General features: G+C 40.4%; 100 protein-coding genes and 1 pseudogene (2 of these 101 cut by a window edge). 61 read left to right on the top strand and 40 right to left on the bottom strand.

Going from position 1 to position 115,343, the window contains the following annotated elements; all coding sequences use genetic code 11:
* A protein-coding gene (locus VB620_RS06475; RefSeq protein WP_323195322.1) for a ribonuclease R family protein crosses the window boundary here: on the bottom strand, positions 1-670 show its 5' end (the start). It extends 1,670 nt beyond the left edge of the window; the window shows 670 of its 2,340 coding nt (coding positions 1-670); it begins with the start codon at positions 668-670; the stop codon falls past the left edge of the window.
* A 1,397-nt stretch (positions 671-2,067) separates the two neighbouring features.
* Here VB620_RS06475 and VB620_RS06470 point away from each other — a divergent pair.
* Positions 2,068-2,925, top strand: a complete 858-nt coding sequence (locus VB620_RS06470) for a hypothetical protein (protein WP_323195331.1) — start codon at positions 2,068-2,070, stop codon at positions 2,923-2,925.
* A gap of 139 nt (positions 2,926-3,064) precedes the next feature.
* On the opposite strand, the gene clpP is transcribed toward VB620_RS06470, so the two are convergent.
* Complete coding sequence (clpP, locus tag VB620_RS06465; protein ID WP_323195321.1) at positions 3,065-3,673, bottom strand: ATP-dependent Clp endopeptidase proteolytic subunit ClpP; 609 nt, start codon at positions 3,671-3,673, stop codon at positions 3,065-3,067.
* 159 nt (positions 3,674-3,832) lie between these two features.
* On the opposite strand from clpP, the gene VB620_RS06460 reads away from it, so the two are divergent.
* Complete coding sequence (locus VB620_RS06460) at positions 3,833-5,893, top strand: thioredoxin domain-containing protein (protein ID WP_323195320.1); 2,061 nt, start codon at positions 3,833-3,835, stop codon at positions 5,891-5,893.
* A 239-nt stretch (positions 5,894-6,132) separates the two neighbouring features.
* On the opposite strand, the gene VB620_RS06455 is transcribed toward VB620_RS06460, so the two are convergent.
* From VB620_RS06455 to VB620_RS06440, 4 genes are all read right to left on the bottom strand, one after another.
* Positions 6,133-7,101, bottom strand: coding sequence for an FTR1 family iron permease (locus tag VB620_RS06455; RefSeq protein ID WP_323195319.1), 969 nt, complete (start codon positions 7,099-7,101; stop codon positions 6,133-6,135).
* A 165-nt stretch (positions 7,102-7,266) separates the two neighbouring features.
* The gene (locus tag VB620_RS06450) at positions 7,267-7,701 is read right to left on the bottom strand and encodes a ferritin-like domain-containing protein (RefSeq protein WP_323195318.1); all 435 of its coding nucleotides are present in this window, start codon (positions 7,699-7,701) and stop codon (positions 7,267-7,269) included.
* A gap of 252 nt (positions 7,702-7,953) precedes the next feature.
* Complete coding sequence (locus tag VB620_RS06445) at positions 7,954-8,955, bottom strand: ComEA family DNA-binding protein (protein ID WP_323195317.1); 1,002 nt, start codon at positions 8,953-8,955, stop codon at positions 7,954-7,956.
* A 157-nt stretch (positions 8,956-9,112) separates the two neighbouring features.
* Positions 9,113-10,108, bottom strand: a complete 996-nt coding sequence (locus tag VB620_RS06440) for a multicopper oxidase domain-containing protein (protein ID WP_323195316.1) — start codon at positions 10,106-10,108, stop codon at positions 9,113-9,115.
* A gap of 162 nt (positions 10,109-10,270) precedes the next feature.
* Between VB620_RS06440 and VB620_RS06435 the strand changes: the two genes are divergently transcribed.
* The 9 genes from VB620_RS06435 (at position 10,271) to VB620_RS06395 (ending at position 17,158) form a co-directional block, all read left to right on the top strand.
* Positions 10,271-11,047 carry an energy-coupling factor ABC transporter permease gene (locus tag VB620_RS06435; protein WP_323195315.1) on the top strand — a complete coding sequence of 259 codons (777 nt, stop codon included), beginning with the start codon at positions 10,271-10,273 and terminating at the stop codon, positions 11,045-11,047.
* A complete protein-coding gene (locus tag VB620_RS06430) occupies positions 11,034-11,336 on the top strand; it encodes an energy-coupling factor ABC transporter substrate-binding protein (RefSeq protein WP_323195314.1) in 303 nt (100 codons plus the stop codon). The genes VB620_RS06435 and VB620_RS06430 overlap by 14 nt, the downstream gene beginning before the upstream one ends.
* Positions 11,337-11,339: 3 nt before the next feature.
* The gene (gene cbiQ, locus VB620_RS06425) at positions 11,340-12,125 is read left to right on the top strand and encodes a cobalt ECF transporter T component CbiQ (protein ID WP_323195313.1); all 786 of its coding nucleotides are present in this window, start codon (positions 11,340-11,342) and stop codon (positions 12,123-12,125) included.
* Between the two features lie 42 nt (positions 12,126-12,167).
* A complete protein-coding gene (locus tag VB620_RS06420; protein WP_323195312.1) occupies positions 12,168-12,998 on the top strand; it encodes an energy-coupling factor ABC transporter ATP-binding protein in 831 nt (276 codons plus the stop codon).
* 464 nt (positions 12,999-13,462) lie between these two features.
* Positions 13,463-14,386, top strand: a complete 924-nt coding sequence (locus VB620_RS06415; protein WP_323195311.1) for an energy-coupling factor ABC transporter permease — start codon at positions 13,463-13,465, stop codon at positions 14,384-14,386.
* Positions 14,379-15,032 carry an energy-coupling factor transporter transmembrane component T family protein gene (locus tag VB620_RS06410; RefSeq protein ID WP_323195310.1) on the top strand — a complete coding sequence of 218 codons (654 nt, stop codon included), beginning with the start codon at positions 14,379-14,381 and terminating at the stop codon, positions 15,030-15,032. The genes VB620_RS06415 and VB620_RS06410 overlap by 8 nt, the downstream gene beginning before the upstream one ends.
* Before the next feature lie 7 nt (positions 15,033-15,039).
* Positions 15,040-15,804: an energy-coupling factor ABC transporter ATP-binding protein gene (locus tag VB620_RS06405; protein WP_323195309.1), complete on the top strand. Its 765-nt coding sequence runs from the start codon at positions 15,040-15,042 to the stop codon at positions 15,802-15,804.
* Positions 15,805-15,887: 83 nt separating this feature from the next.
* The gene (locus VB620_RS06400; RefSeq protein ID WP_323195308.1) at positions 15,888-16,367 is read left to right on the top strand and encodes a hypothetical protein; all 480 of its coding nucleotides are present in this window, start codon (positions 15,888-15,890) and stop codon (positions 16,365-16,367) included.
* Between the two features lie 137 nt (positions 16,368-16,504).
* Positions 16,505-17,158 carry a DUF1361 domain-containing protein gene (locus VB620_RS06395; protein ID WP_323195307.1) on the top strand — a complete coding sequence of 218 codons (654 nt, stop codon included), beginning with the start codon at positions 16,505-16,507 and terminating at the stop codon, positions 17,156-17,158.
* Between the two features lie 147 nt (positions 17,159-17,305).
* Here the strand turns inward: VB620_RS06395 and VB620_RS06390 are convergent, their stop codons facing one another.
* Both VB620_RS06390 and VB620_RS06385 read right to left on the bottom strand, forming a co-directional pair.
* The gene (locus tag VB620_RS06390) at positions 17,306-17,851 is read right to left on the bottom strand and encodes a hypothetical protein (RefSeq protein WP_323195306.1); all 546 of its coding nucleotides are present in this window, start codon (positions 17,849-17,851) and stop codon (positions 17,306-17,308) included.
* A 257-nt stretch (positions 17,852-18,108) separates the two neighbouring features.
* Positions 18,109-20,406: a putative PEP-binding protein gene (locus tag VB620_RS06385; protein WP_323195305.1), complete on the bottom strand. Its 2,298-nt coding sequence runs from the start codon at positions 20,404-20,406 to the stop codon at positions 18,109-18,111.
* Between the two features lie 114 nt (positions 20,407-20,520).
* Between VB620_RS06385 and VB620_RS06380 the strand changes: the two genes are divergently transcribed.
* Positions 20,521-20,970: an MgtC/SapB family protein gene (locus VB620_RS06380; protein WP_323195304.1), complete on the top strand. Its 450-nt coding sequence runs from the start codon at positions 20,521-20,523 to the stop codon at positions 20,968-20,970.
* A 129-nt stretch (positions 20,971-21,099) separates the two neighbouring features.
* On the opposite strand, the gene recF is transcribed toward VB620_RS06380, so the two are convergent.
* Positions 21,100-22,245, bottom strand: coding sequence for a DNA replication/repair protein RecF (recF, locus tag VB620_RS06375; protein ID WP_323195303.1), 1,146 nt, complete (start codon positions 22,243-22,245; stop codon positions 21,100-21,102).
* A 309-nt stretch (positions 22,246-22,554) separates the two neighbouring features.
* Positions 22,555-25,455, bottom strand: a complete 2,901-nt coding sequence (locus tag VB620_RS06370) for a cation-translocating P-type ATPase (RefSeq protein WP_323195302.1) — start codon at positions 25,453-25,455, stop codon at positions 22,555-22,557.
* A gap of 297 nt (positions 25,456-25,752) precedes the next feature.
* Between VB620_RS06370 and VB620_RS06365 the strand changes: the two genes are divergently transcribed.
* Complete coding sequence (locus tag VB620_RS06365; RefSeq protein WP_323195330.1) at positions 25,753-27,429, top strand: transglutaminase domain-containing protein; 1,677 nt, start codon at positions 25,753-25,755, stop codon at positions 27,427-27,429.
* 159 nt (positions 27,430-27,588) lie between these two features.
* Positions 27,589-28,020: a nucleoside deaminase gene (locus tag VB620_RS06360; RefSeq protein ID WP_323195301.1), complete on the top strand. Its 432-nt coding sequence runs from the start codon at positions 27,589-27,591 to the stop codon at positions 28,018-28,020.
* Between the two features lie 89 nt (positions 28,021-28,109).
* Here the strand turns inward: VB620_RS06360 and rbsK are convergent, their stop codons facing one another.
* Entirely contained in the window at positions 28,110-29,039 is a 930-nt protein-coding gene (gene rbsK, locus VB620_RS06355) for a ribokinase (RefSeq protein WP_323195300.1), read from the bottom strand.
* 195 nt (positions 29,040-29,234) lie between these two features.
* Positions 29,235-29,450 carry a hypothetical protein gene (locus tag VB620_RS06350; RefSeq protein WP_323195299.1) on the bottom strand — a complete coding sequence of 72 codons (216 nt, stop codon included), beginning with the start codon at positions 29,448-29,450 and terminating at the stop codon, positions 29,235-29,237.
* Positions 29,451-29,790: 340 nt separating this feature from the next.
* Between VB620_RS06350 and VB620_RS06345 the strand changes: the two genes are divergently transcribed.
* The 4 genes from VB620_RS06345 (at position 29,791) to VB620_RS06330 (ending at position 34,140) form a co-directional block, all read left to right on the top strand.
* On the top strand, positions 29,791-30,429 hold the full coding sequence (locus VB620_RS06345; RefSeq protein ID WP_323195298.1) for a Uma2 family endonuclease: 639 nt from the start codon (positions 29,791-29,793) through the stop codon (positions 30,427-30,429).
* 86 nt (positions 30,430-30,515) lie between these two features.
* On the top strand, positions 30,516-30,896 hold the full coding sequence (locus VB620_RS06340) for a calcium-binding protein (protein ID WP_323195297.1): 381 nt from the start codon (positions 30,516-30,518) through the stop codon (positions 30,894-30,896).
* A gap of 342 nt (positions 30,897-31,238) precedes the next feature.
* Positions 31,239-32,837, top strand: coding sequence for a sensor histidine kinase (locus VB620_RS06335; RefSeq protein WP_407674183.1), 1,599 nt, complete (start codon positions 31,239-31,241; stop codon positions 32,835-32,837).
* A gap of 127 nt (positions 32,838-32,964) precedes the next feature.
* The gene (locus tag VB620_RS06330; protein WP_323195295.1) at positions 32,965-34,140 is read left to right on the top strand and encodes a patatin-like phospholipase family protein; all 1,176 of its coding nucleotides are present in this window, start codon (positions 32,965-32,967) and stop codon (positions 34,138-34,140) included.
* Positions 34,141-34,345: 205 nt separating this feature from the next.
* Here VB620_RS06330 and folB read toward each other — a convergent pair whose 3' ends face one another.
* Entirely contained in the window at positions 34,346-34,714 is a 369-nt protein-coding gene (gene folB / locus VB620_RS06325) for a dihydroneopterin aldolase (RefSeq protein WP_323195294.1), read from the bottom strand.
* 315 nt (positions 34,715-35,029) lie between these two features.
* Here folB and menB point away from each other — a divergent pair, with 315 nt between their 5' ends.
* Entirely contained in the window at positions 35,030-35,866 is an 837-nt protein-coding gene (gene menB, locus VB620_RS06320; RefSeq protein ID WP_323195293.1) for a 1,4-dihydroxy-2-naphthoyl-CoA synthase, read from the top strand.
* Positions 35,867-36,005: 139 nt separating this feature from the next.
* Here the strand turns inward: menB and VB620_RS06315 are convergent, their stop codons facing one another.
* A complete protein-coding gene (locus VB620_RS06315) occupies positions 36,006-36,269 on the bottom strand; it encodes a hypothetical protein (RefSeq protein WP_323195292.1) in 264 nt (87 codons plus the stop codon).
* Between the two features lie 365 nt (positions 36,270-36,634).
* Entirely contained in the window at positions 36,635-37,177 is a 543-nt protein-coding gene (locus VB620_RS06310) for a DUF721 domain-containing protein (RefSeq protein ID WP_323195291.1), read from the bottom strand.
* 199 nt (positions 37,178-37,376) lie between these two features.
* Here VB620_RS06310 and VB620_RS06305 point away from each other — a divergent pair, with 199 nt between their 5' ends.
* The 7 genes from VB620_RS06305 (at position 37,377) to uvrC (ending at position 45,189) form a co-directional block, all read left to right on the top strand.
* Positions 37,377-38,537, top strand: a complete 1,161-nt coding sequence (locus VB620_RS06305; protein WP_323195290.1) for a hypothetical protein — start codon at positions 37,377-37,379, stop codon at positions 38,535-38,537.
* Between the two features lie 99 nt (positions 38,538-38,636).
* Complete coding sequence (locus VB620_RS06300) at positions 38,637-39,344, top strand: PspA/IM30 family protein (protein WP_323195289.1); 708 nt, start codon at positions 38,637-38,639, stop codon at positions 39,342-39,344.
* A gap of 162 nt (positions 39,345-39,506) precedes the next feature.
* A complete protein-coding gene (locus tag VB620_RS06295) occupies positions 39,507-40,286 on the top strand; it encodes a PspA/IM30 family protein (protein WP_323195288.1) in 780 nt (259 codons plus the stop codon).
* A gap of 188 nt (positions 40,287-40,474) precedes the next feature.
* Entirely contained in the window at positions 40,475-40,810 is a 336-nt protein-coding gene (locus VB620_RS06290) for a thioredoxin family protein (protein ID WP_323195287.1), read from the top strand.
* Between the two features lie 55 nt (positions 40,811-40,865).
* Positions 40,866-42,059: an LL-diaminopimelate aminotransferase gene (locus VB620_RS06285; RefSeq protein ID WP_323195286.1), complete on the top strand. Its 1,194-nt coding sequence runs from the start codon at positions 40,866-40,868 to the stop codon at positions 42,057-42,059.
* A 217-nt stretch (positions 42,060-42,276) separates the two neighbouring features.
* Positions 42,277-43,164 (top strand): NF038130 family PEP-CTERM protein, encoded by an 888-nt coding sequence (locus VB620_RS06280; RefSeq protein ID WP_323195285.1) that lies wholly within the window; start codon positions 42,277-42,279, stop codon positions 43,162-43,164.
* Between the two features lie 147 nt (positions 43,165-43,311).
* Positions 43,312-45,189, top strand: coding sequence for an excinuclease ABC subunit UvrC (uvrC, locus tag VB620_RS06275; protein ID WP_323195284.1), 1,878 nt, complete (start codon positions 43,312-43,314; stop codon positions 45,187-45,189).
* A gap of 12 nt (positions 45,190-45,201) precedes the next feature.
* Here the strand turns inward: uvrC and VB620_RS06270 are convergent, their stop codons facing one another.
* From VB620_RS06270 to VB620_RS06260, 3 genes are all read right to left on the bottom strand, one after another.
* Positions 45,202-46,311, bottom strand: a complete 1,110-nt coding sequence (locus VB620_RS06270; RefSeq protein WP_323195283.1) for a hypothetical protein — start codon at positions 46,309-46,311, stop codon at positions 45,202-45,204.
* A gap of 25 nt (positions 46,312-46,336) precedes the next feature.
* Positions 46,337-47,338, bottom strand: a complete 1,002-nt coding sequence (locus tag VB620_RS06265; protein WP_323195282.1) for a DNA cytosine methyltransferase — start codon at positions 47,336-47,338, stop codon at positions 46,337-46,339.
* Positions 47,339-47,643: 305 nt separating this feature from the next.
* On the bottom strand, positions 47,644-48,504 hold the full coding sequence (locus tag VB620_RS06260) for a PD-(D/E)XK nuclease family protein (protein ID WP_323195281.1): 861 nt from the start codon (positions 48,502-48,504) through the stop codon (positions 47,644-47,646).
* A gap of 106 nt (positions 48,505-48,610) precedes the next feature.
* On the opposite strand from VB620_RS06260, the gene VB620_RS06255 reads away from it, so the two are divergent.
* The 5 genes from VB620_RS06255 to VB620_RS06235 all read left to right on the top strand — a co-directional run bounded on the left by VB620_RS06255 (position 48,611) and on the right by VB620_RS06235 (position 55,861).
* Positions 48,611-50,041 (top strand): phosphoglucomutase/phosphomannomutase family protein, encoded by a 1,431-nt coding sequence (locus VB620_RS06255; protein ID WP_323195280.1) that lies wholly within the window; start codon positions 48,611-48,613, stop codon positions 50,039-50,041.
* Positions 50,042-50,109: 68 nt separating this feature from the next.
* The gene (locus VB620_RS06250) at positions 50,110-50,385 is read left to right on the top strand and encodes a LapA family protein (protein ID WP_323195329.1); all 276 of its coding nucleotides are present in this window, start codon (positions 50,110-50,112) and stop codon (positions 50,383-50,385) included.
* Between the two features lie 283 nt (positions 50,386-50,668).
* Complete coding sequence (locus tag VB620_RS06245; protein WP_323195279.1) at positions 50,669-50,893, top strand: DUF433 domain-containing protein; 225 nt, start codon at positions 50,669-50,671, stop codon at positions 50,891-50,893.
* Positions 50,890-51,222 (top strand): DUF5615 family PIN-like protein, encoded by a 333-nt coding sequence (locus tag VB620_RS06240; protein WP_323195278.1) that lies wholly within the window; start codon positions 50,890-50,892, stop codon positions 51,220-51,222. Before VB620_RS06245 ends, VB620_RS06240 begins: the two co-directional genes overlap by 4 nt.
* A 97-nt stretch (positions 51,223-51,319) precedes the next feature.
* The gene (locus VB620_RS06235) at positions 51,320-55,861 is read left to right on the top strand and encodes a GAF domain-containing protein (protein ID WP_323195277.1); all 4,542 of its coding nucleotides are present in this window, start codon (positions 51,320-51,322) and stop codon (positions 55,859-55,861) included.
* Positions 55,862-56,074: 213 nt separating this feature from the next.
* On the opposite strand, the gene VB620_RS06230 is transcribed toward VB620_RS06235, so the two are convergent.
* Positions 56,075-56,491 (bottom strand): ATP-binding protein, encoded by a 417-nt coding sequence (locus tag VB620_RS06230; protein WP_323195276.1) that lies wholly within the window; start codon positions 56,489-56,491, stop codon positions 56,075-56,077.
* A 187-nt stretch (positions 56,492-56,678) separates the two neighbouring features.
* Between VB620_RS06230 and VB620_RS06225 the strand changes: the two genes are divergently transcribed.
* Positions 56,679-57,839, top strand: a complete 1,161-nt coding sequence (locus tag VB620_RS06225) for a SpoIIE family protein phosphatase (RefSeq protein ID WP_323195275.1) — start codon at positions 56,679-56,681, stop codon at positions 57,837-57,839.
* A gap of 90 nt (positions 57,840-57,929) precedes the next feature.
* On the opposite strand, the gene VB620_RS06220 is transcribed toward VB620_RS06225, so the two are convergent.
* Positions 57,930-58,256 (bottom strand): STAS domain-containing protein, encoded by a 327-nt coding sequence (locus VB620_RS06220; protein ID WP_323195274.1) that lies wholly within the window; start codon positions 58,254-58,256, stop codon positions 57,930-57,932.
* A 96-nt stretch (positions 58,257-58,352) separates the two neighbouring features.
* Positions 58,353-60,356, bottom strand: a complete 2,004-nt coding sequence (locus VB620_RS06215) for a glycosyltransferase family 2 protein (protein ID WP_323195273.1) — start codon at positions 60,354-60,356, stop codon at positions 58,353-58,355.
* A gap of 443 nt (positions 60,357-60,799) precedes the next feature.
* Between VB620_RS06215 and VB620_RS06210 the strand changes: the two genes are divergently transcribed.
* The 3 genes from VB620_RS06210 (at position 60,800) to VB620_RS06200 (ending at position 66,505) form a co-directional block, all read left to right on the top strand.
* Positions 60,800-62,056: a hypothetical protein gene (locus tag VB620_RS06210; RefSeq protein ID WP_323195272.1), complete on the top strand. Its 1,257-nt coding sequence runs from the start codon at positions 60,800-60,802 to the stop codon at positions 62,054-62,056.
* A 105-nt stretch (positions 62,057-62,161) separates the two neighbouring features.
* Complete coding sequence (locus tag VB620_RS06205) at positions 62,162-63,604, top strand: DUF3131 domain-containing protein (RefSeq protein ID WP_323195271.1); 1,443 nt, start codon at positions 62,162-62,164, stop codon at positions 63,602-63,604.
* A 45-nt stretch (positions 63,605-63,649) separates the two neighbouring features.
* Positions 63,650-66,505 carry a DUF3131 domain-containing protein gene (locus VB620_RS06200; protein WP_323195270.1) on the top strand — a complete coding sequence of 952 codons (2,856 nt, stop codon included), beginning with the start codon at positions 63,650-63,652 and terminating at the stop codon, positions 66,503-66,505.
* Between the two features lie 48 nt (positions 66,506-66,553).
* Here the strand turns inward: VB620_RS06200 and pstB (VB620_RS06195) are convergent, their stop codons facing one another.
* From pstB (VB620_RS06195) to VB620_RS06170, 6 genes are all read right to left on the bottom strand, one after another.
* Positions 66,554-67,357, bottom strand: a complete 804-nt coding sequence (gene pstB, locus VB620_RS06195) for a phosphate ABC transporter ATP-binding protein PstB (RefSeq protein WP_323195269.1) — start codon at positions 67,355-67,357, stop codon at positions 66,554-66,556.
* A gap of 194 nt (positions 67,358-67,551) precedes the next feature.
* On the bottom strand, positions 67,552-68,259 hold the full coding sequence (gene pstB / locus VB620_RS06190) for a phosphate ABC transporter ATP-binding protein PstB (RefSeq protein WP_323195268.1): 708 nt from the start codon (positions 68,257-68,259) through the stop codon (positions 67,552-67,554).
* Positions 68,240-68,458, bottom strand: a complete 219-nt coding sequence (locus VB620_RS06185; protein ID WP_323195267.1) for a hypothetical protein — start codon at positions 68,456-68,458, stop codon at positions 68,240-68,242. Before VB620_RS06185 ends, pstB (VB620_RS06190) begins: the two co-directional genes overlap by 20 nt.
* 67 nt (positions 68,459-68,525) lie before the next feature.
* Positions 68,526-69,491, bottom strand: a complete 966-nt coding sequence (gene pstC, locus VB620_RS06180) for a phosphate ABC transporter permease subunit PstC (protein ID WP_323195266.1) — start codon at positions 69,489-69,491, stop codon at positions 68,526-68,528.
* A gap of 110 nt (positions 69,492-69,601) precedes the next feature.
* Positions 69,602-70,711, bottom strand: coding sequence for a phosphate ABC transporter substrate-binding protein PstS (gene pstS, locus VB620_RS06175; protein WP_323195265.1), 1,110 nt, complete (start codon positions 70,709-70,711; stop codon positions 69,602-69,604).
* Positions 70,712-70,751: 40 nt separating this feature from the next.
* Positions 70,752-70,919 carry a hypothetical protein gene (locus tag VB620_RS06170; RefSeq protein ID WP_323195264.1) on the bottom strand — a complete coding sequence of 56 codons (168 nt, stop codon included), beginning with the start codon at positions 70,917-70,919 and terminating at the stop codon, positions 70,752-70,754.
* Between the two features lie 397 nt (positions 70,920-71,316).
* Here VB620_RS06170 and VB620_RS06165 point away from each other — a divergent pair, with 397 nt between their 5' ends.
* From VB620_RS06165 to lspA, 4 genes are all read left to right on the top strand, one after another.
* Complete coding sequence (locus tag VB620_RS06165; RefSeq protein ID WP_323195263.1) at positions 71,317-71,565, top strand: hypothetical protein; 249 nt, start codon at positions 71,317-71,319, stop codon at positions 71,563-71,565.
* Between the two features lie 26 nt (positions 71,566-71,591).
* A complete protein-coding gene (locus tag VB620_RS06160; protein WP_323195262.1) occupies positions 71,592-72,881 on the top strand; it encodes a glycosyltransferase family 4 protein in 1,290 nt (429 codons plus the stop codon).
* An 833-nt stretch (positions 72,882-73,714) separates the two neighbouring features.
* The gene (locus VB620_RS06155; protein ID WP_323195261.1) at positions 73,715-74,317 is read left to right on the top strand and encodes a biotin transporter BioY; all 603 of its coding nucleotides are present in this window, start codon (positions 73,715-73,717) and stop codon (positions 74,315-74,317) included.
* 105 nt (positions 74,318-74,422) lie between these two features.
* On the top strand, positions 74,423-74,893 hold the full coding sequence (lspA, locus tag VB620_RS06150) for a signal peptidase II (protein WP_323195260.1): 471 nt from the start codon (positions 74,423-74,425) through the stop codon (positions 74,891-74,893).
* 152 nt (positions 74,894-75,045) lie between these two features.
* Here the strand turns inward: lspA and VB620_RS06145 are convergent, their stop codons facing one another.
* Complete coding sequence (locus VB620_RS06145) at positions 75,046-75,444, bottom strand: hypothetical protein (protein WP_323195259.1); 399 nt, start codon at positions 75,442-75,444, stop codon at positions 75,046-75,048.
* A gap of 439 nt (positions 75,445-75,883) precedes the next feature.
* Here VB620_RS06145 and VB620_RS06140 point away from each other — a divergent pair, with 439 nt between their 5' ends.
* Entirely contained in the window at positions 75,884-78,154 is a 2,271-nt protein-coding gene (locus VB620_RS06140; protein WP_323195258.1) for a transglycosylase domain-containing protein, read from the top strand.
* Positions 78,155-78,278: 124 nt separating this feature from the next.
* On the opposite strand, the pseudogene VB620_RS06135 reads toward VB620_RS06140, so the two are convergent.
* Positions 78,279-79,379: pseudogene (locus VB620_RS06135) on the bottom strand (DUF4335 domain-containing protein); the annotation flags it as partial.
* Complete coding sequence (locus tag VB620_RS06130) at positions 79,376-80,002, bottom strand: DUF3038 domain-containing protein (RefSeq protein WP_323195256.1); 627 nt, start codon at positions 80,000-80,002, stop codon at positions 79,376-79,378. The gene VB620_RS06130 and the pseudogene VB620_RS06135, both read right to left, overlap by 4 nt.
* A gap of 436 nt (positions 80,003-80,438) precedes the next feature.
* On the opposite strand from VB620_RS06130, the gene VB620_RS06125 reads away from it, so the two are divergent.
* From VB620_RS06125 to VB620_RS06085, 9 genes are all read left to right on the top strand, one after another.
* On the top strand, positions 80,439-80,957 hold the full coding sequence (locus tag VB620_RS06125; RefSeq protein ID WP_323195255.1) for an adenine phosphoribosyltransferase: 519 nt from the start codon (positions 80,439-80,441) through the stop codon (positions 80,955-80,957).
* A 27-nt stretch (positions 80,958-80,984) separates the two neighbouring features.
* Complete coding sequence (locus VB620_RS06120) at positions 80,985-82,025, top strand: ABC transporter permease (RefSeq protein WP_323195254.1); 1,041 nt, start codon at positions 80,985-80,987, stop codon at positions 82,023-82,025.
* Positions 82,026-82,031: 6 nt separating this feature from the next.
* Positions 82,032-82,313, top strand: a complete 282-nt coding sequence (locus VB620_RS06115) for a hypothetical protein (protein WP_323195253.1) — start codon at positions 82,032-82,034, stop codon at positions 82,311-82,313.
* Positions 82,314-82,838: 525 nt separating this feature from the next.
* The gene (locus tag VB620_RS06110) at positions 82,839-84,449 is read left to right on the top strand and encodes a tryptophan 2,3-dioxygenase family protein (protein ID WP_323195252.1); all 1,611 of its coding nucleotides are present in this window, start codon (positions 82,839-82,841) and stop codon (positions 84,447-84,449) included.
* A gap of 105 nt (positions 84,450-84,554) precedes the next feature.
* Entirely contained in the window at positions 84,555-85,394 is an 840-nt protein-coding gene (locus tag VB620_RS06105) for an urease accessory protein UreD (RefSeq protein ID WP_323195251.1), read from the top strand.
* A gap of 38 nt (positions 85,395-85,432) precedes the next feature.
* Positions 85,433-85,735, top strand: coding sequence for an urease subunit gamma (ureA, locus tag VB620_RS06100; protein WP_239729670.1), 303 nt, complete (start codon positions 85,433-85,435; stop codon positions 85,733-85,735).
* 41 nt (positions 85,736-85,776) lie between these two features.
* Positions 85,777-86,082, top strand: a complete 306-nt coding sequence (locus VB620_RS06095) for an urease subunit beta (protein WP_323195250.1) — start codon at positions 85,777-85,779, stop codon at positions 86,080-86,082.
* Positions 86,083-86,106: 24 nt separating this feature from the next.
* Positions 86,107-87,813, top strand: a complete 1,707-nt coding sequence (gene ureC, locus VB620_RS06090) for an urease subunit alpha (protein WP_323195249.1) — start codon at positions 86,107-86,109, stop codon at positions 87,811-87,813.
* A gap of 325 nt (positions 87,814-88,138) precedes the next feature.
* Positions 88,139-88,399: a hypothetical protein gene (locus tag VB620_RS06085; protein ID WP_323195248.1), complete on the top strand. Its 261-nt coding sequence runs from the start codon at positions 88,139-88,141 to the stop codon at positions 88,397-88,399.
* Positions 88,400-88,508: 109 nt separating this feature from the next.
* On the opposite strand, the gene VB620_RS06080 is transcribed toward VB620_RS06085, so the two are convergent.
* Positions 88,509-89,234 (bottom strand): hypothetical protein, encoded by a 726-nt coding sequence (locus tag VB620_RS06080; protein ID WP_323195247.1) that lies wholly within the window; start codon positions 89,232-89,234, stop codon positions 88,509-88,511.
* A 156-nt stretch (positions 89,235-89,390) separates the two neighbouring features.
* Between VB620_RS06080 and VB620_RS06075 the strand changes: the two genes are divergently transcribed.
* Positions 89,391-90,485 carry a hybrid sensor histidine kinase/response regulator gene (locus VB620_RS06075; RefSeq protein WP_323195246.1) on the top strand — a complete coding sequence of 365 codons (1,095 nt, stop codon included), beginning with the start codon at positions 89,391-89,393 and terminating at the stop codon, positions 90,483-90,485.
* A gap of 48 nt (positions 90,486-90,533) precedes the next feature.
* Positions 90,534-91,916, top strand: coding sequence for an aldehyde dehydrogenase (locus tag VB620_RS06070; RefSeq protein WP_323195245.1), 1,383 nt, complete (start codon positions 90,534-90,536; stop codon positions 91,914-91,916).
* Between the two features lie 213 nt (positions 91,917-92,129).
* Here the strand turns inward: VB620_RS06070 and rpmF are convergent, their stop codons facing one another.
* A complete protein-coding gene (rpmF, locus tag VB620_RS06065; protein WP_323195244.1) occupies positions 92,130-92,303 on the bottom strand; it encodes a 50S ribosomal protein L32 in 174 nt (57 codons plus the stop codon).
* Positions 92,304-92,423: 120 nt separating this feature from the next.
* Positions 92,424-92,948 carry a hypothetical protein gene (locus VB620_RS06060; RefSeq protein ID WP_323195243.1) on the bottom strand — a complete coding sequence of 175 codons (525 nt, stop codon included), beginning with the start codon at positions 92,946-92,948 and terminating at the stop codon, positions 92,424-92,426.
* A gap of 199 nt (positions 92,949-93,147) precedes the next feature.
* Between VB620_RS06060 and VB620_RS06055 the strand changes: the two genes are divergently transcribed.
* Positions 93,148-95,085: a caspase family protein gene (locus VB620_RS06055; RefSeq protein WP_323195242.1), complete on the top strand. Its 1,938-nt coding sequence runs from the start codon at positions 93,148-93,150 to the stop codon at positions 95,083-95,085.
* A 543-nt stretch (positions 95,086-95,628) separates the two neighbouring features.
* Here the strand turns inward: VB620_RS06055 and VB620_RS06050 are convergent.
* Positions 95,629-96,306 carry a response regulator transcription factor gene (locus VB620_RS06050; RefSeq protein ID WP_006194611.1) on the bottom strand — a complete coding sequence of 226 codons (678 nt, stop codon included), beginning with the start codon at positions 96,304-96,306 and terminating at the stop codon, positions 95,629-95,631.
* Between the two features lie 1,054 nt (positions 96,307-97,360).
* Here VB620_RS06050 and groES point away from each other — a divergent pair.
* The 3 genes from groES to VB620_RS06035 all read left to right on the top strand — a co-directional run bounded on the left by groES (position 97,361) and on the right by VB620_RS06035 (position 100,031).
* Positions 97,361-97,672: a co-chaperone GroES gene (gene groES / locus VB620_RS06045; protein ID WP_323195241.1), complete on the top strand. Its 312-nt coding sequence runs from the start codon at positions 97,361-97,363 to the stop codon at positions 97,670-97,672.
* 247 nt (positions 97,673-97,919) lie between these two features.
* Positions 97,920-99,557: a chaperonin GroEL gene (groL, locus tag VB620_RS06040; protein ID WP_323195240.1), complete on the top strand. Its 1,638-nt coding sequence runs from the start codon at positions 97,920-97,922 to the stop codon at positions 99,555-99,557.
* 285 nt (positions 99,558-99,842) lie between these two features.
* On the top strand, positions 99,843-100,031 hold the full coding sequence (locus tag VB620_RS06035; protein WP_323195239.1) for a hypothetical protein: 189 nt from the start codon (positions 99,843-99,845) through the stop codon (positions 100,029-100,031).
* Positions 100,032-100,047: 16 nt separating this feature from the next.
* Here the strand turns inward: VB620_RS06035 and asnS are convergent, their stop codons facing one another.
* Both asnS and VB620_RS06025 read right to left on the bottom strand, forming a co-directional pair.
* Positions 100,048-101,439 (bottom strand): asparagine--tRNA ligase, encoded by a 1,392-nt coding sequence (asnS, locus tag VB620_RS06030; RefSeq protein ID WP_323195238.1) that lies wholly within the window; start codon positions 101,437-101,439, stop codon positions 100,048-100,050.
* 64 nt (positions 101,440-101,503) lie between these two features.
* Entirely contained in the window at positions 101,504-101,866 is a 363-nt protein-coding gene (locus VB620_RS06025; protein ID WP_323195237.1) for a hypothetical protein, read from the bottom strand.
* A 120-nt stretch (positions 101,867-101,986) separates the two neighbouring features.
* On the opposite strand from VB620_RS06025, the gene VB620_RS06020 reads away from it, so the two are divergent.
* Complete coding sequence (locus VB620_RS06020) at positions 101,987-102,280, top strand: DUF6439 family protein (protein WP_323195236.1); 294 nt, start codon at positions 101,987-101,989, stop codon at positions 102,278-102,280.
* Positions 102,281-102,293: 13 nt separating this feature from the next.
* On the opposite strand, the gene VB620_RS06015 is transcribed toward VB620_RS06020, so the two are convergent.
* Positions 102,294-102,782, bottom strand: a complete 489-nt coding sequence (locus tag VB620_RS06015) for an ATP-binding protein (RefSeq protein ID WP_323195235.1) — start codon at positions 102,780-102,782, stop codon at positions 102,294-102,296.
* Between the two features lie 527 nt (positions 102,783-103,309).
* Positions 103,310-104,671, bottom strand: coding sequence for a 23S rRNA (uracil(1939)-C(5))-methyltransferase RlmD (rlmD, locus tag VB620_RS06010; protein WP_323195234.1), 1,362 nt, complete (start codon positions 104,669-104,671; stop codon positions 103,310-103,312).
* A 183-nt stretch (positions 104,672-104,854) separates the two neighbouring features.
* Between rlmD and VB620_RS06005 the strand changes: the two genes are divergently transcribed.
* On the top strand, positions 104,855-105,340 hold the full coding sequence (locus VB620_RS06005) for an allophycocyanin subunit alpha-B (RefSeq protein ID WP_323195233.1): 486 nt from the start codon (positions 104,855-104,857) through the stop codon (positions 105,338-105,340).
* Positions 105,341-105,559: 219 nt separating this feature from the next.
* Complete coding sequence (locus tag VB620_RS06000) at positions 105,560-106,174, top strand: SMI1/KNR4 family protein (RefSeq protein ID WP_323195232.1); 615 nt, start codon at positions 105,560-105,562, stop codon at positions 106,172-106,174.
* Between the two features lie 110 nt (positions 106,175-106,284).
* Here the strand turns inward: VB620_RS06000 and VB620_RS05995 are convergent, their stop codons facing one another.
* Positions 106,285-107,961 carry a lamin tail domain-containing protein gene (locus VB620_RS05995; RefSeq protein ID WP_323195231.1) on the bottom strand — a complete coding sequence of 559 codons (1,677 nt, stop codon included), beginning with the start codon at positions 107,959-107,961 and terminating at the stop codon, positions 106,285-106,287.
* Positions 107,962-108,166: 205 nt separating this feature from the next.
* Here VB620_RS05995 and purL point away from each other — a divergent pair, with 205 nt between their 5' ends.
* The 3 genes from purL to VB620_RS05980 all read left to right on the top strand — a co-directional run bounded on the left by purL (position 108,167) and on the right by VB620_RS05980 (position 114,410).
* Positions 108,167-110,548 (top strand): phosphoribosylformylglycinamidine synthase subunit PurL, encoded by a 2,382-nt coding sequence (purL, locus tag VB620_RS05990; protein ID WP_323195230.1) that lies wholly within the window; start codon positions 108,167-108,169, stop codon positions 110,546-110,548.
* Between the two features lie 277 nt (positions 110,549-110,825).
* Entirely contained in the window at positions 110,826-112,346 is a 1,521-nt protein-coding gene (purF, locus tag VB620_RS05985) for an amidophosphoribosyltransferase (protein ID WP_323195229.1), read from the top strand.
* A gap of 330 nt (positions 112,347-112,676) precedes the next feature.
* Entirely contained in the window at positions 112,677-114,410 is a 1,734-nt protein-coding gene (locus VB620_RS05980; RefSeq protein ID WP_323195228.1) for a PAS domain-containing sensor histidine kinase, read from the top strand.
* Positions 114,411-114,954: 544 nt separating this feature from the next.
* On the opposite strand, the gene VB620_RS05975 is transcribed toward VB620_RS05980, so the two are convergent.
* Positions 114,955-115,343: the 3' portion of a DsbA family oxidoreductase gene (locus VB620_RS05975; RefSeq protein WP_323195227.1), read on the bottom strand. 289 nt of this gene lie beyond the right edge of the window; 389 of the gene's 678 nt are visible here — the last part of the coding sequence; its start codon lies beyond the right edge, outside the window — the gene reads right to left on this strand; it ends in the stop codon at positions 114,955-114,957.

The raw sequence follows: 115,343 nt of genomic DNA, 5'->3' as shown, positions 1-115,343 counted from the left end.
CAGGGAAACTACGAGACAGGTCATGTTTACAAGTTACTAAATCTATATCAGCAGCAGCCTCGGCATCACTACCCAGGATTTGGACAACTCGACCCAAGGGGGGACATTGTGCTAACGGATAACGCAGAACTTCTACATGGGCGAGATGATCAATGGCTTCTTCTAACTTCATCCCATTGGTTTGGATTTTGAGTTCAAACAATAGTCGATCATCTAAAGGTACAGCCCTAAAACCGCTTTCTACTGGCTTAATTCGTGCCAATAAAGTGTGGTTAGAACGTTCCAGGATCAGCTTAACTTCCCCTTCTGGAGAACGACGACGACTACCTTCTTTCAGGACTCTCACCAAAACGCGATCGCCATTCCAAGCATTACTCAGATGGCTTTCACGAATATAAATATCCTCCGCCCCTTCCACATCTTGAATAGCAAAGCAAAAGCCCTTACTAGAACAACGCAGCTTGGCTTCAATTACACCTTCTTCTGCCACCCGGCGATATTTACCGCGTTCTTTTACCAGAATTCCGATTTTTTCCAGAACTTCCAAGGCAATGTGAAGTTTTTGTAAACTAATTTCATCCTCGCAACCCAGTTTCTTTTCCAAAACCTTACGAGCTACCAATTTATCATCAGTGAAATTGGCAAGGAGTGTAGCGATAGAAAATTCCATGCAGTGAACCGACCTTTGGTCAAAACATCATTTTTGATTTAATCTGGCCCTTTCCTGTATACCCTCTCCCAACGGGAGATGCTGCGTGAACACGGCTTACAGTGACTAGTGCTACTACACAGAAGTCAAAAGACCTTTTTTATCTGGTGACTTTTCAGGTCATGAGGAAAGATTATCCCATAACCTAACCCCCTAGCCCCTTTCCTACTAGAGAAAGAGGAAAATTTAAACTGTTTCTTCTTTCAGCAAAGTTAAAAGAAGGGTGTTTTAGTTTCCATAAAAAGTCAGTTTTCTTGGCAGTTTCCGACTTGTTGTCAGATAGTCGGTCATTTCTGCCTAACTGCACTACTAGAAAACTAATTGCCTAGAGGCAAGGTTCCTGTTTCCAGGTTACAAACAGCCGCTTTGGATCTACGAACCTCGCACTGCACAATCATCTGGTGAGTTCCTCTGGATACAAGCCCCTTCAACTAACCCAACCTAATACATTACACCTGATGGGAATTTAGCCACACTAGGTAAATACGCAACGAGTTTTTCAGTAGATGGGTTGGGATAACTCTTAACGTATACCACAAGTGCCACCAAGGGAAACTACTAGTGTTTGATTGTGTAGATATGGGGTAATTTTACACCATGAGACTCAAATGTATAAGTAGGATAAACTGTCCGTAAATTTGATTTTACTATATGTATAGCAACCACTAAGGAGGTTCAGACAAAAACAAATCATAAAACCTTTGTCATTAAGAAGTTTCCTGGCTATTCTCTGTTCTCTTTGTTACGTTTTTTGTTGTCAACTGCAAGTAGGTCATTAGCCATCTCATTAGTAATTCCCACTCCAGTACTTTGATACCAATTATTTATGAGGCTGCATATTATTTCTACCTCTCCAGTTCTCTCCTTGCAAGCGGAGAGAAGTCACAAGGATGGTTTCCCTCCGGGTGAAATTTTTCTTCGGAAACGCCAAGGGCGAACGGGGGAGGGTTAGAGTGGGGTTCTTTGTCTGCATCTTTATATTAAATTGATATGACTTGATTCAGACCTCGATAGAAAGGAAACTTCGGTGATAATTTTGGATATAGAGTTGGTTAATCAGTATACCATTCAAATGGTAGTCATCTAAAGCTACTGAAGCAACAGTGACTGCTACAATCGGGACACAACTGAGTGCTGAGTGCTGAATCCTGAGTCATCAATTAGGAAAAAACTGTTATGGCAAACGCCAAAGAAGAGAGGAAACAATAATTAAACCCTTACAGTTAGTTACTCTCTTTCCCACTAGCGGCCAGGGAAAACCTGTTCCCCGCTATATTTTTTTCTTTTTGAACACACAGGAAAAATCATTCCACTTTTTGGTAATCAAGCAGATTTAAATTGGTGACAGTATTATGTTGATGTTAGCTCAATTCCAGAGCTTGTATCCTAACGGCAGTATTATTACTGAATTAGTGCAAATTTTCCAAGGAAAATATATTGTCCGATGTTCAGTACAAATTGAAAACGTCACCCGTGCTACTGGTATGGCAGGGGCAGAAACCATAGAAGCAGCAGAAGACAAAGCCCGAACTAGAGCTTTAATGGTTTTAGGTATCAGTAATTCTCCACAGCGATCGCCAGAACTTGTTACCTCAGAACCATCCCCAGTGCATTTAGCTCCTCCTATTAACCCCCCAGACAAGAAATGGCCAGATACTTATCAAACTAAGGATTCCCTATTTATCGATGAAGACTTTGGCAGTAGCCAGTGGACATCCCCAGATGCAAGAGAAATATCTCTACCGTCTCCAAAGAAACATAATCTCAACACAGAATCAGTAACAACTAATTCACATAAATTCGACACTGGGGATATTGAAAGCCAAGATTTCCATCCAGATATTCCCGTAAATCAAAACCGAAATCCAGGATTTGATACCCCATCAGAAAACCAGCCGGAACATCAGTTACTTTCAGGGAATTTTGCCAGCAATGTCACCCCATTTACACCCCGCAATTACACTAGTCCGACCGATAATTTCAGTCATCAAACAGGTCCAGGTCAGGAAAATAACAGGAGTGAACCAGTGGATTTATCGGATGTGATTGCAAAAACAGATGTTGAACTTCAGCGCTTAGGCTGGACAGCAGAACAGGGAAGAGAGCATTTAATTAAAACCTACGGGAAGCGAGGACGCATTTTGCTCACAGAAGAAGAATTATATGGATTCCTGAAACATCTAGAATCTCAACCGGACCCAGTAGCAGGATTTTGATTAGGGATTGGGGAGTGATAAGAGGCAGAGGGGCATGGGGCAGAGGAGAATAGGAAAGATCCTGAAACACAGTGAATAATTACTATTTGGTTTCAAACTCCCCTCGCTTCCCTGCTTCTTCCACCCCTGCTTTTACCTACTAATTAACAGCAACAGCTGGACGGCTACCGGCAGCATGACGATCAATAACTTCGTCAATCAAACCATATTCCTTAGCTTCCTCTGGAGACATAAAAAAGTCCCGTTCGGTATCTTCAGCAATACGCTCGATGGGTTGCCCAGTATGTTCAGCTAAGTATTCATTTAGCCGTTGCTTGTGGTATAATATCTCCCGCGCTTGAATTTCAATATCAGTGGCTTGTCCCTGAGCGCCACCCAAAGGTTGATGAATCATAATCCGGGAATGGGGAAGACTCATTCGCTTACCTTTAGCACCTGCACTGAGAAGGAAAGCACCCATACTTGCCGCCAATCCAGTACAAATAGTACAGACATCTGGACGGATGTGTTTCATGGTATCAAAGATACCCATACCAGCCATTACCGAACCGCCAGGAGAATTAATATACAAATAAATGTCTTTCTCCGAGTCTTCAGAATCCAAGAATAGTAGCTGGGCGACAATCAAATTAGCAATCTCGTTATCAACCTGTTGTCCTAAAAATACGATGCGCTCACGCAACAGTCGTGAGTAAATATCAAAGGCGCGTTCGCCTCGTCCCGATTGTTCAACAACGATAGGAATCATGCTGCGTGCTTGTAAGTATCTTAATTTTATATCTATCTTATCGGCTAGGTCATTTTCCTGCCTGGAGGGTAAGAAATTTCTGTCGAGTTTTTTAAGTAAATAGGATGCTTGGTTCTTAGGTTAAACTGAGCAAAGAAGGCAACTATTGATTTTAAAATTATGACTAACCGCCTTGCTGAGGCTAAGAGTCTCTATCTCCGCAAACACGCTGAGAACCCAATTGATTGGTGGTCCTGGTGTGATGAAGCTCTTGCAACTGCAAGGGAGCAAAATAAACCCATTTTTCTCTCTATTGGTTATTCTAGTTGCCACTGGTGTACTGTCATGGAAGGTGAGGCTTTTTCTGACTTAGCTATTGCTGAGTATATGAATGCTAATTTTTTACCTATAAAAGTAGATAGGGAAGAAAGACCTGATATAGATAGCATCTATATGCAAGCTTTGCAGATGATGAGTGGTCAGGGTGGTTGGCCTTTAAATGTATTTGTATCCCCAGATGATTTAGTCCCTTTTTACGCTGGAACTTATTTTCCTGTGGAATCGCGTTATGGTCGTCCGGGATTTTTACAAGTTCTCCAAGCTTTGCGCCGCTACTATGATACGGAAACGGAAGATTTAAACCAACGTAAAGCATTAATTGTTCAATCTCTTGCTACCTCTGCGATATTGCAAGAAGATGGGGAAGCAAGTCAAGTTGCGGAGGATGAATTACTTCACCAAGGTTGGGAAATTAGCACTGGGGTAATTACTAGTAATCAATCTGGTAATCGTTTCCCGATGATTCCCTATGCAGAATTAGCTTTACGGGGGACTAGATTTTTGTGGACATCCCGGTATGATGGCAAAACAATTTGTACTCAACGGGGACTAGATTTAGCTTTGGGTGGTATTTATGACCATGTGGGTGGTGGCTTTCACCGTTATACTGTTGATCCCACTTGGACTGTGCCTCACTTTGAAAAGATGCTCTATGACAATGGTCAAATTTTGGAGTATTTGGCAAATTTATGGAGTGATGGCGTTAAGGAACCAGCTTTTCTGAGGGCGGTGGCTGGTACTGTGCAATGGCTTGGTCGGGAAATGACGGCGGCGGAAGGTTATTTTTATGCGGCGCAAGATGCTGATAGTTTTACTAGTCCCAGGGATGTAGAACCGGAGGAAGGCGCTTTTTATGTCTGGAGTTATAGCGAACTTGAACAGGTATTAAGTTCGGAGGAATTAGGAGAATTACAAGAACAGTTCACGGTAACTCCTAATGGGAACTTTGAAGGTAAGAATGTTTTACAACGTCGCCATCAGGGGGAACTAAGCGCAAGTATAGAAGTTGCTTTGAGTAAGTTGTTTGCGGTGCGTTATGGTGAAAGGCCAGAGTCACTGAAAATTTTTCCCCCTGCTGCGAATAATCAGGAAGCTAAAAGTGGCGCTTGGCCTGGGCGTATTCCGGCGGTGACTGATACGAAGATGATTGTGGCCTGGAATAGTTTGATGATTTCTGGGTTGGCTAGGGCTGGTACGGTGTTTCAAGAACCGTTATATCTGGAAATGGCTGCACAAGCAGCAAATTTTATTTTGGAACATCAGTTTAAAGATGGGCGTTTCCACAGACTGAATTACCAAGGTGAGGCGGTTGTGTTGGCGCAGTCTGAAGATTATGCTTTGTTTATTAAGGCATTACTAGATTTACACGCTGGTTTACCTGGAGAAAAATTTTGGTTAGATAGTGCGATCGCATTGCAAGATGAATTTAATCAGTTTCTCTGGAGTGTAGAATTGGGTGGCTACTACAATACTTCTAGTGATGCTAGTCAAGATTTAATTGTCCGGGAACGCAGTTATGCAGATAATGCTACACCATCGGCTAATGGAGTGGCGATCGCTAACTTAGTCCGTCTTTCTCTGCTGACTGATAATCTCGATTATCTTGATTTAGCTGAACAAGGACTAAAGGCTTTTAGTAGCGTCATGGCTAAAATTCCCCAGGCTTGCCCTAGCTTGTTTACAGCTTTAGATTGGTATCGTCATTCTACTTTAATTCGCAGCACTGTTGACCAAATAAATCCTCTACTTCCCCAATATCTGCCTGTATCGGAGTTTGTGATAGTCTCTGATTTACCACCAGAGAGCGTCGGTTTAGTTTGCCAAGGATTCCAGTGTCTCGCACCAGCAGAAAGTCAACAGCAATTATGGGAGCAAGTGCAACAAAGTCAGACTAGGGGTTAGTCTCATTAGTTGTCAACAATATAAACACTTAGTATTACCTTGTTGCCAATTGATTGAAGACTTGGCTTTAATCAATTGATAATATTACTGTCAAAAAAATAATATTTGTTATCTAAAAAACATTATTTTTCGTATTATTACTGTATACTTAGTTAAAGCTTTTTTATAAGCCTTGTATAGATAATAGCGAGTGAGACAGTTGAAGGTTCTTGATGGAATTGTGTCTCAACTCGCGTTTTTTATTTTTTGGCAGAACTCATGGTTTTTTCAGTTACTGATTTGTTCCGCGAATTTTGAATAGCACCAGTACCGAGACTGCGGAAATATAAACCTCCGACGGTGGCTAAAAATAGAGTATAACCGATGGCTTGTAATACATACAGGTGTTCTCTGTAGCCAAACAAAGATTTAAGAATAATGCCGGGGAATTGTCCATCTGGTAATATCTTCTCAGTATTCCAGACCATTGGCCCCAAAATGCAAGAGTGGACTTTGCTAAAGTGTTCGTAATAGAAACAAATACTTTCTGAAGCTCGACTACTGAGGGCAAGGTTAGCTAAACCATCATCAAAATGTTTTAAGGCGGAAACTACTAACCCGGAAACTATCAACACCAATAAAACGCCCATCACTTGGAAAAACTGGCGGATGTTGATTTTCACACCCAATTTAAATAGTAAGACTCCAATGGCAGATGCTGCGGCTAAACCAGCGATCGCACCAAATGCCGGGACTAATCCTTGTTGAAAGTTAGCAGCAACAAACAGAACGGTTTCAAAACCTTCACGGACAACGGCGATCAAAATTAAACTAAACACGCCCCAACCAGCATTTGAATTTTGTGTCAGTGCTGCTGTGACTGCGCCTTCAACTTGCGCTTTCATAAATTTGGCTTGTTTCGTCATCCAGATCAGCATCCAACTGAGCATAGCGATCGCCAGAACACTAAACACAGTTTCTAGCATTGGCTCAACGACTGAGGTGTATTGAGGATTTACTGCCCCTAATACTTGAATCAACCAAGTAAATAACACACCTATGGCAGCACTAATAATAATGCCCACAGCCACACCAGCATATACCCAAGGATTAAGCCGCGATTGTTTGGATTTTTTCAGTAAAGCAAGAACAATGCCCACAACGAGGGCAGCTTCTACTCCTTCTCGGAGTGTAATGACAAAAGTAGGTAGAGCAGTGCTGAGATTCATAGTTAGGTAATTGTGGGAAGAAGCAGAAGAAGCAGGGGAGCAGGGGGGTGTGGGGAGTGTGGGGGGTGTGGGGGGAAAGATTTTTAGTCCTCAATACCCAATCCCTAGTCCCCAATCCCCCGTACACTGAGCGTAGTCGAAGTGCAATCCCCACGCCCTAATTATTTAGCTGAAATCGCGGAGCATTTTTTTCAGTTCAAGATTATGCATCTCTTCTTGTCCAATCATGCCACGAGCAAATTCTTCGAGATAAATGCTGGCATTGGTGACTGTTTCCAAGAGATTTTTGTACAAATCCAGCGCTTTCTTTTCATGGGATAAGCTTTCAGCCAAAATATCCCTGACTGTGTGCTGGTAAGTTTCTTCCATGGGGGCGATTTTTAGAGAGGGATGTCCGTCTAAACCGGTGAGAATTTCTCCTACCTGTTGAGCGTGAAGTAGAGATTCGCTGGCCTGACCTTTGAAAAAATCTACGATGGGAATGCGATTAGGGCCAGTCACCATCAAGGAATAATGGGTGTAGCGTACTACTCCCGCTAGTTCAAATTCCATGATGGCATTCAGGAGGTCAATGGTCTTTTCGTTGTCTAGCTCTTGCATCTGTTTTTCGTTAAAGTTAAAAATCGGGAGTTGTCAGAGTTGAGTTAAGGGGTATAGTTTCGACAGGTATTTAAAGCCTAAGCTATATATACTGTTAACTCTTAACTATTGCCTCACTTAACATTCATTTTAAACTTCTGTCTCTGCATTACCAATTAAGTGAATGCGATCGCGCCTTTGGCGTGGCTTTGCCAATCGCTTTTAGCGTGGCCTTGCCAATCGCCTTTGGCGTGGCTTTGCCAATCGCCTGGGTTACTGGATTTTTCGGGAGTTTTCTACAATAGTTGTCACCAGTTTAGTCACATCCTCCGGTGTCTTCGCTGCGTTAGCTGGTGGAATAACGCTAGGCCAAGCTGTTTCTAATTCTGTAAAACTAGCTGCGATCGCACCATCTGCTTCGGGATTTGCTGCGGCTACTTGGCTAGAAATGCCTTTATATAGTTCATTGGCGTAGAATACAAAGCCACGAGAATCTTGATATTCAATTGGTTCAAGTATTTTACCATCTGCGATCGCGGCTCCATATTCGGCGTTGGCTGCATCTAGTAACTCGTTAATCACTTGTAGGACAAATCCTGGTTTTGAGCGTTGTTCTGCGGGTAAAGCAGCGATCGCACCATCAACTGCGGCCATAGAAGCGGTTAGATCAGTGTTAACTTTGGCATCTTTGGGATTAGATTTAACAAAATTTTGTAAACTTACCAAAGTTGTCTTAAATTCTTTGACTTGTCGCTCATCTAATTGATCTTCCACATCTACATATATCTCCTCAACTGGATGTCCAATATGAGGTTCTGCTTGTTTTGGCTGATTCTCTTTTAACAATTCTTGTGCTACCAAAAGATGCCCTTTCATTAAACTCAATTTGGTCATGTAGTCTACATCTTTGGCTTCACCTGTAAGTATCACTTCCTGAACAGTAACCGCGTCTTTGATTTGGTCAAACTGTTCCTGAGTAATAACTTTTTTATTCACCAAATCTTCTGGACTCCCATAGGGACGGTTCGCCTGAATTTTATTTGATAATGCGGGGATACCTAATTTGGCTTCAAATTTATCCAATTCCGACAAAATAGCAGTGTTGATATTAATTTGAGATTTACTGCTGTGACCAATGTGGCTCACAACCTCTGTACTTTGGGAACTGGGATTGGGCGTGGATGGGTTTTCTGTAGTTGGTGTACTGTTACAACCACTGAGAGTAACTATTACCGAAGTAGCAATACATAAGCTGACATAACGGAATTTAATCATTTTTGCTCCTAGCAAAATTTTAAGGATCTTAAATAAAACAATTCACAGCACTAAGAACAGTTGGTATAGATTTTACTGTTCTCTAAAATGATATTTTTTATCAATTAATTAGAAAAATATGCTAGAGAATTTAATAATCTTTCTTAATTATCAGTATTCATGTTGGAATAACTTCAAATTGACCCATGCAGCCTTTTTCGGCGATCGCATCCTGATGAGGATGAAACATATAGTTTCCTGGATAGCGAAAAGCAAACTCTAATATGTGCCTTTCTGCGACACCCATCGTAATCACATCCGTTTTTTCACTGGGATTCATAGTCATCCCCGACCGATAGACATCAAAGAAATTCGCGTGGAGATGAAAGGTTACGGCTGGGTCAAATTCAATCATGTTCAGGACATACAGCCGAATCAACTGATCTTGATAAATGGGAATGGGATGATGCATATAATGATCTGGCAAACCGTTAAAGGCGTAGTATTCATTACTGTTATCATCATTCACGTCATAGCCACCCATGACTAGAACTATCTCATCAGCCGGGGGACGTGGTGTTGGGGGATCAATAATAAACATCCCATATAGTCCCTTGGCAATGTGACGAGTAACTGGTTCAATATGGCAGTGATACAGGTGAACGCCGTAGGGTTCCGCATCAAATTCGTAAATTGTCGCACTACCATTTCTGACTGGGCGAATACCATCCATTTCCGCCGGATGAGTGCCATGAAAATGTAAAGAGTGAGAATGTCCGGCTTGGTTAAGAAACAGTACCCGCACGCGATCGCCTTGTTTGGCTCGTAGTGTCGGACCCGGTATCCGTCCGTTTAAATCCCAAATATTGTAGGATACGGCATTATTGAGTTGAATTGTGGAAGTACCCGCAGTTAACTGAAATTCGCGGATATTCCGCCCATTTTCCTGCTTAATTGTCCCATAATCAAACTCTCTGAGCATCTTCATAGGGTGAGCAGCGCTTTCAGTGGTTTCCATCTCCACAGACGGAACTTTTACCTTTAACTGAGGTGACAAATTTAGCAAATGCCAAAGTGTGGCTGCGCCAGTTACCCCAGCACCTGTTAACCCTAGTTTCAGAAGTTGGCGACGGCTCCAAAATTTTTCTTGATTCAGAGCAAAATAATTGGGCATGAAATGATCTATACAGTTGCTAAAAATTGGCAATTAGTTTTATGTATATTATGAGATTCCTATCTTGTTGTCAATTATTATCAACTATTTAGTAAATCTGCTGGAGGGGACAACTCAAATCCAAAAACGTTTAAACTAGATTCTTAAAATCAAATCTATATTATGATTCTCAAATCAAAACTTGGATCACTAATTCTCATCGGGTTTCTCAGCCTTTACTTAGTTGTGGGAGCATCTGCACCGGCTTATGCTATGCACATTATGGAAGGCTACTTACCAGCGAATTGGGCAATTTTTTGGTGGGTGGTAACGTTACCATTTTTGGCTTTAGGATTGCGATCGCTCACTAAAATAACCCAAGCTAATCCAGAACTAAAATTACTGTTAGCATTAGCGGGAGCCTTTGCTTTTGTGTTGTCTGCGCTGAAAATACCTTCAGTTACAGGTAGTTCTTCCCATCCTACAGGTACTGGCTTAGGTGCAGTGCTGTTTGGCCCTTTAGCTATGTCAGTTTTAGGGACACTGGTATTATTATTTCAAGCGTTGCTGATGGCACACGGCGGTTTAACAACATTGGGAGCGAATGCCTTTGCGATGGCGATCGCCGGGCCATTTGCCGCCTACTGGATTTATCATCTAACCAAGCGTCTCACTGGTAAGCAAAGAATCGCCATTTTCTTAGCCGCAGCTTTGGCAAATCTTCTCACTTACATCATTACCTCTGTACAACTCGCCCTAGCTTTTCCGGCTCCTGTGGGCGGTGTTATGGCATCATTCGCCAAGTTTGCCGGCATTTTTGCCATTACTCAAGTTCCTTTGGCAATTAGCGAAGGTTTGCTGACTGTATTGGTGTGGAACTGGTTACAATCCTACACGCCTCAAGAACTTGAACTATTGAAATTAATTAAAGGGGAACCTCAAAGTAATGAATCAGTCTAAAAATGGGTTGAGTAACTGGCTATTGATATTAGCTGTGATTATTTTAGCAGTCGCCCCCTTAATCTTTATCCGTGATGCCGAGTTTGGTGGCGCTGATGGCCAAGCAGAGGAAGAAATTGGGGCAATACAACCGGGATATGAACCTTGGTTTACACCTATTTTTGAACCACCTAGCGGTGAAGTAGAAAGCTTGTTATTCACCTCTCAAGCTGCTTTGGGTGCGGGAGTCATTGGTTATGTGATTGGATTATATAAGGAGCGCCATCGGCAACAAAGGAATAAGGGATAAGGAATGACTCTGCAAATAGATACTTTGGCTTATACGAATCGGTTGAGATGGTTAGCGCCAGAGCAGAAATTATTATTTGCGATCGCCTTATTAATCATCACTGCCTTTGCTCATCCCCCAGTGCAGATATTAATTGCCATCTGGATGAGTATTTGGACAGTGATTTATGCGGGAATTCCCCTAAAAATTTATTTAAAACTAGTTTATATCGCTAGTTTATTTTGGTTAACAAGTTTACCAGCCTTAGTAATTAATGGTGTACATAATAATTACTTAAATATTATCCAAGAAGATGTGATTATTGGGTTTAATCTTAGTTCTTATTATATATACCTCAGTCATCATGGAATTGAGCAAGGATGGACAATTTTAACAAGAGCGATAGCCTCATTGTCTTGCTTATATTTTCTCATGTTAACCATCCCCTTCGCTGAACTTTTACAAACCTTGCGGCGCTTTGGTTTTCCCGTACTATTAACAGATATTTTATTATTAATGTACCGTTTTATTTTCGTTTTATTAAACACAGCTTCCCAACTCTTGACTGCACAAAAGTCTCGTGGTGGCTACAGCACTTTTAAAATTAGCATCAAAAGTTTATCCTTATTAATTGGACAACTACTTAGGCGCACTCTAGAAAACTATCGTCAAGTCTCTTTAAGTTTAGCCTCACGGGGTTTTAATGGTGAATTTAAAGTTTGGCATTCCCAGCGCTATCATCTATCCCCACGCTATGCCATAGAAGCAATTATGGGATGTGTCATTTTAATCGGATTAGCATGGAGTTAGAAACAGAATACATTGCTTCGCCCTTGGGAAAATCATCTAATTATGCAGCAATCATTACTAGAATTTGAGCAAGTACATTACACCTATCCAGGTACACAACAACCAGTATTAAATGGTTTAACCCTAAAAATTCCTGCAAAAAAGAAATGTGCTTTGATAGGTCAAAATGGTTGTGGAAAAACCACAATGTTTTTATTAGCCAATGGTTTATATAAATCCCAAAAAGGTAATATTAAATGGCAAGGAAAACCGCTCAAATATGACCGCAAATCTTTGCTAAATTTACGCCAAAAAGTCGGGTTGATTTTTCAAGATCCAGAACAACAATTAGTAGCCGCCACTGTTGAAGAAGATATTTCCTACGGCTTGTGTAATTTAGGCATACCCACAGAGGAAATTCAACAACGCATTCAGCAAGCTTTAGTTGAGTTTGGCTTAACTGAATTAGCCCAAAGACCTGTCCATCATCTCAGCCTGGGGCAAAAAAAGCGCGTTTCTATTGCTGATGTTATGGTACTAAAACCAGAATTACTATTACTCGATGAACCCACAGCATATCTAGATAGATTGCATACTCGCAATTTAATATCAACCTTAAAAAATATTCATACCTGCGGGACAACAATATTAATGGCGACCCATGACCTAGATTTAGTATACCGTTGGGCAGACTGGGTGTTTGTCATGGATAGAGGACAACTTATATTAGAAGGAACACCACCAGACGTATTTAGCCAACGGGAAATTCTGGAAGATTTACAGCTAGGAGTGCCACTAATATATGAAATATTATTTGCTGAAGGACTAGCAGAAGAAGAGCATATTTTAGCAAATTTACGACAAAAAATATTGCAACTGGGGTGTGAATTTTAGTTTCAAGTATGAGAGAAATTCATTGCTTCTACCCTGAGAATGAAATGTCATATCCCTGGTTAGGTCAAAATAACGCAGTGGGAAAAAAGAATAGAAAGTTTTTCTGGTTTTAAAAATCATCTTCAGGAAAATTTTTATATTTCAACCGATAAGGAAGTTAAGATAAAAATAAATCATGAAACCCTTGCTATTAGCGAATTGTAAGCCCTTTAACTGTGCTGAGGGCAAGAGTTATCTCTGCTATATTTTTGATCGCAGGTAGGTTTTATGAAACAAAATTAAACATTACGATAAATAAGTATATTTCTTCATAATAATTTTATTATTTAACTTATTTTAATTACCAGATCAAATCCCCCAATAGGGCATTGCAAAAGCCAGCAAAATTCTGTTTTCTATTAATGTGATACCGTAATTACATTCTTGAAATTATTTGAGTTCACACATTCAATACAGAGTAGATAATGCATATTCCTGATGGATTTCTTTCAGTTCCTGTAGCTGGAGCTACTGGTTTAGTGAGTGCGGTAGCATTGGTTGTTGCCTGTGGGCGATCGCAAGCTGCTTTTGGTGTCCGTCGCGCCCCTATACTCGGCTTAACGACTGCTTTTATTTTTGCCGCCCAGATGATTAATTTTCCTGTAGCAGGAGGCACTAGTGGTCACTTGTTGGGGGGAACCTTAGCAGCCATAGTTCTGGGTAGCCCTTGGGCAGGGATGTTGTCCATGTCCACAGTTTTTATTATTCAAGCTGTGCTATTTGCCGATGGTGGGATTACCGCTTTGGGAGCCAATATTTTAAATGCAGGAGTAATTGCTGTTTGGGTCGGCTGGGTGTTAACCCAAACCTTACAACGGCTATTGGGAGGTTCTCAAAGTCGCTTACCCCTGGCGGCGGGAATTGCGGCTGCTCTCAGCGTAGTTGTGGCTTCTGTGGCTTGTGCCATTGAGTTAGTGCTTTCTGGAACTGCATCCCCAAGCATCGTTTTACCAACCATGACGGGAGTACATATTCTGATTGGGATTGGGGAAGGCATAATTACTGGTGGTGTGCTGGTTTACCTGGGGAAAGCCAGACCAGATTTGCTCCCAGGGGAGGAGAAGCAGTTTCAAGGTTGGCTGGTTCCTGTTATTAGTATTTTATTAATTTCTGGTGTATTATCTTTGGTGGCTTCAGGCTGGCCTGACGGTTTGGAAAGAGTTGCCGAAAATTTAGGCTTTATCGATTTAGCCGAGAATGTGCGAGTAGAAGTACCAACGCCTTTTGCTGATTACGAAATTAAATCTTTAGGAGTAATTGGTACAAGTATTGCTGGACTGCTGGGGGCTGTGGTCAGTTTTGCGGCGGCTTTTGGGATTGCTAAGGTGGTGAAACCCAAGAATGCTTAAACTTACTTTACCTTTACGGTTACATTTTTCTTTAGTAATTGTGGTGGGCGCAGCCTTGCTACAGTATCATGCTTGGCTTTGCTTAGGGATATATGGGGCGATCGCACTTTGCTGGGGATTAATTTTACGGGTAAAATTGCCTAAGCTGGCAGGATTACTAGGCATAGAATTAGTTTTTCTCTCATTTATGGCATTACCTTTGGGATGGGAACGAGCAAGTTTTTTATTAGTGCGTTCCCTAATTTGTCTAGTTACCATGAATAGTTTTTTGTTAACATTACCTCCCCATAGTTTTGGTATTGCCTTAAAAACATTACCCGCCCCCGCACCAATTAAGGCTAACTTATTATTAGCTGGGCAGTATTTAGAAATTTTGCTGGATGAAGTCACACAGATGCAACGCAGCGCTCAATTGCGGGGTTTAAATGGTGGGGCGGCATGGTTGCGTTATACTAGTGCGGCAATGATTGGAGCTTTATATCTCAGGAGTTTAGATAGGGCGGAGCGAGTATATACAGCAATGATCATTCGTGGTTATGACGGACAGTTACCAGTAGATGGGACATTCAAACCCAAAGAGCGTTTTTTCTTATTCTTAGCTTGGGCGATCGCAATTTCCTTAACTATAACTTCCTACCAAATTTAGTGATATTTTGAAATCTTTGACCTTTGATCCTCAACTTTCCACACATCACCCCCACTCCACAGTGATTGAGGTAAAAAATCTGGTATATGCCTACAGTAACCAGGAACCAGTATTGCAAGAAGTGACCTTTAATTTGAATGCAGGTGAACGGGTAGCCTTAATGGGTGCAACTGGTTCTGGAAAAAGCACCTTATTAGAAAACCTGATTGGATTAAAACAACCAACTGCGGGAAAAATCCTCATTAATGATATTCCCCTAGAACCGAAAACCCTTCCCCAAGTCAGACGTTACATTGGTTTTGGCTTTCAAGATGCCAATGACCAACTATTTATGCCCACTATCTTAGAAGATATTACCTTTGGTCCGCGAAATTACGGTGTTCCCCAAGCCGTAGCCATTGACCGCGCTAGACAATTATTAACAGATTTTGGTTTAGAAGCCTACGCTCACCGTTCCGCTCACGAACTTTCGGGAGGACAAAGACGACTAGCTGCTTTAGCCGCAATTTTAGCCCTAGATCCGACAATTCTGATTTTAGATGAACCCACTACCGGACTTGATCCCGCATGGCGGAGGCGCTTGGCGCAGATATTGTTAAATTTACCAGTGGAAGTGATGTTAATTGCTTCCCATGAATTACATTGGTTGGGGAAAGTGACTCAGCGTGCTTTAGTGCTATCTGGTGGACGCATTCAAATAGATAGTGAGATGCAGCCATTGTTGCAAGAGAAAGAGACTTTAAACCAGTTGGGTTTGCCAGTTGATTGGTAAATTTTTTATCTCTCTCCAGGGATATTTTTATGGGGAAATCAGTCAAATATTAGTAATATGATCGGGATTTTCTCAGAAAGGAAATGGTATTGTCTGTGTGGCGTAAGTTAATTATAATTGCTTCTGTTAGTCTGAATATTGTTTTATTGCTGAGTAGTTGTGACGATAAAGTTACTCAATGTCAGCAACTAATTCAGGTGGTGAATGCTGGTAACTCTTTGATTGATCAAAATAAAGGTGAACAGGTGGTGACTAGTTCACAACTTTCTAGGGATTTACAAGTGATCACTAAATCTTTAACAGAACTGAATTTGTCAGATCCCAATCTGCAAGAATTTCAAAGCAGTTTTGCAACGATATTCGATAATCTCAGTCAAGCGATCGCTAAAGCATCTTATGCACTTGGTACAGCTAAAAGTGCAGAACCATCACCAGCAGGTAGGGAAAAACTTCAACAGGCGAGAACAGAAATTGATACATCTTTAACATTAGCTGAAAGTGCTGGTAAAGAATCTGATGCGTTAGCCGAAGACTTAAATAAATATTGCGGTCAGCCTCAGTAGATATAGGGAACAGTGAATGCTGATTTTCTGGCTATACTAGTTATTTAGTATAGATACTTTAAAATATTAGCCACCTTTTTTGACGATTTTACCGTCCAATTCACAGCATCAGATTTTGTCCTTTACACTTCTTACGAATGAAAGAGGAATTGATCGCCACCTTTTTGCAGATTTTACGCTTTAATATGCGTTGGATGACTTGGAATTTATTTCTAGCTTTTATACCTCTAGCTTTGAGTGTTTGGTTATTTCGCACTCAACGCCGACGTTCTGGGGTTTGGTGGCTAGGATTAATAGTATTCTTGGCATTTTTACCCAATGCACCTTATTTATTAACCGATGTCATTCACTTTATCGAAGATATCCGCCGGATTCAATCTGTGTGGATGATTACCTTAGTCCTAATTCCTATTTATTTGGTAGTGATTTTAGCGGGTTTTCAAGCCTATGTCATCTCCCTCATTAATTTAGGATACTATTTACACCGTATAGGTAAAAGTCAATGGATTTTAGGATCTGAACTCATTACCCATCTACTTTGTGCTATTGGGATTTATTGGGGTAGATTCTTACGTTTCAATAGTTGGGATTTCGTCACTCAACCTGATGCTGTCCTCACCAAAGGGATTGAGGAGTTACTTGGTAGACAGCCTTTAATAATTATTACTATCACCTTTGTCATCCTTTTGGGTTTGTACTGGATTATGAAACGAGTATCTTTAAGTTTTGTGATTCAGCCACAAAATAGTATAAATATTCCAGGAAAAGGAACGAATACTGATCTCTATTAATTGTACTATTCATCTCACCCCCAACCATCTCAATAAAAATCAAGATTTTTCCAGATCAAGGGGGAATTTTAACAATTATTTTCCCCTTAGCTACCTAAATTTTTATTGAGGTATTTCCGCAGAATAGCGCAGATAATTTAATTCACATTAATCTTTATGAGATAGATAGTAAAACATCATACTACTACTTAATAACGCTGGAGGTAATCCCACTAAATAAAGTAATCGTGGACTAAGACTAACGATTAATGCGGACAAACCTATTCCCATTGTCCAGAATATAGCGATTATGCTAACATCTTGGTAGGTTAAAGTAGGTTTTATGCGTTGACTCATTAATCCCATAAAAATTCCTCCTAATATCCCAGAAATACAGAAACCCAATATCAAATAATTAGGGTTAATGGCAATCCCAAACCCTAGAACAAAGGCACTTGCCCAAATAACTATTGTGAGAAATACTTGGAGATAGGTAGTTACCGACTTAAATAATTTAACACCTATTCCTGTTCCCAACCCTCCAATAATGCCAGCAATGAATCCATAAGATAAGTTGGCTATTATCCTACTACTTGGCGATAGCTCTTTAAAGCCCATATAACTAATATAATAAAAAAAGATCCCAATACTTAACCCCACTGTCCAATTGATCAGAATTATAATAGTTGCCAGTATAAATTTACGTGAACCCATAATTACTCTCCAGAGTGTTTGCTAAAAACTATATGCAATCAGGATTTTATCTCTCTTATAATAATTTGATGTAAAAGCGTACAGAATTATAAAATACATCAATATATCCGTCTTTATCTCCGTCTATCTGCGTTCAATTATACTAGATATCTTATGGTCACAAATGACGAATTTGGAATTTTCAAACCTATATAAAACTAAGATTACACCGAGACTATTATTGATTTTATAGCCATAAATAGACAGATAGTAATGGGTTATAAATCTTTCAATTGGTTTCTGGCTGCTGCTAAAATTAGACGTTGTTCAGCACGGGCGATCGCCTGATAAGTCTGTTTCACTGAGTCGGGTTCGACGGAAATAGAAGTAATACCCCATTGCACTAATTGATCAATGATTTCTGGATAAATTGCTGGTGCTTGACCGCAGATTGAACAAGGTATCCCCGCAGTTTTCGCCATTTGGATGAGTTGGGCGATCGCACCCATTAGGGCCGGATGACGTTCATTTAATACTGTGGTAATCTGCCCTTGTTCTCGGTCTACACCTAGCAGTAATTGGGTGAGGTCATTTGTACCAATGGAAATCCCCTCTACACCTGCTTTCACATATTCTGGTAGCAAAAATAGCACACTTGGCACTTCCGCCATGATCCACAGTTGAAACTGCGGTACTTGGGTTAAACCAGCTTGCTGCACCTTGTCTCGACAAAAAGTAAACTCAGCCACACTCCGCACAAAAGGCAACAATAAATTAATATTGCTGTATCCAGCTTTCTGCACATTTGCCAAAGCCCTGAGTTCTAACTCAAAAACTGCGGGATTGCATACATAACTAAATGTACCACGATTACCCAGAGGTGAATTCTCCCCAGATGATGATGGTAACTCATGAGATCGCCAATCTAAAGAACGATAAAAAATCGGTCGCGGCGCAAAAGCACGAGCAAACAGGAGAATCTGCTCAGACCATTTTTCTAACAATTCTCCTTGACGACCACTGACAACCCAACTCTGGGGATGTTTTCCTTCCAGTATATTCAGTAACATTAATTCTGAGCGCAACAATCCCACTCCATCCACAGGGAAACTTTGCACTTGTTCGATTAATCTAGGCTGACTCAGATTAACTAGCAATTCAGTAGAAATCATAGGTAAGTCAGAATTAAAAGGATGGGGAGATGGGGGGAGATTTGGCTGTGTCTCTGCCTCTGGTGGTTGTTCTCCTCTGATGCGATAAACTTCTCCTCTATGGCCATCCATTAGTAGCAGCTCGCTGTTGGGAATCAAAACTGTGGCATCTACGGCATTAACTACGGCGGGGATACCCAATTCCCTCGCCAAAATTGCCCCATGACTAGTTAATCCCCCCTGCTCTGTGATAATACCACCCACGTCTTGTAATAAGGGTAACCAATCTGGTGTAATGCTCGGAACTACTAAAATTACGCCTTTTTCTATTTGTTCTGGTTTATTCTCCACATCGGTAATTACAGTGGCTCTGGCTTTCACCCTTCCCCCTGATGCTCCCAGACCTTTAATGAAGTGTAAATTTGCAGTTGGAGATTGTGGGGAACTGACTTGAGTTAAGTAAAGGTGAGGGTCTGGGGTTTTTTCCGAGATAGTCCATTTAATCGTAAAGTCGCTACCTATTTCACTCACAAGTTGATTCCCCAGAGTGATTACTTGTTGCAGATATTCTTCTGATAGACAGTACTGCTTTTGCTGGGCTTCTGGAAGTACATAAGTCACAATATCAGGATGATCTGCTGTGAAGGTTAGCTTGGGTGAATCCACAGTGGCGAAATTTTTAAAGCCATAGGCAAACATTTTGTTTCCTAGATGTCGGTCGATGACTACTCCGGTTTCTGGTTGGATGTAGTAGAAATCCGGTAAGATGTCACCTTGGGAAAGGGCTAATCCCAGTCCCTGAGTAGCTTGTATTGTCCATAGAGACGAGTCAGCATGAAGGATACCACTGGCGATCGCATTTTCTACTGGTTGTACTAACACCGCTAAATTAATTTGTTGCAGATTAACTCCCGCTCGTCGCCAATAGAGTAAACTCCTCGCCCGAAATAACTGACTCCAGGTGTGTTTTAATGCTAAGGCGATCGCTTCCTCATTGCAGCGACAAAAAACTGCATCTAACAACCCAGAAGTATTTCCTAACCCTGGCTTAATAGGCGATAATCCCAAACTGGGGCGCAAAATTAAATAACTACTTTCCCATTCTCTCCCAGCGTCCAAAATCTGATTCACCAACTGGGGTGATACCGTCCCTGTCATAATTTCCTGACGCAAGCGACTGGCTACCTGTTGGAGTTGTCGCCAATTAGCCACATCTAAATGCAAAGAACAATAGGGTAAATCTGCTACCAAAGCCGAGGTACTATTGAGACTTGCGAGAAATTTTTGAAAGACTGCGGAGGAAAGGACAAAACCAGGTACTAACGGATAGCCACGCTGGATAATTTTACTCAAGTAGAATGCTTTTTCACCTACATGAGAACGGTCTTGCAGTTTAATTTGGTCAAGCCAGTAGAGTTTATCCACTCAATTTGTTGGTTGTCAGTTGTCTTTTTATCACTATGAGTTTCTCTTCCTGGTATATTTTCAGATATTATTTACTGAGAACCCACCACGAAGATTTCCGGGAATTTATCGCTATTGTTAAACACCTACTACCTTACACCTGATGATTCGCTGAATCTCATATTTAGGCTATGTCTGGCTTTGTTAATCGGTTCTATCATCGGTATGGAACGCCAATTTAAACATAAGCCAGCAGGTTTGAGAACTCATATGCTAGTCAGTTTTGGCGCAGCAGTGTTTATAATTATACCTCTGCAAATAGCCTTAGCGCCGACGAATCCTGATGCACTCAGTCGGGTTATTCAAGGTGTTGCAACTGGCGTGGGATTTCTGGGGGCTGGAGAAATTGCCCGCCAATCTTCCCAAGAATCACAACGCATTAAAATTCACGGACTCACATCAGCCGCATCCATTTGGGTTTCTGCCGGTTTGGGGTTGGCTGCTGGTTGTGGTTTGTGGCAATTAGGATTAATTGGTGCTACCTTAACTTTCCTTGTTCTCAACACATTTAAAAAATTAGAATAAAAAATCATAAATATAGGACTTCTATTTGAGTTTTGAATAACCTCAGTACAAGATCAAAATCCCTACTCCCCACACCTCCCACACCTCCCACACCTCCCACACCTCCCACACCTCCCACACTCCCTATCCCTACTCCCTACTCCCTACTCCCGATATTTCCCCTGACTTCACATAAAGAATTTGCGAGGAATTTAACCACTGGGCATCGAAAGAACTGAGGTGAGTGGTTGTAATCAGGGTTTGAAAACGGTCTTGAATGGCATCAAGTAATTGATTTTGACGGAATGGGTCTAATTCGGCAAGAACATCATCTAATAATAGCAGGGGTGGCTCTTGAACGACTTGTTCAATGAGTTCTAATTCGGCTAATTTGAGGGCTAATACTAAAGTTCGTTGTTGTCCTTGGGAACCATATTGACGGGCTGGTGTTTGATTAATGATTAATTCTACTTCGTCGCGGTGGGGTCCCACGAGGGTAGTACCTCGGTAAAGTTCGGCAGCAGATCGTTGTTGAATTTTGGTTAAAAAGGCTGGCTGGATCTCTTCAGGATTGGTTTCTGGCACAGGTACACTAGGCAAATAATTGATGTGCAGAGCTTCTGTACTACCACTAATACTAGCGTGCCAAGCAGCAGCGATGGGGGCGAGTCTTTGAATAGCGCGATCGCGTCTTCTAATCACCTTTGTACCAGTGGTCACTAACTGAGCATCCCATATCGCCAGGGTTGAGAGGGGATTAACCCCGTCTGTACTAGGCGCAGTTGAGTCTCTGACTTGCTTTAAAAAAGCGTTGCGTTGGCGTAATACTTGGTTGTATTGCTGCAAAATGTGAGCATAAATTGGTTCCAGTTGAATTAACAGTGTATCCAACCAATTCCGACGAACATCGGGGCCACCGCGTACCAAATCTAAATCCAAGCTAGAAAACTGCACAGCATTGAGTACACCCAAAAAATCCATTTGTCGGCGCACAGACTCACCATTAATCGCCACACTACGGCGACCATTGCGGCGGAGAGTTAAAGTCAGATCATTAACTCCATTTTCTCGCTCTAGAGTGGCATTAATTTGAGCTAGATCCTGTCCTTCCTGAATAAAATCCCGATCGCGCCCCATCCGATGCGATCGCAATGTCGCCAGCAACTCCACCGCTTCCAACAAATTAGATTTTCCCTGAGCATTATTACCCACCAGAATCGTTTTAGCCGCAGTAAAAGCAACCTTCTGGTCTTGGTAATTCCGAAATTGTCTCAGGTGTAAATTTTTTAAGTACATAAATAGGACTTACGCATAATCTACATTTTCTTGGCGTTCTTGGCGGCTTGGCGGTTCGATAAATCAAGATTTTTGGCAATCATTGCGTAAGTCCTGATAAATAGTAATTAGTAATTGGGAAGTCACAATTTCCCTCCCCAACTCCTCACACCTAGACAGACGGGTTTATTGAGAATTTCGACAGATTACAGATTCACGGCTTTCATGTATTTATACTCTTCATTCCTCCCCGCGCCTCTGCTTACTGAGCGAAGTCGAAGTATGCGCCTCTGCGTGCCAAAAACCCCTGTAAACCCGCCCTTAAAAACTTCACACACTCTTTTTACCTATCAAGCGGAAAAATAGCTTTTCCAATTCAATCCAGACAAACATCAAAGTACTGAAACCAAAACAAATAGCCAACTCTGTGGGAGGTAAAAAATGAGTTCCAAAGAAAGCGCGGAGGGGTGGGACATAAATTAGCATCAGCTGCAAAATCGTGGTGACAACTACAGCCCCCAAGACAAATATATTAGAGAAAGGATTCATCTCTATAGTTAATTTATTATTAGAACGAATGGCGATCGCATGACCCATTTGTGCTAAACATAACGATGTGAACACCATTGTCTTCCAGCGTTCCGGGTCAAGTCCTTCTGGGTCAAGTCCTTCAACCAATCTCATCTGGCAATGATTGTACGACCATAGCATCAAAATAATCGTAATAATGGCGAAAACGATGCCAATGCGAATGATGTAGGAACCTAACCCACGCGCAAAAATACTTTCACGGGGACTAAAAGGCGGACGGTTCATGACATCTGGTTCCGGGGGTTCCACAGCTAAAGCCAAAGCTGGTAAACCGTCTGTTACCAAGTTCATCCAGAGAATTTGTAATGGTGTCAGAGGAACACCTCCAAGTCCTAACAATGGTGCGGAAGCAATGGTGAGAACTTCCCCCACGTTACTACCAAGAATGTACTTAATAAAACGGCGAATGTTAGTGTAAACCACTCTGCCTTCTTTCGTCGCCGCCACAATGGTGGTAAAGTTGTCATCCAGCAGCACCATATCACTGGCTTCCTTACTCACATCCGTGCCAGTAATTCCCATAGCAATACCGATATCAGCTTGTTTCAGGGCTGGCGCATCATTCACACCATCACCAGTCATGGCGACAATTCTCCCCCGACGTTGTAAGGCTTGGACAATCCGCAGTTTGTGTTCTGGGGAAACTCTGGCGTAGATACTTACTAGGTCAACTTGTTGCTCTAACTCCTGGTCAGTCATCTGCTGCAATTGTTGCCCTGTGAGGACTCTATCACCTTCTTGGGCTATTCCCAAATCAATGGCGATCGCCCTTGCAGTTAGCTGGTGGTCTCCTGTAATCATAATTGGGCGTATTCCAGCATTACGAGACTCTTGCACTGCTGCCCTGACCTCTGGACGTGGGGCATCTAGCATCCCTACCAAGCCCAACCAAACCAAATTTACCTCATATTTCTCATCTGCCCCTGCTTCAGGCATTTCTAACATTGGTCTATAAGCCAAACCTAGCACTCGTAACCCCAGACTTGCCATTTGGTCATTTGCTGCCAAAATTTGCTGGCGTTGTGCGTCGGTGAATGGGGCTGATTTATGATCTAAATAAATCTGAGTACAACTGGCTAAAGTCAATTCCGGCGAACCTTTGGTAAACATTAAATAAGGTTCGGATTCAATCAAACTAGTAATTAACGGGTCAACCGCCGTTAAAGATGCTTCACCTGTGGCGACTTCCTCCACCTGACAAATTACACTCATCCGCTTGCGTTCGGAGTCAAAGGGAAACTCGCTGATGCGGGGTAATTTGCTATTCCACTGGTCTTGTTCGATTCCAGCTTTCCCCGCCAATGTCACCAAAGCGCCTTCTGTGGGGTCTCCTAAAATTGCCCATTCTCCTTGTTCTTTTTGCAGCACCGCATCATTACAAATAGCAGATGCAAGGAGTAAAGCGGAGATTTCGGGATAATCTTCTACAAGGATGGTTTGACCATCTAACAAAAAATCACCTGTGGGTGTGTAACCTTCTCCGGTCACTCGAAAAACATGGTTATTGGTATAAACTGACTGCACGACCATTTTATTTTGGGTCAATGTGCCAGTTTTATCGGAACATATCGTAGTGACAGAACCTAAAGTTTCTACGGCTGGGAGTTTGCGAATCAAGGCGTTGTGGCGTACCATGCGCTGAGTTCCCAGTGCTAAGGTAACGGTGATTACTGCTGGTAGACCCTCTGGAACTACAGCCACCGCCATACTCAAGGAAACTTCTAAAAGTTGTCGCAGATTGCTAAAACCTCTGGCTTGAATGACACCGCCGACGACGACTATAGACACGAGAAGCAAGGAACCTATCACTAGGATATTACCCAGATGAGTCATCCGTAGCTGCAAAGGTGTCGGCTCATTCTCCACGGATTGCAACATGGTGGCAATTTTACCAATTTCTGTTGACATCCCCGTGTTAGTAACTAGGATTTTGGCGCGTCCTTGGACGACTTCCGTTGCTTGAAAGACTAAATTTAGGCGATCGCCCAATGAGGTTTCTTCCGGTAAGATTAAATTAGCTTGCTTACTCACCGCCCCAGCTTCACCTGTGAGTGCTGATTCCCGCACTTGTAAATTAGACTCTTCAATTAAGCGCCCATCAGCCGCTATCTGCATCCCCGCTTCCAGCAGCATCACATCTCCTGGTACTAGTTCCTTGGCGGCTATCTCCATTAATTTCCCGCTCCGCAGGACTCGCACTAAAGGAGAAGTCATTTTTTTCAAAGCTGCTAAAGCTTTTTCGGCGCGAGTTTCTTGAACATAGCCAAGTATGCCATTGAGAACTACAATTGCCATAATTGCGATCGTATCCTTGAATGGCACCTCGCCAGGCTTTAATTCTCCAGCTTGCCAAGCCAGGAAGTCTAAAAATCCAGAAATTAAAGCTACGGCAATCAGCATCAATAACATAATATTTTTGAACTGATCTAGCAAAATTTCCCAAGAACCACGACCAGAATTTTCTGTGAGTTCGTTATCACCGTATTTTTGCCAACGTTGTTGCACTTCTTCGGGTGTTAAGCCACTATCTGCGTTACTATTAAGCAGGTTTAAGGCTTGGTTAACTTCCAAACTATGCCAAACGGGAATACCTTCTCCTGAGGGAGACACTCCACGAACAGGTAAAGAATTAGCAGACATTGTGTATGTCACAGAAAATGGGTACAAAATTCGATCATAATTTAGGGATGACTTTTCTAGCATCAACTAAGGTGATATTCAAAATTTTCACCAAACTCTGTGAATATTAATGTAGATGTGACTTGGTGCAGTTTACTAATTTTTCTGGCTAACAGCCTATGTATTTTTACGGGAACACAAGGAATATTAGACACTTTTGTCTAAATAGAATTAACTCTAAAAGCAACCATTTGGATAATCACGAATCTGCCAAAATTACTTCTGGGTGTGCTAAATGGTTGAATAATTATGCTTAATATGAGTTTTGCACTTCCTAGTTTAATTGCTAGCCCCATGTTTGGTCAAAGAACAATTAGACCGTTAACAGCAGCCGCTCTTTGTGGCATTGCTTTCATTAAAGATAGACTGCTTGCCATTGATAATCTGAAAGGGCATTTACTGGAAATTGATCCTAATTCTGACAACAGCAAAATTCTCAACCCCCACCAAATCAGGGAATTTCAGGATGTTGCAGGTCTAGCAGTGTGGTCAGATTCCCTATGGGTCACGCGAGAAAATAGTGTTTATGTATCTAAAATTTCTTCTTGGGGTCTAGAGCATTTTGTCACTTTGCCTTATGCTGCTGATGGCGTAGCTGTGTGGGAATCAGCAGTGTATGTCAGTTGCCAAAAGCTGGGCTGTATTTTGATTTATGATCGGAATACCCGCAAAGAAATTACCAGATTTTATGCCCCTGGTGTAGGGGTAGCAAATTTAGCAGTTAATCAAGATACTCTTTGGGTTTGCGATCGCACAGAACAAACAGTTTATGCGATCGATAGAGCTACGGGAGAACTTCAATTCAGCGTCTTAACACCCTTTGAATCTCCCACCGGCATCGCTATCCACACAAACGAAGAGACAGGCAAAGACACCGTATTTATCGCTTACGCCTCAGAAGAGCCTTATATTCGGGATAATCCCAATGCTGATCCCTGTCATGAACTCACATACCGCGATCGCACATTTATCCACCCTCTACACTACCATCACGAACCCGATCAACAATACGCCCTTTCCAATGGCTATCTCATTGAAATGTCCTACGCCGAGGAAATTTCACCCCTAGAAGAGGTGTACTTACCAGAAGTAGAATGGCGCATTGCCCTACCCTCCGAAACCGAACGGCAAAAATTGAAACACGTTGAACCCATTGGGATGCCCTTTACAGAAGAAATTATTGATGGACAACGTGTCGCAGTATTTAAATTTGATGCCCTCACACCAGGCGAAAGACACATATTTGGCTGGAAAGCACTGTTAGAAGTGCGCGGAATTAAATATCACATCACCCCTAAAGATGTCGAAAATACTCCCGACATATCAGCAGAATTTGAAACCCGTTACCTCATAGATAACGACAATTTAGCAATGGATACTCCCATTGTTCGTCAAGCCGCCAGTGAAGCCATTGGTTCAGAAACCAATCTGCTGCGGAAAATGTACAATATCCGCAACTACGTTTACGATGAACTCTCCTACGGCATTAAACCCTATATTGACACCCCAGATTTAGTCCTAGAACGGGGTGTTGGTTCCTGCGGCGAGTATGTCGGTGTTTTACTAGCCCTATGCCGTTTAAATGGCATTCCCTGCCGCACCGTAGGCAGATATAAATGTCCTCCCCATAGCGAACACCAAGGAGTACCATTACAACCAGACTTTAACCATGTGTGGTTAGAATTCTACATCCCCGGTTTCGGTTGGTTACCAATGGAATCTAATCCTGATGACTTGGGGAACAATGGCCCCTACCCCACACGCTTTTTTATGGGTTTATCCTGGTATCACATTGAGATTGGCAAAGGTATACCCTTTGAAACTTTAAGCAGTGAAGGTGTAAGACTGACTAAAGAGGATATCCCCATCGGAGATTTAGCACTCAATCACATTCGTTTTACAATTCTCAAAGAATTACCGCCATTTAGTGATTAGTCATTGTTCATCTCCCACAAAAAATGTAGAGGCGTTGTGTGTAGCGTCTCTACTAATATTTTCTAATATAGAAATCGACGACTGTATACAAGTGTAAAAAGTATAGTTGTTAAATAATCCATTAACACCAGTTGTTGAGACATATCGGAGAATTAATAAATGGATGAATTTATGGAAGTTGCGATCGCACAAGCAAAACAAGGTAGAAAAGAAGGTGGCATTCCCATCGGTTCTATTCTCGTTAAAGATGGCAAAATTATTGGTAAAGGACACAATAAACGTGTACAAAATAATGATCCCGTTACCCACGCCGAAATAGATTGTCTCCGTAATGCTGGGAGAGTTGGCAGTTATAGAGGTACGACACTTTACTCTACCTTAATGCCGTGCTATCTGTGCGCTGGCGCAGTGGTGCAATTTGGCATTAAAAAAGTCATCGCCGGAGAATCGAGAACCTTTCCCGGTGCTAAAGAATTTATGGTATCCCACGGCGTAGAAGTAATTGATCTCAACCTTGATGAGTGTGAACAAATGATGAGTGAATTTATTGAAACTAATCCCGAATTATGGAATGAAGATATTGGAAAGTAATCATTAGTTATTCTAGTTTTGTCTGTCCTAATTATCTAGCCCGTTTTTAGCCCTTAGCCAGAATTACGAATTACGAATTACGAATTTATTCATCTCCCGACTGCCCTTTCCTGTAAAAAAGAATCAAAAGTTAACTTATCCGGTAACGAAGTTTGTGCGCCCATTTTTGTGGCTGCTAAAGCACCTGCGGCTGAACCCCAAATAACTGCTTGATGTAAAGAAAGTCCTCTATAAAGTGCAGCTGCTAAACCACCATTGAAAGCATCGCCAGCAGCAACCGTGTCAACAGCATAAACGGGGAAAGCTGGGACAAACAATGTTTCCTCAGCAGTGGCACAGATAGCACCTTTTGCACCTAGTTTGACGATCGCACATTTCACACCCCTTTCTAATAAAACTTTAGCTGCTTTAATTGCCGATTCCTGATTATCTACAGGAAACCCCGTCAATTGTCCTGCTTCGACTTCATTTGGTGTAATAATATCGACTAGTGGGTAAAGTTCCTTGGGTAAACTTTCTTGTGCGGGTGCGGGATCTAAAATTACTTTAATATTTGCATCTTTCGCTGCGGTAGCTGCTGCTATTACGGCATCAAGGGGAATTTCTAATTGTAAAAGTAGTGCTGTAGCTGTTGGTAATAATTGAGATAATCGCTGTATATCTTCTTGATTAATACGTCCATTTGCACCAGGAATTACAACTATTTGATTTTCACCAGCATAATCTACAGTGATCATAGCAACTCCAGAATTTACCGTTTCATCAATAAAAATATTTTCTGTTTGTACCCCTGCAACTTGCAATTTTTGGACAAGTTCTTCACCAAAATTATCTGCGCCTACCCTTCCCACTAGATGAGTAGGAATTTCTAATCTCGCTAATGCTACGGCTTGATTTGCTCCTTTGCCTCCTGGTATTTTGAAGAAGTCTTCTCCTAATATTGTTTCTCCTGCAATTGGTAATCTGGATGTGGTCGCTACTAGGTCGATATTGATGCTGCCGAAGACAATAATACTCATGTTTTAAAGGAGTCGAAAAGATAATTTAAGATCAGAGTTTCACGCAGAGACGCAGAGGCGCAGAGAGGAAGATTGAGTTTTATAAACGTGTTTGGAGTCTTTTATATTGAAAGAGAAAATTAATAGATATGGGTTTTAGCCTAGATAATTAGGCTTTGTTTACCCCCAGGCTTTTTAGCTTGAGGGTAATTTGTTTTAGTCTTTGCGAGTTAACGGCATAGGCTTAGATACTGATGTGGTGATTGGTTGTCCCACGGTACAGTTCTGATTGACCTTTTGGATTTGGATATTAGGGGTTGCAACGACAACCACAACCAAGAAAGATGAGCCAACCAAGGCAGCCATAGCACTTATAGCACTTTGTGACAACATTAAGTTAACCGACAGTCCTGAATTACTTGAATTAGGCATGGTGTTACGGTTGCCATTTGATGAAAAAAATGGGATCATAGATTTAGTTATTTTTTAAGTAAGCCTCTCTTTCGCATGGAAATGAGAGGTTTTTGACTCTTATAATAATTTATAAGGCATGGAGAAATACCTGTCAAGTATTTTTTGACAAGTAGGGCAATTGTATTTATTTGTATCTATATCTGTTACTATAGCTTGGCTCTCTAACGTCGTCAAGTAGTATATGTAATTATCTTCACTAAGAGTAGGTTCAGCAAGACGCGATCGCCAAGTGCTGCTGCAAAGCATATCGCCTGCTCACTCCTTTGATATCTTGCTAGAAAACCGGAGAATAAGTCCTATGGTGATCACTGCACCCACTCATTCCCAACGCGCCATTCTTCCCAACATCAGTTGGGATACCTTTGAAACTATCCTCGCAGAAATGGGCGATAATCGGGCAACGCGCCTGGTTTATGACCACGGAACACTGGAAATTATGACTCCTTTAATGCCCTATGAGTATAATAATAGACTGCTTGAACACTTGGTTTTTGCTTTGGCAGAGGAACTCAATCTGAAGCTGAAAAGTACTGGTTCTGTGACTTGTAAGCGCCAAGACTTACAGAGGGGTGTGGAACCAGATTCGAGTTTTTATATCCAGAATGAACCTGTGATGCGAAGTAAGCAGAATCTCGATTTAAGCCAAGATCCTCCTCCTGATTTAGTAATTGAGGTGGACTATACCAGTGCTTCTATTGACCGACTTCCGATATATCTGGCTTTGGGAGTACCAGAGGTTTGGCGTTATGACGAACCTGTAATGCAGATTTACCAGTTGCGAGAGGGTGTATATATTCCTTGTGATGTTTCGCTGACTTTTGCTCATCTGCCTTTAACAACGCAAATTCCTCGATTTTTGCAGGAAAGTTTGAAAATTGGGGAAATACCGATGATTCGCTCTTTCCGTGATTGGGTAAAACAGCAGATCAAAAATTGACAGGCGATCTGCTTTGCCGTAGTGCTGGACGCGATCGCTAAAAGGCTATACCATATCAAGGTGCATCATACATAAGCTTTGATCTTATGCCTAATGTTGAACGTGACGAAAATCGAGAGCATCGCATTAAAACAGAAATAATTGCCGATGCTGAAGACAAAGAAGACAGAGCAATGGGTTGGTACTACTACCTTGACGATAACCTGAATGTGCCTTTTATGGCTAATTTGAGGCAGAAATCACGCAAAACATCCGCAGTCGAGGAGAAAAAAGTTGAGGTGCTAGGAATGGCACCAGACGATGAATGTTTAAAAGATATGTATGTGGAAGTAGTTTATCCTCATGGCCAGGATGAAGACGTTTTTACAGCTAAGTTATCAGATTTAGTAGCAATTAATACTGATAAGGAAACTGAAGACGCGATCGCTGATTGGCATTATTGGCTTGCTAGAGATTACAAATTTTAGAAGTTCCTAAAAATTAACATTTACGTTGGGTTTGACTTGGTTTAACCCAACCTCAAAAATAACTATTATCACAATTTGCTTAACTATCCTACCCTCCGATTTAAAATAATTAAGCAAAAAATAGATGTTTACCTCTAAGATATTTGCTCTTGATTCAGAATGCTACACTTTTTGGTAGCAATAGTTTTTACTTTACTGATAAAATTACTTAATTAGCATTCCGCCATCATTTTTTAACAACCATAATCCTGGAATTTTGCAGATATCGGGATTATAATACTGACAAATTTAACAATTGATGTAGGATTTCTCTATTTAAATATATTATGTAAAAGCAGAAAAATGAATTTATTTTATAAACTGAAATCTAGTCCCTCTCAGCTAGTGAGTTTAACAGTATTGCTAACCTTACTATTATTTATCCCTCAAGTTTGGCTCAACTATCAAGCATATTATAACTTCAATAATATTAGTAAACAAGAATTCAAGCTTCAAAAAATAAGTGATGAAATCATTTATCTTGACGAAGTACTAACTATGTCAGCCCGGATGAATGCAGCTACAGGAAATATTTTTTGGGAAAACCGATATCGTCAATTTGAACCTCAACTAGATACAGCAATTAAAAAATCTATTAACCTCGCTCCTGCAACCTATCAAAATGATAATTCTCGAAAAGTTGATATCGCAAATCAGAAGTTAGTAGAAATGGAATATCAATCTTTTGATTTAGTAAGAAATAATCAAAAAGAGACAGCACAATTATTATTATCCAGCACTGAGTATAACATTAATAAACAGATTTACGCCGATGGTGTAGCTCAAAGAAACCGCAACATTTCACTGGGTTTACAGCAGAAGTTAACTGAGTATCGCCAAACAATGATTTGGGCTATTTTAGGTTCTATTCTCAGCTTAATAATACTTATCCCCGCATGGTATTTAGTCCTAAGTTTATTAAAAGAATATTTAAAAGCTAAAAAAAATGCTCAAGCGGCTTTAGAAGAAACTAATTCTATATTAGAAATGCAAGTGGATCTGAGAACAAAAAGATTAAAACAAAAAAATATTCAACTAAAAGAAATATTACGAAAACTGCGCCAGACTCAAGTACAATTGATTCATACTGAAAAAATGTCCTCACTAAATCATTTAGTGGCTGGTATTGCTCATGAGATTAATAACCCAATTAGTTTTATTCATGGTAACTTAAACTACGTCAAAGAATATACTCACAAGTTACTAAACTTGATTAATCAATATCAGGAAAAATATCCTAATTCTTCTCCAGAAATAAGTAATTTGATTGAGGAGATCGATTTAGATTTTATAATTGATGATTTACCGAAAATATTCTCTTCAATGACAGTTGGTTCTGAGCGTATCAGTGAGATTGTCTTAAATTTGCGTAACTTTTCTCGTGTTGATGAAGCAGAAATGAAGTTTGTTAATATTCATGAAGGTATTGACAGTACCCTGTTACTTTTGCAGACTGGTCTTGAAACTCACCATCAGCAGCAGAAAATTAAAATTATTAAAGATTATGGCAACTTACCTCTAGTTGAATGCTATCCCAGAGGATTAAATCAGGTATTTATGAATATTATCAACAATGCTATCGAGGCTATCAATATAGAAAAAATAAATGATGATCAAGGAATTGAACACCAGTCTAGTGTAATTATGATTCATACATCAGTTAAAAATCAACATAGCGTAATTATCAGTATTAAAGATAATGGTCCAGGCATAAATTCAAAAGTTAAACAAAGATTATTTGAACCATTTTTTACAACCAAAGCTGTGGGGAAAGGAACTGGTTTAGGATTATCTATTAGTTACCAAATTATAGTAGATCAGCATAGAGGAAAAATCGGGTGTGTTTCGGAACCTGGAAAGGGGACAGAATTTTTGATCGAGATTCCTATTCAGCAACTATAGGCAATAAATCTATAAAACACTGAAGTGAAGATGGCACTTTAGCCCAAATTTAGTCTCTAGCTTGACAATAATCAATATTCAAAGTTATTACTGATGAATTATCATCTAATACGGAGTTTAGTTAAATATGTCTTTTCGGATTTTAAGTTTAGATGGTGGGGGTATACGCGGAGTGGTTTCCGCAACCATGCTGGCTGCTATCGAGAAGCAAATTAATCAACCATTGAATAAGTACTTTGATCTAATTGCTGGAACTTCCACCGGTTCGATTTTAGCAGCCGGGGTCGCCATAGGACTTAGTGGCCAAGAAATTCTTGAGATATATAAACGAACAGGCTCCCTGATATTTCCCTACAAAAGTCGTTTTTCATGGAAGCGATTTCCTTTACTATTCAAGTATGGTGTATCTGCACCCAAGTTTACAGATAATAATTTTGCTACAGTCCTCAAAGAGATTTTAGGAAATACACAACTATTAGATATTACAGACCCATTACTATTAATTGTTGCTTACGATACCATTACTAGACAACCAATAGTATTTAAAAGCTGGCGTGAAGATGCAGATTATGGCAATATTCCTTTGTGGCAAGTCTGCATTTCTTCTTCTTCGGCTCCAACGTTCTTTCCCGCCCATAAAATAGAGAGAATAATTAATGGTAAAGTTAATAGTGGAAGTAAAAATGACATAGTATTATGTGATCAAGTATCCGCAATGAATAATATCTATAATAATAACAAGATTAGAATCATTGATGGTACTGGTGAAGGACAAACACGCAAAATCAAAAAGTATGAAGGAGCAAAAAGATGTGCCTTGATAGATACTCCTTGGGAAACTATTCCTGATCATACTTCTAGCTACTCAATTCAAACTATCTACTCTGCTATTGATGGTAGTGTCGCTTCTAATAACCCTTCTAGCTGTGCAGTTGCTGAAGCCCTAAGATTAGGCCATAACTTGCAAGACATTAGTGTGCTTTCAATTGGTACTGGTAATCTGACCAGGATTATACCATTTGAAAAAGCAGAAGCTTGGGGTCTATTACAATGGGCGCAACCATTAATTAGTGTATTATTGGATGCCTCTTCTAATATTCATGAGTACATTACTAATAGAATTATGAAAGATCGGGTTCTCCGTTTGCAATTCAAGCTTGATAGGGATTTAACAGGTAAACGCTTAAGTGATGATATCGATGATGCTACTCCAGAAAACATCAATAATTTAATTGAGGCGGCAGAGGTTTATATTCAACAAGAAGATATACAAAAGAAATTGCAGGAATTTTTACAATTATAGTCGTATTTAATTAATAAGTTTTAGGGAAAAAATCTGAGAAATTTAACTTTTTTAGATTCAATCATCAGAAAAGTATAATTTTGTCAATGATCATATAGGCCAAGCTGTTTGTGAGTTTCAATATGATCAACAGCTTGGCATTACAGCGTTATGCTTTGTCTTTTGGGTGATAAAGCTTGTTAATTGCAAAAAGCAGACTAGAATTTTAGAGGTTAGACTTAGTTCTAGTAATTTCAATACTAATTCTGCCGCCAAAGTCTGGTATAGGTGCGGCGGGTTTACTAACAATTACTTGAACTTGTGTGACGCGATCGCACTGTTCTAAGATAGAATCAGCGATCGCACCTACTAACCTTTCGATCAAAGAAAACTTAGCTGTTTTCACCAGATTTTGTATTGAGCTAATCACGCTGCGATAATCTAGAGTATCTTCAATTGCGTCACTCTTAGTAGCTGCGGAGATATCTAACCATAACTTCACATCCACCTCAAACCATTGTCCTAATACCTGTTCTTCTGGTAGATACCCCGTGTAGCCATAGCAGCGAATATTGGTTAAATGAATGCAATCCATAAGATATTGAGAGTAAATTTGACATTTGGTAGGGTAAAAACCCCACTTCTCTAAACGTAATTAATAATTATCTAATGGTTATGTCTGAATCTATTACCAATTACCTATAAAAATATTAATCAATTTTGGGTTTATATCTTCACCGAGACACTCAAGCATCTGGGATTGATCACTGGAGAAAATAAAACTTACATAAACTAGCTCAAAATATCATAACTTAATTCTGCCATCTCTCTCTGCGTAGAACACTGCTGAAAACTTCCCCATTGCCCTCTAGCCGCGATACAATTCTCAAGCACAACAGCGCAATTATTCATGACCCAAATCCACTGGCAAACTGCCAAAAACTACGAAGATATCTTATATCATAAAACCGACGGCATTGCCAAAATCACCATTAACCGTCCCCATAAACGCAATGCATTCCGTCCTAAAACTGTATTTGAATTGTACGATGCGTTCTGTGATGCCCGTGAAGATACTAGTATTGGCGTAGTTCTATTTACTGGGGCTGGTCCCCATACTGATGGAAAATACGCTTTCTGTTCTGGTGGAGACCAAAGTGTCCGGGGACAGGCGGGTTATGTTGACGATGCTGGTATTCCTCGTTTAAACGTGTTGGATTTACAGCGCCTGATTCGTTCCATGCCAAAAGTGGTAATTGCTTTAGTGGCTGGTTATGCGGTGGGTGGTGGACACGTTTTACATCTGATTTGTGACCTTACCATTGCTGCCGAAAATGCGATTTTTGCACAGACTGGCCCGAAAGTAGGGAGTTTTGATGGTGGTTTTGGTGCAAGTTATCTCGCCCGTGTTGTGGGACAAAAAAAAGCGAGGGAAATTTGGTTTCTCTGTCGCCAATATAATGCCCAAGAGGCCTTAGATATGGGTTTAGTCAATTGTATTGTGCCAGTAGAAAAATTAGAAGCAGAGGGTATTCAATGGGCGCAGGAAATTTTAGAAAAAAGTCCCATTGCAATTAGGTGTTTGAAAGCAGCATTTAATGCTGATTGTGACGGACAAGCCGGTTTACAAGAATTGGCCGGGAATGCAACTCTACTGTATTACATGACAGAAGAAGGTTCCGAGGGCAAAGAAGCCTTTCTAGAAAAACGTCCCCCGAATTTTCGCACCTTTCCTTGGTTACCTTAAAATTATCAGAATTGCACCTGAGAACCAGGTGCAATTTTTTGAGAGTTAAAATTTACGATTAAAAAAAATGATCTTATTTTCTAGCAATTGAATTTTTACTACCTTACTCTGAGCCAATTGGGGGGGTGGAGTTAGGGATTTATTGTACAGAGACCATCAAAGTATTATCTGAATCTACACTGACTTTTCCCGAAGAACATAAAACTCTTGCTGCATCTGGTAAATCCCAAGCGTCTTCCAATGTTTCCCAAGAAGATACAAAAGGTGGAAGCGCCAAAGAACAAGCTTTCCAACCTGCTTGGACTGGACTTCCTAACTGCTGACACATTCCGCCCCGACGACCTTCCGGCTGGTAATGACGACAATATTTACAGGCAGATGTCAAGAATTTAATGGGTTTCATTTGGTTACATCTTTAAATACATTTAATGGCTGATTTACATACTTATATTTTGCTCCTATACCTTAAGAGGTAATTTAACCAAAAAGTCATTATTTTACATAGGTTTCAGCGATCCCCAATGATAATTAAACTTTATGATGTCTTTATATTCTTGTTATATATATAAATGATCACAGTAGTAGCTACATGGGATTTTTTAACAAAAACTTGCTAGGGATCAAGGGTAATGGTTAAAGTTTGCATTTAGGCAGGATGCTAAATTTATGAATCTGGGGGTGAAATTTCCCTGTGTAGATGGATTATTTTGACAAAGAAAGTGCGCTCAGAGACGTTGCTGCGTATGGTTTCAGAGGTTGCTATGTATACTAAAAATCTTTGGCAGCACAAACACAACAAACTTCCCAACGCTGGATTTCACCGGGTGGGGTGGGAGATTGACATTGAGGACAAAGGGGCAAACCATGCGATCGCATTTGCATTGTTTTAGCCCAATTTGTAAAAGCAGTATTAGGGCTTTCAATACTAGATTTAACCTGGTGCGAGGAAATACGGACATCACCGAGATAACTGGGATGTTCCTGGGGGATGAGGGTTTTTTGTTGCAAATAATCTGGAAGAGCTTGCCAATTTTTAGTAGAAAAGCGAATATCTACCAAAGGCTCAGATAGCTGTTGATTTAGCTTTAACAATAGTGTTGTGCGTGTAAATGTCATGTTCTGCGCCCAAGCAGCGCTAGAAGTAGCTACCTGCAAAACCTGACGCTGGATGGATAATGGTCGCGTATGGCTAGCAGCTACCTTTCCCACAACATCCGGCCATAACTGGAGTAAGCTCTGAAATGGGTGTTGTTGCCATTGAGCCTGTTGTTGGAGAATGCCTAAAATATTATTAACTGATTGTAACGACATTTGTGAGCCAAGATATTTTTTGTCTGTTTGAGAACTTACGTCCCAGGGAAAACCCTGGAATTTCCTAGCATTTGGTCAGAAAAAGCGGTAATGTTTTTGCTGATTTCTGCATAAGTTCTATGTTTATAAAATAATTTTCGCTAAGATTGCGCTTAATGTATCTCAAGTTCATCCCATAGTCTAGGTTTGACCCATAGTCATGAATCAAAATAGTTTAGTAAATTCCACCACAAAATCATCTAAGTCTGGGTTGAAACCAGGATTAGCGGCGGCGCTAGCTAGCTTAGAATTACCTATAGATCAAGAGTTAGCCCGATATCGACGCACACGCCTGGGAGTCAAGATTCAGAATCAATCCCTTATGGAAAATTACGTCGGTAGTCAAACCGTAGATTTGCCTGAGCATAAACCTACAGAGGTGGAAAATACAACTAATACACAGACTCAGGCGGGATTTATATTTAATGAGACTCCCAAAGACAACCCAGCACCTACTCAGGAGACGGTAGAAGATTTAAACTTAGCTTCTGAGTCTGTCCACACAGAAATTCCCCAGTCTGCAACAAATTTTACCAGCAGTATTGTACCTGCAATTCGGGATGAGGAAAACTTGACTCCCAGTGAGGATACCTTAGCACCAGATGACTACTTGGAATCTAGTGAAGCCTTGTTACGGAGTTTGACAGATGAAGAGGAGTCTACACCGCAGCCGAGTAATTCCTATGATAGTTTGCTATCCCCTTTGGGTCTTGGCTCGATGTTGCTGTTATTAGTAGCTAGTCTGACTCTGGGTTATGTAGTGTTCAATCCTAATGCTGAAGGGTGGTCTCAGTTTAATGTAGGAAGATTGTTTTCTAGGGAATCATCCCCCACAGCTATAGATGATACTCCTAGTGAGACGGAAACAAAACTTACACCAATAGCTAAGTATCCTAATCTGGCAGCAAAAGAATTTCCAGAGGTGAGAAACCCCAGTGATATAGTTGGTTTACAACCCAAGTCCCAACCAACACCCAGTCCTGTCATTACTCAACCACCTGTGCAGTTGTTACCACAGTTGCAGCCAGTACCCGTAGATGTAGCCCCAAGTTCTACAGCAGAAAGTATGGTGGAGGAAGGTAGAAATCCAGTCAATACAAATGGGGAAATCTTACCGTCAGCAGATGGCTTTTATTATGTAGTTATGGATAATCGAGGCGATCGCGCGCTCTCTGATGCCCAAAAAATCGTTCCTGATGCTTATTTATCACCGGGAGAAACTTTGATTTATTTGGCTGCGGTCAAGACCCCAGAAGCAGCAGAAGCAAGAGTCAAAGAGCTAAATTCCCAGGGTCTGAAAGCCAGGATTCAGCAGCCTTGAGTTGTGAAAGTCTAGGATAGATGAAAGGATAGGGTACTGGTTACTGGGTCCCTAGTCCGGCGCGTGGGCGCTGTGGACAAACATCAATGGAGAGCCGATATGGAATTTATCAAGCGTATCCTGCGGATAATTCGCGCTAACATCAATAGTTTTCTCAATAATGCCGAAGATCCCGAAAAAATTCTGCAAGACGCTGTATTGGAAATGCAGGAAAACTTGGTGCGGTTGCGACAAGGGGTAGCACAGGCGATCGCTACTCAAAAACGTACAGAACGCCAAGCAGAAGCCGCAAAATCAACTTCAGAGGAATGGTATCGCCGCGCTCAATTAGCATTACAACAAGGGAATGAAGTTTTAGCACGGGAGGCTTTAACAAAACGCAAAGCTTATCAAGAAACTTCCAAAACCCTATTTAGTCAAATAGAACAGCAAAATGATGTAGTTTCTAGATTGAAAAAGGATATGCGATCGCTAGAGTTAAAAATTAGCGAGGCCAGAAGTAAAAAAGATATGTATATAGCCCGCGCCCGTTCAGCTGAGGCTTCTGTCCGACTCCAGGATATGCTAGATTCTAGTTCCGCCACCAGCAGTCTGAATGCCTTTGAGCGCATGGAAGATAAAGTTTTGCAAATCGAAGCCCAATCAGAAGCGATCGCCGAACTGGGTACTGATGACTTGCAAAAACAATTTGACTCCCTAGAAGCCAGTGGTGACATTGATAGCGAACTAGCAGCCATGAGAGGACAGATCCTAGAAGCAGGTGAAAATGGTACACCACAAAAGTTACCTAAATCTTCAGACTCTTAAAAGTTGGGCAATCAACAAAGTTAGGATATATCGTAAAAAATAATAGGTGTCGGCCAGTACCGAAGCCAACCAGAAAGATTAAATTGGAATAGGAACCTTTTAAATAATAAAAAAGCGCACTTTCTCACAAAGCCCGTAAACTCTAGAAGGAAAACCGTAATTATGGGATTATTTGATCGAATTAGACGAGTAGTCAGTTCTAACCTCAACGACTTGGTTAATAAGGCTGAAGATCCGGAAAAAATGCTAGAGCAAGCCATCCTGGAAATGCAGGAAGACTTGGTGCAGTTGCGTCAGGGTGTGGCTCAGGCGATCGCCGCTCAAAAACGCACGGAGAAACAGTATAATGATGCCCAAAATGAAATCAACAAATGGCAACGTAACGCCCAACTAGCATTACAAAAGGGCGATGAGAGCCTAGCCAGACAAGCCCTAGAACGCAAAAAAAGTTTTAGTGATACTGGAATGGCGCTGAAAACCAGCCTTGACCAACAAAGTACTCAAACTGAAACCCTTAAGCGCAACTTAATCCAGCTAGAAAGCAAGATTTCCGAAGCCAAGACCAAAAAAGAAATGCTTAAAGCTCGGATTACCTCCGCCAAAGCCCAAGAGCAATTGGAAGGTATGGTGAGGGGATTGAATAGCAGCAGCGCTATGTCCGCATTTGAGCGCATGGAAGAAAAAGTCATGATGCAAGAAGCCCGCGCCCAAGCTGGTGCAGAGTTGGCTGGTGCAGACTTAGAAACCCAATTCGCTCAGTTAGAAAGTAGCGATGTTGATGACGAATTAGCAGCGTTAAAGGCAGGAATGCTATCCCCTGCGCCCGAACCCCAAGCAGCCCTACCTCCACAACCAGAAACCAACACCACCACACCGAATACATCTCCTGAACCAGTTGATTCTGAGCTAGAAGCCCTACGCAAGGAATTAGATCAACTGTAATTTTAGGCAGTAATCGGCGCAAAATCTGGTTTGTTACTGAGTGTGTCCCACAACCAACAGGTGTGGGATTTTACATTTTGTCGAGGTTAATTAAGCTCTATGCCTTGGTACGCTAACAGCAGTCAGCCTTTTTAGGGTAAAGTATTCTGTGTGTGAACTTTGATTAATGCCAGCTAATGGAGACCGCAATGAGTAAGGGTGTAATCACTATAACTGATAGTGAATTTGAAACCGAAGTATTAAAAGCCGAACAGCCTGTGTTGCTGTACTTTTGGGCTTCCTGGTGTGGCCCTTGTCAGTTGATGTCGCCATTCATTAACCTAGCGGCTACCAAATATGGCGATCGCCTGAAAGTTGTGAAAATAGAAGTCGATCCCAACCCCATGACGGTGAAACAGTATCAAGTAGAAGGAGTACCAGCCCTGAGACTTGTTCAAGGAGACCAAGTATTAGCATCCGCAGAAGGTGTGATTGGCAAAGAAAAATTACTCAGCTTCTTAGATACACACTTAAGTAGTAATTAGTCAATAGTAGCTGAGGAATTACTCAGGAAGCCTAGCCGAAGAGCTAATAACTAATATGCAGTTTGCGAAACGTTTACAACCCCTACAATCCAATGTCTTTGCTGATATGGACAAGGCTAAGGCTGAGGCTTTATCAGCAGGACGACAGTTAATTGATCTGTCTTTGGGGTCTTCAGATTTACCAGCCCAACCCCACGTCATTGCAGCAATGGCGGAATCTCTCCATGATCCTAGTACCCACGGTTACTTACTGTTTCATGGTACTCAGGGATTTCGCCAAGCCGCAGCTAGCTGGTATAAACAGAAATTTGGCATCGCAGTAGACCCAGAAACTGAAGTCTTACCCCTGATTGGTTCCCAGGAAGGTACAGCCCATTTACCTTTAGCACTGCTGAACCCAGGGGATTTTGCCCTGTTGCTTGATCCTGGTTATCCCTCCCACGCCGGGGGAGTTTATTTGGCTAGTGGTCAAATATACTCAATGCCCCTGCGGGCGGAAAACAATTTTTTACCAGTATTTGCTGAGATTCCTGGGGATGTTTTGGCTCAATCACGAATGATGGTATTGAGCTATCCTCATAATCCCACGGCGGCGATCGCTCCTTTGTCTTTTTTCCAAGAAGCCGTGGCCTTTTGTCAGCAGCATAATATCGCCTTAGTTCACGATTTCCCCTATGTCGATTTGGTATTTGGAGAAACTGGGGATATCGTTCCTTCTGTGCTGCAAGCTGACCCAGATAAAAGCACCTCTATTGAATTTTTTACCCTTTCCAAATCTTATAATATGGGTGGCTTCCGTATCGGTTACGCCATCGGTAACGCCCAATTAATTCAAGCTTTACGCCAAGTCAAAGCAGCCGTGGATTTTAATCAGTATAAAGGAATTTTGAACGGTGCGATCGCCGCCCTCACTGGTCCTCAAACTGGAGTCACCGCAGCAGTTGCTACCTTCCGTAAACGGCGTGATGCTTTTATCACCGCCTTACATGAAATCGGTTGGCAAGTTCCCACCCCTCCAGGCACAATGTACATTTGGGCTAAATTACCCTCACCTTGGGATAAAAACTCTGTGGAGTTTTGTACTCAGTTAGTCAAACAAACAGGTGTCGCGGCTTCCCCCGGTGCTGGTTTTGGGAAATGCGGAGAAGGATATGTCCGCTTTGCTTTAGTCCATGAACCACCTTTATTAGAAACTGCTGTACAAAGAATTGCCGAGTTCTTGTACCCGAATGATACAAAAACCTCGTAATAATTTTACAAACAATCTACAGAAACTTTACCTAATTAAGTTTGCGGTTTTTTATACTGGTTGTATATGAAAAGCTACTAAATCTAGCTCCTACCTATAAGGGTTGTTTCTACAAGCAGCAGAATTTTTAAACACTTTCAGCCTGTAGTCCAGCCCCATCGGAGTTATCAGGGTCATCAGTAACAATCCATACTACAAACCAGATGGAGAATTGTTGATGAACAAGAGTTTTGCTACATTGATCATGGGAAGTGCAATGGCTGTTAGTGTTAGTGCGATCGCTACTAGCCCAACACAAGCTGCTACTCTCACAAATATTACTATTGGCGGCACTAACCCAACCGATTATTTCGTTTATGATGCCAACAATGTAAATACCTTTATAGTGGACAGCACACTAGCAAACGTGGCAAAAGTCCTGGAAAATGCCAGTGCTGCCAATCCTACAGGTAATGTAGAGTTAGCTGCTAGTAGTGAAACACCAGGTTTTGATTTCACCAAAAATACTACCTTGGAAGGGACAATTAATGGTAGGAATCTTATTATCAGTAGTTTAACTGAGACTGACTGGACTGATACTTACAAAGATACAGGTTTATCCTTTGGTCAGTTTTGGTTTAATCAGGCCTTATCAGCCAATGGTTTTGCTAATTTAGTTGGGACACCCATTGGTCAGGCTTTATTTAACAATTTTGTCGATAATGGAGGTTATAAACGCTTCAGTGATCCTAATATCGCCTATGTCACCCAAGAAGACCTCAATAGCCCCATTAAAATTGGGCTAGCAGGTGTACTTAATGCTCGTGATCTATTATTTAGCACTGTACCTCCTGAGTTCCAGCCACTATTGGCTGGAGTAGATACCATACAAGCCAGTGAAATCTACAGATACACCTATGAAGGACAAACAGATTTACAGTTCAGTTTTGTAGCTGTACCTTCAGGTTTAGTTACACTTGATGGTACTATGTCACAGGATGGTATTTATGACCCAGAGATCATCGTTGGTGTACCGGCCACAGTCCCCGAACCTTCAGTAATTTTTGGTATGCTGGGTGTTGCTGGTATTTTTGCTGCACAACGCAAATTGAAAAACAGTATTTAGTTAAAGCTGGGATTATTTGCAAAAAATAGTAAAGTAAAGGAGCTAAATGCTCTTTTTTTTTGAGAAATAATTGGGGGAATCAACACAAAAAGTTGATTTTTCTTAAAATAAGGATAGGTAAATTTGTAAGATTACCTAAGTTATATTGTGACAATATCTCCTCGAACATTACCACTGATTAAAGACCCAGAACGTCTAGAAAATCGTCTCGCGGAAATTCCGCCGGAACCCGGAGTTTATTTCATGCGGGATAGTACAGATCGCATTATATATATAGGTAAATCAAAAAAATTGCGATCGCGTGTCCGTTCCTACTTCCAAGATAGCAATCACAAAAGCCATCGCATCGCCACAATGGTTCAACAGGTGACAGACATTGAGTTTATTGTCACTGACACAGAAGCCGAAGCATTAGCCCTAGAAGCCAACTTAATTAAGCAGCATCAGCCATATTTTAACGTCTTACTCAAAGATGATAAAAAATATCCCTACGTTTGTATAACTTGGTCAGAAGACTATCCGCGCCTGTTCATCACCAGGAAACGCCTATTAGGTAAAGCCAAGGATAAATTTTACGGACCATATACAGATACAGGTTTATTAAGAGAAATATTACACATATCTAAACGCATCTTTGCATTACGCCAACGACCGCAACCATTGTTTAAAGACCGTCCTTGCTTGAATTATGACATAGGTCGCTGTCCTGGTGTGTGTCAGCAGCTAATTTCACCAGCAGAATACCGCCAAACTGTGCAGAAAGTCGCAATGGTATTTCAAGGAAGAACTCAGGAATTAATAGATATTCTCACAGATCAAATGCAAAACGCAGCCCAGGAGTTAAACTTTGAATTAGCGGCGCGGGTTCGTGACCAAATATCTGGGTTAAAATCCTTAACGGCTGACCAAAAAGTTTCCCTCCCGGATGATACAGTTTCGCGGGATGCTTTAGCACTAGCAAAAGACAAAGAACGGGCTTGTATTCAATTATTTCAGATTCGGGCTGGGCAATTAGTCGGACGTTTAGGATTTATCGCCGATAGTCAGGCTGAACCTGGAGCAATTCTACAACGAGTTTTAGAATCACACTATCAAACTGCCGATGCAGTGGAAATCCCCACAGAGATTTTAGTACAGTATGAGTTACCAGATGCCGAAATATTGGCAGATGTCTTGAGTCAACGCAAGGGTAGAAAAGTCACAATTTTAGCTCCCCAGCGCCAAACTAAGGCAGAATTGATCGAGATGGTAGAGCGAAATGCTGAGTATGAATTGCAAAGAATGCAAAAACTCCAGAATCGCAACCATGAAGCATTGCAAGATTTAACCACTATTCTGGATTTACCCGATTTACCCCACAGAATCGAAGGTTATGATATTTCTCACATTCAGGGTTCTAATGCTGTCGCTTCCCAAGTTGTGTTTATTGATGGTTTACCCGGTAAACAGCACTATCGCCACTATAAAATTAAAAATCCCACAGTCACCACCGGACATTCCGATGATTTTGCTAGTTTAGCGGAAGTTATCCAGAGGCGGTTTCGCAAGTATAGCGAAGATCCAGAATTAACCAGGGTGGGAAATGTTGACTGGCCGGATTTAATTATGATTGATGGCGGTAAGGGTCAGTTATCTGCGGTGGTGGGTGTTTTGCAGGAGATGAATTTATTAGCAGATTTGCGGGTTGTGAGTTTAGCGAAGCAGCGAGAAGAGATTTTTTTACCGGGAGAAACCCAACCTTTAGAAACTGACGCAGAACAACCAGGAGTGCAGTTATTACGCAGGTTAAGAGATGAAGCCCATCGATTTGCTGTGAGTTTCCATCGTCAGCAGCGTAGTGATAATTTCAAGCGATCGCGTTTAGATGAAATTCCGGGTTTAGGACATCATCGTCAAAAGCAGCTTTTAGGGCATTTTCGCTCCGTCGATTATATCAGACAAGCCACACCAGCACAACTAGCAGAGGTTCCAGGGATTGGGACAAGATTAGCCCAAGAAATTTACGATTATTTCCATCCCAATTGAGTAGTTTAAATTTCATTGATTCATTAATTTAGCTAGAATTTCATTCCATTTATCTTTGTGAATTTTTTGCATTTCCTTATCCGACTCTATCAATTGTGAATATAAATCAATAAAATCCGTGATAGACATGATTAACCTCAAATAATATTTAATTGTCGGAATAATCCCATTAATAATTACTTGGCATCCATGCTCTGATGAAATTTCCTTAATAAGTTCATTAATCTGATCCACTTCTAGTTGATTAACATCCTTTGAGGCAAAAATGTAGTATCTTCGGGGATTATGTTTGATAATTTTATTTTTTGCCTGGTAAACCATTTGTAGAGTGATTTCTTGTCCATATTTAATTTCTATAGCTTCAATAAGCTGATCATTTTTATCAATAATTTCAATATCTCCAGCAGTGTTAGAAGTTCTGTCAGAAGCCGTATGACTTCCTAATTTTCTCAGTATGCAGGAATTATATCTAGATATTTCCTGAACTAAAATTTGATAAATAGCATAAAAAGCAATAACAGGTAACTTTGAGCCACCATCAGTTTTATATTTATAATTAAAATGCTCATCTAAAGCATTTACTAAACTTTTTAAGTCTAATTTTTCTGGATTACTTAATTTAATTATTTCTACCAAATTATTATCCTTAGCCGATTTTACCAATTTCAGAAGCAATTTTAAAATATTTTCTGCTTGTTCAGGATGTATCTGTACAAAATCAATAATATTGAGAAATGCTAATTTTAGAGACTTAGGAGTAATATTTCCTTCATAATTTAAAGTATAAGGGTAAGGTTGTTCTAAAGAACGAGTTAACCAACCACTTTCAGCCATTGCAGGTAAACCTAACTCTGTTAATGTAGGAGTAATATATTTTGTATCTATAGTTCTTCCTGAAAAACCGCCTGGTAGATCAACTTGATGGTATCTAATATCTTGAGATGGATATAAAATCTTATGTACTAAAAGAGTAATTAGTACCGTATATACGGCTTTTCTAGCAAAGCATTTATTACTAATCTCTACAATATAGTCTTGATATTTATGTGGTAATTGAATTTGATTGATTTCTAATTCAGATAGACTTTGATAAGTCTGTATGAGTTTTTCTTTATGATTCATTTTTAATGAAATATAATATTTATCCTTAAATATCTTGATATGAAAAAATTTGTTTTTTAATTTGATTCGCCAGTTCATAGATTACTGGTATAGATACAGAGTTACCTATTTGTTTATAGCACTCTGCTAAATTTCTATGGGTTTTGAAATTTTCAGGAAAACCCATAATTTTATAACACTCTCTAAGTGTTAATTTACGGACTGCATTTTCTTCAGGTATATAAATAAAAAATCGTCCTGAAGTCTCTTGAGAAGGTATTGTTGGATGTACTCCTTCTATAGAATAAATTCGATTTGGTTGATGATGAACCCGTGATAAATGTTCTGTGTTTGGTCTAACACCTGTTTTCCAAATACTTTTATTTCGATATCCTACAAAAATCAAACCTGATGATTGCTGTTTAGGGTTATCTATCATCGTGTATTCTGTAGTATTGAGGTATTCAAATTTTCCTGAAGTACACAAAAATTCTCTCAATTTAGGAACTATTTCAGATTTTGTCAGGCTATCAAAATTAAATTTTCTGGTTTTTGTCGCCACAAATATTACTCTTTCTCTATTTTGTGGTAGTCCAAAATCTCTAGAGTTAACTATTTCGTAATTAACTAAATAACCCATATCTTCTAAAGAATAGAGTATTACTTCTAATGTTCTACCTTGGTCGTGATGTAATATGTGCTTAACATTTTCTAGAATAACTACTGGAGGATGAATATGCTCAATAATTTCGCAAATATGAAAAAATAAAGTACCCCTAGTATCATGAAAACCTTTTCTATGTCCGCAAATACTAAAAGGTTGACAAGGAAAGCCAGCCGTTAATACATCAAAATAAGGTAGATTGTTTAAATCAATTTTTCTAATATCAGATTCGGTCTTGTCTCCGAAATTATTAAAATAAACCTCTTGACACGCCTTATCAATCTCGCAAGAGAATACACACTGATATTCAGCTTTTTCAAAAGCTAATCTAAAACCTCCAATACCAGCAAATAAATCAGCAAACTTTAATTTTAATTCCTCCATAAAAATTAACTACTAACACACTATTGAAACATCCAGGCTATACATCATACCAAACTCTAAGCATTTTTTATATGATTTTCAGTCAGATCAAAATATTCCGTATTATTTTGGTAAATATTTTTACTTATACGTAAATGTTGACATTTTTAACCTTGACAAGACTACCTTATATCAGGGTATAAAGTTTCGTAACAGGATTCAACACTTTTGATCTCAGGTAGGACGATAAATTTAGGTGAAAATCAAGACAATACAGCGAATTGTAGGTTCATGAGGTACAAAAACAAATGATTAAACAGGAGTAATTAGCTATTTTTAAGTCTATTCCCTATTCCCGGTAATGGGCGTGAATTAGGTGGTTTTTGGGAAAACTTACAAATACTATTAAATGGGCAAAAATGGCAGTGTTTACCAGGATTTGGTGGAAAAATTTGACTAAAATTACTGGTTTTTTCGTGATATTTTTGTAAATCTTTTTGATGCTTGTGGGCAATATTGGCTAAATGTAATTTTAAAGTTTCTAATTCCCGATTATTAATCCTAATTAATTCTGATCCTTGAGACATTTCTAAATTATAAAATGATGCTACAGCTTTGATGCCAGGATAAAGATAACGCGCCGCTAGTAAATAAACTAATGCTTGTCTGCGGTCAAAGGCAGATTTCCCAGTTTTAAAATCTAAAATGTGCAAAGTGCGGTCAGCTTCCCGAAAAATACAGTCCATAGCTGCATATAAACGGAAGTTAACATCTTGATTTTGGACAAAAATTGGTTTGGGAAAGCCTTCATCCCCCGGTGTTAATTGGATAATATGTTTATTTAAAAGTAAAGGGGACTTATGATATTTTTGCAAAATTTGCCGCACTCGGTGTTGTACTTTCTGAGTTGAGGTGTTTAACTTGAGAAGTTTAGCAACTTGGTCTACACCGTCTGGTTGTTTTAATAAATGTCTATGACGATGAAACTCATAAATGCCTTTTTGGGCGAGGATACCAATTCTCTGGGGTGGAGTAGCTTTACCTAACAACGCTTTCACTTGTGGTTCGTGTTGACGTGCTTTAATAAACCCCCTTCTCATCTGGCAATGCCAATGTTCTTTTCCTGCGGCTGGGGCGACTAAAGACCAAAGGTGATAACTGGCAAAAGGTCGATATAAAATTGACATTGCTCAATATCAGTGAGAAAAAATACGTTGAGGGAGACTTGCGGCTACGCACGCTTTAGGGGAAGCTTCCTATAGTATTGAAGTTATCCGGGAGAAAATAGTAAACATGAGCGCTAGTAGCAATTCCAGCAAGATAAAATTTGGTACTGATGGTTGGAGAGGAATCATAGCTGATGATTTTACTTTCCCTAATGTCCGGAAAGTCACCAGGGCGATCGCAAGTTACCTCGAAACAGCCTACACAAAAGATAGACCAGTTCTGATTGCCTACGATACTAGGTTTTTAGCTGACCAGTTCGCCCAAACAGCAGCTGAGGTCTTGGCAGACTTGGGTTGGACTGTGAAAATTACTAATCGGGATTGTCCGACACCTGTAATTGCCTACAATGCCCGGCTATTAAATTCCGCAGGGGCTTTGATGTTTACCGCTAGCCATAATCCAGCACCTTACTGTGGGATTAAATATATCCCTGATTATGCCGGACCTGCCACCCCGGAAATTACTGATACGATTGTGGCAAACATTGAGAGTGCATCGGATGCACTGCCTAGCACTAGTCCTGTTGATAAAATTTCCATATTTGATCCCAAACCAGAGTATATGAAATTCATCTACACCCTATTGGATGTAGAACGGATCAAGAGTGCGAATTTAAAGGTAAAGTACGATGCTCTCTATTCTACCTCTCGCGGCTATTTAGATGAAGTTTTGGAAGAGTGCGGCTGTGAAGTAGAAAGTTTTAACACTAAGCGCGATGTGCTATTTGGCGGTGGAATGCCTGAACCCAAGGGAGAACAACTGGTGGGGTTAGTGGAGGCAGTCAAAGCCGATCAAGCTGATTTAGGCTTGGCTACAGATGGTGATAGCGATCGCTTTGGGGTAGTGGATGAATTAGGAAATGTTCTCACCCCTAATACTGTGCTGCTATTGTTAGCACGCCATTTAATTAAAAACAAAGGTAAAAGTGGCGCAATCGTCAGAACTGTGGCGACAACTCACCTCTTGGATAATTTCGCTGCTAAACATAACTTGCCAATTTATGAAACAGCCGTTGGTTTTAAATACATTGGTCAGAAAATGCGGGAAACTACCGTATTAATTGGCGGTGAAGAATCAGGCGGTTTAAGTGTCATTGGTCATATTCCCGAAAAAGATGGCATTTTGGCGGATATGCTGGTGGCTGAAGCGATCGCCTATGAAGGTAAACCCCTAAGTCAATTGGTGCAAGAAGCGATCGCCGAAGCTGATGGACCGCTTTACAATAACCGTCTGGATTTACACCTGACAGAAGCACACAAAACGGCTGTCATCGACTCCTTTACTAACAATCCCCCCGCAGAGGTAGCAGGGATTAAAGTTAAAGAAGTGGGACGCAAAGATGGGATTAAATTGTATTTAGAAGAAGGTAGCTGGATTTTACTGCGTCCTTCCGGTACAGAACCCCTAGTGCGCGTTTACATGGAAACCAATTCCTCTGAGAAACTCGCCAAAGTTGCTCAAGAAATGGAAAATTCCATAGGTAAACTCAAAGCATAAGAACATCTGATCTCAACCCCTCTCGTAACTCAGAGAGGGGATAATTCTTCCCCATTCCCTATTCTATGATTAAAACTTTTATTCCTATTTTAATATCTTTAATACTGGCTCTTTGGGTAATTGCGATCGCCATCATCTCAGTTCAAAATGCTACACCTGTATCTTTAAAATTCCTCACATTTCAATCAATTCAAATCCCAGTCGGTTTAATGCTAGCCTTTTGTGCCGGTATCGGTTTAATCGCCATGGCCATCATCCAACCTCTCTGGCGGATTGCCGATTCTGGGGATAAACCGACATTTGACGACGATGCTGAGTTTTTTGTGGATGATGAGGATTTTTAGATAAATTAAGTAAAATTTGCAGTATATTTGATTGATGTGGAAAAGTATACATTAATATTCGATGATCAGACTAAAATTTTTGAAAATTATCTCTACAAATATCATCAAAAAGGAGAATTATCCACGTCGTTAAATATGACCCATCTATTATTCAAGCCATAGTAGAGCAATCATATTGATTGAAATTAGTTCAATAACAAGTGATATTATTGAAGTAGTTCAAGACTTTGCTGATAGAGAAATTTCTCGCTAGAGTAGAAGAATAAGTCTAGCTTTAAACGAAATGCAGTATAAAAACATTATTACTATTGAAGCAGGAAAACGAAGTGGTAAACCTTGTATCAGAGGAATGCGAATTACTGTATATGACGTTTTATCTTATCTTGCATCTGGCATGACGAACGAGGAAATACTGAATGATTTTCCTTATTTGACACAAGAAGATATTTTGGCTTGCCTCAGCTATGCAGCAGATAGAGAAAAGCAAATGCTGACAATGCCAGCATGAAGTTACTTTTTGACCATAATTTATCACCTCGGTTAGTAGATCGACTGGCTAATCTTTACCCCAACTCTCTGCATCTTTTTTTCTTAGGCTTGGATCAAGCAGATGATCTAGTTGTATGGAAGTATGCGCGACAAGGTGGATTTACTGTTGTAACGAGAGATGCTGATTTTAATGAGTTAAGCATTTTGCGAGGATTTCCACCTAAAGTCGTCTGGATTCGTCGTGGAAATTGTTCAACAAATCAGATTGAAGACATTTTGCGATCGCATTTAGAGGATATCCAAGCCTTTGAAAAAAATGTAAATTTGGGAGTTTTAACGCTGTATTAAAAAATAGCTCATATTAATTCATTTTTCTGAAATACTGAATTTTGTGTATCATGATGAATATCAATAGATACCATCTGATTAACTTCCCATCACACCCATGAAAGCACCATTACCTGATGACGAAGCCGAGAGAATTGAGGCACTTTTAGAGTATAAAGTCCTTGATACTCAACCTGAAGAGTCTTTTGATCAACTGACTCGTTTAGCTTCGTATATTTGCGGTACACCCATCGCCTTGGTGAGTTTGATTGATACTAATCGTCAATGGTTTAAATCTAAAGTGGGTTTAGACGCATTAGAAACCCACCGTGATCTAGCTTTTTGCGCTCATGCAATTTTGCAAAAAGATGTTTTTATTGTTCCTGATGCTAGCACTGATGAACGATTTGCCACTAACCCATTAGTCACCTCAGATCCTAATATCCGGTTTTATGCGGGCGTACCTTTGACCAATGTTGAAGGACACAGTTTGGGAACCCTTTGTGTCATTGACCAAGTACCACGAGATCTCACCGAGGAACAAATAGATTCTTTACGCATTTTAGGTAATCAAGTTATTAAGGAACTGGAACTACGACGGAATATAACCAGTTTATTACTTGTTAATCAGGAGCGTCAAAAATCAAAGAAATCCCGGGTTAATTTTTTTAAAAAGATTGGTGGCGGATTGGGGTTAGCATCAGCCATTCTCATCCTCATTGGTTTTATTTCCTATCAGAATACAAAAACCTATCTGCGAATTAGTGACCAACAGCAAGAAACTTTAGAAAAAATCAATATTCAGGAAAAAATAGTTTCCCTGATGACAGATGCGGAAACAGCACAGCGTGGTTATATTCTCACAGGTAATCCGTCTTATTTAGAACCTTATCAATGGGCAGTTCCTCGGGTTGCTGAACAGCTTGAAAGATTTAAAAAATTAACAGTCAATGAACCAGATGAACAAAGCAAAATTCCCCCTTTAGAAACCTTAATAGTACAAAGGTTTGCAGCAATTCAGGCAAATATTGAGTTAAGGGAAAAGCAGGGATTTGATGTCACTTTGGAGGTAATCCAGACTAATCAAGGTAAAAAACTCATGGATAATATCCGCGAGTTGGTTACTGAAATACAGCAATTAGAAGAACAACAGCTACAAGAACAGTCTTTAGCCGCAAGCATCAGCAGACGTAATAGCATTATCACAATAGCGATCGCCATTTGTTTATGTTTTCTGATTTTGGCTGTTGTCTACTACCAAATTTATCAAGAAGTTACTGAGCGCACACGTACAGAGGAATTATTAAAAAAAGAACGTAACTTTATTGCAGCTATAGTAGATACAGCCTCTGTTTTAGTCATAGCTCTGGATACACAAGGAAGAATTATTAGCTTTAATAAAGCTTGTGAGCAAACAACAGGTTACTCATTTAATGAGGTGAGTAATAGACATTTTTGGGACTTACTTTTAATTCCCGAAGAAATGGAAACAGTTAAAGCTACCTTCGAGCAAGTAGGTCATGGTCAGGAATTAAAAGGCTACGAAAATTACTGGTTAACAAAAGATGGTAATCGGCGCTTAATTGCTTGGAATAATGCTAACCTCAAGGACGAGCAAGGGAAAGTTGAGTATATTATTGGCACTGGAATTGATATCACCGATCGCAAGCAAGCAGAAAAACATTTAGCAGCTCAATATGCCACTAGCAAAGCTTTAGCAAAATCTGTCACCATTGAGAAAGCTACACAACGTATTTTGTCAGGTATCTGCCAGAGTTTAGCATGGGATTGGGGTGAAATTTGGATGCTAGATCAGCAAGCAAATGTTTTGCGCTGTCTGGATATTTGGTATGGAGTAGACCCGGAACTAGAACAGTTTGAAATAACTACCAGAAAAACTATTTTTCCGATAGGAATAGGATTACCAGGGCGTGTATTTGCTAGTGGCGAACCTATATGGATCACTGATGTCTGTGCTGATGAAAGTTTTCTGAGAATGGACGTTGCGGCTCAAGTGGGATTACACGCCGCCTTTGGTTTTCCCATTCGTAGTGGCAACATTACGATAGGTGTGATGACTTTTTTCACCAAGAAGATTCAGACACAAGATGCAGATTTGCTAAACATTGTGATCTCTATTGGTAATCAAGTCGGTCAGTTTATCAAACGGAAGGAAGCCGAAGAAGAAGTATCTCAGCAAAACTTGCGATCGCAATTATTAGCTGATGTCACTTTGAAAATTCGGGAATCTTTACAAATAGATGAAATCCTGCAAACTAGTGTGGAAGAAGTCCAAAAATTATTGCAAGCAGACAGGGTACTGATCTCGCAACTAGAATCCGATAATTCTTTAACATCTATGAAAGAAGCTGTAATTCCTGGCTTATCTGTGATTATCGGTCAAAATATTATTGACACCTGTTTAACAGATGATCATCTCCAAAAATACTATCAAGGAGAAATCGGCATTATTCATAATATAGAAGAAGCTGAAATTGAGCCTTGCCATAAAGAATTACTGGAAAACTTTCAGGTGAAAGCTAATCTGATTATCCCGATTTTCCTAGAAGATAAACTTTGGGGATTTGTCATTACCCACCAGTGTAATTATCCCCGAAAATGGAAAGATTGGGAAATTGAACTTTTGCGATCGCTTGCTGATCAAATAGGTATTGCTTTAGCTAAAGGTAAGTTATTAGAAGAAGAACAAATCCAGAGAAAAGAATTAGAAATTGCCCGCGAGCGAGCCGAACTAGCTTCTCAAGCCAAAAGCGCCTTTTTAGCCAATATGAGTCATGAAATTCGCACCCCCATGAATGCAGTTTTGGGAATGACTGGCTTATTATTAGACACTGATTTAAATCCAGAACAGCGCGATTTTGCCGAGACAATTCGCATTAGTGGCGATGCTCTTTTATCCCTAATTAATGAAATTTTAGATTTGTCAAAACTAGAAGCCGGAGAAATGATTCTGGAAAATTTAGATTTTGACTTATCTATCTGTGTAGACGAAGTTTTAGAATTATTAGCACCCCAAGCCCATAAACGAGGATTAGAAATTGCTGGCTTTATTCATCGCCATGTCCCCATTTATCTCCAAGGTGATGCTAGTCGGCTGCGACAAATTTTAATGAACTTAGTTGGTAATGGCATCAAATTTACCAGTAGAGGAGAAATTATCGTCAGAGCCGAAATGCAAACTCAAACCTCAAATACAGCTAAAATCAAATTTTCCGTCACAGATACAGGTAACGGTATTTCCTCCGAAAATCAAAGTAAACTATTTAAGCCATTCACCCAGGTAGATGCTTCCATTACTCGCAAGTACGGTGGTACAGGTTTGGGACTCGCTATTTGTCACCAGTTAGTTAATTTGATGGGTGGAAAAATAGGAGTGAACAGTGAGCTAGGAAAAGGATCTGAATTTTGGTTTGAACTAACTTTCACTAAGCAGTCTCAGACTATTTCTCCTGCACAAAACTGCGAAATTCTCACCCATCGGCGCTTGTTAGTGGTGGATGATAATGCTACCAACCGTAAAATTATCTATCATCAAGCTACCCGTTGGGGAATGGAGGTGGACACAGCCGCCAGTGCTGCTGAAGCCCTCAATACTTTACAAACTGCTGCTGAAAAAGGAATACTTTATGATCTAGCTTTGATTGATATGCAAATGCCGGAGGTAGATGGTTTAACTCTGGGAACACAAATTAAAGCAAATTCTCTCATTGCCGATATTCCCATAATTATGTTGACTTCTACTAATCAAAGAGAAGAAGTTCAAAAAGCCCTAACTATAGGATTTGACAGTTATTTAGTCAAACCTGTTAAAGCATCTCGGCTACTGGATATAATTATGAATATCTTGGCAGAGCAACCAAATCCTAGTAAAATTCAGCAAACAACTATTCGGGAAACTGCTGTTACTGAATCCAAATTGAGAATTTTGATAGCAGAAGATAATCTAGTAAATCAAAAAGTTGCCCTGAAGCAACTGCAAAATTTAGGTTATAAAGCTGATATTGCTGGTAATGGTCAGGAAGTTTTACAGCTACTAGAAACAGTGACCTATGATTTAATTCTCATGGATTATCAAATGCCTATTTTAGATGGTTTAGAAACCACCAAAAAAATTCGTTCTCATCTTATTCAGCAACCCGTAATAATTGCTATGACAGCTAATGCTATGAAAGAAGATGAACAACAATGTCTAGATGCTGGTATGAATGATTATTTGAGTAAACCAGTAAAAAAAGACAAATTGGCAGCCATACTAAAACATTGGAGCCAAGTAATATGTACACCAAATATTGAGATTGAGCTAGAAATTGATTGGGAACATCTACATCAACTCTCGGAAAATAATCAAGAATTTGAATGGGAATTATTACAAATATTTGTTGAAGATAGCCAATTACATTTAGAAGCCAGCCAAACTGCAATTGCTACCAATAATTTTCTACAACTGGCGCGAGAAGCACATCATCTTAAAGGTTCCAGCGCCAACATCGGAGCTATATCTATGCAAAAAGGGGCAGAAAAGTTAGAGATAATGAGTCATGAACATGAATGCAGTGGTGCAAATGAATTAATAGTAGAATTAGCAGAATTTCTCGAAAAAATTACCGCTTTTTTAGCAGCAAATGACCTTAAGAAATAACTGTGAAATCATTTTAGATTTTCTTTAGTGGGTGTATTTCAACAAAAGCAATAATCTTAGGCGATTGGATAACCCGAAGGTTCCTAGTCCACATTCTGATTAAGTCAGGACTTACGCAACAATTGCCAAAAATCTTGATTTATCTAACCGCCAAGAACGCCAAGAAAACGTAGATTATGCGTAAGTCTTATAAGTCTCGTAAATACCCAAAAATTAATACTTGATTTTAAATAACAGACAATAACGATGATCCTCTGTGGGATGATAAGTAAATTCGTCTGCTATTGATGACATGATTTTTAAACCCCTTCCTCTTTCTTGAAAATTATCTACTAGTTCAGGTTTAGTTCGTAATTCCTCTTCCACATCAAATGCTTCACCCAAAGACCAGATGCGAATCTCTATCTGGTCAGACAACCGCACAACTTCTAAGTCAATGGGAGTTTCTACAGGTAGATTTTTGTGTGCGTGTTCCACAATATTCGTAAATCCTTCAATCAACAATGTTTGGCATTTCCACCAGATACTTTGGTCAATCAGAGGAGGTTGATTTATTGGCTCTAACCATGATAATACTTCAGATGTATAATTGAGGTCTGTCTTAACTGTTAGATGAATTTTTTTATTCATACTTCAGTTGTAAAATATTGTAATTTTTGTTCTGGGTTGAAAACCATAGCTAACTTTTATAGGTAGATTATTTATAAGGATGAAATTAATTTCATCAAATTGATTAGAAGAGAGAAAAATTTTAGAAAATAACAATGAAATATTCATTTATTCATATTTGATAAACATTACCTGTTAGCATAAAACTATGTTCAAAATACTGATTATTGATGATGATCCTATAGTACGTCTAGCTCTCAAAAGAACCTTGCAAAATCAGGGGTATGAGACGACTGTAGCCAGCAATGGGAAAGAAGGAATTACACAGGCAAAAATATTACATCCGGCTTTGATTATTTGTGATTGGGTGATGTCAGAAATAGATGGATTAGAGGTTTGTCGTCAAGTTAAGAAAGATCCCAATTTAGCGACAACTTTTTTTATTTTGCTGACTGCTAAGGGCGCAGCACCAGGAGAAGAAGGGGAGCGCGTTAAAGGGTTAGATGCTGGCGCTGATGAATTTGTTTCTAAGCCCATTGAAATGAATGAATTGAAGGCGCGGGTAAGAGCAGGATTAAGGTTACACCAACTCAATCAGGATTTAAAAAATCAACAGCTAGCTTTGAAGAAGCTAAACGAAAATTTAGAAGCAGAGTTAGCTGAAGCTGCTGAGTATGTGCGATCGCTCTTACCATCACCTCTTATCGGTACTGTCACTACGGAGGCTTTGTTTGTCCCCTCGGCGCAGTTAGGGGGAGATTGCTTTGATTATTACTGGATTGATAGTGATAATTTGGCTCTTTATCTTTTAGATGTTTCTGGACATGGGGTGGGTTCAGCCCTACTTTCTATGTCTGTATTGAATGTTTTGCGATCGCAATCTCTACCCAATACTAATTTTAGTCATCCCAGTGAAGTTTTAAAAGCCCTTAATCATAGTTTTCAAATGACGAATCATGGTAACAAGTATTTTACAATTTTCTATGCAGTTTTCAATCGTCTTGAACAGCGATTAATTTATGCTAATGCTGGACATCCACCCGCTCTACTGCTAGGTAAAGATGCTACAGATATCAAAATGCTAAATTCTTTAGATTTGCCCATTGGTTTTATCTCTGATATTGATTTTGCCGTGAATACTGTAGACATTGCCAAAGATAGCACCTTATACTTATTTAGTGACGGCGCTTATGAAGTGCTACAACCAAATGGTCAAATTTGGGGCTTAGATGCTTTTATCAACTTATTAATCCACTGTAATTATACCAGTAAATGTCATCTTCAGGAAATATTAGCACAGATTAAAAGTCTCAATCACTGTACTAATTTTGATGATGATTTATCTCTACTTAAAATTACCTTTAGTTAGAGAATAATTTTCTTACCTTCCTTTTGAGTTAGAGATTCTACAGAGAGAATACTATTCTCATCTCTACCCCCAATGGGTGAGACAAATAAATTATTGTGTTGCTAAAACTTGAGTATTAAATTCATCTCTATTAGCAAAAACTTTAAAAAGTCTATCCATTTTTGTTAATTCAAAAATCATCTTTACCTGAGCATTAACTGAGCAAATAAACAATTCACCATTCTCTTGTTTTACAGCTTGCATAGAGGCAACTAAAGCGCCTAAACCTGAACTATCAATAAAATTGACATTTTCAAAGTCAATTAACACAATATCAGCACCTGTGGAGATCAGGTAAGTAATTTCACGGCGGATTTCATTGCCATTAATTGCATTTAAAATTCCTGAAGGTTCAATAACCTTGACTGTGGGATTCATAGAGTTTACCTTTAAATTCAGTTATTAGATATAATCTAATTTTTACATTCGATTTCTCAAAAAGCAAGCTTTATGAAGCTTTATTAATTACTTACGTCAAACCGAGGAATTAGGTTTTGGTTGCCAAATAGCGGCATTAATGATTGCCCAAATTAATGATAAGTTATAGAAAGCCCAAGCACCATTTAGCAAATAAACCCAAGGATTATCTAAAGCCCCAGTTGCAAACCGCAACAGACTCCAAATCATCCCTAAAATAGTCAGGCTAAAGACAACTAACTGAGGCCAAATCAGCCGGAGATATATTCCTGATTGGCGCTGCTTGGGTGTAACTTGGAATTTGATTGGCCGTCCTGAAAGTACACTCCATACCGCTTGGATTAATAAAGGAAATAAGGCGATCGCATATTGTTCTGAACGCCATACTTCCCTCGCAGGAATCCCCCAACTAGCGGCGAGAAATGTCAAGCGATTGATGATAAAAGCGGGTAAGAAGTGTAAAGCAAAATCAGGTCCAAATGTTTTCACTGGGATAATTCCTGTGAAAAAATAGATGATGGGACACATTATCAATATAAAAGTTGCAAACCCGGAAAAATAGCTATACATGGTTTGGAAATATTGCAACTTTTGCCAAAAGCTGAGTCCCATTTTTGTCAGAGGATTTTCTCTCACTAATACTTGTATAGTTCCTTGCGCCCAACGTAATCTCTGTTTTAATGTAGAACTTAAATCATCAGGTGCTAAACCTTCCGCTAACAATTCATGGTGATAAATAGATTTCCAGCCAGCACCATGTAAGCGCATAGCTGTATTCATATCCTCAGTAATACTGTTGCTGGATACACCACCAATTAACTCAAATTCATCTAAACGCTTTTCGTCTTTGGCGTATTCGTCAGCAAAATATTGTAATCCTACACTAATTAATGCTTCTCTTCTTAATACTGCATTTGTTCCTGTGTAGAAAGCTGAATTCATCCCATCTTTACCCTGTTGTAGCGGTCCATAAAATAAATTGGCGCGATGACCAAAAGGATCTCCTGGGGGAATATTATAAAAATCTTGGGGTGTTTGGACAAAAGCAATTTTGTTTGATTCGTAGTTTCCTGTAAATAAATTGTAAGTGTAAAAATATGGTAAAACTCGCTTGATAAATTGGGGTTTAGGAATATGATCTGCATCTAGAGTCAAGATAAAGTCCCCTACAGTTTCCCCAGAAAAAATTGCATAATTTAGATTACCTGCTTTCGCATGATGTGCTATTCCTGATTTTTTAGGTCTAGCAATATAGCGTAAACGAGGAAGATCAGCTAGTTCTGACTCTTTTTGGGAAATGGCTGATTGTAATCGGTGTTGCTCTATAGTTAAACGTTTTTGTATAGTATTATTAGCATCACTATTACTTATATGCGGCAGATTTAACCATAAAATAAATTGTCGCAGAGTGTTTAAAAATTTTGTAGAGTTATCGGTTAAATCAGAATAGTTTTGTAACCATTCTTCAGCAGCTTTCACATCTGGTTCCAAATTATTTAATTTTTCAAGATGCTCTACTAGAGTAGAACGTTCAGCATCAATTCGGCTAGCTTCTTGTTGTAATAATGGTGATTGTAAATCTTCAATACATAATCTCTCTGACATAATTCGCATTTGCTCAGAATTACCATCATCGAGGATATAAACGCGTAACTTGATGGTAGGATAATCCATTGCCAAAGCATCTCTCGCTGTTACTTCGACAATTTCTGGTGGTTCGTTGTAGCAGGTCACAAATACATCTACACTCGGCCACTCAGAGGTAGGTATGGCTGGTGCTAGTTGGTCTAGGGATTTAGTTTGTCTGACTAGCGGCCGCCAAAGTCCAATGACAAACATCACTCCGCCACAATAACTATAAATTTCTGCTAATAATAAGGGAATAGAAAGCCACAGTGCATCGAAGTTAATGGAATTACCAATACGCCAATGCAAATACCAAGCCCCAAAAATTAAATTTATTTCTGCTAAATAGCGAAACAGTAGCGTTCTTTTTTTGAGTGTAGAACGACTATTACCAAAAGATTTTTCTACTTCATTCATCATAGAAAGTGAAGACATATTGCACCTGAAATAAAACTAACAAGTTAACTGTTTGCTGTTTATCACTTGCTCAATTTATCTTATGAAGATAACAGCATTATATTCATATTTAACGAGAAATTAAGTCACAATATTTGATGTTTATCTTTGCGATCAAACTAGCCATGACTTTGATTAACTAATTTCTTATTGTCTCTGTAAAATTAACCAAGACTTGCTGACTATTTATGACATACAACGCAGATTTTAAAATCATTTGAGATCCACCCGTTATATTGTGAGTTAGGCAACGAAGTTATTACTCATTACCAAGTATAGATCACTACTCAAAATTTGCAATATATTATGATCAATTTTAACCTACAGCAAATAGGAGGTTAAGATGAAAATAAATCACAAAACCTATGTCATTAGCCAACTTCAAGATTTTTTTCTACTATATATCAGAGGTATATTAATTTATGGCGTATATCTTTTTTAGTATAATCAAGTACAAATACTTAACCCCTTTCAGGGTAATTATCTATAGCTTTGGTTTAGGAATGTTATGGATGAATCAAGCTAAGGCGGAACCAGTGATTTCGGTGATTAGCCTAGAAGAAAATAACCTAAATAATCATAGTCATCCCAAGGGAGATTTCCAGGGAAGAATTACTCCAGTAACTGAACTCGAAAAATCTGATCTGATTCCCGAATCATTAAACCCAATTTTACTAGCCGCACCAGAAAATTTTAATCCCAGCCTCAAATTACCACCACCACCGCCACCACCGCCACCGAAAATAACGCCACCGCCAATATCCACTGAACCTCTCAAGCCCTTTGCTATTTTGGAAAATATCCAAATAGATTTTCGGAACGATAGTGATAATTTTGGACAAACTAATCAAATTATCGAACCAACGGCTGAATTTCGCTTAGAAAATGGGAATTTAATCAGCTTAAAGACAGGTTTCAATACCTTTAAAAAATCGGAGATTGAGACAATTACAAATATTCCCTTACAAGTAGGCTGGTCTGGAAAAATTGGAGACGTGACTCTAGAAACAGCAGCAGGAATAGATATATTTAATCGTTTACCCACAGCGATTAACTTTAATGCTAAAGTCGAAGCGCCTATTTCCCCTCCCAAGGTTTCCCCAGATGGTAAGTTAACATCACTAGTGGCAATATCAGGAAATATAGAACAAGGTCTTTATAAATTTAATGTGGAAACTTTAGATAATCAAATTACAGTTTGGCGATTTGGTCCAAATTTATTCTGGCAGATTGACCAAAAAACTAGCTTGTTTGCTTTATACCGTTGGGGTATTTATAACGATGGTAATTCTGAACAACAATCTTTTAGCAGATTAGAACGCAAATTAGGTAAATTCTCTGTAGCTGCTAACTTGTTTACGTGGAACTATACAAATAATGTAGAACAACAGAGTGGGTATTTTTCCCCACCAGATTTTATAGTTTATAATGCCGAGTTGGTTTGGGAAAAAAATTTATTTGATGGCTTACGCTGTCGGTTTACTTTCACAGTGGGACAACAGCGACTTAATGGAAAATTCGATCAGGCTAATACTTATGGAACAAGGTGTACAACTAAACTTGCACCGAGTGCAGAATTAGACTTGGGCTATATATTTAGTAATGTTCGCAATCAAGATACCGGTGAAAGCGCCTACAATAACAACGGCCTATCAGGACAACTGCGGCTGAAATTTTAGGATCTTGATAAATCCTCATCTCAATTTGTATAACTTTATATTTGCTTGCAGTTCAGGATGAAATTGTTATTATTTGTAAAACAGTATATTAACTAACATAAAAAAATGAGCTCAGATTTTGAACCACCACCAAAAGGCTTATCTATACTAACTACTGTAGGAGGAATAGCCACAGCAGCGATCGCCATCTTAGCGCTAAATTCCTGGTCTGCGAATCTCAGAAATCAGAAAAATGTTGTCAGCACTGAAGAGGGTTCTGTAGTGAAAACAACAGAAATTGATCCCCAAAAACTGGCGAAACTTGACGCGGAATCTTTAGTTTTACCAGGCGATCCCGTTAACCCCAAAGAACTTAAAATCTCTGCAATACCCTATGTAGCGCCTAATGTCGGAGAACTCACCCCAGCAGAAATGGCGATCGCCCGTCAAGCTTGGTCATATTTTGAACGCAACTGGAACGATAACACAGGTTTAGCCAATTCCGTGGATGGCTTTCCGGCTGTAACCATCTGGGATCAAGCAGCTGCAATGGCGGCTTTAGTCAGCGCCAAGGAATTGGATATTGTATCTGCGTCAGAATTTGAGAAAAAAATGGAGACAATGTTGCAGACTTTAGCAACTATGCCCCTGTATAACAAAGAACTCCCCAACAAAGTTTACAACTCCAAAACTCTCCTCCCCGTTGACTATGGACAACTAGAGAAACGTGGAGAAATTGGGTGGTCAGCCATTGATCTAGGACGGATGGCAATTTGGTTAAAAATAGTCGGGACAAAATATCCCGAACTGCAACCACAAACCGAAAAAGTTTGGAAACATTGGAATGTCAAACGCCTCACCAGCAAAGGTGAAATGTATGGAACCAGCGTCATCAAAGGTAAAGAACAATATAACCAGGAAGGACGCTTAGGTTACGGAAACTATGCCGCCTATGGTCTGAAACTCTGGGGTTTAAATGTCACAGCCGCCTTAGAATATAAAGCCAATACAGGCTACGCCAATCTTTACGGCCAAGGCATACCCTACGATAAACGAGACTATGACACATCAGAAGCTAATAACTACGTCCTCAGCGAACCATTTATATTAGATGGCATTGAAACCGGATTTCAATCTTTACCAAAAGTTTTCGCCGATCGCATCTTAGCAGCCCAAGAAGCCCGTTATCGAGCCACCGGACAATTAACAGCAGTCACCGAAGACAACCTAGACCGTCCACCCTACTTCGTTTACAACACCTTATTTGTGAATGGTAAACCTTGGGTAGCAATTACAGATACCCGCGAAGAACATCAGAACTTACGATTTGTCAGTAGTAAAGCTGCCATTGGCTGGAATGTACTATACAACACGGAGTACACCCGTAAACTTGCTGATTTTATCGAAACAAATCTACAATCTGATAATGGCTTGTATAACGGCTACTATGAATCTCTGCGGGAACCGAACACCAGCCTCACCGCCAACAACAACGGCGTGATCCTCTCTAGCCTCCTCTATAAAAAAGTAGGAAAACCCCTCACTGTTTGGGCAGGTTTATCAGAATAATTAACCGTCGATATCCGCCGATAAATCCAGAGGTTTAATCAATTGATGAAGATTTCCTTCCTAAAATATATTCCCCAAAAAATCTTCTTACTCATAGCATTATTCCTCTGTGGAACATTGCTGCAATTTTTAATTTATATCCCCAAGGTAACTATAGCTCAAACTGCCAGCAGCAACAGCTGTAGCACTATCACCAATCCCCTCACCCCAGAGGAACAAACCTACGCCAGCGCCGCTTGGCAATATTTCGTTAATAACTACCAACCGGAAACCGGATTTACCAATTCTACAGGTGGCTATCCTTCGGGGACACTCTGGGATATGGGTAATTATCTCATGGCTTTAAACGCTGCACGCTGGTTAAATTTAATTGATCAGTCTGACTTTGATTCCCGGCTAAATCCTTTTCTCACATCCCTGATTAACCTGAAGCTATTTGAGGACGCTTTACCGAATAAAGTTTATAACACCGCCACTGGTGACATGGTTGATTATGGTAATAATCCTGTAGAAAGAGGAATTGGCTGGTCTGCTTTAGATATTGGGCGTTTATTAGCTGCATTTCACGTTATTCGCACCTGTCACCCCGAATATAATGATTGGCTACAGGGGATTGTGACTAAATGGCAAATCGGGCGATCGCTGCAAGATGATCAAATATTTGGGGCTACAGTTCTTCCCGATAAAACAACTTTGTTAGTCCAAGAAGGACGACTAGGTTATGAAGAATATGCTGCCAGGGGTTATGAATTGTGGGGATTTAAAGCCCCAAAAGCCATCGCTTTAGAACCATTTAAATTTGTAGATATTAATGGTGTACAAATTCCTGTTGATACTCGTGATTTTCAAACCACCAATGCCAACAATTATGTAGTGAGTGAATCTTATATTTTAGATGGCATTGAATTTGGTTTAGTGGGATATTTAGAAGATTTTTCTGCCAGAGTTTTAGAAGCACAAAAACGACGTTTTGAAGCTACTGGACAGTTGACTGCTGTTTCTGAAGATAACATTGAGGAACCTCCTTATTTTCTCTATAATACTGTTTATGCTAATGGTGTTTCCTGGGCAACAATTACCGAAGAGAATAAGCTGTTTCCACAGTTTAGAAGTTTGAGTTCTAAGGCGGCATTTGGCTGGCATTATCTGTTTCCTAATAATGTTTATGCCCAAAAACTTTTTGATGCTGCTAAGGATTTACGCAGTCCTGATGGGGGTGGTTTCTACGCGGGACTGTATGAGGAAACCCAACAACCAAATAAAGCTCTAACTGGTAATACTAATGGGTTAATGATGGAGATTTTATACTACAAAGCCAGGGGAAATCGCCCTTTGATTGGCAGTAATAATGTCTCTTTTGCGAGTTTTAAATCATCTTCACCTCCACAGACTCCCTCGACTCCACAAACTCCACGGACTCCACAAACTCCACCGACTCCCTCGACTCCCTCGACTCCCTCGACTCCACAGACTCCACAAACTCCCCCGACTCTCTCAGTGGAGACTCCTACAACCACCGCAGTAAATCCAAGTCCTGTAGCAGTCACAGTTGCACCCATACCACCGGTAGGTAAACCCCAGCCATCATCTTGTCCGGTAATTACTGAACCCCTCACAGGTGTGCAACGGCGTTATGCTGAAGCTGCTTGGGCATATTTTACTGCTAATGATGAGTCTACAACTGGTTTGGTGAGCGATCGCCAGGATATTAAAGGTACAACAGTTTGGGGATTAGGAAATTATCTCAGTGCCTTACACGCAGTACAGAAACTTGATGTTATTTCTGCACAAGAATTTGACCAACGCACCCGGCAATTATTGGCAGCTTTAACTCAGATGCCTTTATTTATGGGAGAACTACCCCATCGGGGTTATGACCCGCGTACCCTAGAACCCATAGATTATGGTGGTAATCCCACACCAGAAGGTGATGGCTGGTCAGCTTCAGATGTCGGTAGAATATTAGCTGCATTGTATAATTTAAAGACTTGTCATCCAGAGTACACTAAAGCTGTTGATCAAATTGTCCTGGATTGGTCTTATTTGCGAATAGTGAATCACGGTAGACTTGCCAGTGCAACTGTGGTGAAAGATCAACAAGGGCGATCGCTTCCTCGTGTCAATCTAGAAACCCGCTTAGGCTATGAAGAGTATGCTGCACGGGCTTTTCAACTGTGGGGCTTTGATGTTCAGGGTTCTGCTGTGGGCGGTGAGTATCAAACTGCTAGGGTTGAAGGGGTAGAAGTGCCAATTCAACGGATCAGCAAAGATAGTAATTCCCAGGTCAATCAATATACAGTCAGCAATCCCTTCTTATTGTATGGCTTAGAATTTGGTCTAGATCCGCAAATGCGATCGCTGTTTACCAACATCTTCCAAGCGCAAAATCAACGCTATCTTCGTACTAAAACCCTCACAGCTGCGGGTACGACTGTAATCGCACAGCAACCATACATAATTCACAGTACAATCACTACTCCACAAGAACCTTGGTTAGCTTTAGGTGATGACGGGAAACCTTTACAAAAAGAGCGATTAGTCAGTACAGCAGTAGCATTTGCCTATTATGCCATGCTGCCAGAAGATAGTTATGCCCAACAGTTATTCCAGTCCACCACCGACTTATATCGTCCTCTGCTGGGGTTTTATGAGGGATTTTATGAAAAAACTGGAAAAACTGCCCTTGGTTTTAGCAGCAGCACCAATAGTATGGTTTTATCATCCTTGCTATATATGGCAACCAAGCAACAGCCAATAATTCGCCCCACTACTACCATGAAATCTCCTTGGTGGCAGGCGGTCAATGCTGGCCAATCTGGCCGTGGTTTACCCAATACTACAACCCAAAAGTCCCGATTTATTGCTGATGCCAAGCAAAATTACTGGGTTTCAAATAATTAATAAAATTAGGGATATTAAATATCCCTAACTGTCGAAAATCTACGATATTTAACCAAATCTGCCACTGACATAATCTCGGGTATCTTCTTGCTGAGGATCATTGAAAATGAGTTCTGTGGAATTAAATTCAACTAGATAACCACTGCGACCACCCTCAGAAAGCTTGACGTTGAAAAATGCTGTATTATCAGACACCCGCGCTGCCTGTTGCATATTGTGGGTAACAATCACGATTGTATATTTCTCTTTAAGTTCGTGAATTAGTTCTTCCACCCGCAAAGTCGAAATAGGGTCTAGGGCTGAACAAGGTTCATCCATGAGAATAACTTCTGGTTGCACTGCGATCGCACGGGCAATACACAACCTTTGCTGTTGTCCACCAGATAAAGATGTACCGCTTTGGCGTAGTTTATCTTTAACTTCATCCCACAAAGCAGCTTGTCGCAGACTTTGTTCAACTAACTCATCTAAATTACCTTTATAGCCATTGATTTTAGCTCCAAAAGTAATATTTTCATAAATTGATTTAGGAAACGGATTTGGTCTTTGAAACACCATCCCAATTCGCCGACGCACCTCTACAGGATCAATATTTGGTGCATAGAGATTGTTATTGTAAAAATGAACTTTACCTTCGGCGCGAAAAGAATTGATCACATCATTCAGACGGTTATAGCATCGCAGCAATGTACTTTTACCGCAGCCAGAAGGGCCAATAAAGGATGTTACCTGATTTTTCGGGATATCCAGCCAAATATTCTGTAAAGCCAAGAAATTACCGTAGTAAACATTTAGACCTTCTGTCCGTAAAGCGATGTCAGTGTCATTCACTGTCCTAGTCTTAGTAGCCATAATTAATATAGTGTCGTGTTGGGTTCTGCGATCGAGAACATACTTGGGATAAAATTTCACTAACCTCTTTGGCTATTTGCCCAGGGAGGTAGGATGCTGATCAGGAATGGAGTTTTTAGTCTCCTGACCAGCAGAATGAGATAACAAGCAAAGCTCGACCATCCTTTACAGATTTATAATCACTGTCTCTAGTCTTAGCCAAAACGACCACTCACATAATCGCGGGTGCTGTCATGTTGAGGACTAGAGAAAATATTCTCAGTAGTATCTACTTCTACCAAATAACCTACACGCTTACCTCCATCCAGAGCTTCAGCATTAAAGAAAGCGGTATAATCCGCGACTCTAGACGCTTGCTGCATATTGTGGGTGACAATCACAATCGTGTATTGCTGTTTAAGATCAAGCATTAACTCCTCAATTCGCAGCGTCGAGACAGGATCAAGAGCAGAGCAAGGCTCATCCATCAAAATCACATCCGGCTGAATTGCAATAGCACGGGCAATACATAGACGCTGCTGTTGTCCCCCGGAAAGGGAAGTGCCTAACTTCTTTTTCATATTATCTTTAACCTCATCCCAGAGGGCGGCACGACGGAGAGAATTTTCGATAATCTCATCCATGTTGTCCTTAATGCCATTTACTCTCAGACCATAGGCTACATTGTCATAAATAGTTTTAGGAAAAGGGTTAGGCTGCTGAAACACCATACCAATCCGACGACGTACAACCACAGGGTTAACCCCAGGCGCATAAAAGTTCTGGCCGCGGTAATTTAGTTGGCCTTTAACCTCAGCACCCGCAATTAAGTCATTAGTGCGATTGAAGCAACGTAGAAGAGTACTTTTACCACAACCAGAAGGACCAATGAAAGCGGTAATTTTATCCTTCAGGATATCCATTGTTACATCCCGAAGGGCGATCGCACCCCCATAGTACACCGATAGAAAGTAGAGGGATAACTACCACCGAGGCAAAGACCATAGTTAAAATCGTCAATACCTGCCCCGTAATGCGGCGATGGGCAGCCATAGTCTGACCACTGATATCGAAATTATTGCCTTTAGACCCAAAGTCAGGCTGACTAGCTGGATTATCCATAATTGATTTTCCGTAAATTTAATTTTGCATCTACTCTGAATAAAAACTGCGGAAAAAGCCGGAAACTTTACTCAATATTCTGGAATCGACGAATGATCACTTCAGATAAAATGTTCACCACCAGGGACAAGACCATTAGCACCAGTCCAGCGTACATTAGAGCCGCAACTTGGGTGCGTCCCGCTTCTCCAAACTGGGAAGCAATCAAACCGGTAATCGTCGAGCCAGGTTGAACCCATGAGATTTTAATGCTATTAGCATTACCAACTAGCATGGCGGCCACCATAGTTTCTCCCATCGCCCTACCCATAGCCAACATCACGGAACTGATAATGCCAGACAAGCCAGCCGGAATCAGCACTCTCAGGATCGTTTCCCAACGGGTTGCGCCCAAAGCTAAGGAACCATTCCGGAGATATGCGGGTAGGACTTCAAAGGTGCTGCGGGTGATAGAGATAATAATAGGAACAATCATAATTGCCAGTACCAAGCCCACAATTAGTAAGCTGTTGCCCAGAGGAGTTCTGCCACTAAAAATAGGAATCCAGCCCAAGTAGGCATTGAGAAACCCGAAAATCGGCTTGATCACAGGAATGAGGACGAAAATACCCCAGATTCCTAAAACGACACTGGGAATAGCCACAATTAGCTCAATGGCAAAGGCAATGGGAGTTGTTACCCACTGAGGAGCAAATCCTTCAGTTAAAAAGATTGCCACTCCGATGCCCAGGGGAACAGCAATTAACAGGGCAATAAAGGCAGTGACTATGGTTCCATATATCTGAGGCAGTACGCCATAGATGTCCTTTACAGGGTCCCAGGTTGTATTCACTAAAAAACCAAGACCAAATTCTTGAATGGCTGGTGCAGCTGCTATGGCCGTTTGTAGGATCACCCAGAGTAAAACTGCTCCCGCACTGATGGCAAGGAGCAACGTTAGTCCCCAAAAACCTACATCGAGAACCCTAGCCGGACTGGTTTGCTTTTCTAGGCTACGCCCCGTTAATCCAGTTGATTGATTAGCCGATGTCATGACGTTTTTCTCTCCATAATCTTTTTATATGGTGATTTTCCAACTTGGGTGTTTTTCCTTAATTTTGGGAGTGTCCTTGATCATCAAACACTCCCAATCATCTCAGATTCTTACTTGGCGTTTACGGTGTCAAACTCCTTTTTAATCCGCTCTACTAGAGCGTCAGGAATGGGGACATAGAGAAGTTCTTCTGCCACCTTTTTGCCTTCTGCGCCTAATGACCATTCAAACACCTTACGCATGGCTTGCCATTTGGCATCGTCTTCATAGTCTCGATAAATCATCACCCAAGCTAGACCTACTATGGGATAGGAATCTGGACCGCTTGGGTCGGGGACTAAAAGAGCGAAGTCATCGGGTACTGGCTCATCTAGTAAAGCTTTACCTGCTGCTTCAGGGGATGGGGCGATAAAGGTTCCGGCTTTGTTTTGAATTAAGGCCGAGTCAATGTCATTCAGAGCAGCATAGGCATAGGATAAATAACCAATAGCTCCTTCATTTTGTTGAATGGCGGCGGCTACTCCTTCGTTACCTTGACCGCCAACTCCCACTGGCCAGTCTACTGAAGTTCCTGCACCAGCAGTCCAGTCTGGGCAGACTGTTTGGATGTGGTTGGTGAATACAAAGGTGGTACCACTACCATCAGAACGATGGGCAAAGGTTACAGGTAAGTCGGGAATAGTTAAATCAGGGTTATCCGCCGCGATCGCTGGATCACTCCATTTAGTAATTTTCCCCATGACAATGCCACAATAGGTTGTCCGGGATAGTTTGAGTTGTTGATCATCGATTCCTGGCAAGTTGTAGGAAAAGGAGATGAAGCCTCCAGTCATGGGAACTTGAATCGGATCGTAATCATGAGTGTCTTTGAATGACTTTAGTCGGTCAGCAGAGTCAGTAATCGGTGCTTCACTAGCTCCAAAATCTACCGTATCTTTAATGTACTGCTCTAAACCAGCACCACTTCCTATGGATTGATAGCTCACCTGGACATTAGGGTCAACTTGGCGATTATAGGCATCAAACCACCGTTGAAACAGAGGTGCAGGGAAGCTCGCCCCAGCACCACTAATGGCTACCTTCTGCCCGCCACCACTAACAGGCTGACCAGCTGGCGGGGTACCATCACCACCAGCTTCTGGTTCGGGTGCGCAGGCTGTTGCTACCAACAGGATAGGTAGAGAGGCGATTGCTGAAAGGACTTTGCGATTGAGAACCATGAAAAATATGTTCACTTTGCGAAACGACTACGGATTCAAATCAAAAAGACCTTGCTTTATCGGTCATGGCAACATCACTGGGATCAAAGTCTACAGATGTAGCAGTATCACCGGAAATCTCTGAGGCTTTCTCTGTGACACAAGCCCCTAAGCTAAATTTTAGTGCTAACACTGATGCTGTAGCTGCTAGGGAATTTTTTTGATACATTGTAGACGTGACAGCATTGCTGTAAATCTTTAGTGAATTGATCCAGATGAGCGATATTAGGATACCTCTAAAAGATACATCTTAAGGTAAACGAAAGGTTAACAAAGGCAAGAAAGTATATTCTTTTGATCAAATTCCTACATGAAAACCTAATTGTGTCAATTAAATTGATACATATTTAATTAGATATTGATAAGTAAGTTTACTAATTTGATCAGTCTTTGAGCAATTCTTTGCAAAACTTGCTCAAAACTCCATAAATCTGGAAAAACTAGAAATTAAATTCCTCAAATGTGAAACTTTATCTTGTTGTGGCGATCGCTAGGAGCTTACTATCCGCATAATTGCAGCCCATAACAAACCCAAATCACACAGTCATGTAGAAATATATTAAGTTTTGCTCAAAGCTGTACCTAAAACTACTCTAGAAAAGATCCGCTTTGTAGTTAAGGCTGATATACTGTCACTAATTCTTTTATATACGACTTTGTTGCGAGTTTTGCGGGTTGGTCGTCTTGGTGACTATTCCTTAGAGCCTACTGGCAATTGTTCTGCCACTGGTACAGACCTTTACACTAACTTACAGATTAAAACTGAAGATTATGATTCCTGTATAATAATTATCTCAGCAAAGCCGACTTTATGATAGTGCCTCCAAGACATTAACACCTTATGTACATTTTGATTTATTCTTATAACTACTATCCAGAACCCATTGGCATTGCGCCTTTGATGACTGAACTAGCAGAAGGACTAGTAGAGCAAGGTCATGAAGTCCGGGTGATTACAGGAATGCCCAATTATCCCCAACGCCAAATTTACGAGGGATATCAAGGCAAATGGTACATAACCGAAGAAAAAAATGGTGTCACTATTCAGCGTAGTTATCTCCGAATCAAATCCAAACCTAACCTTCTTGATCGGTTACTCCTAGAGTTGAGCTTTGTCTTTACCAGTTTGCCACAAGCCCTAAAAGGCAAAAAACCAGACGTTATTCTGTTAACCGTACCACCACTACTGGTTTCCTTGCCCGCAGCCTTCCTGGGTTGGCTAAACAATTGCCCAGTAGTACTGAATGTTCAAGATATTCTCCCAGAAGCGGCTATACGCATCGGACTAATCAAAAACAAATTGATGATCCGAGTGCTAACATTCCTAGAAAAATTTGCCTATCGAAATTCACACACTATCAGCGTCATTAGTGAAGGATTTCGAGAGAATTTAGTAAATAAGGGCGTGCCTAATAAAAAAATAGTTTGCATTCCCAATTGGGTAAACATAAATTTTATTCAGCCTCTAGCAAATAAGAAGAATTCCTGGAAATCAGAACATAAATTAGATGGTAAATTTGTCGTCCTTTACTCAGGTAACATTGCCCTAACACAAGGACTAGAAACAGTAATAGAAACAGCAGTTCGCTGCCGTGAAATTAAAGATATTGTATTTGTGATTGCTGGGGAATCCACAGCATTAGAAAGATTGCAGAAATATTGTCTGAGTTGTGACGCAGATAATGTACTTTTATTACCCTTACAACCAAGAGAAAAACTACCGGAAATGTTAGCAGCAGCTAATGTAGGGTTAATTGTGCAAAAGCACAATGTGATTTCATTTAATATGCCTTCCAAGATTCCCTTGCTTTTAGCCAGTGGTAAACCAATAATAGGTTCAGTTCCTAAAAATGGGACTGCGGCTCAAGCCATTCAACTCAGTGGTGGTGGTATAGTTGTAGATCCAGAATCACCTGAGGCCTTAGCCGATGCAGTGCAAAAACTATATGAAAATCCCACTCTAGGATCGCATCTCGGTAAAAAAGGCAGAGAGTTTGCCGTAGAAAACTATTCCTTTGAGCAAGCATTGGAAAGCTATCAAGAGCTATTCGCTCATGTAACATCAAAACAAGAATCAACTTCCCATATTATGACCACATTGAATTCCAAAAAATCACTTATTAAAAATTAAACAAATATACTTAACATGAAAAAACTTAGCAGCGACAGTGGTTAACTATTGTTCGGGTTTATGCCATAAATATTGACGTAGCTACCGCCAAATAAGGAGTGAAATATACACAAATTATGGTTGCTGAGAAATTAAAAGCTTACGATAAAATACTGCTACTTTCGAGAGTGTTAATAAACAGATTTTAGCGACCATAAATGCTAAATATCTTCGCAATATTTGAGGTTTAACAGTGGTTTCGATCATCCATATTAGTAAGTTAAATAAAAAAACTAAATCATCTTTAATTACTTTTAACTGCACAACATAGATTATGTATTCTGAGGTTAATCACAATATATGATCTTTTATTCAATAGGTCTTATTTGTATTTTTAAAATGAGGATATTTTCCGAATTACCTTTATTTTAAGTAATCATTTATATATAGAAAAATATTCTGGTTTTTTAATGCTGAATAATGGCAAATTATATAAATACAGGACTTACGCAACAATTGCCAAAAGTATTGATTTATCGTTCGCGTAGCGTGCGCGAAGCGCATACCGCCAAACCGCCCATGCCCGCAACGGCTGTAGAACGCCAAGAAAACGTAGATTATGCGTAAGTCCTAAAATATTCTCTAATCATTAAAGTATTTATTTAGATACTAAACAAACAGAAATTCACACTGATTCCTACGGTATAGAAGCAACTCAAAATATGATTCACTTGTCATAATGAAAACTGAGCATTAATCAAGTAGGATTAATCTGTATAAATTTATTCTCAAAATAAAGTCTCAAACACAGAAAGAGTCCTTGTTAAAATTGTTTGAGCATTTGTGCAAGTAAAATGGCTGGAAGCGTGGGAAATGTGGGAACTGTTCAATTACTATGGTCTATGGTGGGTTTGCTCTTGACAATGGGCGGTACTTTTCTAGAAGCTTATGGTGTTACCATCCCTGGGAGTTGGGGTAAGCCAGGAATTCAGACTTTTTCTCTAGGTGTTACCTGTCAAGTCGGTGCTGTATTGTTAGTAGGATGTTTAGGAGGTAAAAATGCTGGTGCATTATCACAAATAGCCTACTTGGTCATGGGTTTAACCTTGCTACCTGTATTTGCTGATGGTGGAGGTATTGGTTATGTTAAGCTGTCCCATTTTGGTTATTTGCTAGGTTTTATTCCTGGAGCGTGGATTTGTGGGTTTTTAGCTTTTCAAGCTAGGCCGAGGTTAGAAAGCTTGGCTTTTAGTTGTTTGACTGGCTTATTAACTGTTCACCTCTGCGGTGTCACCTATCTGATTATCAGTTATATTTTTCAGTGGAAAGGTACAGAACATTTAGCTCTAATGCAAGCAATCCTGAGATATTCTTGGTTTGCATTACCCGGTCAACTAGCTGTAGTTTGTGCTGTGACGGTAATAGCCTATATATTACGTCATTTAATGTTTTATTAGTTCTATCAGTTTATATACAAATGGTATCAGAAGTAACAATAATTGGAGGATATCCTGCTTCTGATATTTTCAGTTTTTACTCTCCACTCCCTACTCCCTAGTTTCATGCGTTTAAAAAATCATCTGTTTTGGATTGCGGCTTTTATTGCTTTTTTCTTAGATCAATTGACAAAATATTGGGTAGTACAAACCTTTAGCTTAGGACAAACACTACCTATAATACCTGATGTATTTCATTTTACTTATGTGACTAATACAGGTGCGGCTTTTAGTCTATTGAGTGGGAAGGTAGAGTGGTTACGCTGGCTATCCTTGGGTGTGAGTTTGGTATTGATAGCAGTGGCTTGGTTTGGTCAGGAGTTAAATTATTGGGATCAGTTAGGCTATGGTTTGATTTTAGGCGGAGCAATGGGAAATGGAATTGATCGCTTTGTTTTAGGTTATGTTGTTGATTTCCTAGATTTTCGCCTGATTAATTTTGCTGTATTTAATATGGCAGATTCATTTATAAGTATTGGTATTTTTTGTCTGTTAGTTGCTTCTTTCCAAAAAACACCAACTTCTAGTGATAGGTGATAGTGATATGAAGAGTTAATAATCCCACGACTTTTTTGGAGAATAAGCATATCAGCTTTTTTAAAGTCGTGGAATTATCAAAATGGAATTTATACCAGAGATGTTAACTACTTGTAGTTAGATGTTTTCAGTAAGTCTATTTTCCTAATTTATTAGGGGTTAGCTTCAGGCTGAAACTCTAACTCATTCTGCATAAAACTTTCTGGGGCTGGAACTGAGGTATTATTGGGTTCAGACGTATCTGGCATTAAGGTTTCTGGAGTAGTTGGGTTTTCAATAGTGGTGTTAGTATCTAAAAGTGGTACTGAAATATCACTGGGATCGGCGGTAACAGGTACAAGTGCTGTACCCCCCGGACAACGGGAATTAAGAGGCGATCGCTCACACAGAATTTTCATACCTTCTAGTGAAAGCTTAATTTCCGTGGGCGCATTCATAGATAAGCTATCGGATTCACCTATGGGGGATTTACTTGATTCAGCAAAAGCAACATTGGTAGTCAAAACCAAGGTTAAAGCTGTACCAATCAGGGGCAGAAATTTTCCCTTCATTTAGAAATTTACCTCAACGGAAATAGAACACTCCGCCAATTAAATCAAACAAATTATCGGAGAAAATCTGCCTAAATAAGGATGTATAAATCACGGAAAAAGTGTAGGAGATTCTGAAGATGTAAACTTTGAATTTATCTGAAAATAAAACTGGGTTTTGAGAAACACCAAGCTCCAAGTATTAACCCTGATTATTTGATAAATAATATTAAGTAAAATCAGGGTCAGAGATGATAGAACTAAATTTTTATAAAAATAGAAAAAATACCAACCCCATTGGGTAAGTTTTCTGAGTCGATATTGTTTTAGTGTAAGATTGAATCGGTAAAAATTCCGTACAGCCCATTTCTACTGTGGCTGATGAGTAGAATAGTGGAATATGTGTATGCAGATTGTCATTCGCCCGATTCTTTGCCAACAAATGTGATGTAAATAGCCGATGAGTTCCCCCCAACCGCCTCACAAGCCACAAACTTTACTTGGTCAACTGACTCAAGCAGTACAGACAATTCAAGCAAGGGTTGACTTTTCCAAGTTGGCGCTCAAGCCTAATGCCAAAGTACCAGAGATATGGGTGCAGGATGCGGGGGCGGACAAAGCGGAAGTCTATCCATTGTTAGGCGATCGCTATATCCTCGGTCGTAGTTCTAAATCCTGTGATATCGTAGTTCGGAATCCAGTGGTCAGCCAAATTCACCTGTCACTGTCGCGGGATTCGACACAGCGCACCCCTGTTTTTCTGATCAAAGATGAAAATTCCACCAACGGTATTTATCGTGGTAAACGCCGGATTAATAAGTTAGAGCTGCGCCACGGTGATATTTTCACCCTCGGACCACCAGAACTAGCGGCTTCAGTGCGGCTACAATATGTTGACCCAGCACCTTTGCACATTAAAGCAGCAACTTGGGCAGCTTATGGTATTGGTGGTATTAGCGCCCTAGTGGGGTTAGTCATAGGGGTAGAATGGCTCAAATTTTCTGTCAGACCCCTACCCACAGCGACTAGCGCTCCCGTCGTCATTTATGCTGGTGATGGCTCCACTCCTCTGCGTCAACCTCGCAGTAACTCCCACGTGGATCTGCAACGCTTAGAGGATTTTGGCCCTTATTTACCCGCAGCCGTCGTTTCCTCAGAAGATAGTCGTTATAATTGGCACTTTGGCATTGATCCATTGGGGATTTTGCGAGCCATCCTGATTAATACTCGTAGTGGAGATGTGCAGCAGGGAGCCAGCACAGTTACCCAGCAAGTAGCCCGAAGTTTATTTCGTGACTATGTTGGCGCTCAGGACTCTTTGGGGAGAAAACTGCGGGAAGCTGTGGTCTCTTTCAAACTAGAGACTGTTTATAGTAAAGATAAAATCTTGCTGACTTACTTAAATCGAGTATTTTTGGGCGTGGATACATCCGGCTTTGAGGATGCGGCTCGTTATTACTTTGAGAAGTCAGCGAAAGAATTAACGCTCTCCGAAGCTGCAACATTAGTGGGAATTTTACCTGCTCCTAACGCCTTCAATTTTTGTGGAAATGCCTCCAGTCGGCTACAACCTGTTGACTATCGCAATCGTGTCATTAGGCGAATGTTGGATCTGGGGAAAATATCCGCAGAGGAAGCCAATCGAGCGAGGCGCTCCCCAATTCAAATTAGTCCCAAAGTTTGCGAACAGCAAGCCAGTACTATTGCTCCTTACTTTTACAGTTATGTATTTCAGGAACTAGAATCAATTTTGGGAGTAGGAGCTGCTAGGGAAGGTAATTATATAATTGAAACCCAGCTAAATCGATCTATCCAAGCTCAAGCAGAAACAGCATTACGTAATTCCGTCAATAACGCTGGGTCAACTTTTCGTTTTTCTCAAGGTGCGATCGTCACTCTGGACACGAGAACTGGTAGCATTTTATCTATGGTAGGCGGGACTGATTTTAGACAAAGCCAATTTAACCGTGCTGTCCAAGCCCAAAGACAACCAGGCTCCACCTTTAAAGTTTTTGCTTACGCGGCTGCTCTGGAAAGGGGGATACCAGCTTCTAAAACTTATTCTTGTGCTGCATTACCTTGGCAAGGCTTTACCTACAAACCCTGTAGAAGAGGCGGGGGGGGTTCATTGAATATGACTGTTGGTTTTGCCCAGTCGGAAAATCCTATTGCGCTGCGAATTGCAAGAGAAGTAGGGCTAGATAGAGTTGTTTCTATGGCCAAGCGTTTAGGGGTGAAATCATCACTGGAAGCTGTTCCCGGTTTGGTTCTGGGACAAAGTGTAGTGAATGTTTTAGAAATGACTGGTGCTTTCGGGGCTATTACTAATAGTGGGGTATGGAATCCACCCCATGCAATTAGCCGCATTCTCGATAGTAGTGATTGCCAAGATCGTAATGACTTAACAACCTGTCGTGTTGTCTATTCCTTTGACCAAAATCCAGATGCTAACCAGCGTGTTTTATCTACAGGAGTAGCTGATCAAATGAACAGGATGATGCGCCAGGTAATCACTAGCGGTACTGGTCGGGCTGCTTCTATTGGACTAGGGGAAGGTGGAAAAACCGGCACAACTGATAATAACGTTGATCTCTGGTTCATTGGCTCAATCCCCAGTCGGCGGCTTGTAACTGGTATCTGGTTAGGTAATGATAATAATTCTCCGACATCAGGAAGCAGTGGCCAAGCGGCTCAACTATGGGGCAGTTATATGAGGCAAGTTGCTAGATAGTAGAAGAGGCGGTGTGAGGGGTGTGGGAAGTGTGGGGAAAGAAGAGGCAGGGGAGCAGGGAGCAGGGAGCAGGGGGGGAAGATTTTTAGTTTCCAAATACCCAGTCCCCAATACCCATTTATTGATATCCCCACCAAGGGCTAACTTGCAGAACACCGTTTTTAGTAAACACTACTTTAAATTGGGCTATTGGTTCATTGGCGATCGCAGAACGATTAGCCGGATTGTAAAGTAGGTTCGGCAGGGGAGTTAATTCTATGTCCTGATTTGCTTGTGAATTCACGGCTTTATAACCAACGATCGCACCATCAGTAGTTGCACCTACACGATAGATTAAATCTTCTGTTAATCCTGAGCGAGTAGTCCAAGCGGGATTAAGTGTGTTATAAACTTGGCTATTCATCACACGTAGTTGGGATGAATCAGTAATTTCTGTACTTGTATTTAAGACTGCTTCTAAATCGGCTAGTCTTGATGCTGTCTGGGCTGGGGGACTGGGAATATTTAGCTCACTAGATGGAGTACTGTCTACATCTGGGGTTATTGTATTTTGTGGTTCTATAGGAGGATTGTTGCTAGGTGTAATGGTACTAGTCTGTTCCTCAACCTTTGGCTCTGGTGGGCGCATCTCTGGGGTGGGAATTAAGCTAAACGCGATCGCCGCCACTGCGATAGAGGAAATTCCTATACCTGCTGGTACTCCCTGCTTGATTAAGAATTGATTACCACCGCCGTAACGTCTAGCAACTGGATGTAATTCTAGTGATAACTCTGGTAAGGTTTGGCTGTCAGCAAAAAATTGATCAACAGCTTCCACTAGATCAAATAACTGCACGGTGTTTAAATCCAGTTCCATCGGTGGTTGATTATAGTTAGGCTGAGACTTAAAACCCTCCGCAGCAATTTCAGAATGCACAATTAGCCTGTGTCGATTAGCGGCAATTTTTTGTAACTCCACTAACTCTGAGCCTTGATTATGCGCTTCGGGGTTGGACACATTGCTCAAAAATTCTTGAGCATAGCCACTCACTGCTCTAACTAAGCTTTCAAAAAATTCTCGCCCTCCCACCAGAGGTTGATTATAGCCAGATACATGACATTCAGCATTTACCAATATGGATAATTCTGGGCGCATTTCTTGGTATTGTGCAGCTTTGGCAGCATCACTTAAACCCTCTAACAACAGCGTACAATTAGGTAGACTGTACTTACGTTGAATATTCATTCTACTTCCCCGTCAAAAAGACTAATCCAGAAGCGTTGCATTCCTGCTGTGCCAGTGCAAAATAGTAATTGTCCCAACAAATTGATTGCTAGCTCATCTAATTGTTCATCAGAATTCAATGCCAATACACTAGAACGTCTGGCATTCATCCGACTTTTGAAATGTACTCGAAATCTCTCTAGATAATTAGATAGGCGCAAATTTTGTGCCAGAGGGATTTGCTTGTCACTCATTTGTTGATATGTCATTAACATTTGGCGAATGACAACCGTTAAACGCCGCGCTATGTAGCTAGCAATAACCACTAAAGCTTTTGCTTCCATGATGCTTAAGGGACGACGGATATGCGATCGCCGCAGGGGGTTAGAACTCCGCATCCTCCATAAATTTACCCGGTGTTTAATAATACCTTTTAATTCCAACTCATCAGCAAAAGCCAGAATAGCTTCAGAACCACCCAGTTCTAAAGCTTCAATCGCCAGTAAAATTAGATCAACTTGTAGCCTAGTTCTAGCGGGACAACCCTGGGCGGCGATCGCAGGGTCTGGTAAAGTATCCAGAATCATTGGTAATGATGGAGGAGTTGGACTATTCAATGGCGTAATCGCTGCTGAGACATTCATTCTATAAAATACCTTGTGCGGTTCTAAACAGACTCAATAAAACTAGTAAAACTAATTTAAACAGGCGCAAAAACAAGAAAATGAAACTTGTAGCAGTAAAAATACTACCTGATATATATATTAATTACTTGTTCTACTCAAATGGTTGCGAATACTAAATTTAAGTTTTTAAATCATCTCTTTATCTGCCTATATTGTAAATACCAGCTTATCTTTAGATTGGTGTAGATTCGCTGTATCGTCAATGGATTTTTAAATTACAGCCTCAATTCCCAGGATATGACATTATAGTGTAGGATTTTTCAGGTATCGGGTATTGGGGACTGGGAACTGGGTATTGGGTATTGGGGACTAAAAATCTTCCCCCCTGCTCCCTGCTCCCCTGCCTCTTCTTTCCCCACACCTCCCACACCCTGCACCCTACTCCGTCATATTTATGGATTTAAAGTCTCTTATTCGTGACATCCCAGATTTTCCCAAACCCGGAATTCTATTTCGAGATATAACTACTTTACTGCGCGACCCAGAAGGATTACGCTACACTATTGACTTTTTCACAGAAAAATGTATTGAGTCTGGATTAAAAGCAGATTATGTTGTGGGGATGGAGTCGCGGGGATTTATTTTTGCTGCTCCTTTAGCTTACAAATTAAATGCTGGTTTTATTCCAGTTCGCAAACCCGGAAAGTTACCAGCACCAGTTCACTCAATTGAATATGAATTAGAGTATGGTACAGACTGTTTGGAAATGCATCAAGACTCCTTGTATCCCCATAGCCGGGTTTTAATTGTAGATGATTTGATTGCTACAGGTGGTACAGCCAGTGCAACTGCAAAGTTAATCCAGAAGATTGGCTGCGAACTTGTAGGGTTTGGGTTTATTATCGAGCTACGGGATTTACAAGGGCGTAAACATTTACCAGATGTGCCTATTGTTTCCTTAATTGAATACTAATGACTAATCATCAATGATGAAATTGCTATGACTTCTACGAAAATTTCTCTGGAGACAGGTCGAGAGTCGCTAATAGGGCTAGTCACTAATGACACCTTTTTTTATGTAATAAAACGGATATTGCAAGCACTGTTAACCTTATTACTAGCTACAGCGCTGTCCTTTTTGATCATGAAACTATCTCCAGGGGATTATGTAGATACCCTGCGGCAAAATCCCACAATTTCCCCAGAACGAATTGAGGAATTAAGACAACAATTTGGTTTAAATAAATCTTGGCCAGAACAGTTTGGGTTATGGTTATGGCGAATTTTAACCAAAGGAGATTTTGGCACGAGTTTTGTGTACCAACGCTCCGTAGCTTCTTTATTGTGGGAACGGATACCAGCAACTTTGTTGTTAGCGATCGCATCCTTATTCTGCACCTGGGCGATCGCCATTCCCTTTGGTATTCTCGCAGCTGTCAAACAAAATCAAGCCACCGACCGTATTCTGCAAGTTATTAGCTACACCGGACAAGGATTTCCCAGTTTCATCACAGCCCTACTTCTGCTCATATTTGCTCAAATCACCTCACCTTTATTCCCCGTCGGTGGAATGACTAGCATTAATCATGCTGAATTTTCTTGGTTTGGTAAAATCATTGATATCGGCTGGCACATGATCTTACCCACAATTGCTTTAAGCATCACTAGCTTTGCTGGTTTGCAAAGAATTACTCGCGGTGAATTGTTAGATGTTTTGCGTCAAGATTACATCCAAACTGCTCGCGCCAAAGGACTACCAGAAAATCGCGTGATTTACGTTCACGCCCTCCGCAATGCCATTAACCCCTTAATTACTTTGTTAGGCTTTGAACTAGCCGGTTTATTTGGTGGTGCATTTATTGCAGAACAATTCTTTAACTGGCCTGGTTTAGGACGATTGACTTTGCAGGCGGTAATAGCAAAAGACCAGTATCTAGTCATGGCTAGTCTAGTCATGAGTGCCGTACTACTAAATCTAGGTAATTTAATTGCAGATTTGCTCTTAAAAGTAGCCGACCCTCGAATTCGTTTGGATTCCTAATAGAGTATGTTTTCTGAAACTTATTATATAGTCCGCTCTCAGGCTGACGGACGTTATCTCCTAGCCCATCCAAATTCCGACACTTCCGGTTATCTATTGCTGTTTCGAGAAAACTTTGATGCTTTAAGTTATCTCAACACCCATGCAGGTGAACTAGCTAACCGCTTCGCTGTAGAATCAATTCCCGGTACACAGTTGGGTAACTTACTCAGCCGTTGGGGTTTTAGCGGAGTAGGAGTGGTTACAGATCCGTTATTACCCAAAGTTGAGTTTATGCAGCATAGCTAACTTATATCTTGCGCCAGAAATAGGGGTTCTTTCTCTGCATCAATATATTAAATTGATATTAAATATCCTTAAAAAACGTAAAATGCAGAGACTGGGATTGCTCGATTCCACGTCGTTCCACTCGCAATGAAATTTTATATTTAATTAGGTTAATCTACTTATTTGGCTCAATAATTAATCATGGAGTTCTATACAGAAAGTACGAAGATTAAGGTTAAGTTTAAGTTAAACTTGAAACTTTTAGCAGTAATTTCTCTTGTTAACCAAAAAACAAACTCTATTATTCAAATTACGGAAAATCCGAGATATTATCTATGCATCAGATAACATATTGAACTATAATCTTAATTATCCAATATAATTTACTAGAACATTCCATAGCATTACTTCTGAAAGTCTGAAAACCGTTTATTTACTAATAAATTATCTCCAGCCCCTTGATAGGAATATAGCCTGTTGCATCAGTGATAGTTTAGTAAAATCTGACTGCTCAAGAATAGTGATAACTTTTGAGGTGTAATTGATATGGATACAAAACCTTACGAGCTTTATATTTCAATAGAAAAGCTAAAAAGTCTTTGGAAATGCGAAACTAACTGGCAAAATGAACTGTTCCTACGAGCAACACTCGTTGCTTTTGAACTTTCATTTTTACTAATTCATGACACTGCGAAAGATATACGTTCAACAGTCCGACAAGAAGAAAGGATTAGCAGATTATTTTCTGGTTGCAATCAGCAAATCCAACTTCTAGCGGAGATTCTTGAGACTACAGAACCTTTGGTAAATATTTTTTCTGACGAGCAATCAACTAAAACAAATTTTACAAAGTTGATTGGTTTGGATGAAAATATATCCAAAAAACTTAAACAATGGACTGGTTTGTATCGAATTCTTCTAGAAGATATTTCATTTAATTTCGGAATTGAAGATTACATTAATCAATTTAAAACTCAAAATATTGTTGATCATCAAAAACCAAATATCCCTTATGATGAATGGATTAAGCCTGATACTATAGCTCATCTTTTTGATCAGAGAAATTTTAATCCAGAAGATAAATTATTTGTTGTAGTACATCAAGTTACAGAGTGTTGGTTATGTATTTCATTAAGTTTATTGAAAACTAGTCAGTTCGCAACGCAAGAAGGTAATTGGCAGACTGCAACTAACAAAATCAGTAAAGTCTGTTCTATACTCAATTATCTTGCACAACACATTTTAATTTTAGAAACAATGGTTTTGGCAGATTATCATGAGTTGCGTGTCAAATTAAGAGATGCGAGTGGCGCTCAATCAAAGCAATCATTGGATATAGTAAATCTAGCTAAAGCTTTATTCTTACCTGTTACAGAATATTTAAAAGAACATAATTGCTCTTTAATTGATATATATGATGCTCCAAATCAACACGTTAATTTATATCAGTACATAGAAGTATTATCGTGTTTAGAAACAAGATTAACTAACTTCTTTTTTTGTCATTATAAATTAGCTACACAGATACTTGGTTCAGAAAGCTTAGGCTCCCTTGGATTTGAGGTACAAGCTTTAATTAAGCGTTTTGTACAACCAATATATTTAGATTTAGATAAGGTACGTTATCAATATGTTGTCATTACTAATTTTAAATATGGGCAGTACGCAGGTAATATAATCAGTTCCTTGGAAAACGAGGATTTAGTGATAAAGAAAGATGAAGTTATTGAAGTTTCAAGACAAACTATTGAAAACACAATCAATAATTTTATTCAATCAGTTCGTGAACATGATATTGACAAATTGATCAGTCTTTTCGAGTTAGATGGTTTCATTGAAGATCCATTTGGTAGTAGAGCATTTAAAGGTACAAGTGGATTAAAAGTATATTTTCGAGGATTTATGAAAATTTTTGCCTCAGATATTCAAATTAAAAACAGAAATATTTTCTTAGTTTCAAACCAAGGGGAAGTCGAATTTCATTGGGAAATTCAGACAACACATAAAGATGTCCCAATTAATTTTTCTGGCTTAGATAAAATTCAGTTTTCAGAAACCGGTAAAATTAAAAGCATACAGGTTTTTTATGATCCTACTGTAATATCCCAACAATTATTAACTACTTTTAGAGGTTTGAACAAAAAAATGAGTAAATGAAATTCACAATTTTTAGCATCTTTATCTATAACTTCCCTAAAAATTTAATAATTTTTATGTCTTGAATTATAAAGTTAAACTTAGACAGACTTTATCCATTTATCAATGATTGTTAACAGTCCAATAGATAAAAGTTGGCATGGGAAACTAAATTTAGTTTATGCCGATCGCCTAAATAGCACCCAATTAATTTATAATCACCATCAAGCCCCCCTGAAGGTACAACGGCCTTTTTATCCAGAGGGGGCGAAAATTTGCCATAGTGTCATGTTACACACGGCTGGGGGTGTAGTGGGGGGCGATCGCCTATCCTCTAATATCCACCTCCAAGCCAATACTCAAGCATTAATAACTACAGCCGCAGCTAGTAAAATATACAGAAGCAACGGACTCCAAGCCAGGCAAAATATTGATATCCAAATTGATGCAGGTGCTTGTTTAGAATGGCTACCTCAAGAAACGATTGTGTTTAACGGGGCAATTTATCGCCAAGATTTACGGGTAGAATTAGCACCGGGAGGTAGTTGGTTAGGCTGGGAAATTACCCGATTTGGTCGGACTGCGAGAGGCGAAAAATTTTTACAGGGAGAATGGCGATCGCATACGGAAATTTGGCAAGGAGGCGTACCCTTATGGATTGATCCCCAATACTTACCCGGTAGCGAAGCAGTTTTCCACAGTCCTCACGGCTTGGCGGGAAAACCCATAGCAGGTAGTCTGGTTTGGGTGGGAAGTGATATTTCTGCCGAATTTTTGCAAAAAGCACGGAGTTTATGGGATGGTTCGGGGGAAGTTGGTATGACTCGCTTACAAAATGGATTTTTGTGTCGATATCGTGGCGCTTCTACCTCTGAGGTGAGAAACTGGTTTACGCTTGTGTGGGAGTTGCTACGAGGGGATTTTTTACATCGTGGTGGCTGTGTACCCAGAGTATGGCAGGTTTGAACCGCCAAGAAGCCAAGAACGCCAAGAGGAAGAGAAGAATGCAATTGACACCGCAGGAAAAGGATAAGTTATTGATTTTTACGGCGGCTTTGGTGGCTGAGAGGCGTAAAAATAGGGGTTTGAAGTTGAATTATCCAGAGGCGATCGCCTATATTTCGGCGGCGATTTTGGAAGGTGCGAGAGATGGACAAACTGTCGCAGAATTGATGAGTTATGGGACTACTTTGTTATCACGGGATGATGTGATGGAGGGTATTCCGGAAATGGTGCATGAGGTACAGGTGGAAGCAACTTTTCCTGATGGGACTAAGTTGGTAACTGTGCATAATCCGATTAGATAATTCTCACGCAAAGGCGCAAAGGCGCAAAGGAAGAAAGAAGTATGATTCCAGGGGAAATTATTACTCCAAATGGTGAAATTGAGTTAAATGCTGGTCGTTTTGTTATTAAGTTAATGGTGGGAAATACAGGCGATCGCCCAATTCAAGTTGGTTCACACTTTCATTTTTACGAAGTTAATGCAGCATTGAGTTTTGATAGAGAACAGGCGCGGGGAATGCGTCTGGATATTCCTGCGGGGACAGCAGTTAGGTTTGAACCGGGGGATGAGAAGGAGGTTAGTTTAGTTGCTTTGGTGGGGAGTCGTGAAATTTATGGTTTTAATGGGAAGGTTAATGGGAAAATTTAGACAAGTTTAAATCTTATTCTTATTATGCCTTACAAAATCTCTCGTCAAGCCTACGCAGAAACCTACGGTCCCACAGTGGGCGATCGCATTAGACTAGCAGACACAGAATTATTTATCGAAGTTGAACAAGACTTCACCACCTATGGCGACGAAGTGAAATTTGGTGGCGGTAAAGTCATCAGAGACGGAATGGGACAATCCCCCATTTCTAACGCCGATGGCGCAGTAGATTTAGTTATTACTAACGCCTTAATTCTCGATTGGTGGGGTGTTGTTAAAGCCGATATTGGCATTAAAGACGGCAAAATATTCAAAATCGGGAAAGCCGGAAATCCCTATATTCAAGACAATATAGATATTATTATTGGACCCGGAACCGAAGCCTTAGCCGGGGAAGGAATGATTCTCACTGCTGGGGGTATTGATAGCCATATTCATTTTATTTGTCCCCAACAAATTGAAGTGGCGATCGCCTCTGGAATTACTACCATGTTGGGTGGTGGTACTGGACCCGCTACAGGGACAAATGCGACAACCTGTACTCCTGGCCCCTGGAATATGCACCGGATGTTACAAGCTGCTGATGCTTTCCCCGTGAACTTAGGATTTATGGGTAAAGGTAACACCAGTCAACCCCAAGGAATTGTCGAACAAGTTTTAGCCGGCGCAATGGGGTTAAAACTCCACGAAGATTGGGGAACTACCCCCGCTACCATTGATACTTGTCTGAGCGTTGCTGATGAGTATGATGTGCAAGTAGCAATTCATACTGATACATTGAACGAAGCCGGATTTGTGGAAGATACCATTGCGGCTTTTAAACATCGGGCGATTCATACTTACCACACCGAAGGCGCAGGGGGAGGACACGCACCAGATATTATTAAGGTTTGCGGTCAAGCCAACGTTTTACCATCTTCCACTAATCCCACGCGCCCTTACACCGTCAACACCTTAGAAGAACACCTAGATATGTTGATGGTGTGTCATCATCTCGACGCTAGCATTCCCGAAGATGTCGCTTTTGCTGAGTCACGCATTCGCCGGGAAACCATAGCGGCGGAAGATATTTTGCACGACTTAGGCGCATTTAGTATGATTGCCTCAGATTCCCAAGCAATGGGAAGAGTTGGTGAGGTGATAATTCGCACTTGGCAGACATCCCACAAAATGAAGGTGCAACGTGGAAGTCTTCCTGGCGATGGACTTGCAGATAATAATCGCGCCAAAAGATATGTTGCTAAATACACAATTAATCCCGCAACTACTCATGGAATTTCTGAGTATGTCGGTTCAGTAGAAGCAGGGAAACTTGCCGACTTATGTTTGTGGCGACCAGCGTTTTTTGGTGTGAAACCAGAAATAGTCATTAAAGGAGGAATGATTGCTTGGTCACAGATGGGTGATGCTAATGCGAGTATTCCCACACCCCAACCTGTGCATACACGTCCCATGTTTGGCAGTTTTGGGGGGGCGCGTCACGCCACATCTTTAACCTTTGTTTCCCAAGCCGCTTTAGAAAGGGACATTCCCACTCAGTTAGGTTTAAAAAAATCTGCGATCGCCGTTTCAGGGACACGTCAGATCAGTAAACGAGATATGAAGCTAAATGATGCTTTACCACACATTGAAGTTGATCCAGAAACCTATCAAGTCAGGGCTGATGGTGAATTACTAACTTGTGACCCGGCGACTATTTTACCAATGGCGCAAAGATATTTTCTGTTTTAGAGACTTCCCAAGAAAAAAAACACTCAACCACCTAACACAAAAAACCTCTCAAATTCTCATACCTCTTTGTCCTCTGCGTCTCTGCGGTTCGTTTATTCCAATAATTTCTTTCTTGAAAGTTGCTGTCAAGACCAAAGCGACGCAACGAAACCCAGAAAGTCGGCTACAGTAGAAGTTAAGCTTAGTCAGACAGCTATTTCAACGTGGTTACAGTCGAGAAGACGTTCTGGAATTATTTCGCTTTATTGACTGGGTAATGTTATTACCAGAAGAATTAGCACTGAGTTTTCAAACAGAATTGAAAAGTTACGAGGAGGCAAATAGAATGCGGTACGTAACAAGTATTGAACAATTAGCAAAACAAGAAGGAATAGAACAAGGAGTTATCCAAATGGGTCGAGATAATGTGATTGACATTCTCGAAACGCGCTTTGAACAAGTACCAGATTCTATTTTGTCTGTTGTCAATGGCATAGAAGATACATCTGTACTGAAAATGCTGCTGAAAAGAGCGATCGCCATTCCTTCTACAGCCCAATTTCAACAAGTTTTAGATGACCTAACTACTACTAGCGAATCAGTGTAAATATACGTTTGTTTGAACTAAACAGAGTTAAAAAATTTCACTGCTACCAGAAATCACGATTGAGTTTAGCAAGGTTACACTAACACTTTGCAATCCTTACCAACTTTTCTCAACAGCCTGTGCTGCAAGAACCTATTATGTTGATGTTGTCCAGCCTAGTTAGATTACCAATTACTTGAATACTGGTTAGAGATAATATTTTTATCAGTATTTCTATTTTTTCTTCTTCGCTTAATATTACTGGATATTTTCCATGTATCTTGCCTTCTATCTTCGATTTAAGGTTAGGTGTAAGTAAACCTAAATCAAATTGTACTCTATCGCTATTCTGAGAAATTGGCAAAAAAGAATACTCATCTTTTCTGTCAAACCATTGTCTACTTACATAGGTGTATTTCCCCGTATGTTCACCACGAAAAGGGTACTTGAAATGTCTCTCCCATAGGTCAGATTTATTGTTTTCGTAATGCTTTTGGAACTCTTCAGGTATTCCTTGTTGGTTATCCGTCCACTCAGCAGCATGATCTACAACAAAAACTGTATCTAGCTGAATAATTCTTTCATTCGCAGCATCTCCACTACAGAAGAACAGATATGATCCTGCTTTGAGATAAGCTTTTTTTGAGACGGGTTTTCTTCGTAATTGTGTGGCATGACAGTATGAATAGAGCCACATTTTTGAAAATACAAATGGATCTTCATTCCCATCCGGTTGATCCACCCAAACAGAACCATACCAATCTGTGAGTTGGTTTTTAATCAAAGCTTTACCCTGTACTTCAGTTTTTTTTCTTCCGTGGTCAGGATGGAATATTAAATAATGTAGTGGCTTCATAGCTAAAATTCAAGCAACCTAATTATTATCCGGTAACTTTGGGGTAATCGACCCAGTTATTACTGGTCAGTTTTCCAAAATATTGACGATAAAACTTATCAACAGCATAATAATGTCATTATCAACATAATTGACTTCCCTAAATATCCCCACCCCATGAATTGCGAATCTTCTCGCTTTGACAAAATTCTCGTTGTTGATGACTCTACTGATAATCTATTTCTGATCAAAACAATTTTAGAAGCAGAAGGCTACACCGTTACCACAGCAGAAAATGGGATCAGTGCCTTAGTACAACTGGAAAAATCACCATGTGACTTGATATTATTGGATTTGATGATGCCAGAAATGGATGGGTACGAAGTCACTAAACACATTCGTGAAGATATAAAATTTCAGCCCTATATCCCCATTCTGCTGATTACTGCCCACAATGCGCCCAATGTGGCTTACGGATTAGACTTAGGTGCTGATGATTTTATCCGTAAACCTGTAACAGTAGATGAATTATTGGCAAGGGTGCGATCGCTTTTACGGTTGAAGCGCAGTATGGATGAACGTGATGAAATCGCTCGTCAGCGCCAAGATTTTGTTTCCCGTCTTACCCACGATTTACGCACACCTTTAGTCGCAGCTGATCGGATGTTGATGCTATTACAGCAAGGTGCATTGGGAACCTTATCACCACAAATGTCAGAAGTAATTACCATCATGGCTCGCAGTAATCTTAATCTGCTGTCTATGGTTAATACTTTATTAGAAGTTTACCGCTTTGAAGCAGGTCGCAAAGGCATAGTATTTCAAGAAGTTCATTTAATTCAGTTACTAAAAGAAGTAGTTGGAGAACTGAAACCCTTAGCACAAGAGAAAGCATTATCTCTGGATTTATCTGAAGATTTAACTATAGATATCGTCATGGGCGATCGCTTAGAACTGCATCGTTTATTTACAAACTTAATTGGTAATGCCATCAAATTCACTGAATCAGGCTCAGTCCATATCCGGTTTAATCCGGAAATTAAAAATGATAACATTACTATAGAAGTAGTAGATACAGGCATAGGTATTACACCTGAAGAACAATCCACATTGTTTGAAAGGTTTCGTCAAGGAAGTCACAACAGTTCTGGTAGTGGCTTAGGATTGTACCTTTCTCACCGCATCATCGAAGCTCATCATGGTAAAATTCTAGTAAATTCAGAGGTAGGTAAAGGTAGTGTGTTTATAGTTAGTTTACCTATGAAAAAGTAAAAAAATACCCATAATTTATTCAACTAATAGAACTACAAAATATAAAATATGATTACTCATGAATTGTCGGATTTGTCTGCAATAATTGGCAAGCAGCGTGAATTTTTTCAGACTGGGAAAACCAAGAATATTAATTTTCGCCTTGAAAAACTTAAAATTCTTAAACAGATAATAGTAGAGAATAGCCCAGCAATCATTCAAGCACTAAAAGCAGATTTAAAGAAACCAGAATTTGAGACCTATGCTACAGAAATTGGTGTAGTCGGTGAAATTGATTATGCTATCAAACACCTGAAAAATTGGACTCAACCTAAAAAAGCAGCAGTTCCCTGGAAGTTTTTTCCATACTCAGCCAAAATTTATCCAGAACCGCTAGGAGTTGTTTTAGTTATCGGCCCTTGGAATTATCCTTTGCAGCTGATTATCTCTCCGTTAGTAGGTGCGATCGCGGCGGGAAATTGTACAATTCTCAAACCTTCAGAAATTGCGCCCCATACTTCTAGCTTAGTGGCTGAGATCATCGGCAAATATTTTACACCAGATTATATTGCTATAGTGGAAGGAGGTGTGGAAACAAGTCAAAAACTCTTAGCAGAAAAGTTTGACCATATCTTTTTTACTGGTGGTACAGCCGTGGGGAAAATTGTCATGGCAGCAGCCGCTAAACATCTCACACCTGTTACTTTAGAATTAGGTGGCAAAAGTCCTTGTATTATAGATACGGAAATTAATTTAGAATACACTGCTAGACGTATTGTTTGGGGTAAATTTATTAATGCTGGACAAACTTGTATTGCCCCTGATTATCTTTTAGTTGATCAAAAAATCAAAAAAGATTTGATCAATGAGATGAAAAAATGCCTCACAGAATTTTATGGAGATAATCCTGCAACTAGTCCAGATTACGCTCGAATTATTAGCCAAAAACAATTTGATAGGTTGGCTAACTTCCTCAAAGACGGCGAAATTATTATTGGTGGAGAAACAAAACCTGGGGAACTTTATATTTCTCCTACCTTACTTGACAATGTTTCCTTAACAGATGCTGTCATGCAAGAGGAAATATTTGGCCCTATTTTGCCGATAATTGAATATACCAAGATCACAGATGCGATCGCCTTAATTAATTCTCAACCAAAACCCTTAGCTTTATACTTATTTACCCAAAATAAAAACCTGCAAACACAAGTGTTACAGCAAACCTCCTCCGGTGGAGTTTGTCTCAACGACACAGTTATGCAAGTTGGTGTCTCATCTTTACCCTTTGGTGGTGTCGGTAATAGTGGAATTGGTAGCTATCACGGTAAAGCCAGTTTTGATACCTTTTCCCATTACAAGAGTGTTTTAAAAAATTACTTTTGGCTGGATTTAAACTGGCGATATGCTCCCTACAAAGACAAGTTATCTGCTTTGAAGCGAATTATTGGCTAAAGCCAAAAACTGAATTCAATTGGTCTCTCAAATTGCTTCAGCATCATTGGGTAGTAATGGGTAAAGGGTTTCCCCAATTACTCATTACCAGTTTTTATCAATCCCATGAGCTTTTGCTCACTACCTACGATTGACAGTTGCATCACACAAGTCAAGAAAAAGCCCACATCCAGGATTGATAAATCTGAACGCTGGCTTTTCCTCACTGGGGAATTATGATTCTGCTTCCTCTTCTTCGGCGGTGGGATAGACAAAGGTAGAACGTCCAGTCAAAATTGATTTACCCAGAGAAAGAGCCTTTTGAGCTTCAACAACAGCTTTATGTCTCCAGGTAGCTCGACGTTTATCTCGTTTGGATTTGGACGTTTTCTTCTTAGGAACAGCCATAGTAGCGAATATCGCAATGCTTGACAACCTTCCTATTCTAAGCGATCAATTAGACTTTTATAGATAGGGATTGACAAGGGGCTGGGAAAAAACTTCTCCCTCTACACCTTTGATTCTTTCCTATTGAGCCGGAGAATTGGCAGGACTGGCGGCTGGGGGCATCGTAGGAGAAGGTTGATTTGCATTGGATATTGCTGGTTTTGTGTCATATAACAGGAGATATCGCGCACTTTTAAAGTAACTTGCCCAACGTCGAGGATCTGGGCGGCTACGCCATTGCTGACGAGTAACTTCTAAAGCCAAAATAGGTGCGATCGCCCCATAGCTTTCTACAGTTACAATCACTGAAACATCTGTAGCTAATATATCCTTATCAAAGCTCCGTTGAGCTGCTGCCCGTGCCACAGATTCGGCTCGACGGAGTGTAGATTCATAGGTTTCATCTGCCATGCGCTCAATATTCAGGTCAATTCTAGTGGTATAAGCGCGAACTATCTGCGGGGCGATCGCCTCTGTTAATACCCACACAGAAATAGGCGAAAAAAGTAAAACAACTAACGGAAATATCCGGATCTTTTTGGCAATTTGGCCAATAAATGGAAAGGGGGTGATCAATGATTGTTGATGAACAATACTCTTGGTCATAAGATGACAGCTCCTGATGGATAAATTGTAATTTGATTTTTACTAAGGATGATTATCTAAGTTTACTGTAATAAAAACTGCTGAGAACTCAGTAAATAAATCATATTCTCGGCAGACTATAAGACATAGGTTAGCTTTGTTTTTTCAGCAAAGGCAACCGCAATTTTAGGCAAGCAAACAACAACCTACAAAGAGCGGGATGGCAAATTACTGGGCAGTTACAATTGGCATTAATCAATATCAGTTATTTCAACCTTTAGGTTGCGCTCAAGCAGATGCCGAAGTGCTAACGAATTTTTTGGTGAAAGAAGGGGGTTTGCGAGAAGAAAACTGTTTAGCGATCACAGATTCTTCCCCACCAATTGACGATAAATCAACCTATCCCACTAAGCAAAATATTCTCGTATGGCTGGAGGAAATGACAGCCAATTATTGGCAACCACAAGACCATCTATGGTTATTCTTTAGTGGTTATGGGGTCAATTACAACGGCAAAGATTACTTAATGCCAGTGGAAGGAAATCCCCAATTGGTAGAAGAGACTGGAATAGAAGTGCGATCGCTAATGCAAAGTTTGCAAATGGCGAAAATTAATACACTACTGCTGCTGGATATTAACCGTGCTTTTGGCACTCAAGCAGATAGCCCCGTGGGACTAGAAATCAGAGAACTTGCTCAGAAATTACAAATTCCCACCATTCTTTCTTGCCAATCAGACCAATTCTCCCATGAAAGTAGCGAACTAGGTCACGGATTCTTCACAGCTGCATTATTAGAGGCTTTACGTTCTGGTAATGCCAGTAACTTGATGGATCTAGAAAGCTATCTAAGTGTTCTAACTCCAGAATTATGTCAGCACTACTGGCGACCTATACAAAATCCTCTAATTTTCTCATTTCACCAACAACCAATATTACCGGATTGTCAGGTGCAAAATCCAACCGAACTCCTAGAAAGCCGCATAGAACCGAGTCAAAGCGAAGTAGTTATTTTTCCAGAGGAAAGCTTTGCTGTCGCACGAACAGCTTCTTCTCTTCGCCCAATTACCCCCCCCAATTTTTTCCAGACGCAAAACACGAGTATGTGGCCAGCAGCCCAAGGTGTAAAAACTATTGTGGGTGCAAAATCCCAATCGATGAATTTTTCCAACCTCACCCCAACCATTGGCCAATGGGAAGAAGAACAACTCTCTACTTCCGCAAAGGAACAGCCCCTCAACACGCAAATTACAGGGGGGAGGTTCATTCCTAATGCGCCTCAACCTTATGTTCTTGCACCGCCTGATAAAGCAGAACCCCCATTGTGGAAACAGTTCTTATGTTGGGGTGGTGGAACTATGTTGGTAGTAGCTTTAATTTCGGTGGTGATTCTCCGTAATCAGGCGAAAATTTTACAACTCCAAGAAACATCACCGATATCACCCACTATTACCACTGTTGAGCCAAATGCTGACTCAACCTCCGAAACATCATCAATCAATCTGGGAGTAAAAAATCAATCTAGCGCCCAAATTGCCGCTAATTCTGAGTCTGAAAAGCGTAATCAAGCAGTTTTAGATTTAGAGAAAATGTCTCTGAAACAAACTCAAGCTAGTGATCTCAGCCAGGCGATAGCGATCGCTAAACAAACTCAACCCGGCGAACCACTCTATCAACAAGCTGAAGACAATATTCAAATTTGGAGTCAGATGATTTTAGATTTAGGAAAAAGTCGTGCTAAAGAAAAACAATATACAAATGCGATTGCGGCGGCTGAATTAGTTTCTCCTGATCAAAGCATTTATCCTCAAGCACAAGCAGCAATTAGGCAATGGCAATTAGAAGCTCAACAATATGTTGGTAATCAAACTGTTTTAGATGCAGCCCATGCCTTAATTATACCGGGACAAGCATCAACATATAATCGTGCTATTGAAGTCGCTAGAAGAGTTCCACCCGGACAACCAGGATTTGAGATAGCCGAAAAATCCATTAATGAATGGAGTGAAAAAATTTTGGAACTGGCTAAAGGTCGAGCGCAGCAAGGCAATATTTCCGCAGCAATTGAAACCGCTATTTTAGTCCCAGAAGTGACAGCAGTTTACGAAGACGCTCAAGAAGCTATCCAAAAATGGCAAACTAAAAGAATTACAAATTAAAAAAATTAGGAGTTGATATTCACTCCTAATTCTCTTGTAAAAACTAGATTAATCACATTTTTGATGATTAGCAGTATTGTGATATCCCTCTTCTGTCACTTTCCGGCTATTCTGAATAAAAGAATAAAAAAAGAAAACCCTGAGAGGTAAAAAAGTTTGTAAGTGTTATGGACGCTATTCAAACTCAAGATTATATGACACATCGACCGAATTTAACTATGCGTCTTCGGTTAACCCTTAATTTTCTGTTATGTAAAGCTTGATCAACCCCTACAAGCCATATTTCCTTTCCAGTTGCGGAGATGGAGGATTTGCGTGGGGTGATGTAGTAATATTTTTAGGTGATATCCGGGTTGGAACATCGCAGTTAAGGACTGTAATATGAATTATGAATCATGAAGTTTGAATTAAAAAATCCAAGTTTAGCTTCACAATTCATAATTTATGAGCTTTCAATCTGAAGTCAGAATGCCTTAACCAGCCTGAGTTTTGAGTTAAGACATAATTGCTCAAAACTCACAACTTCAGAAATCAGCAAAGAGTTTAAGCCATTTGATTTTCAATTGCCCAGCGCGCTAGTTCAGTGCGGTTGTGGAGATTGGTTTTACCCAACATATTGGACACATGGCTTTCAACTGTACGCTGACTAACGTTTAATTCTTCAGCAATTTCCCGGTTAGCTAAACCCCTAGCAACAAACTGTACTACTTTCAGTTCGGTTGGTGTTAACTGGACATCAAAGGGAACCTGAATCCGAGAACCGTTTTCGCCTCCTTTGGCTTGGTGTTCTTTCCAACGAGTAGTTTGCTTCAAGGAAGATTCTACTTGGGCTACGAGTTCTTCTGGTTCAAAGGGCTTGACCATATAGACATCAGCCCCTTTGTTCAGACCTTTAACTCGGTCTGCACTTTGTCCTTTTGCTGAGAGGAAAAGTACGGGAATCCAGCCGGTGCGTTCATTTTGTCGGACTTGTTCTACAAAGGTGTATCCGTCCATTTCCGGCATCATTACGTCACAGATGATCATATCTGGAATATCTTGTTCAAGAATTTCCAGAGCTTCTCTTCCGTTTTCGGCAGTGTTGACTTCATAGCCTCTGAATTCGAGGTAATCCTTCACCAGCAAGATGAGGTTAGGGTCATCATCAATCAATAGCAGTCTTTTGTGATCTTTCATGCTGGGTTCTTTCATAGCAGTGGCACTTGTCGCGCTTCGGTCCATCAAGGTTTTGAATGGTTATCCTTTCTGGTGGCTCATTGAGATGTTGTCCGTTTTTCTACTTAACTTGCCTTTGTTTCCTGTCAGTCTTAAAAGTGGTGGTCACTTTTGATTCAGACGACTAGTTGATGGGCAAACTTCCGGTAAGGATACGTAGAACAGTAATATTTATAATGCGTTATTATATATCGCTTTGAAAGGGGCGGGGAAAAAACACTGATTAAATCATCATCTTTCCGATTCACGACGTATGTATTGGTTCAAGATGACCCTCACTTCAAAACAACCCGCGCTTTCATAGACTTACTGCTTTACTATATCCTGCGGATGTTAAGCCTCTATCAACTGTTCACAAGCAGGTAGGGAGATTATCGGCAAAAGATGGGTTAAAAATGCCTATTTTTGTACCACCATTATGCCTATCAACTGTTCTGGGATGATTTGCTCAATAACTTCTGGTTTTGCTTGGCAATACCAGGCACCATCTGGGTAGACCACCATTATCCGTGTAGAACCACAAACTCGCAAGCAATTGACTTTGGTTTGAACAATGCAAATGGGAGACTCTCTTAGGGCTGATCAAGGTTTGACTCTTGAATACGCCATTTTATTTGAGTATTTCCGATATCTCAGACTAACTTGTTTTTTACAGAAGTTCGCAAATGTCTCGTGAGAACAGATGAAAATTTGTCCCTGAATTTTTGCTTTTCCTGAAGTTTCTCAACAATTCCCTCAGGCTGTGTGGTTTAGAGATTGAATGGTTTTAGCAATAGGATGGCGGCACTGGATCACTGTAATGTTACTCATCAAGCAGCACCCTGATTACTGTTTTATAACAATTTTCCTGGTTTGGAAATAAATTTAGCTCTATAAAAATATTCGTGACTTACGGAGCAAAACCCGATATATCAAAATAATTGAGTATTTATACTTAAGTAGTTCAGCCATACCTTAGTGCGGGAACCCGTACTCAAGTAATTGTTGCCATTGTATGCTGCTTTTGGGTAGATTAGCACTCAGGAGTTGAGAGTGCTAACTCTGGAGAAAATAAATAATTATGGCAGCTGTAACTTTAAGCGTTTCTACAGTTAAACCCCTCGGCGATCGCGTTTTCGTAAAAGTAAGCGCCCCCGAAGAAAAGACCGCAGGTGGACTGTACCTACCCGATAATGCTCAGGAAAAACCCCAAGTAGGCGAAGTCGTCGCCCTTGGCCCTGGCAAGCGTAATGACGATGGTAGCCGTCAGGAATTAGACATTAAAACCGGCGATAAAGTGCTGTACTCCAAGTACGCTGGCACTGACATCAAGCTCGGCACAGAAGAATACGTACTGCTTTCTGAAAAAGATATTTTAGCAGTCGTTAACTAATGGGGAATTAGGAGTAGGCTTGCCCTGAGCGACTTGTACTGAGCGCAGTCGGGCAAAACAACGCCCAACGCCTAATCCAAAATTGTTTGACCGTACCAGTTTTAGATTTGAGATTTTGGATCATGAAATTGTTTTTTTGGTTTGAGCAACGCCTTTATGCTGCTCATAAATCTAATAATCATCAATCTAAAATCGCAAATCTAAAATCCAAAATTGTTTGACTTACTCCCTGAATTGAGAGACATATATGGCAAAGCGCATTATTTACAACGAAAACGCCCGTCGCGCCCTGGAGCGAGGCATTGACATCTTGGCTGAGGCCGTAGCTGTTACCCTGGGTCCTAAAGGTCGTAACGTAGTCCTAGAAAAGAAATTTGGCGCACCACAAATCGTTAATGATGGTGTCACCATCGCCAAAGAAATCGAATTAGAAGATCATATTGAGAACACTGGTGTAGCTTTGATTCGTCAAGCTGCTTCCAAGACCAACGACGCGGCTGGTGATGGTACTACAACCGCTACCGTTTTGGCTCACGCTATGGTCAAGGAAGGCTTACGCAACGTTGCTGCTGGCGCGAATGCAATTTCCTTGAAGCGTGGTATCGATAAGGCTTCCGCCTTCTTGGTAGAAAAGATTGCTCAACACGCCCGTCCAGTAGAAGATTCTAAATCCATTGCTCAAGTTGCTGCTATTTCAGCTGGTAACGATGAAGAAGTGGGTCAGATGATTGCTCAAGCAATGGACAAGGTAGGCAAGGAAGGCGTAATTTCCCTAGAAGAAGGGAAATCTATGACCACCGAGCTAGAAATTACCGAAGGGATGCGCTTTGAGAAGGGCTACATCTCTCCTTATTTCGCTACCGATGCTGAACGCATGGAAACGGTTTTTGATGAGCCTTTCCTGCTGTTAACTGATAAAAAAATCGCCTTAGTACAGGACTTAGTACCAGTTTTAGAGCAAGTAGCTCGCGCTGGTCGTCCTTTGGTGATTATCGCCGAAGATATTGAAAAAGAAGCTTTAGCAACCTTGGTAGTTAACCGCTTGCGTGGTGTACTAAATGTTGCGGCTGTAAAAGCTCCTGGTTTTGGCGATCGCCGTAAAGCGATGCTAGAAGATATCGCCGTTCTAACTGGTGGTCAACTAATCACCGAAGACGCTGGTTTGAAGCTAGAAAACACCAAAATCGAAAGCCTCGGTAAAGCTCGTCGGATCACAATTACCAAGGACACAACCACAATTGTTGCTGAAGGTAACGAAGCCCCTGTGAAGGCTCGCTGCGAGCAAATCCGTCGTCAGATGGATGAAACCGAATCTTCCTACGACAAAGAGAAACTGCAAGAACGTCTTGCTAAACTCTCTGGTGGTGTAGCTGTGGTGAAAGTGGGTGCAGCCACTGAAACCGAAATGAAAGACAAAAAGCTACGCCTAGAAGACGCGATCAACGCCACCAAAGCTGCTGTGGAAGAAGGTATTGTTCCCGGCGGTGGTACAACTCTAGCTCACCTTGCTCCTGAATTAGAAACTTGGGCAAAAGCTAATCTCAAAGATGAAGAGTTAATTGGTGCTTTGATTGTCGTTCGCGCTTTACCTGCGCCTCTGAAACGGATTGCTGAAAATGCTGGTCAGAATGGTGCTGTAATTGCTGAACGTGTGAAAGAGAAAGACTTCAACATCGGCTACAATGCTGCAACCAACGAATTCGTTGACTTGTTAGAAGCTGGTATTGTTGACCCTGCTAAAGTAACCCGTTCTGCTTTGCAAAACGCGGCTTCTATCGCTGGTATGGTGTTGACAACCGAATGTATTATTGTTGACAAGCCTGAGCCTAAAGATGCTGCCCCTGCTGGTGGCGGTGGTATGGGTGGCGGTGACTTCGATTACTAATATTCTGTAGTCACATAAATTGAAAAACAGCTGCTTCTCGCATGGAGGTGGCTGTTTTTTTATGGAAATCTGACCGCAGAGGCGCAGAGAGAAGAATTAATAAGGTGTAACTCAGCAGATTAGAAAATGCTATAAATTATATATTATAGCAACCGCCAAGGTGGTTAGGACACGAACGGATCATAAAACCATTGTAATTAAAGAGTTTCAAGGCTGCTCCCTGCTCCCCTGCTCCCTGCTATATCAGCACTATTTTTTCTTAAACAATCAAAAGAAAGCCCTGAAATGACAACTCAAGAAAAAATACTCAATCAATTACAAGTGCTAGAAACTCTCTCTAAACAAGGAGCTTATAGTGATAGATTTGTTTTAGCTTTGAGAAATATTATTATTCAAGAAATTAATAGTATTGAACAACAAATTCAAGAAATAGAAAGTGTTGGGTTTCCTTGCGTCAACCCAACCTACACGTAACATAGTATTTTAGTTACTAAAACTCGGCGCTTTGAGGTGTGCGAGGGAAGGGAATGACATCGCGGATGTTTGCCATACCTGTGATAAATTGTACGAGTCTTTCAAAACCCAAGCCGAAACCAGCATGGGGAACACTACCATAGCGGCGTAAATCCAGATACCAGGATAAATCTTCTGGTTGCATCCCTTGGGCTAAAATGCGCTTTTCTAACACTTCTAGGCGTTCTTCTCTTTGGGAACCGCCAATGATTTCGCCAATTTTCGGTGCAAGAATATCCATAGCGCGGACGGTTTTTTCATCATCGTTCAACCGCATATAAAAGGCTTTGATTTCGGCGGGATAATCTGTGACAATTACGGGTTTTTTAAACAGTTGTTCCGCTAGATAACGTTCGTGTTCTGATTGTAAATCTAAGCCCCAACTGACGGGATATTCAAATTTGACTTTGGCTGTTTCTAATAATTTGACTGCTTCTGTATATGTTAAGCGCTCAAATTGATTATTAATAATATTATCGGCTGTGGCTAAAACGGTATTATCTATGCGTTGGTTGAAAAATTCCATGTCTTCTGGGCATTTTTCTAAGACATATTGAAAAATGTGTTTGAGAAATGCTTCGGCTAAATCCATGTTACCGTCTAGGTCACAAAAGGCTATTTCTGGCTCGACCATCCAAAATTCGGCGAGGTGACGGGAGGTGTTGGAGTTTTCGGCGCGGAATGTGGGACCAAAGGTGTAGACGTTAGAAAAAGCCATGGCCATGACTTCGGCTTGTAACTGTCCGCTAACTGTTAAATATGTGGGTTTCCCAAAAAAGTCTTGGGTGTAATCTATTGCTTGGTTGTCTGTGCGGGGAATGTTTTTTAAATCCAAGCTGGTAACGCTGAATAGTTCCCCTGCGCCTTCGCAGTCGTTGGCGGTAATTACGGGTGTATGTACCCATAAAAAGCCTCGTTGTTGAAAAAATTCGTGAATGGCGGCTGAACAGGCGTTTCTGACTCGGAATACTGCACCAAAGGAGTTAGTGCGCGATCGCAAATGTCCAATTGTGCGTAAAAATTCAAAGGAGTGGCGTTTCTTTTGTAGAGGATAGGTTTCGGGATCAGCTTCACCGTAGACTTTCACGGCTGCGGCTTGTAATTCAATGCGCTGTCCTTTACCTTGAGAAGCCACCAGTACCCCACTGACTTCCACAGATGCACCTGTATTCAGTTGTTTAATAATAGCTTCGTAGTCTGGTAAATCTTGATTAATTACAGCTTGTAAGTTAGCTAGTGATGAACCGTCATTTACTTCTATAAAAGCAAATCCTTTTAATTCCCGTTTGGTTCTGACCCAACCTTTAACTATCAGAGAATCTTCAGGTTGACCACTCCGCAATACTTCGGCAATTCGTCGATTTAACATAGTAAATAAATGCTATTTTGTCAATGTATATAAGGCAGATATTAGACAATCTTAACATTTAAGATTATCCCGCATAGGATTTTAATATCCAGCCTATGATAACTCCCATGCCACCAAAGCGGACGGCTTGCCAAAAGGGTTTTTTGAGACTACGCCAAGAAAATAACTGACTTTCTAAGTTGATTTCTAGGGCTTCTAACTGCTGTTTTATTTGCTGTAATTCGGCTTTGATTGCTGGTGTCTGGTGTTTATTTTGTTGCAATTCCTGGCGACGCTGTTGCGATTCTGCCTGTTTTTGGCGATCGCTTTGTACCTGATTGTAACGTTGTTTTAAGGAGAACAGCGCTGTTTCCACCTCTTCCAGTTCTTGCTCGAAATCCGGTTCCTGACTTTCCCCTGAAGGCTGTGATTGTTTAGGCGGGTTCATTTTGAAGTAGTAAACTATGATTAAATACTAGTCAATACTTCAAATTTTAACCTTGATTTAGCCCTTGGTTGTACAGAGGCTATTTATGGCTTGTTGATCTCACACTCAGGAATTAAAATCATGTCTCAACCGACCCAACTTCCTAAAAGCAGTCAATTGAATGAAGTTAGTACTATAGAATTAGCCCAAGCCCTAATGGAAAGGTTAAGCATTTCACCTAACGATTGGCATCGCCTCAAGTCTAACCGCAATTCTCGTGCTAGTGAACAAGCTGCCGCAGCTGTTTTGTATCTAGTTCAGAACCAACCACAAGAAGCCATAGTCAGATTAGAACAAGCTGTAGGTTGGTTGGATCGTTCCATTTCCGCCCCTCCCTGTCCCAGTCATGGAGATAAAGGAGTACAGAATAAGTAGTTTTTTCTCTCCCCTACACCCTACACTCTTCACCCCTGCTTTTTCCCAGTCCTTGCCATCGCAAAGACAAACGGGGGCGACTTTCCATTTCTTTACACAGCCTTAGTTCTGTACCTTTGCGATTCCACTCTACTTGATCAAAAATTTGGTGTAGAAGACATAAGCCCCGGCCATTTTCTGACTCGTCGGGTGGTAAATAATTTGTGGGGTCTTCATTATGAGGGGATGCAGGAATAAAGCCTGAACCTTGGTCTGATATTACCCACCAATACTGATTATCTATTAATGAAAATCGGACTACAACTGTTTTACTAGGATCAAGATTATTACCGTGTTTGGCTGCATTGACTAAGGCTTCTTGGAGTCCTAGCCGCAGTTCTCCTTGGAGTGTCGCGGGGATTTCCGCTAACAGTAAATCTAAAATTGGGCATAGATAAAGAGTTGAGGCGAAACTAATCGTACCCCAATGCCGTCCAACTGGACGAAGGGAAATGGTAATCACTAGAGAAACCCCGTAGCTTTCAGTTAGCTAGACATCAGTTTGCTATTACACGCACCCTGATAAAAATTTGAGGTGATCATGATGGCTTCAAACTTGCGCCTGGAAATACTAAAATTTTGAAAATGCTAGGGAGCATTAACTCTATTTATGAGATGAGATTGTTGGGACATAAAACAGATATACAACAACTGCTTGTGCAGTTACTTAGCAACTAAAAGGGCTAGAAATTTTGCTCAGAATCAATAGGATTGTCTGGTTATTGTCAATTTTTACTTGAGACAATCTTATCTTTGTTGTTTAGAGTTGTTGTAACTTTAATCTTGGTCACAAAATGGTTTTTATTTTGAGGTTGATCTAATTTTAGCATTCCTGGTATGCACTAGACTAGGAATTTGAAATTTGAGTTTTTTGCAAACAGGACTTACGCAAAAATTGCCCAAAATCTTGATTTATTGAACCGCCAAGCCGCCAAGAACGCCAAGAAAACGCAGAGTCTGCGTAAGTCCTAGCAAAGATTCAATATTCCTCTACCCATCTGATAGTACAAGAAAGGCCACAGCTTCGACGTGGGCTGTTTGTGGGAAGAAATCAGCAGGTTGCACCCGTGTAATGGTGTATTGCCCGTCTTGGCATAACAATTTGAGGTCGCGGGCCAGAGTGGCTACTTTACAACTGACGTAAACTATGCGTGAAGGTTTCGATCGCAATAAAGAATCTATGACGGCGCGATCGCATCCTTTCCGGGGCGGGTCAAGTAACACCACATCGGGAATGATTTCCATTTCTGGGAGCAACTTCTCTACTGCTCCTACTTGGAATGTGACATTATTAATTTGATTGTGCTGGGCGTTCAAAATTGCCTGCTGTACAGCTTCTGGTTGTAATTCTATGCCTATGGCTTGGCGGACTTGTTTTGCTAAAGGTAAAGTTAAAGTCCCGATACCAGAGTAAGCATCAACTAGCAACTCTTGTCCTTGAAGATTGAGTTCTGACTGAATCACCTGTAATAGTGCTTCTGCGGCTTCTGTATAGACCTGGAAAAAGGTATCTGGAAGGACTTGAAATTCTAAATCAGCGAATTTTTCCGTTAGGTAGGGAACGCCAGCAATACAACGAGTTTGAGAGCCAAAAATGGCATTGGTGCGATCGCTATTGCGATTTAACGACACACCCATCAATTGGGGATAGCGCTTTAACCATTCCTGTGCCTGATTTTCAATTTCTGGTAAATTCCACTCCTTGACTACTAGAGTCAATAACATTTCTCCTGTCCGCCGTCCAATGCGTAAACCCAGATGGCGGATTTGTCCTTGGTGTTTGCGTTCATCGTAAATTCGCCACCTGCGCTGTTGGATGTCTTGCTTAACTTCAGCCAATAAAGGATTTAACCGTGCATCTTGGACAGGACATTGATTCAAATTCACTAATTGATGGCTACCTTTTTGGTAGTAACCAGCCTGTACCTGACCTGTGGCGGATATTCCCAAAGGATAAGTAGCTTTATTGCGATAGCCCAAAGATCCTGATGTCGGTAGTATGGGATCAACTGTGATATCACTAAAACCGCCAATACGTTGTAGAGCTTGGATAACTTGATGATGTTTAGCTACTAGCTGATATTCATAGTTAATATGTTGCCACTGACAACCACCACATTTATCAGCCACAATGCAATTCGGTCGGACTCGATGAGGGGATCTTTCTAATAGCTCATGCAATTTTCCGTGAGCATATTTAGGTTTAACGTGTACTAAGCGTACTATGACGCGATCGCCTGGAACAGTATCAGGAACAAAAACCACCAGTTCCTCACAGCGTCCCACACCTTCACCCGTATTACTCAGGTCGGCGATCGCAATCTCAATTAACTCACCCTGTTGTTTAGTCATTAGTTATTAGCCATTACTCATTAGTCATTGAAGTTACGGTCTTCTCCCCCCTGCTCCCTGCTCCCTGCTCCCCTGCTCCCCTGCTTCTTCCCCCCTATCCCTACATATTCTTAATATTCCTTTCTTTGTGTACCTCAGACTCGGTAAACTAGCAAATAATATTTCGCGTGATTGCATATAATTATGACTGTCATTAGCCAAGTGATTCTCCAAGCCGACGACCAACTGCGTTATCCCAGCAGTGGCGAACTCAAAAGCATCAAAGAATATTTGCAAACCGGTGTTCAACGCACCCGCATTGCTGCGACCTTAGCCGAGAACGAAAAAAAGATTGTTCAAGAAGCCACCAAAAAACTTTGGCAAAAGCGCCCAGACTTTATCGCACCCGGCGGTAATGCTTACGGTGAGCGTCAGCGTTCTTTGTGTATCCGTGACTTTGGCTGGTACTTGCGCCTAATTACCTACGGCGTACTTGCTGGTGACAAAGACCCAATTGAAAAAATTGGTTTAATTGGTGTACGAGAAATGTACAACTCTTTAGGTGTTCCCGTACCAGGAATGGTAGAAGCGATCACTGCCTTAAAAACAGCCTCTATTGACTTACTGAGCGCAGAAGATGCAGCCCAAGCAGCACCTTACTTTGATTACATCATTCAAGCAATGTCCTAATCAAACTAGTGTTGAATTTTGGATCGTAAGGTATTAAAACCATAAGATTTCTTGTTTGATCATAACCTCCCCATACTTGGTCATAGCTTTGGCAAAATATCTGTCAGGTTATGAAACAAGTGTGGGGAAATTTTACCAGAAATTTAACGGGAGTGTGAAAGCCTATTCTGCCATTGGCATCAGTCCTGATAAAATATAAAATGTCTTTTGGCAAAATACATGGCTCAATTTGATTGGGAGAACCTGCTTAAAGAATTCAGTTTAAAACTCATTGAATATGACATAGAAGAGTGCAGGGATGATATAACCAGAGAACCTAAACTTACACCCGAACTCCGTCAATCTGGTTGGCTGGGTTATCCAGGAGCAACAGAACAACAGATTATCACTGCTGAGAAGCGTTTAGGCATTAAATTTCCAACTTCCTACCGAGAATTTCTGAAAGTTTCTAACGGTTGGCGAAATTCAGACTGGACAGACATCAAGCTTTGGTCAACAGAAGAATTAGAATGGTTTTCCACCAGAAATCAGAACTGGATTGATGCTTGGGTTCCATACACTGACGAAAGACCCAGCGTTCCCGATAATTTATACTTTGCCTATGGTGAGGAACAAGATTGTATTCATTTAAGATGTGAATATTTACAAAACGCCTTAGAAATTAGTAGTGACAGTGATGATGGCGATATTCTTTTGCTAATTCCTGATGTACTTTTTGATGATGAAGAGTTAGAAGCATGGCACTTTGGTAATAAGCTTCCAGGTGCAAATCGCTATCGTTCTTTTTATGAGCTAATGCAAAAAGTAGTTGAGCAAGGAAGCTTCATTTACTAAATTAGTCAGCTACATACTTTCGTTGATTTATTGGCATGAATGTATTATAAAACGACTGGCGATCGCATGATTTAAGTGCGATCGCCATTATTCTATCTGAATTCCAGTTTCTAACTGAAACGATAATTGTAAGGAGCCTTAACCCCAGAGCGATCAATAATTGCCCAATGTAGGCTACCGTCATTGATATCTAACTGGAATATCCAGTTATCCTTAATAGTTTCGCCATTTTTTGGCGCATATCCAATCTTGGAAGTATGCAATAAAAGTTTGCTAGTAGGTTGGTTTAGTTGAGAACGCAGGACTTCAATCACTGCCGCTTTATCTACATCTTGAGGCAAATTATATGCACCGGGATCGTTGACAATCAAACCCAGAGGACTTTCAATATCATTGTCATCTTCCAATAAATTACTAATTGCCAGTTTCAAGGCCTCGGTAAAGGTGATTTTTCCTGGGAATGCCATCTGTTTCTTGATTCCCAAAGGGCTGGCCTCAATGACCAGTTTTGGTACACCTAACTCAGCTTTAATGCCGGGGATACCGCTCATACCATAAGCTAAAGTAGAAACCTGATTTCCCTCAGCATCAAATAGTTTACCTTCATCCCCTGTATCCTTCCAAATGGCCGTGCGACTCCCTACACTGAAACCGCCGGTTTCGGGATGTACCTGATTAGTATAAACTCGGAAACTTTCACCTGCTATTAAAGTTGTTTCCGCCGGGAAAGTAAAGAATTGTTTCTGATTTGAACCGTATATAATTTTCCAACCAGATAAATCGGCGTTTGTTGTCCCTTTATTGCTAATTTCGATGTATTCATCGGCTTGAGTCCGCTTGACTTGGGCTTTATATACGATATTAGAAATAAGCACTAATCCTGTGGCTATGCAAGTGGTTTCTGCTTGTACAAACTCATTAATAACTTCCTCTGATTCGGATTCATCAGATATTGTTGTTTCTGGTTTTGGTTGAGATTTGGATTCATCAGATGTTATTGGTTCTGGTTTTGGTTGAGATTTGGATTTATCAGATGTTATCCGTTCTGGTTTTGGTTGAGATTTGGATTTATCAGATGTTATCGGTTCTGGTTTTGGTTGAGATTTGGATTTATCAGATGTTGTTGTTTCTGCTTGTGCTTCAGAACCCGCAAAAGTACCAATCAGCCCTTTTCCATTAGCATGAGTCAGAATAATCTGATTATTTTGAGTAGTAGCATCTAAATCAACAATGGAGTTACCATTATTTTGTAGAATCGCTTTCACTCCTGCAAAAATCGGATGAGAGCTATTCACAGTTTGATTACCACCAATACCGTTATATGCACCCAAGAATTTGAAACCAAAAGCATTCAGAAAAGTACGCCAATCTTCAGCTTCCGCTTGCGCTCCACCCCAACCTTTACCAGCACCTAGATAAACATTTCCCCCAGCTTTAACATAATCAATTAGCAGTTCATTATTAACCAAATCTCCACAAAGAAAAATACCATCAAAAGTGAACAAAGTCTGTAAATCTAATTTAATACCCTTACCAACAATCCATATATAACCAGCGTTAGTCATTGTCTGTGCCAACGATGATTCTTTCAAACCAAAGTTAGTCGAATAGGCATAGAATTTCCCTGTATTACGACCGTTAGTGAACCATTTAGCAATATTAATAACAAAAGTTGCTGTATCAGGAGCTGTTGCAAACCCATTATTGCTTAAAGTCCATTCATCAGCATTGACAACAATTTTACCAGGTTGATTTTTGTGAGACGGCTTTATCTGTATTTCGCTCATTATTGCTCTTATTTAGTCATATTTAACCATATTTAGTCATTAAAACAAATTATGTATAATAAAATCATTAAAGAAATCTAAAGAAAAGTAGGGGTACACCAATTTTCACTGATCACTTTTTCAACTTCTTGATCTCAATAATTCTGCACCCACAGGAGTAGTAACCAGATAAAATGATCATCTGTCCTCTTGGTGCATAACTTCCATGACCAGCATTTCCGAAAATCCGTTTTCTCCCCAAGAAATCGCCTCAGAAGGCATCAAACCAGAAGAATATAGAGAAATTGTCAAACGCTTAGGGCGACATCCCAACAAAGCTGAACTAGGTATGTTTGGGGTCATGTGGTCAGAACATTGCTGTTATAAAAATTCCCGCCCTTTACTCAAACAGTTCCCCACCACTGGCCCCCGCATCCTGGTAGGTCCTGGTGAAAATGCTGGGGTTGTGGATATCGGCGACGGACGACAATTAGCATTTAAAATAGAATCTCATAACCACCCCTCAGCCGTTGAACCTTTCCAAGGCGCTGGTACTGGTGTCGGTGGGATTCTCAGAGATATCTTTACAATGGGGGCGCGTCCCATAGCCTTATTAAATTCTTTACGTTTCGGTTCTTTAGATGATCCCAAAACCCAACGGTTATTTACAGGTGTTGTCGCGGGAATTTCCCATTATGGTAATTGCGTTGGAGTTCCCACTGTGGGCGGTGAAGTCTACTTTGATAAAGCTTATTCTGGTAATCCCTTGGTGAACGTGATGGCGCTGGGATTGATGGAAACGCCAGAAATTGTCAAATCTGGGGCTTCTGGTTTAGGAAACCCGGTGCTTTATGTTGGTTCTACCACCGGACGCGATGGTATGGGAGGCGCAAGTTTCGCTAGTGCAGAATTAAGCGACCAATCACTAGATAACCGTCCGGCTGTGCAAGTAGGCGACCCCTTTATCGAAAAGTCTTTAATTGAAGCTTGTTTAGAAGCCTTTAAAACTGGTGCAGTTGTAGCCGCCCAAGATATGGGTGCTGCGGGGATCACCTGTTCAACATCAGAGATGGCGGCTAAAGGTGGTGTGGGGATTGAATTCGATTTAGATAAAATTCCTGTGCGGGAACTAGGAATGGTTCCCTATGAATATCTGCTATCGGAGTCTCAGGAAAGAATGCTGTTTGTTGCCCATAAGGGGCGGGAAAAAGAGCTAATTGATATTTTTCAGCGTTGGGGACTTCATGCTGTGGTTGCCGGTACGGTGATTGCTGAACCCATTGTGCGGATTTTATTCCAGGGTGAAGTAGCCGCAGAAATTCCGGCTGAGGCGTTGGCGGAAAATACCCCCCTTTATGAACGAGAATTGTTGGCGGAACCACCAGAGTATGCCCGTGAAGCTTGGAAATGGTCGCCTGATTCTTTGCCTGCTGGAACAACTGCGGGGATTGAAGTTCAAGGAAAACTGCAATCTTGGGATGATATTCTGTTAACTTTGCTGGATACACCAACGATCGCTTCTAAAAGTTGGGTCTATCGCCAATATGACCATCAAGTACAGAATAATACTGTGATATTGCCAGGGGGTGCAGATGCGGCTGTGGTGCGGTTACGTCCCCTAGAAAAACCAGAAAATGAAAAATCATCACCTGAGAGTTTTACATCTGGAGTAGCAGCGACTGTAGACTGTAATCCTCGCTATGTTTATCTTGATCCCTACGAGGGAGCAAAGGCAGTGGTGGCTGAAGCTGCCCGGAATCTTAGCTGTGTGGGTGCTGAACCTCTGGCGGTGACAGATAATCTCAATTTTGGCAGTCCAGAAAAACCCATTGGTTACTGGCAATTGGCTGAGGCTTGTCGCGGTTTGTCTGAAGGTTGTCTGGAATTTGCTACACCAGTTACAGGTGGAAATGTTTCTCTATACAATGAAACTTTTGATTCGGAAGGTAATCCTCAACCGATTTATCCGACTCCTGTGGTGGGTATGGTGGGATTGATTCCTGATTTAACTAAAATTTGTGGTCAAGGTTGGCAAGCCGCAGGTGATCTGATTTATCTTTTGGGTTTACCTCTGACATCCTCCATTAGTTTGGGTGCATCTGAGTATTTAGCGACTATTCACAATACTGTAGCTGGAAGACCGCCACGGGTAGATTTTGATTTGGAACGTCGTGTGCAGGAAGTTTGCCGGGAAGGTATTCGGGCCGGTTGGATAGGTTCAGCCCATGATTCGGCTGAGGGGGGAGTTGCTGTGGCTTTGGCGGAATCTTGTCTGGCTGGGAATTTAGGGGCGGAAGTTCAGATCGACATCTTAGAAAATCAGTTACAACGTGTGGATGAGGTGCTGTTTGGTGAAGGTGGGGCGAGAATTTTAGTTTCGGTAAGTTCATCAGCACAAGAAAAATGGGAATCCTATTTACAGTCACACTTAGCAGAATGTTGGCAAAAAATCGGTATGGTAAAAAATTTGGGCAGTTCTGAGGTGGGTTTGGCAATTTTAACTTCTGATAACCAAACCTTAATCAAAGTTAGTATGGAACAGATGCGCGATCGCTATTTCCACGCGATCTCCAACCGTCTTGCTAAACCGAAGAATACTCCCAATTAACTTTTTTATTCCCGATACCGTGATCATTAACCTCTGTGAACAGAATTACGCTACTGTTTTAATAGATGGTTAAAGAGTCGTTAAGGATTTGGCAACTATCCAGCGACATAATCCCAGTGACTAAATAATTACTAATTTGTAATGGGTAATTCGTAATTAATTCATGATCAGAATGTAGCATCACTCACTCAGTTTATTGATGGAGTAGCAATTACGAATCGCTAATTATGAATTACAGATTATTCTGACTTGACACCCCAACCAGGAGCAATAGCCAATGATTCCCATCCATTCTGTTACTATGGCTACGCCAAGTAAGCTATCGGATGAATACCCCAATCAGGTAACACAACCAATTAATAGTCAAGAACATCAACCGGACAAGCCAGAAGAAGCTTGTGGTGTTTTTGGCATTTACGCACCAGAGGAAGATGTTGCGAAAATGACCTACTTTGGATTGTATGCCCTGCAACATCGGGGTCAAGAATCAGCTGGTATTGCGACTTTTGAGGATGAAAAAGTACATCTGCACAAAGATATGGGCCTAGTGTCTCAAGTCTTTAATGAGTCGATATTAGATCATTTGCCTGGAAATTTGGCTGTTGGTCACACTCGTTATTCCACCACGGGTTCTAGCCGCAGAGATAATGCCCAGCCAGTGGTGGTGGAAACCCGACTAGGTTCACTTGCTCTTACACATAACGGTAATTTAGTCAATACTGTACAGTTACGTGAACAGTTATTGGAGACTAATGTCGATTTAGTTACAACCACAGACTCAGAAATGATTGCCTTTGCGATCGCCGAAGCAGTTAACGCTGGTGCAGATTGGTTAGAAGGATCTATTCAAGCCTTTCACCGATGCGAAGGAGCTTTTAGCTTAGTGATTGGTACTCCCGTAGGTGTCATGGGTGTTCGTGATTCTCATGGTATCCGACCCTTAGTCATTGGGACTTTACCCGGTAATCCAGTTCGTTACGTCTTGTCTTCAGAAACTTGTGGTTTAGATATCATTGGAGCCGAATACTTACGCGATGTAGAACCAGGGGAATTAGTTTGGATTACTGAAGCAGGTTTAGCTTCCTATCATTGGATTCAAAAACCAGAGCGTAAGTTGTGTATCTTTGAAATGATTTACTTTGCACGTCCTGATAGCATCATGCACAACGAAAGTTTGTATACCTATCGCATAAGACTAGGGCGACAAATAGCAGCAGAATCGGCTGTAGATGCAGATATTGTCTTTGGTGTTCCTGATTCGGGAATACCTGCGGCTATTGGATTTTCCCAAGCATCTGGTGTACCTTATGGGGAAGGATTAATTAAAAATCGCTATGTAGGGCGGACTTTTATTCAGCCCACACAATCCATGCGCGAAACCGGGATTCGCATGAAACTCAACCCCCTCAAAGACGTGTTGGTGGGTAAACGAGTAATTATTGTCGATGATTCCATTGTCCGGGGAACAACAAGCCGGAAACTTGTTAAAGCCTTGCGTGAAGCAGGTGCAGCAGAAGTACACATGAGGATTTCTTCTCCACCAGTCACACATCCCTGCTTTTACGGGATCGATACTGATAACCAAGATCAACTAATTGCGGCTACTAAATCCGTAGCAGAAATTGCCGAACAATTGGGTGTAGATAGCCTTGCTTATCTCAGCTGGGAGGGAATGCTCGAAGCAACCCAAGAAGATACCAATAGTTTCTGTTCAGCTTGCTTCACTGGCAATTATCCTGTGACAATTCCTGAGCAAGTAAAACGTTCTAAGCTAATTTTAGAAAAAGTTGTAGTTTAAGTAATTTAGAGAACTTTCGACAACAAATGATAATTATGGAGTAGACATTCTACCCGCTCCATAATTATGCTATGAAAAAAACCTAAATAATAAAAGCAGAAAAATATCTAACATTATGGGCAGAAACTGCAAAAATTCTATTGCTAACTTTCTAGCTATAATTACTTTTCTGCTATTTTTTATTAATGTAGAATCCTTACTCTTGGGGTGAGTTATGCAATTGACATTCAATAATTCTGGAACAAAACTAATAAAAACTATACTAAATAAGTTAAATTTATTAGCTGTCAAAGGCAAAACAACTCCTTTAAATGATTTATAGAAAAAATTATGGGAGTTATTTCAATGGTCGAATATATTTCCGAACAAGACCCGACCCTTTCACTTTTAATCTTAAATTCTATGAGTGATGGGGTAATTATTGCTGATAATAAAGGAGGAATTTTTTTATTTAATTCAGCTGCACTAGAAATGTTTGATGATCTGACTAACAATATAAGAGAAGAGGATTGGTCAAAGCAACATAAATGGTTTAAGAATGATAAAACAACACCCTTTCCGACAAATGAACTACCTCTAAAAACAGCAATTCAGGGTAAGAATTGCAAGGATGTAGAAATGTTTGTTTATCGTAATCAAGCACCAGAAGGAATATGGTTAAAGGTTAACAGTAATCCCCTTAAAGATAGAGATGGAAAATTAAAAGGGGGTTTGATTGTTTTTCGTGATATCACAGAGCAAAAACAAACAGAAGAAAATCTGTATCAACAACAAGCGCAATATCGTAGTATTTTTGAAGCAGTTAATGATAGCATTTTTATTGATGATTTAGAAACAGGAAGACTGGTTGAAGTCAATCCGGCAACTTGTCGGATGCTGGGGTATTCCTTGCAAGAATTAAAGGAAATTTCTCCCACTGGTTATGTACATCCAGAATCTTTACATTTATTTGAAAAATATATTGAAACTTTGAGGATAACTGGATATTTTTATTGTCAGGCAGTGAATATTACAAAAAATGGAAACTTAATTGATGTTGAGGTTACAGGAACATGTTGCATATACAATGGTAAGACTCATGGACTCGCAGTTGTCCGTGACATTACTGATCGAAAACAAGCTGAATTAGCTTTAAAGAAATCAGAAGCAAAACTACAGCAGCAAACTAAGGAGTTAGAGAACACATTAAAAGAACTACAGTGTACTCAGTCACAACTAATTCAGAGTGAAAAAATGTCTTCTCTTGGTCAATTAGTTGCAGGAGTTGCCCATGAAATCAATAATCCTGTTAATTTTATCTATGGAAACTTAACACCTGCTTACGACTATATGGAAGAAATACTGCACCTACTCAACCTCTATCAAAAAAATTATCCCCATCCTTTACCTGAAATTAAAGAACAAGCTGAAGCCATAGACCTTGATTTTATTGTAGAAGATTTACCAAAACTGCTTTCATCAGTAAAAATAGGGGCAGAGCGTATTAAAACAATTGTCACTTCTCTACGAAGTTTCTCGCGGATGGATGAGTCAGAATATAAAGCAGTTGATATTCATGAAGGAATTGAAAGTACTTTAATGATTTTGCAAAATCGACTGAAAGGCAACCCAGATTATCCAGAAATAAGAGTCATAAAAGAATATAGTAGCCTGCCGCTAATAGAATGCTATGCAGGTCAGCTAAATCAGGTATTTATCAATATTATTAGTAATGCAATAGATGCAATAGAAGAAAGAAATGCTCAAATAACAACTGAGGAAATAAAAAAAATTCCTCCTAGTATATTTATCCAGACTGAAATATCCTCAATAGGGCAACTTATTATACGAATTGTTGATAGCGGGATAGGAATATCAGAGCAAGTGCAAAAGCGGCTGTTTGAACCTTTCTTTACTACTAAGCCTATAGGTAAAGGCACAGGATTAGGTTTGTCAATTAGCTACCAAATTATTACTCAAAAACATGGTGGCTCATTGGAATTTGTCTCTGCATTGGGTCAAGGAACAGAGTTTATTATTACTATTCCCATGTATCAAAAAAATCCTAGTAAATCAAAAGGATAGAAAAATTTTACCCTGACTTCACGAAAAGCGATTAGAAAGTCAGACCTACAGTGCAATCCCAGGAAGTTATATAGCTATAGCAGGAAACAGGAGATAGGAAAAAAGGTAAAAAAACTGATTATGTGGAAATTACCTTTACCGGAAAAATCCTTTCCTGGCTGAGTCACAATAGATGTTCTAGTCACCACTTACACCAGAATCTAACTTATTACTACACCAAGTTAATCGCAATTTTTGCAGTGTCGGTCGTGTAATAATTGAACATTATTTATAACTATCTTAACTTTTAATAAAGTCATCTGTCGTTTGACAGATTTCTATGTAATCGTTACAAAACTTAATATAATAAAAACCTGCGACTATTGCGAGTAAGTATAAATATCACAAATCAAAGTAATAGGGTGTGTCATCAAATAGGTGTCACCAGTATGGAATCCATAGGCGATCGCAAGTTGAGTAACCGGAATGACACGCCCTAACAGTTTATTCGCCTGTACTACCTACTTCCAACTCCCTAAGAATTTTTGGCGATCGCTCAACATTCTTAACACCAAGATTGTTCTCCCGGAGGATTATGTAGTAACTCACGGATATTAGCTTCCATAACTCGGTAACCGACATTCCCATTGAGTCTCTGCCGTCCTTCATTAAAAATCAGGGTAGGGCTGACTGTAACCATAAGCTCTTTGACTAATTCAAAATCCTGAGATAGTTGAGCATAAGCCTCACCACTATCAATCTCAGCTTGTATAGCTGCGATCGGGAGTTTTAACTCCTCTGCAATTTCAAATTGCACCTTGCGGTCAGAAACATTTGCTAGTCGGGTAAAAAACGCTTCCCGAAATGCCTGAGTTGCTTTTTCAAATACCTGTCTATCTAGGTCTACCAAACCCTTCATTTCTACTAATTGAATGGCATGGAGAAACAAATGAC

The organism is Nodularia harveyana UHCC-0300, from assembly GCF_034931085.1.
GTDB classification, from domain to species: Bacteria; Cyanobacteriota; Cyanobacteriia; order Cyanobacteriales; family Nostocaceae; genus Nodularia; species Nodularia harveyana.
The sequence above is the reverse complement of the archived record's forward strand: the minus strand, read 5'-3'. Positions and strand labels throughout refer to the sequence as shown.

Coding starts and splice junctions, on each gene's coding strand:
- VB620_RS06140 (WP_323195258.1), top strand. CDS start 75,884: ATGAGTTCCCCCCAACCGCCTCACAAGCCACAAACTTTACTTGGTCAA.
- VB620_RS06270 (WP_323195283.1), bottom strand. CDS start 46,311: ATGAATCATAAAGAAAAACTCATACAGACTTATCAAAGTCTATCTGAA.
- VB620_RS06160 (WP_323195262.1), top strand. CDS start 71,592: ATGTACATTTTGATTTATTCTTATAACTACTATCCAGAACCCATTGGC.
- VB620_RS06075 (WP_323195246.1), top strand. CDS start 89,391: ATGAATTGCGAATCTTCTCGCTTTGACAAAATTCTCGTTGTTGATGAC.
- rbsK (WP_323195300.1), bottom strand. CDS start 29,039: ATGAGTATTATTGTCTTCGGCAGCATCAATATCGACCTAGTAGCGACC.
- VB620_RS06360 (WP_323195301.1), top strand. CDS start 27,589: ATGGATGAATTTATGGAAGTTGCGATCGCACAAGCAAAACAAGGTAGA.
- VB620_RS06390 (WP_323195306.1), bottom strand. CDS start 17,851: ATGGGTTCACGTAAATTTATACTGGCAACTATTATAATTCTGATCAAT.
- VB620_RS06025 (WP_323195237.1), bottom strand. CDS start 101,866: ATGAACCCGCCTAAACAATCACAGCCTTCAGGGGAAAGTCAGGAACCG.
- VB620_RS06145 (WP_323195259.1), bottom strand. CDS start 75,444: ATGAAGGGAAAATTTCTGCCCCTGATTGGTACAGCTTTAACCTTGGTT.
- VB620_RS06215 (WP_323195273.1), bottom strand. CDS start 60,356: ATGTCTTCACTTTCTATGATGAATGAAGTAGAAAAATCTTTTGGTAAT.
- lspA (WP_323195260.1), top strand. CDS start 74,423: ATGCGTTTAAAAAATCATCTGTTTTGGATTGCGGCTTTTATTGCTTTT.
- VB620_RS06470 (WP_323195331.1), top strand. CDS start 2,068: ATGTTAGCTCAATTCCAGAGCTTGTATCCTAACGGCAGTATTATTACT.
- VB620_RS06400 (WP_323195308.1), top strand. CDS start 15,888: ATGGTATTGTCTGTGTGGCGTAAGTTAATTATAATTGCTTCTGTTAGT.
- VB620_RS06305 (WP_323195290.1), top strand. CDS start 37,377: ATGAATCAAAATAGTTTAGTAAATTCCACCACAAAATCATCTAAGTCT.
- VB620_RS06310 (WP_323195291.1), bottom strand. CDS start 37,177: ATGTCGTTACAATCAGTTAATAATATTTTAGGCATTCTCCAACAACAG.
- VB620_RS06300 (WP_323195289.1), top strand. CDS start 38,637: ATGGAATTTATCAAGCGTATCCTGCGGATAATTCGCGCTAACATCAAT.
- VB620_RS06005 (WP_323195233.1), top strand. CDS start 104,855: ATGACTGTCATTAGCCAAGTGATTCTCCAAGCCGACGACCAACTGCGT.
- VB620_RS06255 (WP_323195280.1), top strand. CDS start 48,611: ATGAGCGCTAGTAGCAATTCCAGCAAGATAAAATTTGGTACTGATGGT.
- VB620_RS06085 (WP_323195248.1), top strand. CDS start 88,139: ATGCGGTACGTAACAAGTATTGAACAATTAGCAAAACAAGAAGGAATA.
- VB620_RS06415 (WP_323195311.1), top strand. CDS start 13,463: ATGCATATTCCTGATGGATTTCTTTCAGTTCCTGTAGCTGGAGCTACT.
- ureA (WP_239729670.1), top strand. CDS start 85,433: ATGCAATTGACACCGCAGGAAAAGGATAAGTTATTGATTTTTACGGCG.
- VB620_RS06260 (WP_323195281.1), bottom strand. CDS start 48,504: ATGTCAATTTTATATCGACCTTTTGCCAGTTATCACCTTTGGTCTTTA.
- VB620_RS06020 (WP_323195236.1), top strand. CDS start 101,987: ATGTCTCAACCGACCCAACTTCCTAAAAGCAGTCAATTGAATGAAGTT.
- VB620_RS06365 (WP_323195330.1), top strand. CDS start 25,753: ATGAGTTTTGCACTTCCTAGTTTAATTGCTAGCCCCATGTTTGGTCAA.
- pstB (WP_323195269.1), bottom strand. CDS start 67,357: ATGGCTACTAAGACTAGGACAGTGAATGACACTGACATCGCTTTACGG.
- asnS (WP_323195238.1), bottom strand. CDS start 101,439: ATGTTAAATCGACGAATTGCCGAAGTATTGCGGAGTGGTCAACCTGAA.
- recF (WP_323195303.1), bottom strand. CDS start 22,245: ATGTACTTAAAAAATTTACACCTGAGACAATTTCGGAATTACCAAGAC.
- VB620_RS06420 (WP_323195312.1), top strand. CDS start 12,168: ATGCAGCAATCATTACTAGAATTTGAGCAAGTACATTACACCTATCCA.
- VB620_RS06080 (WP_323195247.1), bottom strand. CDS start 89,234: ATGAAGCCACTACATTATTTAATATTCCATCCTGACCACGGAAGAAAA.
- VB620_RS06445 (WP_323195317.1), bottom strand. CDS start 8,955: ATGATTAAATTCCGTTATGTCAGCTTATGTATTGCTACTTCGGTAATA.
- VB620_RS06440 (WP_323195316.1), bottom strand. CDS start 10,108: ATGCCCAATTATTTTGCTCTGAATCAAGAAAAATTTTGGAGCCGTCGC.
- VB620_RS06220 (WP_323195274.1), bottom strand. CDS start 58,256: ATGAATCCCACAGTCAAGGTTATTGAACCTTCAGGAATTTTAAATGCA.
- VB620_RS06285 (WP_323195286.1), top strand. CDS start 40,866: ATGCAGTTTGCGAAACGTTTACAACCCCTACAATCCAATGTCTTTGCT.
- pstC (WP_323195266.1), bottom strand. CDS start 69,491: ATGACATCGGCTAATCAATCAACTGGATTAACGGGGCGTAGCCTAGAA.
- VB620_RS06155 (WP_323195261.1), top strand. CDS start 73,715: ATGGCTGGAAGCGTGGGAAATGTGGGAACTGTTCAATTACTATGGTCT.
- VB620_RS06330 (WP_323195295.1), top strand. CDS start 32,965: ATGTCTTTTCGGATTTTAAGTTTAGATGGTGGGGGTATACGCGGAGTG.
- ureC (WP_323195249.1), top strand. CDS start 86,107: ATGCCTTACAAAATCTCTCGTCAAGCCTACGCAGAAACCTACGGTCCC.
- VB620_RS06200 (WP_323195270.1), top strand. CDS start 63,650: ATGAAGATTTCCTTCCTAAAATATATTCCCCAAAAAATCTTCTTACTC.
- VB620_RS06210 (WP_323195272.1), top strand. CDS start 60,800: ATGGCGTATATCTTTTTTAGTATAATCAAGTACAAATACTTAACCCCT.
- VB620_RS06245 (WP_323195279.1), top strand. CDS start 50,669: ATGCAGTATAAAAACATTATTACTATTGAAGCAGGAAAACGAAGTGGT.
- VB620_RS06105 (WP_323195251.1), top strand. CDS start 84,555: ATGATTGTTAACAGTCCAATAGATAAAAGTTGGCATGGGAAACTAAAT.
- purL (WP_323195230.1), top strand. CDS start 108,167: ATGACCAGCATTTCCGAAAATCCGTTTTCTCCCCAAGAAATCGCCTCA.
- pstB (WP_323195268.1), bottom strand. CDS start 68,259: ATGGATATCCTGAAGGATAAAATTACCGCTTTCATTGGTCCTTCTGGT.
- VB620_RS06345 (WP_323195298.1), top strand. CDS start 29,791: ATGGTGATCACTGCACCCACTCATTCCCAACGCGCCATTCTTCCCAAC.
- VB620_RS06430 (WP_323195314.1), top strand. CDS start 11,034: ATGAATCAGTCTAAAAATGGGTTGAGTAACTGGCTATTGATATTAGCT.
- VB620_RS06410 (WP_323195310.1), top strand. CDS start 14,379: ATGCTTAAACTTACTTTACCTTTACGGTTACATTTTTCTTTAGTAATT.
- VB620_RS06265 (WP_323195282.1), bottom strand. CDS start 47,338: ATGGAGGAATTAAAATTAAAGTTTGCTGATTTATTTGCTGGTATTGGA.
- VB620_RS06110 (WP_323195252.1), top strand. CDS start 82,839: ATGGATACAAAACCTTACGAGCTTTATATTTCAATAGAAAAGCTAAAA.
- groES (WP_323195241.1), top strand. CDS start 97,361: ATGGCAGCTGTAACTTTAAGCGTTTCTACAGTTAAACCCCTCGGCGAT.
- VB620_RS06130 (WP_323195256.1), bottom strand. CDS start 80,002: ATGAATGTCTCAGCAGCGATTACGCCATTGAATAGTCCAACTCCTCCA.
- VB620_RS06205 (WP_323195271.1), top strand. CDS start 62,162: ATGAGCTCAGATTTTGAACCACCACCAAAAGGCTTATCTATACTAACT.
- pstS (WP_323195265.1), bottom strand. CDS start 70,711: ATGGTTCTCAATCGCAAAGTCCTTTCAGCAATCGCCTCTCTACCTATC.
- VB620_RS06435 (WP_323195315.1), top strand. CDS start 10,271: ATGATTCTCAAATCAAAACTTGGATCACTAATTCTCATCGGGTTTCTC.
- VB620_RS06315 (WP_323195292.1), bottom strand. CDS start 36,269: ATGAAACCCATTAAATTCTTGACATCTGCCTGTAAATATTGTCGTCAT.
- VB620_RS06235 (WP_323195277.1), top strand. CDS start 51,320: ATGAAAGCACCATTACCTGATGACGAAGCCGAGAGAATTGAGGCACTT.
- VB620_RS06055 (WP_323195242.1), top strand. CDS start 93,148: ATGGCAAATTACTGGGCAGTTACAATTGGCATTAATCAATATCAGTTA.
- VB620_RS06120 (WP_323195254.1), top strand. CDS start 80,985: ATGACTTCTACGAAAATTTCTCTGGAGACAGGTCGAGAGTCGCTAATA.
- VB620_RS06115 (WP_323195253.1), top strand. CDS start 82,032: ATGTTTTCTGAAACTTATTATATAGTCCGCTCTCAGGCTGACGGACGT.
- VB620_RS06450 (WP_323195318.1), bottom strand. CDS start 7,701: ATGCAAGAGCTAGACAACGAAAAGACCATTGACCTCCTGAATGCCATC.
- VB620_RS06185 (WP_323195267.1), bottom strand. CDS start 68,458: ATGGATAATCCAGCTAGTCAGCCTGACTTTGGGTCTAAAGGCAATAAT.
- VB620_RS06230 (WP_323195276.1), bottom strand. CDS start 56,491: ATGAATAAAAAAATTCATCTAACAGTTAAGACAGACCTCAATTATACA.
- VB620_RS06455 (WP_323195319.1), bottom strand. CDS start 7,101: ATGAATCTCAGCACTGCTCTACCTACTTTTGTCATTACACTCCGAGAA.
- VB620_RS06170 (WP_323195264.1), bottom strand. CDS start 70,919: ATGTATCAAAAAAATTCCCTAGCAGCTACAGCATCAGTGTTAGCACTA.
- VB620_RS06370 (WP_323195302.1), bottom strand. CDS start 25,455: ATGTCTGCTAATTCTTTACCTGTTCGTGGAGTGTCTCCCTCAGGAGAA.
- VB620_RS06125 (WP_323195255.1), top strand. CDS start 80,439: ATGGATTTAAAGTCTCTTATTCGTGACATCCCAGATTTTCCCAAACCC.
- VB620_RS06035 (WP_323195239.1), top strand. CDS start 99,843: ATGACAACTCAAGAAAAAATACTCAATCAATTACAAGTGCTAGAAACT.
- purF (WP_323195229.1), top strand. CDS start 110,826: ATGATTCCCATCCATTCTGTTACTATGGCTACGCCAAGTAAGCTATCG.
- folB (WP_323195294.1), bottom strand. CDS start 34,714: ATGGATTGCATTCATTTAACCAATATTCGCTGCTATGGCTACACGGGG.
- groL (WP_323195240.1), top strand. CDS start 97,920: ATGGCAAAGCGCATTATTTACAACGAAAACGCCCGTCGCGCCCTGGAG.
- VB620_RS06050 (WP_006194611.1), bottom strand. CDS start 96,306: ATGGACCGAAGCGCGACAAGTGCCACTGCTATGAAAGAACCCAGCATG.
- VB620_RS06350 (WP_323195299.1), bottom strand. CDS start 29,450: ATGCCTAATTCAAGTAATTCAGGACTGTCGGTTAACTTAATGTTGTCA.
- VB620_RS06460 (WP_323195320.1), top strand. CDS start 3,833: ATGACTAACCGCCTTGCTGAGGCTAAGAGTCTCTATCTCCGCAAACAC.
- VB620_RS06095 (WP_323195250.1), top strand. CDS start 85,777: ATGATTCCAGGGGAAATTATTACTCCAAATGGTGAAATTGAGTTAAAT.
- VB620_RS06225 (WP_323195275.1), top strand. CDS start 56,679: ATGTTCAAAATACTGATTATTGATGATGATCCTATAGTACGTCTAGCT.
- VB620_RS06280 (WP_323195285.1), top strand. CDS start 42,277: ATGAACAAGAGTTTTGCTACATTGATCATGGGAAGTGCAATGGCTGTT.
- VB620_RS06240 (WP_323195278.1), top strand. CDS start 50,890: ATGAAGTTACTTTTTGACCATAATTTATCACCTCGGTTAGTAGATCGA.
- VB620_RS05995 (WP_323195231.1), bottom strand. CDS start 107,961: ATGAGCGAAATACAGATAAAGCCGTCTCACAAAAATCAACCTGGTAAA.
- VB620_RS06395 (WP_323195307.1), top strand. CDS start 16,505: ATGAAAGAGGAATTGATCGCCACCTTTTTGCAGATTTTACGCTTTAAT.
- VB620_RS05980 (WP_323195228.1), top strand. CDS start 112,677: ATGGGAGTTATTTCAATGGTCGAATATATTTCCGAACAAGACCCGACC.
- rlmD (WP_323195234.1), bottom strand. CDS start 104,671: ATGACTAAACAACAGGGTGAGTTAATTGAGATTGCGATCGCCGACCTG.
- VB620_RS06290 (WP_323195287.1), top strand. CDS start 40,475: ATGAGTAAGGGTGTAATCACTATAACTGATAGTGAATTTGAAACCGAA.
- menB (WP_323195293.1), top strand. CDS start 35,030: ATGACCCAAATCCACTGGCAAACTGCCAAAAACTACGAAGATATCTTA.
- cbiQ (WP_323195313.1), top strand. CDS start 11,340: ATGACTCTGCAAATAGATACTTTGGCTTATACGAATCGGTTGAGATGG.
- rpmF (WP_323195244.1), bottom strand. CDS start 92,303: ATGGCTGTTCCTAAGAAGAAAACGTCCAAATCCAAACGAGATAAACGT.
- VB620_RS06295 (WP_323195288.1), top strand. CDS start 39,507: ATGGGATTATTTGATCGAATTAGACGAGTAGTCAGTTCTAACCTCAAC.
- VB620_RS06335 (WP_407674183.1), top strand. CDS start 31,239: ATGAATTTATTTTATAAACTGAAATCTAGTCCCTCTCAGCTAGTGAGT.
- VB620_RS06340 (WP_323195297.1), top strand. CDS start 30,516: ATGCCTAATGTTGAACGTGACGAAAATCGAGAGCATCGCATTAAAACA.
- clpP (WP_323195321.1), bottom strand. CDS start 3,673: ATGATTCCTATCGTTGTTGAACAATCGGGACGAGGCGAACGCGCCTTT.
- VB620_RS06000 (WP_323195232.1), top strand. CDS start 105,560: ATGGCTCAATTTGATTGGGAGAACCTGCTTAAAGAATTCAGTTTAAAA.
- VB620_RS06070 (WP_323195245.1), top strand. CDS start 90,534: ATGATTACTCATGAATTGTCGGATTTGTCTGCAATAATTGGCAAGCAG.
- VB620_RS06060 (WP_323195243.1), bottom strand. CDS start 92,948: ATGACCAAGAGTATTGTTCATCAACAATCATTGATCACCCCCTTTCCA.